We start from the raw sequence: 97,515 nt of genomic DNA, 5'->3' as shown, positions 1-97,515 counted from the left end.
GGAGATGTGTATAAGAGACAGGTGTGCAGGCGGGTGGTGGGTGGGGCGCCGGTCAGGCGGTCGGCCAGGTAGCCGGCTACGAAGGCGTCGCCGGCGCCGACCGGGTCGATCACGGTTACCGGGAGGGCGTCGGCGGTGAGGCGGGTGCCGTCGATCAGGGCGGTGCAGCCCCGGGCGCCGTCCTTGATGATCACCTCGGTGGGGCCGAGTGCGGCCAGGCCGGCGACCGGGTCGGTGGCGTCGGTGAGGATGGCGGCCTCGTCCGGGCCGGCGAACACCACGTCGGCCCGGGTGACCAGGTCGCGCAGGATCGGGGCGGCGTCGGAGCGGGACCAGAGTTTGCTGCGGTAGTTGACGTCGATCGAGACCGGCACCCCGGCGGCCCGGGCCGCCTCGACGGCGGCGAAGACGGTGGCGCGGGCGGTGGCGCTCAGGGCCGGGGTGATGCCGGTGATGTGCAGGATCCCGGCCGACTCCAGCTCGGACAGGGGCAGGTCGGCCGGGTTCAGGTGGGAACCGGCACTGCCGGCGCGGTGGTAGTCCGCGTGGATGAACTGGGCGGACCGCCGATAGCGGATCATCAGGCCGGTCGGTGACGTGTCGGGGACGGCCAGCACCCGTACGCCGGAGGAGCGCAAGCGGGCCGCGATCAGTGACCCGGCGGAGTCCGGGCCGAGGCGTCCGAGCCAGGTGGCGGACCCGCCGAGACGGGCGACACCGACCGCGACGTTGCTCTCCGCCCCGCCGACCGCGAGGGTGAAACCGGGGGCGTGGTCGAGCGGGCCGATGCCGTCCGCCACGAAGATCCCCATGGCCTCGCCGAGGGTGAACAGCCCGCCGCTCACCGGACGCCCCGGGCCGATGCCGGGCGAGGCGCGGTCACGAGCGGGCCTGGGCGACGGCGTCGACGGCGCGCTTCGCCCGGGCGGCGAGGGCGGTGAGGCTGCCACCGGTGGCCGCGTCGCCGACCAGAGGGCCGCCCAGCCCGACCGCGGACGCGCCGGCGGTCAGCCAGGCGGTGATGTCGTCCAGGTTGATGCCGCCGGTGGGCAGGATGCGGACGTGCGGTAGGGGTCCGCGGAGGTCTTTCAGGTACGCCGGTGTCAGCCCGCCGGCCGGGAAGAGCTTGACCATCGGCGCCCCGGCGAGGTGGGCGCGGTAGACCTCGGTCGGGGTGTACGCCCCCGGGTAGCACGGCACGCTCTGCCCGGCGAGGGTGTCGAGCACCGGCGAGACCAGGAACGACGCGCCCGCGTCGACGGCGGCCCGGGCGTCGTCCGGTGTGAGCACGGTGCCGGCCCCGATGATCGCGCCGGGTGGCAACTGGCGGCGCAGGGCGGCGATCGCGGCGAGGGCGCCCTGCGAGGTCAGGGTGACCTCCAGGGCGGTGATCCCGGCGGACACCAGCACGTCGGCGACGACGGAGAAGCCGCCCGCGGTCGGTGCCCGGAGGATGGCGACCAGGCCACTGTCGGCGATGGCCGCGGAGACGGGGTCGAGGGGGGTGCGAAGATCGGTCACGGGGTCGATCCTGCCCGATCCCCCGCCGCCGAGGCCAGCTGCCGGCGGCGGATTCCCATCACTAAAGGAAAGCGCATTCCCAGCGCTCAGGAGCGCTCCACCTCGGAACGTTTGAGGGGCGCACCGTTCTGCGGCTTCCGCCCGTTCAGGGAGTGCGGCCGCGCCGACGGCGGGGCGTCCTCGATGCCCAGCTCCTCGCGGATCGCCGCCTCGAGCTGCTGCATGATCAGGGGCACCTGGGCGAGCAGCTCGCGGAAGTGGGTCTCCGGGCGGACCCCGGACACCCCGGCCGGGTTCATCGGCGCGTGCAGCCGCTCGAGTTGCAGGTGGACGGCGAGGGCCGCGCTGCGTACCGGGCCGGAGGCGAGCAGCCGGACCGGCATCAGGGCCGGGCTGATCTCGTCGGTGTAGGCGAGGGCGGACGGCGGCTTCTCGTCCGCCTCGAAGCTTAACCGCAGGCGCACGACCGACCGTTCGAAGGCGGCCAGCAAATCGACGTAGGCGGCCTTGCGCTCCTCGTACCAGCGGCGGGTGCGCCGCCGCCGGCTCAGCAGAACGTTGTCACGGGCGGCGATGAACCGCACCGACGCGGCGCCGACCAGCGCGAACACGGCGGCCACGAGGGGCAGCCCCCACCACGGGATCTGAGACACCCGCTAACCGTATCGACCCGGTGCCGGGCGGTCTGTCACCCACTCCCAAGGCATCGACGACCAGGGTCACCCGATCCAGACCTCGATCCCGTCCAGGATCCGGGCCAGGCCGAACTCGAAGAGCACGTTCAGATCAAAGGCGAAGTCCGGCGTACGCAGGAACAGCTCCTCGAACTGCGGCATCCGGTGCTCCTCGACGAGCCGCCCGAACGCCGCACTCTGTGCGTCCATCCACTCGTCGTCGGTCAGCCCGGTGTCCCGCATCGCCACGGCTTCCGGCTCCAGCGCGCTGGCCACCCCGCGGACGAAGCTGAACAGCAGCACCTCGACGAGCATCCGGTCGGTCACGGTCAGCCGGGTCCCGCCGAGCGAGCCCATCAGCCACTCGCCGAGCCGCATGGCGTTCGGGGTCATCTGCGGCCGGGTCAGCGACATCGACACACCCAGCCAGGGATGCCGCTGGAAGATGTCCCACAGCGCCCGGCCGCAGCGTTCCAGATCGGCCCGCCACGCGCCGGAGTACCGGGGTGGCACGCGCAGCTCGCCGAGCGCCGCGTCGATCATCGCGAGTTCCAGGTCCTCCCGGCCGGGCACGTGCCGGTAGAGCGACATGGTGGCCACCCCGAGGTCGGCGGCGACCCGGCGCATGGACAGCTCGCCCATGCCGTGCTCGTCGGCGATCCGGATCGCGGCCGCCACGATCCGCTCCGGGCTCAGGTCGGTGTCACGCCGCGGGGCCGGCCCGGCGACCACGGTCCCGACGCCGGGTCGGGCCAGGGTCAGCCCCTCGTCCCGCAGCGCCGCGTGCGCCTTGGTGGCGGTCGCGATCGCCACACCCCACTCCCGGGTGATCGCCCGCGCCGACGGCACCCGGTCGCCGGGGCGCAGCTCGCCGGCCTCGATCCGGCGCCGCAACTCCGCCACGATCCGTGTGTAGGCCGCCTCCACCTAGTACACCCACCCCTCCGTACTAGTGCGGTTTGCCCTGGTGGAAGAACCGCGCTTAGCGTGCGTAGTACATCGATATACAGAGTACGCAGGGGGCGGGGACATGCGGGTACTGATTTCCGGGAGCAGCATCGCCGGGCCGGCGTGTGCGTTCTGGCTGCACCAGGCCGGCGCCGAGGTGACCGTGGTGGAGAAGGCCCGGGCGCCGCGGCCGGGCGGGCACGCCGTGGACGTGCGCGGCGTGGCCCGGCGGATCGTCGAGGCGATGGGTGTCCGGGAGGCGATCCGGGCCCGGCAGGTGGACGAGCGGGGCATCGCGCTCGTCGACCGGAACAACCGGCCGTTCGGCAAGCTGCCCGCCACCGCGTTCGGCGGCGAGGGCATGATCGCCGAGATCGAGATCGCCCGGGGTGACCTCGCCGAGGTGCTGCGCGAGGCGACCGAGGACGTCACCGACTACCGGTACGGCGACCGGATCACCGCGCTGGCCCAGGACCCGACCGGCGTCGACGTCACGTTCGCGAGCGGCACGACCGGCCGGTACGACGTGGTGCTCGGCGCCGACGGCGTGCACTCCGGGGTCCGCGCGCTGGCCTTCGGCCCGGAGACGGACTACGTGCGCCACCTCGGGGCCTACTCGGCGTACTTCACCGTGGCCGATCCGGGCGACCTGGACCACTGGGCGCTGATGTACAACGAGCCGGGCCGGGTCGCCCTGCTCCGGCCGGAGCGCGGCGGCACCGCCAAGGCCGGGCTCTCCTTCCGGGAGTCGTCGCCCGGTTTCGCCCGGCTCACCCGGGACGAGGAGCTGCGGCTGGTCGCCGAGCGGATGGCCGGCGCCGGCTGGAAGGTCCCGGGGTTGCTGGCACAGATGCCGGACGCGCCGGACTTCTTCTTCGACGCGATCAGCCAGGTCCGGGTGCCGCGCTGGTGGCGGGGCCGGGTCGCCCTGGTCGGCGACGCCGGGTACTGCGGGTCGCCGCTCGCCGGGCTGGGCACCAGCCTGAGCCTGACCGGGGCGTACGTGCTGGCCGGCGAGCTGGCCACCCGGCCCGATCCGGAGTCGGCGTTCGCGGCGTACCAGGACGTGATGGCCGACTACGTGGCGTCCGGGCTGGAGCTGCCGCCGGGCGGGATGTCCGGTTTCGCGCCGAACAGCCGGCTGATGATCCGGGCCCGTGGGCTGTCCTTCGGGATGATCAGCCGCTGGCCGATGCGGCAGCTCGCGGCGAAGCAGTTCGGCAAGGCCGACGCGATCACCCTGAAGGACTACGCGCTGGGCGCGACCCGGTTGCCGGACCAGGCCGTCACTCCAGGTACGCCAGCCCGTCGATGATCACTCCCGGACGTCCGGCCGTGCCCTCCGGCTCCACCCGGACGGTGTGCTGCCCGGCGTCGGCCCACGAGCGGGCCCAGATCACCCGGCGGTAGACCGGCGCGGTCGCGCGCGTGTCGGCGTACCCCTGGAAGTCGCCGTCGACGTAGACCTTGACCCGGCCCGAGTTCGTCGTCCGGCCCACCACCAGGCCCGCGGAGCTGCCGGTGAACGTCCAGCTCAACGACGACGCGTCGGTCGCGGCGGCGGCTGCCGCGCCGCCGAGATGGCCCGGGTCCGGGCGGTCCCGCCAGCTTCCGGTCCGCACGGCCTCGGTCTCCTGCAACACCCCGGGGGTACGACTGACCGCCGCGGCACGCTCGTTGCCCGCGTGGTCGGTCGCCGTGACCGTCCAGGTGCTCTCCTCGCCGACCCGGGCCGTACCCGTCAGGCTCTTGATGCTCCCGGCCAGCGCGGCCTCGCTCGCGCCGGCCACGGTGACCCCCCGCAACCCGGCGGGATCGGTGGCCGACCAGCTCAGCCGGACCGGCGCGGTGACACCGACCGTCCCGCCGGTGATCGTGGCCCGCGGCAGGCCGGTGAAGTCCGGCGGCGTCGCGTCCGCCACCACCTGGACCGTGGCGGTCGCGGTCCGGCCGGAGAGGTGCACGGCCTGGACCGCGACGGTGTGCTCGCCGGGTTCCAGGGTGAGGTTCGCGAGCCGGAAGCCGTTGGCCCGGGACAGCGCGAGCGTGCCGTCCACGTAGACGTCGAACCGGTTGATCATCCGGCTCGAGGTGATCAGGTCCCAGAGCGGGCGGAGCGCGCCCTGGGTCCAGTACGTGCCGGACCAGAGCCAGGCGCCGGAGAGCTTCTGGAAGGCCAGGCCGCTCGGCGCCGCGCCGGCCAGGCTCCGGATCGACGGGAGCTGGGCGTAGAGCGCCTTGCCGGGGCACTCGGTGAGGCCGGCGTCGCGGTGCCCGGAGATCCGGTTCAGCAGCACCCGGCGGCCGGCGGTGAATTTCGGGCTGCCGCCGGAGACCATCGTGGTCCGCCCGGCCGGTGCGTTGCCGTCACCGCCCAGCTTGTACGCCGCGAGCTGGGCCACCGACAGCCGGGCCGCCGCCGGGATGGCCACCGAGCGGAAGTCGCCGATCACCGCGACCGCGCTGGCGTTGCTGTTGAAGCCCAGGGTGTGCGCGCCGAGCACGTTGTGGGTGACGCCGCCGCCACGCCCCTCGAAGATCGTGCCGCACTTGTCGACCAGGAAGTTGTAGCCGACGTCGTTCCAGCCCTTGCTCTTCACCTGGTAGGCCTGGATGCCGCGGACGATGCTGGTCGAGGTCCTGCAGCTGTAGTTGTTGCCGGTCGCGGTGTGGTGCACGAAGAACACCTCGACGTCGCCGGTGTAGCTCGGCGACTCCTTGACGATCCGCTCGTTCGCGCCCCAGGCGGCCCGGGTCAGCATCTTCGGCACCGGGCGGGCCGGGATCTCGACGCCGGCCTTCCGGCGAGGTTTCTCGAACGCTGCGGGTGTCATCGCCGCCGGCGACGAGGAGGAGGGCGCGTCCGGGTTGATCAGGTCGACGCGCATCCCGGCCGGCAGCGCCCGCGCCCCGCTCCCGGTGATCACCCGGGCCTGCACCCCGATCGACGGGCCGACCCAGAGCGGGTCGCTCGCACCCCGGACGCCCGGGCCCTCGGCGCCACCGGACTCGTCCGGCGCGTCGGTCTCCAGCACCTGCCACGGCGTCCAGGTCCCGGTGCCGGCCGACCGGGTCCGCACCTCGATCGTCCCGGCCGCGACCGCCTTCGGGTCGTCCCAGGTCACGCCGACCAGGCTGAACCGCGCGGTGTCCCGCTCCGGCAGCTCGGCGATCTCCGCGCGGCCGCCCGAGGACTCCGCGACCAGGCGCATCCCGGCCGGGAAGGCGAACGTCTGCAGCAGCGGGACCGGGCGGGACGGGGTGAGACCGACGATGGCGAGCGCCACCGCCGGGGTGGCGGCGACCATGGCGGCGACGAGACGGTTCCGGCGCATGCGAGAAGCTCCCCAGCCACCGGCGGAAGGGGTCATTTCGGGATGCAACCGGCGACCAACTGACACCTTGCCGGGGACGCGAGTGGCCTGTGATGAGTTCCGTGAAAAAGCCTCGGACTTATCCGGCTTTCTGCTGATGCCGGGCCTGCTCCACCAGACCGGCGATCATCCAGTCGGCGATCGCGGGGAATTCCAGCGGCCCGCCACCGCCCTCGATCAGCGCCTTCCGCAGGAACGGGAAGTCTCCGCTGGTCACGGCCGCGCCGATGTCCACCGCGGCCAGCGCCGGATCACTCGTCAGCTCACCGGTCACGTAGGACGCCACGAACCCGGTGAACAGCCCGAGCAACGTCATCTTGGTGATACCGGGAAGACCGGCCGGCTCCAGCGCGCGCAGCCCGTGCTCCAGGAAGCCGAGCAGGTTGCGGCCGGTCAGCCGGCGGCCGCCGAGCACACCGGGCAGCCACGGGTGGGCCCGCATCAGGTCGCGCTGCATGACCAGCAGCGCCAGCACGTCGGCCCGCCAGTCGCCGGTGACCCGGGGCGGGACCGGCTCGCCGGCCACCCGGTCCACCATCAGGTCGATCAGGTGCTCCCGGTCCGGCACGTACGTGTAGAGCGACATCGCGCCCGCGCCGACCTCGGTGGCGACCCGGCGCATGGTCACCGCCTCCAGCCCGTCGGTGTCCGCGACGGTCACCGCCGCGGTCACCACCTGGTCACGCGTGTACGCCGGTGGACGCCCTCGCGGCATGACGTTCCTCCTGGTAGTCTTTTTGGTACAACGTACGGGAAAGGGGTTTGATCGATGCGCGACCTGCCCTGGCTCCTCCGCCTGATGCGACGGCGGACCCGCAAGGGTCCCGCCGCACGGTACGACGTCCGCTGGGTTCCGGCCGTGCCGGTGCCCGGCGCCGACGGCGATCCGATGCTCACCGACCACTACGCCCCGACCACCTCCGAGCCCTGCCCGACCGTCCTGCTCCGCGCGCCGTACATCCGCGGCGGCTTCCCCTGGAACTACCTCTACGGCGCCCTCGTCGCCGAGCAGGGTTTCCACGTGCTGCTGCAGAGCAGCCGCGGCACCGGCGGGTCCGGCGGGGAGTTCGCCGCCTGGAGCAACGAGGCCCGCGACGGTCAGGCCGCCGTGGAGTGGATCCGCAAGCAGGACTTCTTCAACGGCGACCTCTACACGCTCGGCCCGAGTTACCTGACCTACAGCCAGCTGGCCCTGGCCGCCGCGCCGCCGCCGGAGTGGCGCGGCGCGGTCGCCCAGGTCGGCGTGCTCGATCCGTACCGGTTCTTCTGGCCGGGCGGGCGGTTCGCCCTGGAGCGTTCGCTGGTCGGCGGCCTCGGCCTGTTCAGCCAGGCCCGGACGTTCCGGGCCAACCTCGGCGCGGTCGTGCGCCTGCAGATGCGGCTCAGCGGGATGCTGCGCCGCACCCCGCTGATCAGCACGTATCCCGCGCTGTTCGGCGGCCGTCGCCCGGAGTTCGAGAACTGGCTGACCAGCCCGTCGCCGGACGACCCGTACTGGGCGGGCGCCGGCGTCGGCGCGGCCGCGGCGGCGCTGCCGGTCCCGGTCAGCCTCTGCACCGGCTGGCACGACCTGGCCACCGACCAGGTGATCGAACTCTACCAGCGGCGCCGGGACGCGGGCCACGAGGTGGACCTGCTGATCGGTCCGTGGACGCACACCAACGCGCTGGAGCGCGGCTGGGCGGAGGTGTTCGACCAGGCGATGCGGCGGATGCGCGGCGAGTCACCGCCGCTGCCGGTCCGGGTGCACGTCGGTTGCGCCGACGAGTGGCGCGATCTGCCCGATTGGCCGCCGCCCGGCGTCCGCCCGCGGCGGTTCCACCTGGGTCCGGGTTCGCTCACCGCTCTTCCGGGTCAGGGTTCGACCACTTTCCGGTACGACCCGGAGCACCCGACCCCGTCCATCGGCGGCGCCCTGCAATCGCCCACACAGGGCACCCGGGACATGGCGAAACTCGAAGGGCGCGACGACGTGCTGCTGTTCACGTCCGCCCCGCTCGACGAGGCGGTCGAGGTGATGGGTCCGGTGCAGACCGAGTTCGACGCGTCGACCAGCGCGGCCAGCGGCGACCTGTTCGCCCGGCTCTGCGACGTCGACCCTTCCGGCCGGTCGGTCAACGTGTGCGACGGGCTGGCCGGGATCGCAGCCGACGGCCGGACCGTGGTGACGATGGGCTCGGCGGCACACCGGTTCCGGGCCGGGCACCGGATCCGGCTGCTCGTGGCCGGTGGGGCGTACCCGCGCTGGCTGCGCAACTACGGCACCGGCGAGCCGCCGGCCACCGCCACCCGGATGGTCCCCACCGAGACCACGGTGGAGCACAGTTCAGTATTGATGATCACTGTGGTTTAGCGGCTCGGAGCCGTGGGGTACAGGGTCGCCGCCCCATCCCCACGGCTTCGAGGAGTATCCATGACTATCCAGGGCGTCTTCTATCTGATCGCGATCATTCTGCTGGTGCTGGCCGCACTGCCGGTCGCCACCCGCGGTATCAGCCTGGCCCTGCTCGGCGCGGCGTTCGCGCTGCTGGGTTACGCCTGGCCGGTCCTCACCTGATAGCAGTCCCGGGCTTCCCGGGCATTGATCACCGGCCTCGTCAGGCTTTGATCACCGGCCTCGTCAGGCCTTGATCACCGGCCTCGTCGGGCCTTGATCACCGGCCGATGGTGCGCCGGTAGACCACCGCCTGCCAGGGGGCGAGCGTCAGCGCTTGCGACGACGCCCCCGGCAGGTTGGTCAGCACCAGTTCGGCGCCGGCCCACCCGGCCGCGTCGTCGATCTCGGCCGGCGCCGTCTCGCCGGAGAAGTTGCCGATCACCAGCAGCTCGGTGTCGCCGAGCCGGCGGGTGAACGCGTAGAGCCGCTCGTCGTGCGGCAGCAGCATGGTGAAGTCACCCTCGGCCACCGCCGGCTCGGCGTGCCGCAGCGCGATCAGCTGCCGGTAGTAGTGGAACACCGAGTCCGGGTCAGCCCGCTGCTCGGCCGCGTTGATCTGCGGGTAGTTCGGGTTGACCGCCAGCCACGGCGTGCCGGTGCTGAACCCGGCCTGCGGCGAGGAGTCCCACTGCATCGGGGTGCGCGCGTTGTCCCGACCCCGGGCCCGCAACACCTTCAGCACCTCGTCCGGGGTCCGGCCCTCCAGCTCCAGGGCCTGCTTGTACTGCCCGAGCGCCTCGATGTCGCGGAAGTCCTCGATGCCGCCGAACGGGTAGTTGGTCATGCCGAGCTCTTCGCCCTGGTAGACGTACGGCGTGCCGCGGTGCAGGTGCAGCACGGTGCCGAGCATCTTGGCCGAGGCGGCCCGGTGCTCCGCGGAGTCGTCGCCGTAACGGGAGACGACCCGGGGCTGGTCGTGGTTGTTCCAGTACAGGCTGTTCCAGCCGACCTCGGCGAGACCGGCCTGCCAGCGGCCCAGGATCGCTTTGAGGTTGGTCAGCTGCAGCCGCTGCAGCAGCCACGGGTCCGGGCCCCGGTCGGCCCAGACGTGGTCGAACTGGAAGACCATGTCGACCTCGTGCCGGTCCGGGTCGGTGTGCAGCTTCGCCTCGTCGACGGTGACGCCGGGCATCTCCCCCACGGTCAGCATCTCCTCACGGCCGGCGAACACCTCCCGGTACATCTCCTGGAGGAACTCGTGCAAACGTGGACCGCCGATGAATCCGGCCGAGCCGTCGGCGTACGCGGAACCGGCCGCGAGCCGGCCGTCCGGCAGCGGAAGGACCTTGGAGATCATGTTGATCACGTCCATCCGGAAGCCGTCCACGCCCCGGTCCAGCCACCAGCGCATCATCGCGTAGACCGCCTGGCGGACCTCGTCGTTCTCCCAGTTGAGGTCGGGCTGCTTGCGGGAGAACAGGTGCAGGTAGTACTCGCCGGTCTTCTGGTCGAACTCCCAGGCCGGTCCGCCGAAGACCGAGCCCCAGTTGGTCGGCTCGGCGCCCGGCGCGCCCGGCTCCATTCCGTCTCTGGCCGGTCGCCACCAGTACCAGTCGCGCTTCGGGCTGTCGATGGACGAGCGGCTCTCCTCGAACCACGCGTGCTCGTCGGAGCTGTGGTTCACCACCAGGTCCATGATCAGCTTCATGCCGCGGTCGTGCGCGCCGGCGAGCAGCTCGTCGAAGGTCGCCAGGTCGCCGAACATCGGCTCGATGCCCTGGTAGTCGCTGATGTCGTAACCGTTGTCGTCCTGTGGCGAGGGATAGATCGGCGACAGCCACAGCACATCCACACCGAGTTCGGCGAGATGGTCCAGGTGGTTGATGACGCCGCGCAGATCACCCATGCCGTCACCGTCCGAGTCCGCGAAGCTCCGCGGGTAGATCTGGTAGACGACCGCCTTCTTCCACCACGAATCAGTCATAACTCTTCTCTAACACGAGAACGGACCGCAGAACGGGCAGGCATACTGTGCGAGTGTTAATTGACCAAAGATCGCATTTGTCGTGAAGATCGCGTTGTTGGGGCCTATCGCCTGGCGGACGCCGCCACTGCACTACGGACCGTGGGAACTGATCACCAGTCTGCTCGCCGAGGGGCTGACCGCGCGCGGCATCGACGTCACGCTCTTCGCCACCCTGGACTCGGTCACCGAGGCGACCCTGGACGGTGTCGTGCCCACCGGTTACGAGGGCAACCCGGAGATCGACGGCCGGGTCTGGGAAGCCCTGCACGTGAGTCACGCCCTAGCACGATCGACCGAATTCGATCTGGTGCACAACCACCTGGACTGGCTGCCGCTGGCGTTCTCGGAGCACTGCGCGACACCGATGCTGACCACCGTGCACGGCTTCTCCGGCGTGAACATCCTGCCGGCCTACCGCCGGGCCCGGTCGCAGTACGTGTCCATCTCCGACAGCGACCGCTCGCCCGATCTCGACTATCTGGCCACCGTGTACCACGGCGTTGATCTGAACGGGCTGCCGTTTCACGCGGATGGTGGTGAAGATCTGATCCTGTTCGGGCGAATCCACCCGGACAAGGGCACCGACACCGCCATCGAGATCGCTCGACGGGCCGGCCGCCGATTGGTGCTCTGCGGCATCGTCCAGGATCATGACTACTTCACCGAGCGCGTGGAGCCGCATATCGACGGTGACCGGGTGGTCTACCTGGGCTCGGTGGGTCCCGACGAACGAGGGAAGATCCTCGGTTCCGGCCTGGCTCTGCTGCATCCGATCCGCTTCGCCGAACCCTTCGGCCTCTCCGTGGTGGAATCGATGGCGTGCGGCACCCCGGTGATCGCTTACCGAAAAGGATCAATGCCTGAGGTAATCGACGACAGCGTGACCGGCCTCCTGGTGGATACCGTGGACGAGGCTGTCACCGCGGTCGGTCGGGTCGGGGAGATCGATCGGGGAGCGTGTGCCGCGCGTGCCCGGCACCGCTTCTCCGCGGACCGGATGGTCGACGAGTACCTGGCGATTTACCGAAAAATCGTCAGCAAATAGCTGAATCTTGTTAACGTCGCAATGTGAATTGCGCGTTAAACGGGAGTTATTCCCGGAACGCCTTTACGCCGTTCACGCGCGGTGTGCACGTTCGATGCCCGCGCGCGGAGTCCGCGCTGCGGGGAGGCAGCCGGCCTAGGATAGAAAGGCCAGTCATGCCCGCGACATACGGGTTTTTGAGCACTTATCCGCCCACTCAATGCGGTTTGGCGACGTTCAATGCGGCGTTGTCGTCCCACCTCACGGCCGGCAGCGGCGGATCGGGGGTGGTGCGGCTTCTCGCCAGGGACAATGCCAGCGGGGGGATCGCGCTCGACCGGGGCGCACCGCGGGTCGTGCACACCTGGGACACCGATCTGCCCGGTGGCTGGCCGGGTGCGGCCGCCGCGCTCAACCGCTTCGACGTGGCGGTGCTGCAGCACGAGTACGGCATCTACCCCGGCGACACCGGCGACGAGGTGCTGCCCCTGCTGCGGGCGCTCCGGGTGCCGTCGATCGTCGTGCTGCACACCGTGCTGACCCAGCCCAACGCCCGGCAGCGGGCCGTCCTGGAGCAGATCGTCGCCCGGGCGGACGCCGTGGTGACCATGACCGACACCGCCCGGCGCCGGCTGACCACGTACTACGCGGTCGACCCGCACAAGGTCACGGTGATCCCGCACGGCGCCACCAGCCACAGCGGGGTGGCCCGCGAGACCCACGACCAGCCGTACCTGCTCACCTGGGGCCTGCTCGGGCCGGGCAAGGGCATCGAGTGGGCGCTGCGGGCGCTCGCGTTGCTCGACGACCTGGACCCGCTGCCGATCTACACGGTCGCCGGCAAGACCCACCCCAAGGTGCTCGAACAGCTCGGCGACGGATACCGGGACGGGCTGCGCAAGCTCGCCGCCGAGCTCGGCGTGACCGACCAGGTCCGCTGGGTGGACACCTACCTGGAACCCGCCGAGCTGTCCCGGCTGATCCGCTCGGCCGACGCGGTGGTGCTGCCGTACGACTCGACCGAGCAGGTCACCTCCGGCGTGCTGATCGAAGCGGTGGGCGGCGGGGTGCCGGTGGTGGCCACCGAGTTCCCGCACGCCGTGGAGCTGCTGGCGGACGGACCGGGGCTGCTGGTGCCGCACCACGACCCGGAGGCGATGGCGGTGGCCATCCGGCACGTGCTCGCCGAGCCGGCCATGTCCGGCCGGCTGACCGGGCTCGACAGCGGACCGACCCTGCGCTGGCCGGCGGTCGCCGCCCGCTACCAGGCGCTGGCCTCCCGGCTGGTCGCCGACCGCTCGCCGCTGGCCGCCGCGACCATCCCGGCATGAGCCTTTCCTTACGGCTGATCCCGCCGCCGGTCCAGCTCGCCGACGTGCCGCAGCCCCGCTTCGACCACGTGCTGCGGCTCTCCGACGACACCGGGATGCTGGAGCACGCCCGCAACGCGATCGCCCGCCGCGAGCACGGCTACTGCGTCGACGACGTGGCCCGCGGCCTGCTGGTCGTCGCCCGGGAGCCGAAACCGGCGCCGGACGTGCTCCGGGCCGCCGAGCGCTACCTGGCGTTCCTCACCCACGCGCAGGGCGCCGACGGGGCGTTCCACAACCGGATGAGCTACGACCGGCGCTGGCAGGACGAGCCGACCCTGGGCGACTGCTGGGGCCGGGCGCTGTGGGGGCTCGGCACGGCGGCGGCCCGCAGCACCTCCGGCTGGATCCGGCGGGAGGCGCTGATCGCGTTCCGCCTCGGCGCCGCCCGGCGCTCCACCTGGCCGCGGGCGATGGCCTTCGCCGGGCTGGGCGCGGCCGAGGTGCTGCGCGCCGACCCGCACGACCCGGTCGCCGCCGAGCTGCTCGGCGACGCGGCCACCGTGATCGGGCTGCCCGGCTCGGACCCGGCGTGGGTGTGGCCGGACCGCGAGCTGACCTACTCCAACCCGGCCCTGGCCGAGGTGCTGATCGCGGCCGGCGACCTGCTCGGCGACGAGGCGCTGCTCGGCGACGGCCTGCGGATGCTGTCCTGGCTCTGCGATCAGCAGGAGCAGCACGGGCACCTGTCCTGCGTACCGGTCGGCGGCTGGCGGCCCGGCGCGGTCCGGCACCGGTACGACCAGCAGCCGATCGAGGCGGCGGCGACCGCGGACGCCTGCGCCACCGCCGCCGCGGTCACCGGCGACGAGCGCTGGGACGCACCGCTGTTTCAGTCGATCGCGTGGTTCCTGGGCGATAACGACACCGGATCGGTGATGTACGACGGCGAGACTTGCGGTTGTTATGACGGATTGACGGCTGATGGTCCTAATCTGAACCAAGGAGCCGAATCCACCCTCGCGCTCGTCTCCACGCTGCAGCATGCCCGCACGCTGGCGATCCGGAGCGCGACCCGACCGTCAGGCGGCCAAGCGTGACCGCAACAGTCAATACGACCGACATCACCCGTCACAACATCACCATGGCGCCCGACGGCCGGCGCGTGGTCATCAAACTGTTCGTGCCCGGCGAGGACGCCCACGCCACGCACAACCGCGCGGCCTGCATGATCGAACGGATGCTCCAGCTCGACGAGAAGGACATCACCGAGCTGCTGGACGACGTGCTGAACCGCTTCTCCGGCCGGCACCACGACATCCTGTCGGTCTTCCAGCACCACTACGAGGTGGTCCAGCACCGGGTGCCGCCGGAGATCGAGCTGTCGCCGTCGGCCCGGACGCTGATCGGGGCGTACTTCAGCCACGAGTTCTCGGTCGAGGCCGCGGCGCTCTGCAACCCGTCGATGATCCCGCACCCGGACCAGAGCGACCTGGGCCCGGGCGAGCTGCGGGCGGCGCTGAGCCTCCGGCAGATCGGCGAGGGACACATCTCGTCGATAGGGTTCTGCAGCGTGATCATCGGGCCGGGCGCGGCGATCCGGCTGGAGGACCGGGACGGACCGCTCACGATCGGCCAGCGGGTCGGCGCCAAGCACATGAAGCACCAGCTCTTCGCGGCGCTCGGGGACGAGAACATCGACAACGAGGCGTCCGCGTACATCCTGAACTCGCTGCCGGACCGGTACGACGACCAGGAGTTCGAGGACACCCTCAGCCACATGCCGCACGAGCTGTCGGCGCGGCCCACCACCCCGATGACGATGGACCTGATCCGGCGGATCGTCGGCGACGACTACGCGGTCACGTTCCCGGCCACCATGCCGCTGCACCAGCGGGTGCTCTGGCCGGCCACCCCGAGCGAGAGCCGGGGCATGGAGGACGCCCGCTTCGTCCGGGTGATCGACCCGGACGGGCGGCCGGCGTACCAGGCGACCTACACCGCGTACGACGGCTTCAACATCTCCGGGCGGGTCATCTACACCCGTGACCTGCGGCACTTCGAGGTCACCACGCTGCACGGGCCGGCCGCCCGGAACAAGGGCATGGCGCTGTTCCCGCGATACATCAAGGGCAAGAAGATGGCGCTCTGCCGCTCCGACGGCGAGACGCTGGGCCTGGCCGTCCGCGACGAGCAGCACCGCTGGCAGCCGGCCGGCCCGCTGCTGGTCCCGCACCGCGGCTGGGACCTGATCCAGGTCGGCAACTGCGGCTCGCCGATCGAGACCGAGGCCGGGTGGCTGGTGCTCACCCACGGCGTCGGGCCGATGCGCCGGTACGCCATCGGCGCCATGCTGCTCGACCTGGACGACCCGTCGAAGGTGATCGCCGACCTCCCGCAGGGCCTGATCGACCCGGACGAGATCGAGCGCGAGGGGTACGTCCCGAACGTGCTCTACTCCTGCGGCGGCCTGGTGCACGAGGGCCGGTTCTGGCTGCCGTACGCGTCCAGCGACGTCCGCATCAGTTTCGCCAGCATGCCGCTGGACCGGCTGCTGCACCGGATGACCCCGATCGAGCGCTAGAGCCTCAGACCGTGCCGGCCACCACCCAGATGGTCAGCACGGCGAGGAAGTCACCGCGGGCGCCGGCCGCCTCGACGTGTGCCAGCCACTCGTCGCGCAGGCCCGGCGGGGTCCGCCAGGTGTCCTCCGGCACCCGCGGGTTGACCATCGGGAGCACCACGGCAGCCGAGTCCGGGTTGCCGAACAGGCACGTCACCGGGGTCGCGGTCAGGTCACTCAGACCGGCCGCGACCAGCCGGCGCCGCAGGGTGCGCCCCATGTCGCCCTGCTCCGGCGTGAAGTGCGGCCCGACGAACGACAGCACCGTGTCGCGCAGTCCGACCGGCATCCCGTCGAAGGCCAGCGAGTCCCAGTCGGTGTCGATCAGGCAGAGCCGGCCGCCCGGACGGGTCACCCGGCGCAGTTCGCCGATCGCCGCGTCCGCGTCGTCGACGTGCTGCAGCACCCGCTCGCACCACACCCCGTCGACCGTGTCGTCGGGCAGGTCCAGGTCGCAGACGTCGCCGGTCACGTACCGCACGTTGCTGTCGTCGTGCCGCGCGACAGCGGCCGCCGTGATCGCCGCCGAGTAGTCCAGCGCGATCACCTCACCCCGCGGCCCCACCTCGGCGGCCAGCCGGCGGGCCACCTCGCCGCTCCCGGAGCCCGCGTCCAGCAGCCGCGCCCCGAGCGCCGGCCGCAGCGCGTCGAAACCGGCCCGGCGCACCCGCCGGATCTCCGGATGGCGGCCCATCTCGGTGAGCGCGGTGAGCACCATCTCCGACATCCGCGCCGGCAGTCCGTCGATGTCGGAAAACGGCGTGCGGTCCTTCTGCGCGGGTTCCATGCCGCGATTGTTCTCTTGGCGCACACCTATTCGGCGGTGCCGGTCATCCATCCGACAGGGGGCTCCACCTGCTTTTCTTTTGATCCGTTCCAGTACCGTGGGGCCCTTGTGAGACAGGAGCACCCGATGACCACCCCCCTGCCGCGGCCACAGCCGCCCGCCCCCACGGCGCCGGCCTGGATCACGTGGCCGCTGAGGGCCATGGCCCTGGTGGTGGTGCTGCCGGTCCAGTTGGTGTGGGCCGCCCTCGGCGCGGCGTACCAGTACGTTCTGGTCCCGATCGGCCGCGCGCTGGGCTGGCTGCTGCGCACCCTGCTGGTCGCGCCGCTGCTCTGGCTGCTCCGCCAGCTGCTGCAGTGGGTGATCCTGCCGGTGCTGCACGCGCTGCGCTGGGCCGGCGGCGCCGTGCTGGTCGCGGTCGGCTGGGTGCTGCGGATGCTGGTGCGCTGGGTGTTCCGTCCGATCGGGACGGCGCTCGCGGCAGTGGTGTTCTTCATCGGACGGTGGGTGCTGCTGCCGATCGGGCGGGCGCTGGCCTGGGTCGCGCAGATGATCTACCGCTGGGTGCTGACCCCGATCGGACTGGTGATCGCCGGGCTGGTCTACGCGTCGTACCGCTGGGTCCTGCGCCCGATCGGCCTGGCCATCGCCTGGACCGCCCGCGCCATCGGGGCGGCCCTGGCCTGGACCGGCGTCACCCTCTACCGCTGGGTCCTGCGCCCGATCGGCCTGGCGATCGCCTGGACCGCCCGCGCCATCGGGGCGGCCGTGGCCTGGGCCGCGGTCGCCGTCTACCGCTGGCTGCTGCGCCCGATCGGCCTGGCGATCGCCTGGACCGCCCGCGCCATCGGGGCGGCCCTGGTCTGGGCCGCGGTCACGCTCTACCGCTGGATCCTGCGGCCGATCGGCCTGGCCGTCGCGTGGGCCGCCCGGTTCCTCTACCGCTACCTGTTCCGCCCGATCGGCCTCGCGATCGCCGTCACGTGGCGGTACACGTTCGGCGCGGCGTTCCGCGGTCTCGCCGCCGCCGGCCGCTGGCTGCGCGACGAGGTGCTCCGCCCGGCCGGCGCTGTGATGCGCGACGCGCTGGGACTGCGCCGCTGATACCACATTTCGTGACGCCATGTCATGCGGCCGTTATCACAAGTAACCACCGGGTGCACCCGCAACAGGCTGGCAATGGATGTGAAAAACTTCCGGCATGATCGAGCAGGTGCGGTTCGGGCTGGTGGGCTACGGCAGCGGTGGGCGGATCTTCCATGCCCCGCTGGTCTCGTCGGCGAAGAACATCGAGTTCGTCGGCGTGGTGACCACCTCCGAGGAGCGCCGTAAGCAGGTCGCCGAGCAGCTCCCGGGCGTGGCGAGCTACGACTCGCTCGCCGCGCTGGCCGCGGACGGGGTGCAGGCGGTGACCATCTCCACCCCCGCCTCGACGCACGCCGAGCTGGCCCTCGAAGCGGTCCGGCTGGGTCTGGCCGTGGTCGTCGACAAGCCCTTCGCCCTGAATGCGGCGAGCGCCCGTGAGCTGGTCAAGGCGGCCGAGGCGGCCGGTGTCCCGCTGACGGTCTACCAGAACCGCCGCTGGGACTCGGACTTCCTGACGATCCGCCGGCTGATCGAGAAGGGCTCGCTCGGCACCATCCGCCGCTTCGAGTCCCGGATGGAGCGCTGGGCGCCGGACCGTCTGCCGAAGGCGGCCGGCGGCGGCACCCTGCTCGACTTCGGCTCCCACCTGGTCGACCAGGCACTGCAGCTGCACGGCCCGGCCCAGCGGGTCTACGCCGAGATGCGCGGCGAGACCGAGCTGGACGACGACTTCTTCCTGGCCATGCACCACCTCAGCGGCGTCGAGTCGCACCTGTGGGGCAGCTGGCGGCAGGCCGGCCCGGGCCCGCGCTTCCGGGTCACCGGCACCGCCGGCACGTTCATCTCCCGCGACCTCGACGGCCAGGAGGACCTGCTCAAGGCCGGCAAGACCCCGGCCAAGCTGGACGAGCGCTGGGGCCTCGAGCACGAGCACCGCTGGGGCCACCTGTTCCGCGGCTCGACCGGCGCCCCGGTGGAGAGCGCCCGCGGCCGCTGGGACTCGTTCTACCCGGCGTTCGCCGACGCAGTCCTGGGCAAGGGCCCGCTGCCGGTCGACCCGTGGGACTCGGTCCGCGCCATGGAGGTCCTCGACGCCGCCCGCGTCAGCGCCACGACGGGCCGCTCCGTCACCCTCTGACCCGCTTCTCCCCAGGCCGGCGTCCCACTCAGGGCCGCCGGTCTTTTCAACCCCATATGGTACGAAATGGGAGTCCCGTCCGCAGGCTACAAGCCGAGTCCCGTGCCAGTCTCGCGCGACACCGCCCCCACTCCCGACCGCACCGCGCCCCCAGGCCCCGGCTGGGCCTCAGGGGTGCCTCCGCATCGCTGAGGCACCCCTGAGAGCCAGCCAACCTCCTGGACCACCGGTCGGCCCCAGACCACCGGCTGGTCCTGAGGGGTGTCTCGGGGTGCCGGAGGCACCCCGGAGAGCCAGCTGGGAGCGTCAGCGGGGCTGGAGGGTGTCGTCGACTACCCGGGCGGTGGCCAGGAGGTCGGCGAAGGTGGCCGGGGTCAGGTCCAGGCCGCTCGGGAGCCAGGTGATACCGGGCTGGTCGGGTTCGGTCATCGCGATCAGGATCTCGTCGGGGGTCAGGCCGGCGGCGCGGAGCGCGCGGAGTTCGCGCGGGTTGACGCCGGCGGGCAGCGGGCCGTTGCCGAGGTCGGTGCCGTAGCGGACCTTGCCGCCGTGCTCGACGAAGCGCCGCAGGTTGCCGATCGCGACCTCCCGCGCCGGATCGATCTCCGGAGCCGGGTCCGCGGAGCCGGGCGAGGGCGCGGAGCCGGGCGGGGGCGGGTCGGTCCAGCCGTGGATGTCCAGGGTGCTGATCCAGGTCATCCGGGAGGCGCAGGCGCGGAGCAGCGGGTCCGGCAGGGACTCCGTCCACGGGGTGTGTGCCAGCAGGTCGGCGCCCGCCTCGAAGGCCGCGGCGACCGTACCGGGCCCCTCGGCGTGCACCACCACCTGAAGTCCGGACGCGTGGGCCGCCTCGACCAGGGCGCGCAGCGTCGGCTGCGGGAGTGTGGGGCCGCCGGCATGCGCGGTCACCTTGATCAGGGTGGCGCCGGCCGACCAGGCCTCGGCCACCGCGGCGCCCGCGTCGGCGGCTGAGCTGATCTCCCGCCAGCTGCCGGCCGGCGCCCAGGCGCGGTCGCTCGGGTAGCCGCCCGGTGCGATCAGGAACGGTCCGGCGTAGCGGATCCGGGGCAGGGCCGAACCGAGCCTCCCGGCGCGCGCCGCGAGGTCCCGCAGGGTGTCCGGGACGCCGCCGAGGTCCCACACCGCGGCGATCCCGCCGGCCCGGACGGTGCCGAGGTCGGCCAGGGCCGCGTGCACGTGCGCGTCGACCAGGCCGGGCAGCAGCGTGCCGGGCAGGCGGCGGACCCCGTCGCTCGGCGCCATCTCGGCGGGTACCGGCTTGGCCCGGCCGTCCGTGCCGACCCGGAGGGCCACTCCCCGGCGGAGCCGGCCGCCCCACCAGATCGAGTCGGCGAGCAGCCAGTCGACCCGGTCGCGCGCCTCGGTCACCGTCGGACGCGGTTCCCCGGGCCGGGCGGTTCCGGTCGTGGCGGCTCTGGCCGTACGGGAAAAGCAGTTGTCTGTGCCGCAACCCGCACCGCCGCAGGAACGCGGCGGCAGACCGCCCACCTCGGCGTCCGGCGCGGCCGAAGAGGCACAGGACTCCGCGGTCACCGCTGCTTCTCGGCCAGGTCGCGGAGGATCGAGAGGCCGTGGTGGACCTCGGTGAAGCTGGTGCTCAGCGGCGCCGGGCCGATCCGCAGACCGTCCGGGCGGCGGTAGTCCGGGATCACCCCGCTGTCCCACAGCGGCTCCAGCAGCTCCTCGAAGCCGGCCCGGCGCAGCGTCACGTGCCCGCCGCGGCGCTCCGGCTCGCGCGGGCTGACCACCTCGACGCCCAGCGGCGTCAGCCAGGCGTCCGCGATGTCCAGGACCAGGCCGGTGAGCAGCAGCGACTTGGTCCGCACCGCCTCGATACCGGCTTCGGCGAGCATGTCCAGGTTGGCGTGCATCGGCACCATCGCCAGGATCGGCGGGGTGCCGCTGAGCAGCGCCCGGGCGCCGGACGCCGGCTGATAACCGGGACCCATCTCGAACACCGCCCGATGCCCCATCCAGCCCTGGATCGGCTGGCGCAGCTCGTCCTGCAGGCCCTGGCGCAGGTAGCCGAACGCGGGCGCACCCGGGCCGCCGTTGAGGTATTTGTACGAGCAGCCGACCGCCAGGTCCACTCCCCACTCGTCGAGCCGGATCGGCACCGAGCCGGCCGAGTGGCACAGGTCCCACAGGGTCAGCGCGCCGGCCGCGTGCGCGATCCGGTTGATCTCCGCGACGTCGGCGAGCCAGCCGGAGCGGTACGCGACGTGGGAGAACAGCACCAGCGCGGTGTCCGGGCCGACCGCGTCGGCGACCTGCGCGGGGTGCACGCCGGTGACCGGGTCGGTCTCGATCCAGTGCAGGGTGAGGCCGCGCTCGGCGGCGATGCCCTCCAGGATGTACCGGTCGGTGGGGAAGTTGTCGGTGTCGAGCACCACGGTGCGCCGGTCCGGGCGGGCGTCGACAGCGGCCCGGGTCAGCTTGTAGAGCAGCACCGTGGTCGAGTCGGCGACCACGGTCTGCCCGGCCGCGGCACCCAGGGCGACCGCGCCGAGCCGGTCGCCGAGGGTGAGCGGCCAGTCCATCCAGCCGTCGGTCCAGCCGCGGATCAGCCGGCCGCCCCACTGGCCGCGGACGAAGTCGTCGAGCAGCCGGGCGGTCGCCTCGAGCGGGCGGCCGAGCGAGTTGCCGTCCAGGTAGGAGACCGCCGAGGTGGGCACGAACCGGTCCCGGAACGCCGCGAGCGGGTCGGCCGCGTCCAGGGCGGTGGCGCGGGCCAGTAGATCGTCGGTCAACGCGGGACTCCGATCTCGGTGCGGACGGCGTAGAGCTCCGGGAAGAATGTCAGATCGAGAGCGGCTTTCAGGAACGAGACCCCACTGGACCCGCCGGTGCCGCGCTTGAAGCCGATCGTCCGTTCCACCGTCTTGAGGTGCCGGAACCGCCAGAGCTGGAAGTTCTCCTCCAGGTCGACGAGCTCCTCGCAGGCCTCGTACGCCTCCCAGTTCTGCTCGGCCTGCTCGTAGATGGCGGTGAGGACCGGCACCAGGTCGGCGCGGTACTCCCACGGCTCGGTGACGTCGCGCTGCAGGATCTCCACCGGGACCGGGTGTCCCTGGCGGGCCAGCAGGTGCAGGAACTCGTCGTAGACGCTGGGCGTGCCGAGCAGCTCCTCGAGCAGCTCACGGGCGGCCGGCTGGTCGTCGAAGATCTGCAGCATGTGCCGGTCCTTGTTGCCGAGCAGGAACTCGACCGCGCGGTACTGGTACGACTGGAAGCCCGACGACGTGCCCAGGAAGCTGCGGAACTGGGCGTACTCGGTCGGGGTCAGGGTGGCCAGCACCGACCACTGATCGGTCAGGGTCCGCTGGATGTGCTTGACCCGGGCCAGGCCCTTGAGCGCCGGCTTGAGCTCGTCCTTGGTCAGGTGGGACAGCACCCGGCGCAGCTCGTGGATGATCAGTTTCAGCCACAGCTCGGACGTCTGATGCTGGATGACGAACAGCAGCTCGTCATGGTGCTCCGGAACGCTCACCGGATGCTGAGCACCCAGGACCTCGTCCAGATGCAGGTATTCGCCGTACGAGAGATTCACTTTGAAGTCCCGGACGATGTCGTCTTCCAGCGGCCTCGATGCCGACATGGTGATCACCCACTCCTTGTGCGCCTCTTGAAGGAGATCACACCGGGCCCTGGTACACCCATCGGCCGTCGTGCCGGACGAATGTGCTGCGCTCGGTCATCACGCCGGGCGTGCCGCCGTCGCGGTAGTGCGCGCGGAACTCGACGAAGCCCTCGGCGTCGAAGAGGCCACCACCGGTGCTCTCCAGCACCTCCAGGCGTACCCAGCGCAGGGCGGGGTCACTCTCCAGCTCGGGCGGGCGGTGCTCCGGGTGCCAGGAGTGCAGAACATAATCGGACAGATCCAGGGCGAACGCGCTGAAGCGCGAGCGCATCAAGGCTTCCGGGTCCGGTGCCGGCTTGCCGTCGTGGATCGGTCCGCAACATTCCGCGTACGACGGTGAGCCGCACGGGCACGCCCGGGCGCGGGGGGTTCGCTTGCTACCAGCCATGCCGGACAGTCTTCCTCAGCCCGCCTGCTGCTCCACCACGATCCCGCTGATCACCTTCTGGCAGCGGTCCAGCTCCTCGATCAGGCCCTGCATCTCCTCGATCGCCGAGACCGCGCTCTGCGTGTCGGTGCGGATCCCGCCGACCTGGCTGCCGATCTCGCTGGTCGCCGTCGCGGTCTCGTTGGCCAGGTCCTTGACCTCGCTGGCGACCACGGCGAAGCCACGTCCCGCCTCGCCGGCCCGGGCCGCCTCGATGGTGGCGTTGAGCGCCAGCAGGTTGGTCTGCTTGGCGATCGTGGCGATCAGCTGGACCACCTTGCCGATCTCGGTGCTGCTCGCCTCGAGCCGCTGGATCACCTGCACCGCGGTCTCCGCGGCGTGCACGGCGGCCTGGGTGGCGGTGGCCATGTCGTTGCTGACGTTGGCCAGCCGGAACACCGAGTCACGCTGCCGGTCCTGCGCCGACTGGTCCCCCGCGCCGCCGGAGGACCAGCTGTCGTTCTGATCCCCGTCGGTCATGTGGTGGGGTCCCTTTCTTACCGGTAGCCCCCAACATCCCACCCCTCCACCCGGGGCGGGCGGTTTTCGACAACCTCGCCGCCGGTCAGGTGCTCGCGGTGCTCGCCGCGCTCGCCGCCAGGCAGGCGCTCGCCGCGCTCGCGGCGCTCGCCGTTATGCAAGCGTGAGGTAAGCCCTGTCAGCACGAAGCGCGACGGTTAACCGGGTAAGTCCCGGGCGACCCGCGGCACACGCTCACCGCCCGTGAAACATCTTGGAAACTTAAAAGCTGCGCCTGCAACGATCGGAAAGCACTGTCATCAATTCCGAAATCGGCCGCAAAAGACGGTTCAGTTTTTGCAACATCCTGACGTAGTATTCCGGCGTGACCAAACGTCTTGCCGAGGTGGCGAAGAAGGCCGGGGTCAGCGAGGCGACCGTCAGCCGGGTGCTCAACGGCCGCAACGGCGTCTCCGAGGCCACCCGCGCCTCAGTCCTCACCGCCCTCGATGTCCTGGGCTACGAACGCCCCACCAAACTCCGTGGCGAGCGCGGCCGGCTGGTCGGCCTGGTGCTCCCCGAACTGCAGAACCCGATCTTCCCGGCGCTCGCCGAGGTGGTGACCGCCTCGCTCGCCCAGCGCGGCTTCACCCCGGCGCTGTGCGCCCGGACCATCGGCGGCGTCCCCGAGTCGGACTACGTCGAGATGCTGCTCGACCACCAGGTCTCCGGCGTCATCTTCGCCGGCGGGTCGTATGCGCTGGCCGACGCCTCGCACGAGCACTACCGCCGGCTCACCGACCGCGGGCTGCCGGTGGTGCTGGTCAACGCGGGTGTCGACGAGCTGGGCTTCCCCCGGGTGTCCACCGACGACGCGGTGGCGGTCGAGCAGGCGTACGGACACCTGCGCTCCCTCGGCCACGAGCGGATCGGCATGGTGCTCGGTCCGGAGGGCCACATCCCGTCGCGCCGCAAGCTGGCCGCGATGATCCAGGCGGCCGGCTGGCCGGACACCGGAGTGTCGTCGGATCACCAGTGGGTCGAGCGCTCCAGCTTCTCGATGGAGGGCGCCCGGGTCGCCGCGGCCAAGCTGATCGAGCGCGGCGCCACCGGCATCATCTGCGCCAGCGACGTGCTGGCGCTCGGCGCGATCCGGGCCGCCCGGCGGCTGGGCCGGCAGGTGCCAGCCGACGTGTCGGTGGTCGGCTTCGACGACTCGGCGTTCATGACCTGCACCGATCCGCCGCTGACCACGGTCCGCCAGCCGATCGAGACGATGGGCCAGGCGGCGGTGGACCTGCTGGTCAGCCAGATCGAGGAGACCAACGTGCCGAGCGACGAGCTGCTCTTCGAGCCGGAGCTCGTGGTCCGCGGATCGACAGCTCCCGCCCCTCGATAGACGCCGCAGAACCGACGGCCGTCGACCGCATCTTGCGGTGGACGGCCGTTTTTTCATGCCCACCGACCGGGCGAAGGCCGGGAAATCACCTCAAACGACACCGCTGTCAACATCTGCCATCGCAATGTCGCGTCTTTTCAGCGCACGATCGAAACCTTGCGGAAATGAGTACGCCTCGCTACGGTGACTCCACTCACAGAGCTGACCACGGCGAGTGCCGGAGCGTCGACTCTGCGAACACGTGCATCGATGAAATCGCAGCTGTAGCTAAGCCAGATACCCGTTCCCGAAGGGATGGACAGATGTCCGCACCGCAGTACCGGAAGGCCGTGGCGTACGCGCTCGCGGCCGGCCTGGGACTCAGTCTCGCGGCGTGCTCCACGAAGAGCGACGACGCGGCGACCGACGCCAACGGCAAGGTCACCATCACGGTCGACTGCCAGCCGGTCGGTACCGAGAAGGACCTCCTGGCGAACTGGAACGCCGATGTCGCCGCGTTCCAGAAGGACAACCCCGACATCACCATCAAGAGCGTCAGCGTCGGCCAGCAGTGCAACAACCCGCCGGACTTCACCGCCCGGCTGGCCGGCGGCACGATGACCGACGTCTTCTACGGCTACATGACCGACCTGTCCCAGGTGCTCGACTCCGGCCAGGCGATGGACATCACCGAGTACGCGAACAAGGACACCGTCCCGACCTTCGACAGCATCGACCCGGCGCTGACCAAGGTCTTCACCGACGGCGGCAAGCTCTACGCCCTGCCGGTGAAGAACTACTCGATGGGCCTGGTCTACAACAAGACGCTGTTCCAGAAGGCCGGACTCGACCCGGCCAGCCCGCCGAAGACCTGGGCCGAGGTGCGCACCGCGGCCAAGAAGATCGCCGACGCCGACAAGGGCACCGCCGGCTACGCGGAGTACAGCGCGGGCAACACCGGCGGCTGGCACTTCACCGCCGAGCTGTACTCGCAGGGCGGTCAGATCCTCAGCGAGGACGGCAAGAAGGCCGACTTCAACAACGCGCTCGGCAAGCAGGTCCTGCAGAACCTCAAGGACATGCGGTACGGCGACAACAGCATGGGCACCCGCCAACTGCTGCAGTGGGGCGACCTGCTGACCAACGCGGCGGCCGGCAAGGTCGGCATGTTCGTCGGCGCGCCGGACGCCACCCAGGCGATCGTCAGCCAGTTCAAGGGCAAGTACGAGGACTGGGCGGTGGCCCCGCTCCCCGGCCAGGACGGTCTCGCGAAGTCGACCCTCGGTGGCGGCGAGGGCTACTTCTTCAAGAAGGGCCTCACCCCGGAGCAGGTCAAGGCCGGCCTCAAGTGGGTCGCCTACGAGAAGCTGACCGTCGGCAAGGGCCAGTTCGACTACCCGCGGGCCAAGCCGCAGAACTACCCGGTCGGTGTGCCGCAGCCGCTGCTGTTCGCACCGGGCACCGAGGCGCAGAAGGCCGAGGTCGAGCTGCGCAAGGCGAACGCCAACGTCGACCCGGCGATCTACGCGCTGTTCGAGAACCAGCAGCTCCCGATCAAGGGTGAGCCGACCAACGCGCAGGCGATCTACGCGGTGCTCGACTCGGCGATGTCCGGGGTGCTGACCAACCCGAACGCGAACATCGACGAGCTGCTCAAGACCGCGGAGACCAAGGTCAACCAGCTGCTGGCCGCCGGTAGCTGATTCGGCGAGTGGTGAGGGCCGGTGCGCCGGCCCTCACCCTTCTCTTCAAGTGCAGGAGTTTTCCGTTGGCGATCATCACCGCCCCGGGCACCACCGAGAAGCCGGGCCGTAGTGAGCCGGCGATCCGGAACAACGCCCGGCGCAACCGCAAGATCCGCGACAACGTCACCGGGCACGCCTTCCTGATCGGGGCGGTCCTCTGCTTCGCCCTCTTCTCCTGGTATCCGATGATCCGCGGCATCGTGATGAGCTTCCAGCGCACCAAGCGCGGGGTGACCACCTGGGTGGGCTGGGACAACTACACCCGGATCGTCGCCGACCCGAGCTTCTGGCCGGCCTGGAAGAACACCTTCTACTTCACCGTCCTGGCGCTGATCCTGGGGTACGCGGTCCCGTTCTTCGTGGCGATCCTGCTCAACGAGCTGCGGCACGCCAAGGGCTACCTGCGGATCCTGGTCTACCTGCCGGTGATGCTGCCGCCGGCCTCGGCGCTGTTCCTGTTCAAGTTCTATGCGTACGACCCCAGCGACGCCGGCCTGTTCAACGCGATCCTCAAGTCGCTGCACCTGCCCACCTCGCAGTGGATGCAGTCGGCCGACGCCACCATGCCGGCCATGGTGATCGCCTCGACCTGGATGAACATGGGCGGCGCCGTGCTGATCTACCTGGCCTCGCTGCAGAACATCCCGGGCGAGCTGTACGAGGCGGCCGAACTCGACGGCGCCGGACTCTGGCGGCGGATCTGGAACGTCACCATCCCGCAGACCCGGCTGATCCTGGCCCTGCTGGCGATGATGCAGATCGTCGCGACCATGCAGCTCTTCATCGAGCCGCTGATCCTGGCCAACGGCGCCGGCACCGAGGACTCCGCGACCACCGTGGCGTACCTGATCTACCAGCACGGCTTCTTCCAGAACGACCTCAACGGCGCCGCGGCGCTCGGGGTGATCATGCTCGTGGTGCTGGCCGCCTTCTCCGCCGTCTACGTGCGGCTGACCACCAAACAGGACTAGGACGGACGATGGCACAGGAATCCGGAACCCGCACGCTCGTCTCGCAGGCGCAGCTCCGGCGAGGACGCGGCAGGATCGTCTACTGGACGCTGCTCGCCACGATCGTCCTGGGGTTCACCCTGGTCTTCCTCGGACCGCTCTACTGGATGGTCACCGGCGCCCTGAAGTCCGGCACCGAGATCGCGCAGACCCCGCCGACGTTGTGGCCGCAGCACCCGGAGACGGACAACTACGTCAACGCGTGGCACGACCTGAACCTCGCGAAGCTGCTGTTCAACACGTTCTACTACGCGATCGGCGCGGTGCTGTTCCAGCTGATCCTGGACACTGCGGCGGCGTACGCGCTGTCGAAGCTGCGCCCGGCGCTGGGCAACGTGATCCTCGGCGCGATGCTGGCGACCCTGATGATCCCGGCGATGGTGCTGATCGTCCCGCAGTACGTGACCGTGATCGACCTGCCGATCGTGCACGTCAACCTGCTCGACTCGCCGTTCGCGATCTGGCTGCCCCTGGTCGCCAACGCCTTCAACATCTTCCTGCTCAAGCGGTTCTTCGACTCGATCCCGGAGGACCTGATGGCGGCCGCCTCGGTGGACGGCGCCGGCCCGCTGCGCACCCTCTGGTCGATCATCCTGCCGATGTCGCGCCCGATCCTCGGCGTGGTCTCGATCTTCGCGGTGACCTACGTCTGGAAGGACTTCCTCTGGCCGAAGCTGGTCATGCCGTCGGCGGAGACCCGGACGGTCAGCGTCGGCATCGAGGCGTTCTCCCGGGGCACCTCGATGAACGAGATCGTCGCCGCCTCGGTGATCGCCGCGATCCCGACCGTGATCATCTTCCTGATCTTCCAGCGGAACATCATGTCCGGCCTGACCGCGGGCAGCGTCAAGGGCTGAGCGTCACACCTCTCTCTTCAAGGCCAACGTACGAAAGCGAGTTCTTCGTGTCCGGAATTGACGATGCTTGGTGGCGCGACGCGGTCATCTACCAGGTGTACCCCCGCAGTTTCGCCGACGCCGACGGTGACGGGGTCGGCGACATCGACGGCATCCGGGCGCACCTGAGCCACCTGCGTGACCTCGGGGTGGACGCGATCTGGATGAGCCCCTGGTACCCGTCGCCGATGGCGGACGCCGGTTACGACGTGGCGGACTTCCGCGACATCGACCCGGTCTTCGGTGACCTGGCCGGCGCCGAGGCCCTGATCGCCGAGGCGCACGCGGCCGGCATCCGCATGATCGTCGACATCGTCCCGAACCACATCTCCTCCGAGCACCCGTGGTTCAAGGCCGCGCTCGCCTCGCCGGACGCGCCCGAGCGCGACTACTTCTGGTTCCGGCCGGGACGCGACGGCGGCGCGACGATGCCCACCGACTGGACCGGCGAGTTCGGCGGCACCACCTGGACGAAGGCACCGGACGGCTCCTGGTACCTGCACCTGTTCACCCCGGAGCAACCCGACCTGAACTGGGAGCATCCGGACGTCCAGGCCGAGTTCGAGGCGATCCTGCGGTTCTGGTTCGACCGCGGGGTGGACGGGATCCGGATCGACTCCGCCGCGCTGCTCTTCAAGGACAAAGACCTTCCCGAGGTACGCGAGGGAGCCCCGCACCCGTTCCACGACCTGGACGCGGTGCACGACGTCTACCGGGCCTGGCGCCGGGTCGCCGACGAGTACCCGGGCCGGGCACTGATCGGCGAGGTGTGGATGCCGGAGGTGGACCGCTTCACCAACTACCTGCGCCCCGACGAGCTGCACGCGGCGTTCAACTTCGACTTCCTCGGCTGTGCCTGGGACCCGTACCTGATGCGCGACTGCGTCGACCGGACCCTGGACGCGCACGCCAAGGTCGGCGCCCCGCCCACCTGGGTGCTGTCCAACCACGACGTGACCCGGCACGTCACCCGGTACGGCCGGACCGACACCACGTTCAGCTTCGACAACAACCTCGACGGCACCCCGGTCGACCTGGAGCTGGGCACCCGCCGGGCCCGGGCGGCCGCCCTGCTGTCGCTGTCACTGCCCGGCGGCGCCTACGTCTACCAGGGCGAGGAGCTGGGCCTCTGGGAGAACGAGACCATCCCGGTGGAGCAGATCCAGGACCCGATGTACGCCCGGCGCGGGCACACCCGGGACGGCTGCCGGGTGCCGCTGCCCTGGTCCGGCGACGAACCGCCGTACGCGTTCAGCACCACCACGCCCTGGCTGCCCCAGCCGGCCGAGTGGAAGGACCGCACGGTCCAGGCGCAGACCGGCGACCCGAGCTCGATGCTCGAGCTGTACCGCGCCGCGATCCGCCTGCGCCACTCGCAGGGCGCCGGGTTCGCCTGGCTGGACCGGGGCGCGACGGTGCTCGCCTACACCCGCGGCGCGGACTTCGCCTGCGTGCTCAACCTCTCCGGCGCACCCGTTCCCCTGCCGGAGCACCAGACCATCCTGCTCGCCAGCGGCCCGCTCGACGGTGACCTCCTCCCCCAGGACACCGCGATCTGGCTGCGCCTCTAGGCAACCGGTGGCGTCCCCGGTTCCACCGCCGGGGGCGCACAGGAGCAGGAAAGGAAACACCGGGGGCTGGCCACACCAAGGAAGGTACCCATGGCCAACCGCACCGCCCCACTAGCCACGCTCGCCGTCGTCCTCGCGGCAGCCGTCACCACCGTGATCTGGCAACCGCCCGCGGCGCACGCCGCCGGGCTGTCCCCCTTCGACGTCGCCGGGCGCGGCGCGACAGTGCCGTTCACCGAGATCGAAGCCGAGAAGGCCGCCACCAACGGCACCTCGACCGGCACCGACCGCACGTACGGCACGCTCTCCTCCGAGGCCTCCGGCCGGGAGGCGGTCACCCTCGACGCCGCGGGTGAGTACGTCGAGTTCACCCTCACCAAGCCGGCCAACGCGGTCACCTTCCGGTACAGCATCCCGGACGGCAAGAACGCGTCGCTGGACCTGCGCACCGGCTCCACCCTGATCAAGACAGTGCCGGTGACCTCGAAGTACAGCTGGTTCTACGGGTACTACCCGTTCACCAACAATCCCGGTGACGGGCGGCCGCACCACTTCTACGACGAGACCCGGGCGACGTTCGGGACCACCTACCCGGCCGGCACCAAGATCCGGATCCAGGTGAGCTCGACCGCGCAGTCGCCGAGCTTCACGGTCGACCTCGCCGACTTCGAGAACGTGCCGGCCGCGGTCGCCAAGCCGTCCGGCGCGATCGACGTGGTCGCCGGCTACGGCGCGGACCCGACCGGCGCCACCGACTCGACCGCGAAGTTCCAGGCCGCGGTGAACGCCGGCGCCTCGTCCGGGCGGGTGGTCTACGTACCGGCCGGCAACTTCACGCTCTACAGCCACGTCATCGTCGACCGGGTCACCCTGGCCGGGGCCGGTCCCTGGTACACGGTCCTCGGCGGCCGGCATCCCACCCAGCGCAGCCAGGCGGCGGGCATCTACGGCAAGTACGTCGGCCAGGGCGGCCCGAGCCAGAACGTCGTGGTCAAGGACCTCGCGATCGTCGGCGACATCCAGGAGCGGGTCGACGAGGACCAGGTGAACGCGTTCGGCGGGGCGATGTCGAACTCGACGATCGACAACGTCTGGATGCAGCACACCAAGGTCGGCGCGTGGATGGACGGTCCGATGGACAAGTTCACCATCAGGAACAGCCGGATCCTGGACCAGACCGCGGACGGCGTCAACTTCCACATCGGGGTCACCAACTCCACGGTGACCAACACGTTCGTCCGCAACACCGGTGACGACGGCCTGGCCATGTGGGCGGAGAACACGCCGAACGTGGCGAACTCCTTCACCCACAACACCGTTGTCGTACCGATCCTGGCGAACAACATCGTCAGCTACGGCGGCCGGGACATCACCATCAGCGACAACGTGATGGCCGAGACCGTCACCAACGGTGGTGGCCTGCACGTCGCGAACCGGTACCCGGGTGTCACCGGGCCGACCGCGGTGGCCGGCACCTGGACGCTGGCCCGCAACACCCTGATCCGCACCGGCAACGCCGACTACAACTGGAACTTCGGGATCGGCGCGCTGTGGTTCTGGCCGGACCAGGGCGCGATCACCGGGGCGACCATCAACGTCACCGACACCGACATCCTGGACAGCTCGTACGCCGCTATCCAGTGGATCGGCAACGCCACCAGCGGGCTGAACCTGACGAACGTGAACATCGTCGGCGCGGGCACGTTCGCGCTGCAGGCGCAGGCGCCGGCGTCCGCCACGTTCACCAACGTCAAGGCGAGCGGGATCGCGCAGAACCCGCCGACCTACAACTGCGTGGGCTCGGCGCTGGCGATCACCGACGGGGGCGGCAACTCGGGCTGGCAGTCGGCCAACCCGTACTGCGGCCCCTGGCCCGCCCCGCAGTGGGGAAACACGACGACCACCCCGCCGACGTCCTCGCCGACCTCTTCACCGACCCCGTCGCCGAGCACTTCCACCACTCCGCCCAGTGGCAACCTCGCGGCGGGCCGCCCGGCCACCGCGACCGGGCAGGCCGACGTCTACGGCCCGGGCAACGCCACCGACGGCAACCCGAACACCTACTGGGAGAGCACCAACAACGCGTTCCCCCAGTCGATCACCGTCGACCTGGGCCAGAACCGGCCGGTGGCGCGGGTCGTCCTCAAGCTGCCGCCGGCGACCGCCTGGGCCACCCGGACCCAGACGCTGTCCGTCCTCGGCAGCACCGACGGGTCCACGTTCAGCACGGTGAAGAGCAGCGCCGGATACGTGTTCAACCCGGCGAGCGGCAACACGGTCACCGTTCCGGTCACCACGACGCAGCGCTACCTGCGCCTGACCGTCACCGGCAACACCGGCTGGCCCGCGGGTCAGCTCTCCGAGTTCGAGGTCTACGCCTCCTGAGAACCCCGGCGGGCGGCTCCCACCGATGTCGCCCGCCGGTCTTCACCGAACACCTCACCTCTCACGGAAGAAAGGTGCGCTCCCACATGTCCCGATTCAGACTCATGGTCGCTGCCACGGCAGCCGCCAGCGTCGTCGCCGCACTGATACACGCCCCGGCAGCCCTCGCCGCGGGCCCCAACCTGGCCGCCGGCAAGACCTTCAGCGCCAGCAGCTACACCGACGTCTACCCGGCCGGCAACGCCGGTGACGGCAACGCCAACTCGTACTGGGAGAGCAACAACAACGCGTTCCCGCAGTGGCTGCAGGTCGACCTCGGCACCGCCACGCAGGTCAACCAGGCGATCCTCAAGCTGCCGCCGGCCACCGCGTGGAGCACCCGCACCGAGACCCTCGCCATCCAGGGCAGCACGAACGGCACCTCGTTCAGCGACCTCAAGGCGAGCGCCGGGTACACGTTCAACCCGTCCTCCGGCAACACCGTCACCGTCGACTTCACCGCGGCCAGCGCGCGGTTCGTCCGTCTCACCTTCACCGGAAACACGTCCTGGCCGGCCGGTCAGCTGTCCGAGCTGGAGCTGTACGGCCCGGTCAGCGGCGACAGCCAGGCACCGAGCGCGCCCGGCGGCCTGGCCTACACCCAGCCGGCCAGCGGGCAGATCCGGCTGAGCTGGAACGCGTCCACCGACAACGTCGGCGTGACCGGTTATGACATCTACGCGAACGGCCAGCTGCGCACCAGCGTGGCCGGCAACGTGCTGACGTACACCGACAGCCAGCCGGACTCGGCGACCGTGGCGTACTACGTGCGGGCCAAGGACGCGGCCGGCAACGTGTCGGCGAACAGCTCGACGGTGACGCGCACCGGCGCGAGCGGCGACTCGCAGGCGCCGACCACACCGGGAACGCTGTCCTACACCACGCCGGCCGCCGGGCAGATCCGGCTCAGCTGGGGCGCGTCGACCGACAACGTCGGCGTGACCGGCTACAACGTGTACGCCAACGGGACGCTCACCACCACCGTCACCGGGACCACGTACACCGACAGCCAGCCGGACACCGCGACCGTGGCGTACTACGTCAAGGCCAAGGACGCGGCCGGCAACGAGTCGGCGGCCAGCAACACGGTCACCCGTACCGGGGCGCCGCAGACCGGTGCCAACCTCGCGGTCGGCAAGCCGATCGAGGCCTCGTCGTCGATCTTCACGTTCGTCGCGACCAACGCGAACGACAACGACACCGCCACCTACTGGGAGGGCTCGGCCTACCCGGCGAACCTGACCGTGAAGCTGGGCGCGAACGCGACGGTCTCCTCGGTGGTCGTCAAGCTCAACCCGGCGACCGACTGGGGCACCCGGCAGCAGACGTTCGCGGTGCTCGGGCGGGAGCAGTCGGCCACCGCGTACACCACGATCGTGGGCTCCGCGACGTACACCTTCAATCCCTCGTCGCAGAACACGGTGACCATCCCGGTCTCCGCGACCACGGCGGACGTCCGTCTTTCCTTCACCGCCAACACCGGCGCACCCAGCGGTCAGGTGGCGGAGTTCCAGGTGATCGGCGCTCCGGCGGCGAACCCGGACCTGACCGTGACCGGCCTGTCCTTCGCGCCGGCCGCGCCGGTCGAGACCGACGCGGTGACGCTGTCGGCGACGGTCCGCAACGCGGGCACGGCCGCCTCACCGGCCAGTTCGGTCAACTTCTACCTGGGTACGACGAAGGTCGGCACCGCGACCGTCGGCGCCCTCGCGGCCGGCGCCGCCTCGACCGTCTCGGCCTCGATCGGGGCCCGGGACGCGGGCAGCTACACGCTCTCCGCGAAGGTCGACGAGGCGAACACGGTCATCGAGACCAACGACGCCAACAACTCCTACACCAGCCCGGCGAACCTGGTCGTCGCGCCGGTCAGCAGCTCCGACCTGGTCGCCTCGGCGGTCTCCTGGTCACCGGGCAACCCCGCGGCCGGCAACACGGTGACGTTCGCGGCCACCCTGAAGAACCAGGGCACCGCGGCCACCGCCGGCGGCGCGCACGCCGTGACGGTGACCGTGCTGAACGGCTCGGCCACGGTCAAGACGTTCACCGGCTCGTACACCGGTTCCCTGGCCGCCGGCGCCTCCTCGCCGTCGATCACGCTGGGCACCTGGACCGCGGTCAACGGCAAGTACACGGTGCGGACCGTGGTCGCGACCGACGCCAACGAGCTGCCGGTCAAGCAGGACAACAACACCAGTGAGAAGCCGTTCTTCGTCGGCCGCGGCGCCAACATGCCGTACGACATGTACGAGGCCGAGGACGGCACCACCGGCGGCGGGGCGGCGGTCCTCGGCCCCAACCGCACGGTCGGTGACCTGGCCGGCGAGGCGTCCGGCCGCAAGGCGGTCACGCTGAACCAGACCGGCTCGTACGTCCAGTGGACCACCCGCAACCCGACCAACACGGTCGTCGCCCGGTTCTCCATCCCGGACGGCACCACCAGCTCGATCAACGTGTACGTCAACGGCACCCTGAACAAGTCCCTGCCGCTGACCTCGAAGTACGCCTGGCTGTACGGCAACGAGACGGCGCCGCAGAACTCCGGCACCGGCCCGCGGCACATCTACGACGAGGCGAACATCCTGCTCACCGGCTCGTTCCCGGCCGGCAGCACGATCAAGCTGCAGAAGGACTCCGGCAACAGCGGCTCGATCGCGATCGACTTCATCAACCTGGAGCAGGTCGCCCCGCTGGCCAACCCCGATGCTGCTCGTTATGTCGTGCCGGCCGGTTTCGATCAGCAGTCGGTGCAGAACGCGCTGGACGCCGCCCGGCAGGACGCCAGCAAGCTGGGGGTCTACCTCCCGGCCGGTGACTACCAGACGGCGAACAAGTTCCAGGTCTACGGCCGCTCCCTGCGCGTCGTCGGGGCCGGTCCCTGGTACACCCGGTTCCACACCCCGGACACGCAGACCGAGACGGACGCCGGCTTCCGGGCCGACGCCACCGCCAACGGCTCCACGTTCGCGAACTTCGCGTTCTTCGGCAACTACACGATCCGGATCGACGGTCCGGGCAAGGTGTTCGACTTCGCCAACGTCGCCAACGTGACGATCGACAACATCTGGGCCGAGCACGTGGTCTGCCTGTACTGGGGCGCGAACACCGACAACATGGTGATCAAGAATTCGCGGATCCGGGACACGTTCGCCGACGGCGTCAACATGACCAACGGCAGCACCGGCAACCTGGTCGACAACAACGACGCCCGGTCCACCGGTGACGACGCGTTCGCGCTCTTCTCGGCGATCGACGCCGGCGGATCCGACGAGATCAACAACACGTTCTCGAACCTGTCCACCACGCTCACCTGGCGGGCCGCCGGCGTCGCCGTCTACGGCGGGTACGCCAACACCTTCAAGAACATCTACATCGCCGACACGCTCGTCTACTCCGGCATCACGATCAGCTCGCTGGACTTCGGGTACCCGATGAACGGCTTCGGCGCCAACCCGCCGACCGTTTTCGACAACATCTCGATCGTCCGGGCCGGCGGCCACTTCTGGGGCGCGCAGGTCTTCCCGGCGATCTGGATGTTCAGCGCCTCGAAGGTCTTCCAGGGCATCCGGGTCAGCAACGTCGACATCGTCGACCCGACCTACTCCGGCATCATGTTCCAGACCCAGTACATCGGCGGAAACCCGGTCAACCCGATCACCGACTCGGTCTTCACCAACGTCACCATCACCGGCGCGCAGAAGAGCGGCGACGCCTTCGACGCCAAGAGCGGCTACGGCATCTGGGCCAACCCGCTCCCGGAGACCGGCCAGGGCCCGGCGGTCGGCTCGGCCACCTTCACCAACCTGCAGATGAGCAACAACTTCAAGGACATCGAGAACCCGACCAGCACGTTCACCATCACCCGCAACTGACCCACTCCCGCAGGAAAGCCGCGCGCCCGGACCGTCTCCGGGCGCGCGGCCCCTTCATTTTTTTCGGTACGACCTGTGCACAGCCCCACCGCACACCGCGACGCATCCCCCACTCCCGACCGCGAGGCCGCATCCGGGCCGAATCCGGTGGAGACAGATCCGCCCACCCCCCGCCCCTCCCCCACCAGCCCCCGGCCCCCGCCCCACCCCACCCGGCCCCGCGCCGCTTGCCAGCCAGGACCCCGGCTGGCGCTCAGGGCTGCCTCAACCCCGCCGAGACACCCCTGACCACCAGCCCGGGGCAGCGAGCTGGCCACCAGAGGTGCCTCCGGCCCTCCCAGACACCCCTCACGACCAGCCGACCCCCGCGACACACGCCGCCGCCGTTCGCGAAGGCGAACACCCGACAGCCGCCAGCACCAGCTGTGGACCGGGCCGGCTGGCGCTGACGATCGACGGCTGGCGCTCACGGCCCTTGAAGCGCCCCGATAACGGCCGCCAGGACCAGCTGAACGCGCCCGACTGGTGCTGACGGCCCTCAAACAGCCCGATAACGGCCGCCAGAACCAGCTGAACGCGCACGGCTGGCGCTCACGGCCCTCAAAACGGCCCGATAACGGCCGCTAGGACCAGCTCGGCGTGGCCGGCTGGTCACAACGGTGCCGACGCCACCGGGAGCGCTCGCTGGGCTGCCTGGGGCGCGGGGCGTCCTGGCTGAGGACGTACCGGAAAGGGCGTGCTGCCGGCGATGACCTGGGGGGGGGAGCAGCGGCCGGGACCGGACGCGAGCATCCGGGCCCGAGGCGGGCAGGGAGTGGCGTGGCGGACCGTGACCGGTGGCGGCCCCGCCTGGCTGGCCACCCCGGCCATCCGGCAACCGCGAGCATGCAGCGGGTCCGGCTCCGGCTGGTGCCGGCGGCTGCCTCGAGGCCGTCGAGGCAGCCGTGACCGCCAGCCGGGACCGGGACCGGGCGTGGAAGCGGGGCCGGAGCCTGGTGGCTTCGGCCCCGCGGGGTGGGGTGGGTCAGGCGGCGGGTGTGTGGAGTGGGCGGTGGGTGCCGAGGACCGGGTCGACCTGGTGCATCAGGGCTTCGGCGATGTCGAAGTACATGCCGGTGATGCGCAGCCGGCCGGCGGCCTCGGCGGCCTGCACCACCGGGTAGGTGCGCAGGTTGGCGAGTTGCTGCAGCACGTTGTCGGTGCAGCAGCGCTGCTCGTCGTCGACGTCGGTGAAGTGGACGCCGGAGAGGCCGAGCCAGTCGCCGAGGGCCGAGCCGGGCGGGGCCGCCCCGGACATCAGGGCGCGGACCGCCCCGCAGCCGGAGTGGCCGCAGACCGTGATGGTGGTGACGCCGAGCACGTCGACGGCGTACTCGATGGCGGCGCCGACCGAGGTGTCACCGGCGGCCGGGCGCGAACGGTGATCCGGCGCCGGTCGGTGCGGCGGGACCAGGTTGCCGACGTTGCGGACGCAGAACAGGTCACCCGGCCCGCTCGCGGTGATCAGGTTGGGCACCACGCGGGAGTCCGCGCACGTGATGAAGAGCTGTTCCGGGCTCTGCCCCTCGCGGGCCAGGGTGGCCAGGTGCGGCCGGACCATCGGGGCGACGCTGCGTTCGAACTCGGCGATGCCGGCCGCCATCGCGTCCCGGCGCTGGTGGTTGAGGCCCTGCCAGCGCGACCACGAGCCGATCAGCCGCGGCGTGCTCTTGTTGCTGCCGAGCCGGCCCGAGGTGGCCTGGTGGAACCAGGAGTCGTGCACCTCGCGGATCCGGACCGTGCCGCCGCCTTTCTCGTACGTCTCCGCCCAGTTCTTGATCGTCTCGAAGGCGCCGTGGTCGAGGTAGTCCAGGTGCAGCTCGACCTCGACCTCCTGGCCGGGCGGGATCGCGCCGAACTCCCGGGTGAGGCGGGCCGACTCGATGAACGCGCAGGTGCCGGCGATGTTCACCGACCACTGCCCGGGCGCCTGTTCGACGGTCTGGATCTCACAGCGGGTGAGCCGCCAGAGGATCATCGCGGCGGCCGTGACCATGCCGAGCGCGACCCCGGTGAGCAGGTCGACGGCGACCACCCCGATCGCGGTGACCAGGTAGGTGGGCAGTTCCCGGTGCCGGGCGTAGGTGCGGATCTGGCCCAGGTCGATCAGCCGGAGACCGACCACGATCAGTACGGCGGCCAGCACCGCCATCGGGATCCGTTCCAGCAGCCCGGCGCAGAGCAGCACGAACGCCGCCACCCACACGCCGTGCATGATCGCCGAGGCGCGGGTCCGCGCGCCGGCGGCCACGTTCGTCGAGCTGCGGACGATCACGCCGGTCACCGGCAGGCCGCCGAGCAGGCCGGAGACGGTGTTCGCGGCGCCCTGGCCGATCAGCTCCTTGTTGAGCCGGGCGCGCGGGCCGTCGTGCATCCGGTCCACCGCGACCGCGGAGAGCAGCGATTCGACGCTGGCGACGAGCGCGATGGTGAGCACCGCGACGGTGATCTGGCGCAGCGGCGCGTCCGGCCAGACCGGGGTGATCAGCTCGGCGAGCGGCTCCTCGGGAAGTTTGACCCGGGTCACGTCGGCGCCGGTGACGTGCGCCAGCACTGTCACTCCGACGACCGCGACCAGGGCGGCGGGCAGCAGCGAGACCTTGACGAAACGGGGCCAGAGGATCAGGACCGCGATGGTGAGCAGGCCGAGCGCCGCGGACAGGCTGTGGTGCTCGACGATCTGGGCGGGCAGGTCGCGCAGGTTCGCCCAGGCCGAGCTCTGCGGCGCGCCGCCGAGCAGCACGTGCACCTGGCTGAGCGCGATGACCAGCCCGATGCCGGCCAGCATGCCGTGCACGACGGCGGGTGAGAGGGCGAGGGCGGCGCGGCCCAGGCGGGACACGCCGAGCAGGATCTGGACGATCCCGGCGAGGGCCACGACCGCGGCGGTGCCGGCGAAGCCGAAATCGGCCACCGCTCCCGCCACGATCACGGTCAGGCCCGCGGCCGGGCCGCTGACCTGGAGTGGGGCGCCACCTAGGGCGCCCGCGACGATGCCGCCGACAACAGCGGCGACCAATCCCGCGAGAAGCGGGGCCCCGGACGCCGCGGCGATGCCGAGCGACAGCGGGATGGCGATCAGGAACACGACGATGGACGCCGGCAAGTCCCGGCGCAGGAACTGCGTCAAGTCGGACATTGCGTAAAAATACCTAGAAATGGTTACGGCATCTTTACGACGCTCGTACGCCCAGGCAAAACACAGCTATGTGCCCGCGAATTCCCAGCTACCGGGAGAAAAGCCGCACAACAGGTCCGCCAAACTAAACAAAAGACCTTTTTGTGTACGGAACGGCAGGCGACTACGCCTTCCAGACGTCCTGGTTCGCCTCGTACATCTCGCGGAGGATGGCCGGCACGTCGTAGGTCAGCTTCCAGTCCGGGAAGTGCTCCTCGAACCGGCCGGTGCCGCTGATCCACCACTGGTGGTCGCCCATCCGGTTCTCGTCGACGTATTCGGTGCGCGCCTCGCGGCCGGTGATCTCCTCGGCGATCTTGAAGGCCTCGATGTGGCTGCAGTTCGAGAACCGGCCGCCGCCCATGTTGTAGATCTCGGCGACCCGCGGGGCGCGGAAGAACGCCTCGAACGCGGAGACCAGGTCGTGCGAGTGGATCGCGTCGCGGACCATCTTGCCCTTGTAGCCGTAGATCTTGTAGAGCCGGCCCTCCATCACGCAGCGCATCACGTACGCCAGAAAGCCGTGCAGCTCCGCCGCCGAGTGACCCGGCCCGGTGAGCGTGCCACCGCGGAACACCGAGGTCGGCATGTCGAAGTACCGGCCGTACTCCTGGACCATGACGTCGGCGGCCACCTTGCTCGCGCCGAAGACCGAGTGCATGCTGCTGTCGATCGACATGGTCTCGTCGATGCCGCCGTACCACTTGTGGTCCTCGGGCAGCTCCCAGCGGGTCTCCTGCTCGACCAGCGGCAGCGAGTTCGGCGTGTCGCCGTACACCTTGTTGGTCGAGGTGAAGATGAACGGCGCCTCGATCGCGTGCCGGCGGGTCGCCTCCAGCATGTTGATCGTGCCGACCGCGTTCACGTCGAAGTCGGTGAACGGCTCGCGGGCCGCCCAGTCGTGGCTCGGCTGCGCGGCGGCGTGGATCACCAGGCCGATGTTCTTGCCGAGCTTCGCGAAGAGCTGGTCCAGGCCCTCGCGGTCCCGGATGTCCAGCGAGTGGTGCGTGTAGCGGTCGCCGATCTCCTTGGTGAGCCGCTCCAGGTTCCACTTGGTGGAGCCGTCGGCGCCGAAGAAGTAGCCGCGCATGTCGTTGTCGACACCGACCACGTCCATGCCGAGGCCGGCGAAGTGGCGAACCGACTCCGAACCGATCAGACCGGCCGAGCCGGTGATGACGACGACGCTGCCCATCAGGACCTCCGCGGGGATGTGGTGCCGACGCCCGAGGTTACCGGTAGCGACGAAGGCCCGGCCGCGCCGGTCGGTGTGTCGCGATCATCATGCTTGGCGCGAGCGCGAAACGGGCACGTCACAGATCTGCCACATCCGATGGGAAAGCTCCGGCGATACGAACGCTATGCCGGACTTGATAGCAGAGGCGGTCGCAATGACGGAGTCCCTTCCGGCTTTGGATCCCCCCATGCCCGCCACGAATGCGCTCACCCTCGGTGCCGAGGAGGAGCTGCACGTCGTCGATCTGGCCACCCGGGAACTGGTGCCCAGGGCCCCGGAGGTGCTCGACCAGCTCGACCCGAAGCACTTCTCGGCCGAGCTGCACCGCTCGGTCGTGGAGACGAACACCCCGGTCAGCACGACCCTGGACGGTCTGCGCGAGGGCATCGTGGAACGCCGGCGGGCCGCCCTGGCGGTCGCCGAGTCGCTCGGGCTGGGCCTGGTCGCGGCCGGCACGGTGCCGCTCGTCGACCTGGACACCCTGCCGGTCACCCCGACCACCCGGTACCGCCGGATGCTCAGCGAGTACCAGATGCTCGTACGTGAGCAGCTGATCTGCGGCGCCCAGGTGCACGTCGGGGTGCCGGACCGGGACGAGGCGGTGTCGGTGGCCCAGCGGGTCGTCCCGGCGCTGCCGGTGCTGCTGGCGCTCTCGGCCAGCTCGCCGTTCTGGATGGGCGAGGACTCCGGTTATGCCAGTGCCCGTTCGCTCGTCTGGACGCGCTGGCCGACGGCCGGCGACAGCGGCGAGCTGCACTCCGCCGAGGAGTTCGACATGCTGGTCAACGACCTGATCGCGTCCGGCGCGATCAGCGACCCGAAGATGGTCTACTTCGACGTCCGGCCGTCCGCGCACGTGCCCACGGTCGAGCTGCGGGTCACCGACGCCTGCCCGGACGTGGACACCGTGGTGCTGCTGGCCGGCCTGTTCCGGGCGCTGGTCCGGCGGGCCCAGGAGGACTACCGGGCCGGCAAGCCGCTGCCTCCCTCGCGGCCCCCGTTGCACCGGGCCGCGATGTGGCGGGCGGCGCGCTCCGGCCTGGAGGGCGACCTGCTCGACCTGCCCCGCTCCCCGGTCGCGGTTCCGGCCGCCACCGCGGTCGAGCACCTGGTCGGCGAGCTGCGCCCGCACCTGGAGGCGCTCGGTGACTGGGAGCAGGTCTTCGACCTGTCCGCGCGGGCGCTGAGCCGGGGCAGTTCGGCCGCCCGGCAGCGCCGCGCGTTGCAGCGCCGCGGCCGGATCGCCGACGTGGTGGATCTGCTGGTCTCGGAGACGCGGGGCGGGGCCGCGGCTCCGGTTCCGGGTGGGACCGGGGCACCGGCGAGGCTCGTTCCGTACGCGGTGGTCGGCGACGAGGCGTTCCCCGAGGACGCGGTCACCGACGAGTACGCGGACATGGTGCCGGTGCTCACCGCGCTCGGCGCCACCGGCCTGCGGCACCGGGAGGACGCCCGGGACGAGGAGCAGCGCGCCAACGGCGTCACGTTCAGCGTGGCCGGCGAGGCGGCCACCCGGCTCTTCCCTTTCGACCTGGTCCCCAGGGTCGTGCCGGCGACCGGCTGGACGGCGTTGCAGTCCGGGCTGACCCAGCGGGTCCGCGCCCTGAACGCGTTCCTCGCCGACGTCTACGACGGGCGGCAGATCGTCGCCGACGGGATCATCCCGGAGTGGGTCATCGACGGCTCGCCCGAGCTGCGGGCCAGCGGCGCGCTGGTCGCCGGGCAGGGCACCCGTGCCCAGGTGGCCGGCGTGGACCTGGTCCGCGACGAGGACGGCAAGTGGTGCGTGCTGGAGGACAACCTGCGGGTGCCGTCCGGCATCGCGTACGCCATGCAGAACCGCCGGCTGACCGAGAGCATCCTGCCCGAGCTGCCCCGGCCGCGGAACCTGATCCCGGTCGAGGACACCCCGCGGCTGCTCAAACAGGCGCTGCTGGCCTCGGCCAAGCCGTCCGCCGGCGACAACCCCTCGCTCGTGGTGCTGAGCCAGGGCCCGGACGACTCGGCCTGGTTCGAGCACCGGATGCTGGCCGAGGCGATGGGTGTGCCGGTGGTGCGCAGCACCGAGCTGTTCGTCGAGGACGGCCGGGTGCGGCGGCTGCGCGACGGCAAGCGCTACCCGGTGGACGTGATCTACCTGCGGATGGGCGAGGACAGCCTGGTGCACTCGCCGGGCGCGGACGGGATGCCGCTGGGCCCGAGCCTGGTCTCGGCACTGCACGCGGAGACGGTCACGCTGGCCAACGCGCTGGGCAACGGGATCGGCGACGACAAGGCCGTCTACGCGTACGTGCCCAAAATGATCGAGTACTACCTGAGTGAGAAGCCGCTGCTGGCGGACGTGCCGACGTACCTGTGCGGGGTGCCGGACCAGCGGGCCGAGGTGCTGTCCCGGCTCGACGAGCTGGTCAGCAAGCCGGTCGACGGGTACGGCGGTGACCGGATCGTGATCGGGCCGCACGCGACCGCCGACGAGCTGGACGCGCTGCGGCGGCAGATCCGTACCGCCCCGCACCGGTGGGTGGCGCAGGACCTGGTCCGGCTCTCCACCCACCCGGTCTTCGACGGTCACCAGCTGGCGCCCCGGCACGTGGACCTGCGCGCGTTCGTCTTCACCGGCGGCGACGGGAGCAAGCCCGTGGTGGCGCCGGCCGCGCTGACCCGGGTGGCCCCGGCCGGCTCCATGATCGTCAACTCGTCGCGCGGCGGCGGCTCGAAGGACACCTGGCTACTCGCAGAGGGAGGCAAGTGATGTGTGGCATCGCCGGTGAGATCAGATATGGCGAACGGCAGGCGGACGCCGAGGCGGTCCGGCGGATGCTGCCCTGCATGCAGTCGCGCGGGCCGGACGGCGACGGGGTCTGGGAGCACGGACGGATCGTTCTCGGTCACCGGCGCCTGAAGATCATCGACCTGAGCGAGAACGGCGCGCAGCCGATGACCGACGACGAGCTGCGGCTCACCGTGGTCTTCAACGGCTGCATCTACAACTACCAGGAGCTGCGCACCGAGCTGCAGGGGTACGGCTACCGCTTCTTCTCCACCTCGGACACCGAGGTGATCCTCAAGGCGTACCACCGGTGGGGCGCCGACTGCGTCACGCACTTCCTCGGGATGTTCGCGTTCGCGGTGGCCGAGCACGACAGCGGGACGGTCACGCTGGCCCGGGACCGGCTCGGGATCAAGCCGATGTACCTGGCCGAGACGCCGGGGCGGTTGCGCTTCGCGTCGACGCTGCCGGCGCTGCTGGCCGCCGGCGGGGTGGACACCACCGTGGACAAGGTGGCGTTGCAGCACTACATGACGTTCCACTCGGTCGTCCCGGCGCCGCGGACCATGCTCGCCGGGGTCCGGAAGCTGCCGCCGGCCACGGTACGGGTGGTCACCGCGGATGGGACCGTGTCCGAGCGGGTCTATTGGGAGGCCGGCTTCGATCGTACGAAATCGATGTCCTCCGACGAGTGGGCCGCAGCCGTGCGGGACAAGCTCAACCTCGCGGTGAAGCGGCGGATGGTCGCCGACGTGCCGGTCGGGGTGCTGCTCTCCGGCGGGCTCGACTCGAGTCTCATCGTGGCGCTGCTGGCCGAGCAGGGGCAGCACGGGCTCACCACGTTCAGCATCGGGTTCGAGTCGGGCGGTGGCGAGGCCGGCGACGAGTTCGCCTATTCGGACCTGATCGCCAAGCAGTTCGGCACCGAGCACCACCAGATCAAAATCGGGCACGACCGGTTCCTGCCGGCGGTGGACCGGACCGTGGCGGCGATGAGCGAGCCGATGGTCAGCCACGACTGCATCGCCTTCCACCTGCTCAGCGAGGACGTGGCAAAGCAGGTCAAGGTCGTACAATCGGGGCAGGGCGCGGATGAGATCTTCGCCGGTTACAGCTGGTACCCACCCCTCGCCGGCATCCCCCGGGAGCAGGCCGCCGAGGCGTACGCGAAGGAGTTCTTCGACAGGCCGTTCGCGGCCCTGACGAAGCAGCTCAGCCCGGCCTGGATGCTCGAGGAGGACACCGCGGCGGCCTTCGTCGCGGCGAGTTTCGCCCGGCCCGGCGCGACCACCGCGGTGGACGCGGCACTACGGCTCGACTCGCAGGTGATGCTGGTCGACGACCCGGTCAAACGGGTCGACAACATGACTATGGCGTGGGGGCTGGAAGCACGCGTACCCTTCCTCGATCACGAGTTGGTGGAACTCGCCGCGGCCTGCCCGCCCGAGCTGAAACTGGCCTCGGACGGCAAGGGTGTGCTCAAGGACGCGGCGCGCGGGCTCGTGCCGGACGAGGTGATCGACCGCACCAAGGGCTACTTCCCGGTTCCGGGGATCCGGCACCTGGAGGGGACGATGCTGGCGAAGGTGCGTGACGCTCTCCACGCGCCGGAGGCTCGCGCCCGCGGGCTGTTCCGGCCGGAGTACGTCGACGCGCTGCTCGCCGACCCGAACACTCCGCGCACCACGCTCGGGGCGAACCAGTTGTGGCAGCTCGCGCTGCTGGAGATGTGGTTACAGCACAACAAGATCTAGGGGGACTCGCGTTGGAAGGTCAGCTCCACCGCATCGACGTGACCGTTCTGCCGACCGGCTTCTTCCGCCCAGCCGGGCTCGCCTCGGAGATCGCCGGTAACTGGTCACCGGCGTTGTCCCCGGACGGGCGGCACGCGGCGTACGTCTCCGACCGCAGCGGCACCCCCGCCGTCTGGGTGCAACCGGTCGGCAGCGAACTGACCTTCCAGATAGCGTTCCCGGAACCGGTGACCGAGGTGGCGTGGTCGTCCGGCGGTGGCTGGCTGGCCTGCCAGATCGCACCGGGCGGCGCGCCCCGGCACGAGGTGTGGCTGGTCCGGCCGGACGGGTCGGACCCGCACCAGGTGGCCGGGTTCGGCGAGGACACCGCGGAGAACATGCGGTGGCTGCCCGGACGGCCGGTGCTCGCCCTGACCGAGAACCTGACCAGCACGGTCCTGGTCGACGTGGTGGCCGGGACCCGCGACGTGATCGCGAAGGGCGACCTGGTGTCGCTCTGCGACGTCGACCCGGCCGGGCGGTTCGCGCTGCTGCGGTACGGCCCGCGGGGCTCCCGCCGGATCGTGCTGCGGGATCTCGCCACCACCTTCGACGAGGTGATCACGCCGGGTGAGGTGGCGGTGTTCAGCCCCGGCGGCGGATGCGTCTACGCGCGCAGCGAGGACGGCGAGTTCCCGGCGCTGGTCCGGATCGCCGGCGGCACCACCGAGGTGCTCGCGTCCGGCCCGGCCGAGGTCGAGTCGTTCGCGGTGACCGCGGACGGGCGCACCGCCGCACTGCTGTGGAACGTCCGCGGCGGCGAATCCCTGCTGGAACTGCTCGACCTGGACCACGACGGCCACGGGCAGAAGCAGTCGGTGCCGCTGCCCGGCGCGGTCGTCACCGGGTTGTGCTGGAGCTTCGACGGCTCGACCCTGGCGTTCACCGCCGAGGGACCGGGCCAGCCGCACGGGGTCTGGGCCTGCGACCGGGACGGCGCGAACCTGCGGACGATCTCGGCCGAGCCGGCCGCCGTCGACGCGGTGCACCCGACGCTGGCGACGTTCCCGGCGCACGACGGGCGCACGCTGACCGGGTGGCTGTTCACCCCGGCCGGCACCGGGCCGCACCCGACGGTGATCTGGCTGCACGGCGGGCCGGAGGCGCAGGAGCGTCCGGGGCACGGGCCGCTGTTCCAGTCGCTGGTCCGGCGCGGGATCGCGGTGCTGGCACCCAACGTACGGGGGTCGTCCGGGTTCGGGCGCGACTTCGTGAACGCCGACAACATCGGGCTGCGGTACGGCGCGATCGAGGACGTCCGGTCCTGCGTGACGTACCTGCGGGAGGCCGGGATCGCCAACCGGGTCGGCGTGATGGGCCGCTCGTACGGCGGGTACCTGACGCTGGCGGCGCTGTGTGCGTACCCGGAGCTGTTCGACGTCGGCATCGACGTCTGCGGGATGTCGAACTTCGCGACGTTCTACGAGCACACCGAGCCGTGGATCGCGTCCGCCGCGATCAGCAAGTACGGCGACCCGGGCGCGGACGCCGACCTGCTGCGCGACCTGTCGCCGATCCACCGGATCGACCGGCTGCGGGCGCCGCTGATGGTGGTGCACGGCGAGAACGACAGCAACGTGCCGGTGATCGAGGCGGAGCAGGTGGTGGCGGCGCTGGCCGCTCGCGGGATGCCGCACCGCTATCTGCTGTTCCCGGGCGAGGGGCACGAGCTGCTGCACCGCTCGTCCCGAGCCGCCTACCTCCGCGAGACCATCGACTGGCTCACCACCCACCTGCAGCCCTGACCCCGCGTTGTGTGTGAAGTTCGGGCGCGCTCCGCACCCGAACTTCACACACAACAGGTCACACCCCGCGGCTGGTCACTGGTCGGCGGGGAGGCGCTGCTCCAGGCGCTCGATGCGGGCGAGCAGCGGCTGCAGCGCGCTCGCCAGCAACGCCGCCGGGTCAGGGGCCGCGGCGGACGTGGCGCGCAGTTGCGCATAGCCCGACGCGGCCGCGGTGTTCGCCCGCAGGTGGACATATCCGGCCAGGGCCGAGGCCACCGCCCGGCGGGTCAGCCGCGGCTCGGCGCCGGCCGCGCGCAGCACCTGGCCGGCTGTCCCGTCCGGCTCCGCGACCAGGCCGAGCAGCAGGTGCTCGCAGCCCACGTAGTTGTGTCCCATCCCGACCGCCTCGGTCACCGCCAGCTCCAGCGCGCCGGCCGCCGGCGTGCTGAAGTGCACGCCCGGACCGGGGCCGGCCACCTCGGCGAGCTCCTGCCGGTCCAGGTCGCGCTGCAGCGCCGGCGGTTCGATCTCGATGGCCCGGAGCACGCTCAGGGACAGGTTGGCGCCCTCCTGGATCATCGCGCCGAGCAGGTGGCCGGTGCCGACCGCGGCCGCGCCGCCGGCTCGTTCGACGGCCAACCCCAGCACGGTACGAGCGCGGCCGGTCAGCAGCGGGAAGCGCTCCTCGAGGTCGGCGCTGGACAGCTCGGTCAGGGACGTCTCCCGGATCGCGGTGACCCGGCGCACCGCCTGCTCGAGGGCTCGCTGGCAGATCGCGGAGACCGGGAGGCCGGTCTCCTTGACCGCCTCGGCCAGCTCGTCCGGCAGATACACGTTGATCTTCGGCATCGCGCACACCTCCACAGCAATTGGGGTTACAACGATATACCCCCACAGGGGTTATGCGCAGCACCGGCAGTGAGCAGACGCACGTTGCAACCCGGCGACCTGCGGAGAAGGCTGGAAAAGAATCCACGAGTGGAAGGCCCCACATGTCCCTGCGACCCGGAGCCCGGGCCTGGGCGGTGTGGGCCGCCGGCCTCGCCGCGTACACCGTCGCCGTCCTGCACCGCACCTCACTGGGCGTCGCCGGGCTGGACGCGCAGCAGCGATTCGACGTCAGCGCCGGCACCCTGGCGAGCTTCGCGGTGCTGCAGCTGCTCGTCTACGCCGGCCTGCAGATCCCGGTCGGGCTGCTGCTCGACCGATTCGGATCACTGCGGTTGGTGGTCTGCGGCGGGCTGGTGATGGCCGCCGGGCAGACCCTGATGGCGTTCTCCGACGGGATCACCGGTGCCGTGTTCGCCCGGGTGCTGGTCGGTGCCGGCGACGCGATGACCTTCATCAGCGTGCTGCGGCTGGTCCCGCGCTGGTTCCCGCCCCGGCGCGTGCCGGTGCTGACCCAGATGACCGGGTTGGTGGGGCAACTGGGCCAGATCGTCTCCGCCGTACCCCTGGCCGCTCTTCTTGCCGGGCCTGGCTGGACCACCGCCTTCCTCGGCGCCGCCGGCACCGGATTCTTCGTCTCGCTGGTGGCCTTCGCCGCGCTGCGGGACACCCCGGAGCGGCGCTTCAGCAGTGGCACCGCGGTCAACCTGCGGCAGCTCGGCACCGACCTGGGCGACGCCTGGCGGCACCCGGGCACCCGGCTCGGGCTGTGGACGCACTTCACCACCCAGTTCACCGGCACGGTGTTCGCCCTGATGTGGGGCATCCCGTTCCTGATCGCCGGCGAGGGGCTGACCCGCGGCGAGGCCGGATCGCTGCTGACCATCTTCGTGATCACCGGGATGGCCGCCGGGCCGGTGCTCGGCACCCTGGTGCAGCGCTACCCGCTGCGCCGGTCGCTGCTGGTGCTCGGCATCGTCGCGATCAACCTGGGCGCGTGGGCGCTGGTCCTGCTCTGGCCGGGACGGGCCCCGCTGCCGGTGCTGGTCCTGCTCGTGGTCGCGCTCGGCTCGGGCGGGCCGGGCTCGATGATCGGTTTCGACTACGCCCGCAGCTTCAACCCGCCGCACCGGCTCGGCACCGCGACCGGCGTCGTGAACGTCGGCGGTTTCGTCGCCTCGCTGGTGACCATCGAGCTGATCGGCCTGATCCTGGACGCCCGGACGGGTGGCAGTGCCGACTATCACATCGCCGATTTCCGGATCGCGATGTCGGTGCAGTTCGTGGTCGCCGCAGTCGGCCTGGCGGGCATTCTGCGCAATCGGCGGCTGGCCCGACGCCTGCTCGAGGAGGAGGAAGGCATCGTCATCCGGCCCTTGCGGGTGGTGCTGGCCGAGCGGCGGAGTTTAGCCGCCAGCCGTGCGGTAAAGGCTGAGGGCTGGCACGACTGAAAGGGGGCACATGACTGAGCACGCGCACCACCGGGTCTGGTCCGGTATCGACATCCCGAAGACCATCGCCGGCACTCTGGCCGCGGTCTCCGCGGCAGTGGTCGGTTCGTTCCTCGGCGTGGCCGGCACACTGATCGGCGCGGCCGTGGCCAGTCTGATCAGCTCGGTGGGCACCGAGATCTACCACCGGTATCTGGAACGGGGCACGAAGAAACTGCAGACCGCGTTCGTGACCGCGCCGGCCGCCGTCGGGACACCCGAGGTGGCCGCGGCGCCGCAGCCGCCGTCCGACGAGCCGGCACCGGCCCGGCAGATCCGCTGGAAGCGGATCTCGCTGGTGGCCGCGTCGCTCTTCGTGCTCGCGATGGGCACGCTCACCGCGGCCGAGCTGCTGGCCGGACGGTCCGCGGCGGACGCCACCGGCGGCAAGTCCGGCGGCGCGCCGACCGTGTTCAACTGGACCGGCAACGACTCGTCGAGCGACTCGGACACCGACAAGCCGGTTCCGGCGTCGTCCACGACACCGGCCGGAGCCGACCCGAGCGCGGAGCCGGCCACCGAGCCGAGCTCGCAGCCGGACCAGGGCACCGCCACCACCGCGCCGGCCGACCCCGGTACGGCCACCACCGAACCGGCCGCGGAGCCGACCACGGAGGCGCCGGCCGAGCCGGAGCCGACCACCGGGGCCGACACCGATCAGGGCACCGCGGAACTGCCGGAGCAATAGGAAGGGGATCGAGGAATGGACGCGAAGGGTCTTCTCGAGGACGCGTACGGCCGCCTGCCCGACCTGGTCGGCACGGCGATCCGCGGCCTCACCCCGGAGCAGCTCCGCTGGGCGCCGCAGCCCGGCGCCAACTCGATCGGCTGGCTGGTCTGGCACCTCACCCGGGTGCAGGACAGCCACCTCGCCGAGGTGCTCGGCGCCGAGCAGGTCTACGTCGACGGCGGGTGGGCGGCCCGGTTCGGCCGCAAGCCCGACCCGTCCGACACCGGGTATGCCCACACGGCCGCCGACGTGGCCGCCGTCGTCCCGGAGAGCTCTGAGGCGCTGACCGATTATTACCAGGCCGTGCACGAGCGCACGATGGTCTACCTGGGTGGTCTCACCGACGCCGACCTGGACCGGGTCGTCGACCGGAGATGGGATCCGCCGGTCACCCTCGGCACCCGGCTGATCAGCGTGTACGACGACGACGCCCAGCACGCCGGCCAGGCCGCGTACGTCCGGGGTCTGCTCCCCTGACCGCATGACACCTGTCAGCGGCTGATCGACGTCGATGGGGCTAGCGTCGGGGCATGGTGGAATACCGAGCCAGCCAGACCGCGGTCCTGGTCGCTCAGGGACGGGCCGCCGCACACGAGCGGCTCGCCCCGGGACGGTTCACCGATCCGACCGCGCGGGCGCTGCTGCGTGACGACGAGCTGACCACCGTCGATCTGGTCCGCCGGGATCAACCACCCGCGGACTGGACCGGCCGGGTCACGTACGAGATGGTGCGGCGCTGCGCCGAGATGATGGTGCCGCGGACCGTGGCGATCGACGCGGCGATGCGGGAACGGCGTACCCCTCAGGTTGTCATTCTCGGAGCGGGCCTGGACGGACGCGCCTGGCGGATGCCGGAGCTGGCCGCCGCGGACGTCTACGAGGTCGATCAGCCCGCCTCCCAGCAGGACAAACGGGAGCGCTCGGGCATCCTCGACGGCAAGCCGCCGGTGTTCGTGCCGGTGGACTTCGGGCAGGACCGGCTCGGTGACGCGCTCGCCGCGGCCGGTCACCACGCCGCCGCGACCACGACCTGGGTGTGGGAGGGCGTGGTGCCGTACCTGACACCGGAGCAGGTGGACACCACGGTGCGGGCGGTCGCCGCGCTCTCCCCGCCCGGCAGCCGCCTGATCATCAGCTATCAGGCCCGGTCGGCGCGGGCGCGGGTCGGCCGGCTGGTGGCGCACTCGATGGCGAGGGTCACCGGGCACGTCAGTCCGTGGGCCGCCGAGCCGTGGCGGTCGGCGTGGACCCCGGCGGGGCTGGCCGGGCTGCTGGAGCGGCACGGTTTCACCGTGCTCCGCGACGACAACCTGCTCGACCTGGCCGCCGGTCTGCTGGCGGCGACCCCGCGCACCGTCTCGTTCCGCTCCGGCCGGATCGCGGTCGCCGACATCTGACCGACCCCGGGCTGGTTGTCAGGGGTGTCTCTGGGCTGCGGAGGCACCCCTGACAACCAGCCGGAAAGCCGTCAGACCGCGCTTTCCAGGACCGCTTTCATCTCCAGGATGCCGCGTTCCACGCGGGCCCGGACCGCGGGCGCGAGGGCGTGCGGGAGGACGTCGGTGGTCCAGACGACTTTGGTACGACCATCTGCCGCCTCCACCACCTGAAACGCGGCCTGGTGATACGTCAGCGGCATGGCCTGGCCCTCGACCACCGAGTAGGCCATCCGCCGCAGCTCGTGGTCGATCGCGATGATCAGCTCGCGGATCCGCGCGCCGTTCGGCATGGTCAGGATCCGGAAATCGCCGTCGAGCTCGGCGGCTGCCACCCGGCCGGGCAGCAGCCGCTCGTGCACCGCGCCCACGTCGGCGATCGCCGCCCAGGCACGCGCGGCGGGCACGTCGACGAACGCTTCGACAGCAACCGTGGCCACGTCTACGCCGAGGCCGGCTCGCTCAGCGGCAACCGGACCAGGAACCTGGTGTCCCCCGGCGCTGACTGCAGCGACAGGTCACCACCGTGCCCGTTCACCACGATCCGGTACGAGATGTCCAGCCCCAGCCCGGTCCCCTCGCCCACCGGCTTGGTGGTGAAGAACGGCTCGAACACCCGCTTCTTGATCTCGTCCGGCACCCCCGGCCCGGAGTCGCCGACCGAGACCACGACCCGCTCGTCCTCCTGGTACGTCCGGATGGTCAGCGTGCCCGCCCCGGACATCGCCTGCACCGCGTTGTCGATCAGGTTCGTCCACACCTGGTTCAGCTCGGCCGGGTGGACCGGGATCTGCGGCAGCGTCCGGTCGTAGTCCTTGACCACCCGGATCCCGTCGCCGATCTTGTGCGCGAGCATCACCAGGGTGCTGTCCAGCCCGGTGTGCACGTCGATCCACTGGTGCGCCGAGCGGTCCACGTGCGAGTACTGCTTCGCCGCGTTGACCAGCGACGACACCCGGCCGGTGGCGTCCTCGATGTCGCTCATCAGCTGCTCGGTCTCCAGCGCGTACCCGATCCAGTGGATCGCCTGGTCGAGCAGCTCCGGCGAGGCCAGCCGGTCCTGGATCTCGGTGAGGCAGTCGACGTCGATGCCACCCTGCGCGAAGACCGGCGCGACGTCCCAGCCACCGGTGACCCCGTGCTCGTCCATCCAGTCGCCGAGCTCGTCCTCCCGGTCGGCGGTCTGCATCGCGGTCAGCGACGGCGCCTTGGCGGCCCGCTCGATGACCTCCTCCTGCAGCTCGAGCAGCTGCATCAGCCGGTCCGGGGCGACCTTGCCGGCGGCCAGCTTGCCGAGCTTCATCCGCATCCCGGCGACCCGCTGGCGCAGCGCGCCGGTGGCCCGGGAGGCGGCCGCGGCCGGGTTGTTCAGCTCGTGCATCAGCCCGGCGGAGAGCGCGCCGAGGGCCTGCAGCCGCTGCCGTTCCCCGATCACCGCCTGCGAGCTGCGCATCCCCAGGGTCAGGCCCTCAAGCAGGTGGATCGCCATCGGGAACCACTCGCGCATCAGCCATCCGAAGTCGGCGGCGGAGAGCGTGAAGAACTCGCTGTCGGAGAGCGCCCGCATCGACGCCATGTAGCGCTGCGGCACGCCGTCGTCGCGCAGGTAGGCGGTGGTCGCGCCCATGTAGACGCCGCGCTGCTCGGTGCGGACCGTCTGGACGTCGTCCTGACCGACCCGGCGGGTCAGCGCGACGGTGCCGGTGAGCAGCACGAAGAACTGCTCGGCCGGGTCGCCCTCGCGCAGCACCAGGCCGCCGCCGGCCACCCGCTGGGTGCAGCCGTGCTCGGCGATCCAAGTCAGCTGCTCGTCGGTGAGTTTCTCGAAGAGGAACAGCGACCGCAGGTCCTCGGCGGTGAGCCGGCCGGGCTCACAGGGTTCCAGCGTGATCGCTTCGGGTTCGGTCATGGTTACTGCGCCTCCAGGTAACGATGCACCAGCGCGACGGCCATCGCGCCCTCACCGACCGCCGAGGCCACCCGTTTGATCGAGTTGGCCCGGACGTCGCCGGCGGCGAAGATGCCGGGAACACTGCTCTCCAGATAGAACGGATCGCGGTCGCGATCCCATCCCCGCGGACGGTCCCCGTTCGCAAGAAGATCCGATCCGGTACGGATGAAGCCCTTTCCGTCCCGTGCCACCGCGTCACCCAGCCAGTCGGTGCGCGGTTCGGCCCCGATGAAGACGAACAGGTAGCCGCACTCGACGGTGGCCTTCGTGCCGTCCTTGCTGTCGCAGATGGTGATCGCCTGCAGGTGCCCCTCGCCGAGCGCCCCGATCACCTCGCAGCGGGTACGCACCTCGATGTTCTCCACCCGGGCCAGCTGCTGGATCAGGTAGTACGACATCGACGACTCCAGCGAGTCGCCGCGGACCAGCAGGGTGACCCGGCGGGCGTACTTCGCGAAGAAGAGCGCGGCCTGCCCGGCCGAGTTCGCGCCGCCGACGATGTACACGTCGGTGCCGGAACACGCCGGCCCCTCGGTGGCGGCCGAGCCGTAGAACACCCCGGAACCGGTCAGGTCGGCGACCCCGTCGGCCAGCAACGGGCGGTAGGAGACCCCGGTGGCCAGCAGGATCGCGTGTGCGGAGACCTCGCCGCCGTCGGCGAACGTCAGCGTACGAGCGGAGCCGTCGGCCCGGAGCCCGACCACCTCGCGGGTGTTGAGCGTCTCGGCGGCGAACTTGTCGGCCTGCCGCCGGGCCCGGTCGGTCAGCTGGGCCCCGGAGATCCCGTCCGGGAAGCCCAGGTAGTTCTCGATCCGCGAGCTCTGCCCGGCCTGCCCGCCGACCGCCTGCCGCTCGATCAGCAGCGTCTTGAGGCCCTCGGAGCCGCCGTAGACGGCCGCGCCCAGCCCGGCCGGGCCACCGCCCACGATGATCAGGTCGTAGAAGTCACGGCCCGGGTTGGTGGAGAGCCCGGCCGCCTCGGCGACCTCCTGCACGGTCGGCTGGGACAGCGCCCGCCCGTCCGCGGTCACCACCAGCGGGACCGACTCCGGACCGGCACCGGCCGCCTCCAGCAGCCGGCGGCCCTCCGGCTCGTCCGCGCCGAAATACCGGTACGGCACCAGGTTGCGGGCCAGGAAGTCGCGGATCTGGAACGACGGCTCGCTCCACCGGTGCCCGACCACCCGGATGTCCGGTTGCTCCTGGTCACCGGTCGCCTGCCACGCGTCCAGCAGCGCGTCCAGCACCGGGTAGAGCTTCTCCTCCGGCGGGTCCCACGGCTTGAGCAGGTAGTGGTCGACGTCGACCACGTTGATCGCCTGGATCGCGGCGTCGGTGTCGGCATACGCCGTCAGCAGCGCCCGCCGCGCGTGCGGGAACAGGTCCATCGCCTGCTCCAGGAAGTCGATGCCGTTCATCTGCGGCATCCGGTAGTCGGCGAGCATGACGGCGACCCGTCCGCCACGCAGTTTCAATTCCTTCAGTACGTCGAGCGCGTCGCCGGCCGAACTCGCCCGGATGATCCGGTACTTGTCGCCGTAACGGCGGCGCAGGTCACGCGCGATGGCGCGGGAGACCGAGGGGTCGTCGTCGACGGTGAGGATCGCGGGTTGGCCCATGGGTCGTTACCTCTACTCCACATCGATTTCTTCGGGGTGCCGTTCCAGATAACCGGCGACGAACGGGCAGGTGGCGGTGACCGGCGTGGACCGCGAACGGGCGTCGGCGAGTGCCGCGGCGGCCAGCCGGCCGGCCAGCCCGCGCCCGGAGAAGGCCTGGTCGACCTCGGTGTGCAGCAGCTCGACCCGGTCGCCGTGGCGGCGGTAGTGCAGCACGCCGGCGACCTCGCCGCCGAGCAGGATCTCGTACCGGTCCCGCTCGAAGCTGTCCACCACGATCGCGTCCTCGGCGTTCCAGTCGCCGGCCTGGGCGCTGCCCTCGACCCGCAGCTTGCGCCGGGCCCGCTCGTAGAACGAGGTGGTGCCGAACCGGATCACCTGGGCGGCGGCCGGGAGCGGCTCGATCTCGATGGCCGCGCCCGGTTCGGCGTACCCCTCGATGATCCCGTCCACCTCGATCGCCAGCCGGCCGCTGGTCGACAGCACGTCCAGGCAGAGGTGTTCGGAGGTGTCCAGCACCAGGGACCGGTTGAACGACGAGTGCGCGGCGGCCGCGCTGACGATCAGGCCCTCCACGTTCGGCGAGACGATCGGGCCACCGGCCGAGAAGCTGTACGCCGTCGAGCCGGTCGGCGTGGAGACCAGCACGGCGTCGGCCGCGTAGTTGACGAACCGGCGCCCCTCGACCCGGATCCCGACCGCGGCCAGCCCGTGGCCCGGCACCCGGACCAGGGCGATGTCGTTGAACGCGGTCACCGACCGGCCGTCCGGCAGGGTGGTGCGCACCGCCGTGCGGGTCTCGACCGTGTACCGGTGGTCGTCGATCGCGGAGAGCGCGTCCTTCAGCTCCGGCAGGTCGACCTCGGCGAGGAAGCCGAGCCGGCCGACGTTCACCCCGAGCACCGGGGTCTTGCGGCCCTCGACCAGGCGCATCGTGCGCAGCATGGTGCCGTCGCCGCCGAGGCTCACCAGCAGGCCGGCGCGGTCGACCATCTCCTCCACGGAGACCGCCTCGGCGCTGCAGTCGATGCGGTCGATCTCGTCGGGCAGGCCCAGCACGGTCACGCCGCGGGACGCCGCCCAGCTCACGATGGTGTCGACCGCCGAGCCGCAGTCGCGGCGCGGATGCAGCACCAGACCGACCACTTTGATCATGCCCATCAGTGTGCCCCTCTCCCGGTTCCCCGTCAGCCTCGCACGCCAGGCCGGAGATCGGCGACCATCCGGACCGTGGCGGAAACCACGGGGCGGCATCCGTCGTACGCATGATGTTCAATGCCGTTCATGACGGAATGGCGGGCGGTGGTCACCGATCTGGACGGCACGGTGGTCGGACGGAACGATCGCATCACGCCGGCCACCCTGAACGCGGCCGCTCAGCTGCGGTACCGCGGGATCCCGCTGCTGGCCGCCACCGCCCGGACCCGCAACGGCGTGGTGCGGCTCGGCGCGTTCGCCGGGCACCTCGCGGTCGCGGTCTGCCACGGCGGGGCGCTGGGCTGGGCCCCGGAGAGCGGGCAGACCCTGTGGCAGCGCACCCTGCCCGCGGAAACCCTGCGTGACCTGGTCACCTTCGTCCGGGACCGGCGCGGTGCCGGGCTGTCCGCGTTCGGTGTCACGTCCTGGGACCTCACCCCGGAGTACCTGGCACTGCGGGGCACCCCGCCGGCCGAGCCGTGGCGGCCGGTCGCGCTCGCCGGGATCGCCGACCAGCCCGCGTACGGCGCGGCGATCCGGCACGCCTCGCTCAGCTCGGACGAGCTGATCGCCGAGCTGGCCCAGGCCGGTTTCGCCGCGCGGGCCACCCTGACCTACGCGGCGCCGCACCTGGTCGAGATCGGTCCGCTCGGCGTGGACAAGGCGGCCGGGGTGGCACGCGCCCTGGACTGGCTGGGTGTCTCGCCGGAGCACACCGTGGCTTTCGGCGACATGCCGAACGACCTGAGCACGTTCGCGCTGGTGGGGCACTCGGTCGCGGTGGGCGCGGCGCATCCGGCGGTGCTGGCCGCCGCGACCGCCCACACGGCCGGCGTCACCGACGACGGCTTCGCCCACCACCTGGCCACCCTTGGCCTGATCCACCCCTAGCGCGCGCGAGGAACCCGGCTGGTGCTCAGGGGTGCCTCCGGGCGCCGGAGGCACCCCTCAGCACCAGCCGGGACCGGGACCGGCGCTCGGGCGCCGGGCTGGGCGGGTGCAGGGCGGGTGGTCAGTGGCGGGTGGCGAGGGCCAGGAAGCGGTCTTCGCCGTCCTCGTAATCGGTCAGCAGCCAGCCCGCGTCGGCCAGCAGCGGGGCCAGCCGGACCTCGCTGAGCGCCTCGTCCGGCCGCAGCGTGCGCCCGTGCCGGGTGGCCAGCGCCGCCCGGCCGATCGGGTGGAAGAGCGCCAGCCGGCCGCCGTGCCGGGTGACCCGGGCCAGCTCGGTCAGCCCGGCCGCCGGGTCCGGCAGGTGGTTGATCAGGCCGGCCGCGAAGACCACGTCGACGCTGTGGCCGGCCATCGGCAACCGGCGGGCGTCCGCGACGACCAGGGTGGCCGCCGAGTCCCGGCCGGCCCGGCTCGCCTCGGTCAGCATGTCCGGGGTGAAGTCCAGCCCGACCACCCGACCGGCCGGCCCGACCGCGCCGGCCAGCGCCGGCAGTGCCCGGCCGGTGCCGCACCCGACGTCGATGGCGACGTCGCCGGGGCGGACCCCGGCCTGCTGGACCGCTTTCGCGTACGCCGGCAGGTCGTCACCGAACTTGACGTCCCAACTCGCCGCGCGGGCCGCGAAGAACGCCCGGCTCTCCGAGAGATACCACCGGTCCGGGTCGGCCAGCGACGGGTGCACGTGCCGGATCACCGGCCAGTCCGGGTCACGATGGTCGATCACCACCTGGGCGCGCCGCTCACCGTCCCCGGCGGTGAACCTGTTGCGCGGGCCGCCCCGCAGGTAGACCAGGACCTGGTCGGTGGCCGGTTCGAGCACGTTGAGCGCCGAGTCGAACCCGCCCGCCCCCGGCCCGGTCAGCCCGAGCACCGCGTCGATGTTCCAGGCCCGCGAGCTGGCCGGGAACGCCGCGGCGAGCCGGGACGCGAACGCCGCGGCCGCACCCGGGTCACCGCCGTCGACGATCACCGTCAGCGGGGCGCGAGGCGCCAGGACCTCGGCCAACAGGGCGGTGACTTCGGTTATCCGTTCCGGCACGCCCACCAGAATGCAGCCGCGATGTGACCCGCGCAACACTTCACTCACGCAATTACGCCGGGGTGAGCTGGGCGGATCCCCCGGCTAGCGTTCCGGGTATGCAGTCACTGGAGCTGGCCGATTTCCGGACCAGGGTCGCCCGTAACCACCTGGACGCGACCGACCTGGCCGATTTCCGAGCCCGGCGGGACGCCCTGTTCGCCACCCACCCGCAGTCCCCGATCCCGGCCGGGGAGCGCCGGGAGTTCACCGGGCTCCGCTATTTCCCGGCGAATCCGGAACTGATCGTCGACGTCCCGATGCGGACGGCCGAGGGCGAGCTCTCCATCGACACCGGCGGCCCGGACGGTGTCGTCCGCTACACCCGGTCGGCGATCCTCGAGACACCGTTCGGCGAGCTGACCCTCTGGTGGATCGCCGCCTACGGCGGAGGCCTGTTCCTCCCGGTCCGCGACGAGACATGCGGCAAGCAGACGTACGGCGGCGGCCGCTACCTGACCGACACCGTCAAGGGCACCCACGGTCGCGGTGTCGAGTGGCTCGGCGGCGACCGGGTCCGCCTCGACTTCAACTACCTCTACAACCCGTCCTGCGCCTACGACCCCGAGTGGGCGTGCCCGCTCGCCCCGCCGGAGAACCGGCTCACCCACCGGATCGAGGCGGGCGAACTCACCTACCACTGAACCGTTGACCTGGCCGAACCGGGACCTTTGGCCTTATCGGGCGCCGGTCGGCACGGTCACTATCGAGGTATGAGCGAGGTCAAGCAGGCACTGGTGCAGGCGGCGGATGCGGCTCGGTTCGCCCCTTCGATCCACAACACCCAGCCGTGGCGGTGGGTGGTCCGGGCCGACCGCCTGGAGCTGTTCGCGGTCGCCGAACGGCAGCTGCAGGCGCAGGACCCGGACGCCCGGATGCTGTTGCTGAGCTGCGGCGCGGCGCTGCACCACGCGCAGGTGGCGCTGGACGCGGAGGGCTGGGCGTACTCCGTCGACCGCCCCGCCGCCCTGGCACCGGACGCGCCGCTCGCGGTGATCACCCCGGGTGAGCGCCGGCCGGCCGAGCCGGAGGCCACCCGGCACCTGCAGATGCTGCGGGTGCGGCGGACCGACCGGCGCACGGTCGGTGAGGAGGCGGTGGGCGAGACGGTGCTGGACGAGCTGGTCAAGGCGACCGAGCAGTCCGGCGCGCGGCTGCACGTGCTGGGCCGTGACCAGGTGCTGGAGCTGGCGGTCGCGGTGGAGCACGCCCAGTCGGCCGAGACCGCCGACGACCGGGCGCAGGCCGAGCTGGCCGAGTGGGTGGGCGGTGAGCGACCGGAGGGCACCGGCATCCCGTCCGCGTCGCTGCCGGTCGAGGTGCCGCTGACCACTGTCGCGGAACGCGACTTCCAGACCGCCGGGACGGTCACGGCCGGCGGTGGGCACGACCGGGCCGCGACGTACGCCGTGCTGTACGGCCCCGGTGACGCCGAGCAGGACTGGCTGCGGGCCGGTGAGTCGCTGAGCCGGTTGTGGCTGTCGGCGACCGAGCACGCGGTGAGCCTGCTGCCGTTCAGCGGGCCGGTCGAGGTGCCGTTCGCCCGGGAGGCGCTGCGCCGGATCCTGGGCGGGACCGGAATGCCGTACCTGGCGATCCGTCTCGGCCTGCAGGACCCGGCGCACACCGCGCCCCCGCACACCCCGCGCCTGGCCGCCGATCAGGTCATCGACGTCATGGAAGAGGGGTAGCAGCAACCCGATGCGCATTTCGCCCGTCGATGACGAGAGTGCCGAAAATGGCTAGCGAAGCGTCGGTCATTTTCGGTGCTCTCGTCATCGACTCCTCGGGGCGAAATGCCGCCGAGCGGAGCGAGGCCATGGGTCAGTGCGGGTCGCCCTCCGGGCCGAAGGCGGTCAGGAAGCGGTCGCGGAACGTGTCCATCCGCCAGACCGGCGCGTCCGCGGCCGGCTTCACGCTGCTGGTCCAGCCCCAGGAGGCGATCCGGTCGAAGACCTTGGGGTCCTTGGCGACGATCGTGATCGGCACGTCGTGGCTGGCGGTCTGGCCGACCACCACCGAGGCCGGCTGGTGGTCACCGAGGAAGACCATCACCAGGTTGTCGTCGCCGTACTTGGCGGCCCAGCCGATCAGGCTGTCGACCGAGTAGGCGATCGAGCGGGCGTACTCGGTGCGGATCCGGGCGTCGTCCTTCCACACCTCCTTGGGCGTGGCGGCGCTCTTCACCATCGGGCCGTAGACGCTGCCGTCGCCGAGCTGGTCCCAGTCGAGCATGCTCGGCACCGGGGCCCACGGGGTGTGGCTGGAGGTCAGGGTGATCTCGGCGAGCAGCGGGCCGCGGTTCGGCTTGGCGTACTCCTGCTTCTGGAACTGCGACATCACGAACTGGTCGGGCATCGGGGACCAGCTCAGCTGCGGGCCGTGGTAGTTGAAGGCCTGCTTGTCGTAGACCTGGTCGTACCCGTAGAAGGAACCTTCCGGCCAGGCGAAGATGACGCCGGGCTCCATCCCGACCGTACGATGTCCGGTGTTCTTGAAAGCCCTGGTGAGGGTGAGTCGGTCGGTGGCGACGAGACTGCGGTAACGGGATTCGTTGTTGACCCACATGCCGGACAGGAACGTCGAGTGCGCGAGCCAGCTGCCGCCACCGGCCGTGGACGAGGTGAGGAAGCCGCTGCGGGCGGCGAACCCGGCCGCGGCCAGCTTCTTGTCACCGTCGGCGAGTGAGGTGAGCACCGCGCCGTTGAACGCCGGGTTCTCCACCGCGTCCCGGCCGTAGCTCTCCACGAACGAGACGACCACGTCCTTGCCGCGCAGCGCGGTGAGCAGCTGGTCGCCCGGCCGGTCCCGGTACGCGTCGTCCTGCGCCTCGGCCAGGAACTTGCGCTTGTCGGCCAGGTCCTTGGGCAGTGCCAGCGCGGTGTCGCGGGCCAGGTCGGCGGCCGCGGTCGAGGCCACCGGGATCCCGCCGATGAGCTGGTACCCGGTCAGGAACAGCGCGACCCAGGCCACCCCGGCCACGCCCAGACCCGGCCAGGCGAGCCGGCGGTTCCCGGCGGCGACCACGGTCAGGCGCAGCATCGCCCAGGTCATCCCGGCGATCAGCAGCACCGCGCCGAGGAGCGCGCCGATCGCCACCGCGGTCGCGGACGGACGGCCGGCCGAGTCGATCAGGAAGTTGAAGCCGTCGTCGAAGAGCGTCCAGTCCAGGACCGGGTCGAAGCGGCGGGCCAGGATCGCGTAGAAACCGATGTCCACCAGCTTGATCACGGTGAGCGCGCCGAGCACCAGGCCGAGCGTGGCCGCGGTCCACCGGCGCCATCGGATCGGCAGCAGGAGCAGCACGGCGCCGGCCAGCAGCGCCTCGATCGGGATCCGCAGCAGCGCGGTCTGCCAGTGGTTACCCGGCGGGAGGCGGGTGATCTGGTCCGGCAGGATCAGTGCGAGGAACACCAGGATGGCGGCGAAACCCGTGGTCACGTGACGGACGACCCGGCGGTACGACTTCGGTTGGCTCACGTTCACTTGATACGCCTGTCCGCCATCCCGGGTTCGACGGGCCTCCGGTGACAAAGGTCCGGTACCGGCCCATGACAAAAGTCAGTGGATGAGTGAGCACTCGCTCATTAGTCTTGCCGTCGTGGAATCCCGACGCAGACGACAACCGGCCTTGGCGCCGGACGACCGGCGGGCGGCGCTGATCGCGGCGACCATCCCGCTGCTGCACGAGCACGGCACCGAGGTGAGCACCCGGCAGATCGCGCACGCCGCCGGCGTCGCCGAGGGCACCATCTTCGGCGTCTTCGACAACAAGACCCAGCTGGTGGTCTGCTCGATGGTCCAGGCACTCGACCCGCAACCGACGCTCGACGCGATCGCCGCCATCGATCCGGCGGCCGATCTGCGGGCCAGGCTCACTCAGGCGGCCGAGATCGTGCACGCCCGGTTCGCCGAGAACGCGCACCTGATGCACGCCGCCCGGAAGCTGATCTTCATGAGCGACGCGCACCCGGAGGCCGCCAAGCAGATGGCCTCGACCCGCGGTGACCTGCTGGCCGCGGTCACCGTGCTGATCGAGCCGGACGCGGCCCGGCTGCGCATCCCGGCGGCCAAGGCGGCCCGGCTGCTGATGCTCCACTGCGGTGCCAGCACCTTCGGCCCGTTCGGCGGCGACGAGGCGTTCAGCGGCGACGAGCTCGCGTCGCTGCTGCTCGACGGCATCCTTCAATCTCATACGGGGGAGCAAGTGACGTGTTGATCAAACTGCTTCGTGTGCATCTGCGGCCGTACCGGAAGACGATCGGCCTGATCGTGCTCTTCCAGTTCCTGCAGACGCTCGCGACGCTCTACCTGCCCACCCTCAACGCCGACATCATCGACAACGGCGTGATCAAGGGCGACACCGGCTACGTGCTGAAGCTCGGCGGCGGCATGCTCGGCATGACCGTGCTGCAGATCGCGGCGCAGGTCGTGGCGGTCTATTTCGGCGCGCGCACCGCCATGGCGGTGGGCCGGGACCTGCGCGAGGCGATCTTCGCCAGGGTGCAGACGTTCTCGGCGCGCGAGGTCGGCCAGTTCGGCGCCCCGTCGCTGATCACCCGGACCACCAACGACGTGCAGCAGATCCAGATGCTGGTGCTGCTGACGTTCACGCTGATGGTCTCCGCGCCGATCATGTGCCTCGGCGGCATCGTGCTGGCGCTGCGCCAGGACGTCCCGCTCTCCGGGCTGCTCCTGGTGATCATCCCGATCCTGATCGGCATCGTCGCCCTGATCATCAGCCGGATGCGGCCGCTGTTCCGCAGCCTGCAGGTCAAGCTGGACCGGGTCAACCAGGTGATGCGCGAGCAGATCACCGGCATCCGGGTGATCCGGGCGTTCGTCCGTGACGAGCGCGAGCAGGCCCGCTACGAGGTGGCCAACGACGACCTGACCCAGGTCTCGCTGAAGGCCGGCAAGATCATGGCGCTGATGTTCCCGACCGTGATGCTGATCGTGAACCTGTCCAGCGTCGCGGTGCTCTGGTTCGGCGGGCACCGGATCGACAGCGGGCCGATGGAGGTCGGCGCGCTCACCGCGTTCCTCAGCTACCTGATGCAGATCCTGATGTCGATCATGATGGCCACCTTCATGTTCATCATGATCCCGCGGGCCGAGGTCTGCGCCGAGCGCATCCAGGAGGTGGTCGGCACCGAGAGCAGCGTGACGCCGCCTTCGGCGCCGATCACCGAGGTGACCCGGCACGGCGAATTGGAACTGCAGTCGGTCAGCTTCCGCTATCCGGGGGCCGAGGCCGCTGTTCTTTCCGACGTACGACTGATCGCCCGGCCCCGGGAGATCACCGCGATCATCGGGTCCACCGGCAGCGGCAAGACCACGCTGCTCAACCTGGTCCCCCGGCTCTTCGACGTGACCGAGGGCAGCGTGCTGGTGGACGGCGTGAACGTCCGCGAGCTCGACCCCGGCCTGCTGGCCCGGCTGGTCGGGATCGTGCCGCAACGGCCGTACCTGTTCACCGGCACGGTCGGCTCCAACCTGCGGTACGGCAACCCGGACGCCACCGACGAGGAACTCTGGGAGGCCCTCGAGGTCGCACAGGCCAAGGGCTTCGTCGAGAAGATGGACGGGCGGCTGGAGGCCCCGATCGCGCAGGGCGGCACGAACGTGTCCGGCGGGCAGCGGCAGCGGCTGGCGATCGCCCGCGCGCTGGTGCACCGGCCGGAGATCTACCTGTTCGACGACTCGTTCTCGGCGCTCGACTACGCCACCGACGCCGCGCTGCGGGCCGCGCTGATCCCGCACATCGCGGACGCCACCGTGGTGATCGTGGCGCAGCGGGTCAGCACGATCCGGGACGCCGACCGGATCGTGGTGCTCGACGACGGCAAGGTGGTCGGGACCGGGACGCACGAGGAACTCATGGACGGTAATCCGACGTACCGGGAAATCGTTCTTTCGCAGTTGACGGAGCAGGAGGCCACGGCGTGAGCGACTGCACCGCAGCGAAGCAAGGGCCAGGAGCGCACGCCCAGGGAGGCACAGCATGACCGCGCCCAACCGGCCCGGGCCGCCGATGGGTGGGCCGCCGGCCGCCCGGATGATGATGGGGGCCGGCGGGCCCCCGGAGAAACTGCAGGACTTCAAGGGCTCCACCAAGCGCCTGCTCGGCATGCTCGCCCCGCAGCGGGCACTGGTCGGCCTGGTGCTGTTCTTCGGCGTGGTCTCGGTCTCGCTCGCGGTGCTCGGGCCGCGGCTGCTCGGGCACGCCACCGACGTGATCTTCGACGGTGTGGTCGGCAAGATGCTGCCGGCCGGTGTCACCCAGCAGCAGGCCGTCGAGGGGCTGCGCCAGCAGGGCGACACCAAGGTCGCCGACATGCTCGCGGCCATGGACGGCGTCGTACCCGGCCGGGGCATCGACTTCGACGCCCTGAAGCGGGTGCTGCTCTGGGTGGCCGTGGTCTACCTGTTCGCGTGGGTGTTCGGCGTGCTGCAGGGCCGGATCACCGCGCGGGTGGTGCAGACCGCCGTGTTCGACCTGCGCAACCAGGTCGAGGCGAAACTGTCCCGGCTGCCGCTGTCGTACTTCGACAAGCAGGCGCGTGGTGAGGTGCTGAGCCGGGCCACCAACGACACCGACAACATCGCGCAGACGCTGCAGCAGACGTTCGCCCAGCTGGTGACGGCGCTGCTGACGGTCGTCGGCGTACTCGGAATGATGTTCTGGATCTCGCCGTTGCTGGCGCTGATCGCGCTCGTCACGATCCCGGTGTCGTTCTGGCTGACCAAGTTCGTCGGCAAGCGGGCCCAGGGCCAGTTCGTCGCCCAGTGGAAGACGACCGGCCAGCTCAACGGGCACATCGAGGAGATGTTCACCGGCCACTCGCTGGTCAAGGTCTTCGGACGGCAGCACGAGGCCGAGGAGACGTTCCGCGGTCACAACGACAAGCTGTACGCGTCCAGCTTCCGCGCCCAGTTCATCTCCGGGCTGATCCAGCCGGTCATGATGTTCATCAGCAACGTGAACTACGTGCTGGTGGCGGTCGTCGGCGGTCTGCGGGTGGCGTCCGGCTCGTTGTCGCTGGGTGACGTGCAGGCGTTCATCCAATACTCCCGGCAGTTCAGCCAGCCGCTCACCCAGGTGGCCAGCATGGCCAACCTGGTGCAGTCCGGGGTGGCCTCGGCCGAGCGGGTGTTCGCCCTGCTCGACGCCGCGGAGCAGAGCCCGGATCCTGTTTTTAAAGAAATGCCGCCCGTCGAGGGGCGGATCACGTTCGAGAACGTGTCGTTCCGATACCTCCCCGACCAGCCGCTGATCGAGAACCTGTCGCTCTCGGTCGAGCCGGGCCAGACGGTCGCCATCGTCGGACCGACCGGCGCCGGCAAGACCACCCTGGTCAACCTGCTGATGCGGTTCTACGACGTGACCGGCGGGCGGATCACCCTGGACGGGGTGGACATCGCGACGATGCCCCGTGAGCAGTTGCGCGAGCAGATCGGGATGGTGCTGCAGGACACCTGGCTGTTCGGCGGGACGATCGCGGAGAACCTGGCGTACGGCGCGGATTCGCACGACCAGGCGGCGATCATCGAGGCAGCGGAGGCGGCGCACGTCGACGGCTTCGTCCGGATGCTCCCGGACGGCTACGAGACGACGATCGACGAGGAGGGCTCGAACGTCAGCGCCGGCCAGAAGCAGCTGATCACGATCGCGCGCGCGTTCCTGGCCGAGCCGAGCATCCTGATCCTGGACGAGGCCACCAGCTCGGTCGACACCCGTACCGAGGTGCTGATCCAGCGGGCCATGGCGACGCTGCGGACCGGCCGGACGAGCTTCGTGATCGCCCACCGCCTGTCCACCATCCGCGACGCCGACCTGATCCTGGTGATGGAGAACGGCACCATCGTGGAACAGGGCACCCACGACGAGCTGATCGCGGCGGACCGCGCTTACGCCAGGTTGTACTCGGCCCAGTTCGCCCAGGCGGTCGCCGAGATCGACTGACCCTTCCGAAGAGCCGGCCCGCGATGATCGCGGGCCGGCTCTGTCATTCGTAGTGGTAGCGGCAGAAGACGATGGTGATCTCATTCGGCGTCACGGCATACACCAGGCGGTGCTCGTCATCGATACGCCGGGACCGGAGACCAGCGAGATTGTCACGCAGAAGTTCGGGTTTGCCGATGCCCGGACCGTCGGGATTCCGCTTGATGTCGGCGATCAGCGCGTTGATGCGCTTGAGCGTCCTGCGGTCCTGAGTCTGCCAATACAGATAGTCGTTCCAGGCCTGATCGGTCCAGCTCAGCTTCATTCCTCAGGACCGAGCTCACGTTCGGTGGCGAGGCCGGCGCGCCACTGCTCGACGCTCTCCATGAGCCGCCTGGCATTCGCAGGTGTCCGGAGCAGGTAGTTGGTCTCCACGATCGAGTCCCAGTCAGCCTTGCTGACCAGCACCGCGTTGCCCCGTTTGGAGACGATCTCGATCGGGGTGTGGTCGTCGTTGACACGCTCGATGAGCGGGAAGAGAGTCTTGCGTGCCTCACTGGCACTGATCGCTTCGGTCATGACGCCTCCCAAGTCGTACCGAATACGGTACCACTTTCCCGGTATGAGACACAGACGAAGCAGCGGGGACGGCCTGTCGGCCGCCCCCGCTGGTTTCGGATCAGGTGGTGCTTACTTGATGGTTACGGCCTTGCTGGCGGAGTAGCCCGAGTTGATACCCATGCTGCTGTTGCCGGAGACCATCGCACGCACCGTCACCTTGGTCTTCGACTTGAACGACCAGGAGCCCTTGTAGCCGGTGCTGGTGGTCTTGCCGGAGGCCAGGGTGACCCACTTGCCACCGGTCCACCGCTGGATGGTGACCGTCTGGCCGGTGGCCTTCGGGTTCCCGACGACCGAGACGGTGAGCTTGCCCTTCGTCGAGGTCGCGGTCAGGGCCGGGTTCTGCGTCAGCCGGACCTGCTTGGCCGTGGAGTTGGTCTCCTGCGACTGGGTGACGAACGTCCAGCCCTGGGTGATCTTCCGAGCGCCGAACTTGAAGTTGCCGGAAGCGTCGGCCTTCGTGCTGACCAGCCACTTCGTCTTCAGCGGGTCGGTGACCGGCAGCGGCGCGCCCCACAGCTCGACAGTCGCGCCGGGAGCGGCCTTGCCGGATGCGACAACCGAACCGATGCCCTTGGCCGGGCTGGTCAGGTCCAGCGTCGGCCGGATAACCGCGCTGTCGTCGGACGTGACCGTGACGGTCGCATCGCCGTTGACGATCTGCGCGCCCTGCGGGTTGGCGTTGGTGATCCGGACCGAGAAGGTCTCGTTGTCTTCCTTGTCCCAGTCGTCGATGACCGGGACCTTGATCCAGGCCTTCATCGTGCCCGGCGGAACCGTCAGGGTGCCCTTGGTGAGCTTGTAGTCCTTGCCCTGCTTGGCCGTGCCGTCCGCGGTGTCGTACTGCAGCGTCACGTTCTGCACGGTGGACGTGGCGTCACCGGTGAAGGTCAGGTTGACCGGGACGTCAGCGGTGCCGTCCTTCTCGCTGACCGTCACGTCACCGATGGAGGCCGCCGGCGGAAGGTCCAGCGGGTCATCGGCGATCTTGTAGGTGCCGACCGAGTTCGCGAAGCCGGTCAGCGCACCGGTCTTCTCGTTCGCGGTGACGTTGAAGCCTTCGGCCGGCTCGTCGATCTGGTCGTCGAGCGCCTGGATCCACCAGGTGTAGCCGCCGCCGACCATGGGAATGTCGGTGAGCGCTCCGGTGTAACCACGCGGAACCTGGACCGTCGCGGTCGCGAGGGTGTCGGGAGCCGTGAAGTCCGTGTCCACCGTGGCCGGGTTGGTTGCGGCACCACCCACGGTGAGACCGACGTTGTACGGGTACTCCGACACACCAACGATCTTGCCGGTGACCCCGATGGACTGGCCCTCGCTCACGTTACCGGTGGTGAAGACCAGCGTCGGCTGGGCGTCGTCGTTCCCGATGGTGACCACCGCGAGGTGCTTGACGAACGGCGTGTCCGTGGCAGTGACGTCCGAGCTGGCCGTCGTGATGCCGACGGTCAACTTCTGGTCCTTCTCGTACACCGTGTCGCCGTTGATCGGGATGCTCAGCGTCCCGGTCTTGTCCCCGGCCTTGATCGTCACGGACGAGACGGTCGGCTGGTCGTAGTCGTTGTCGCCCGCCAAGGTGCCCGAGTCCACCGCGGTGTCCACACTGGGCGCCGGGTTGAACGAGGTGGTGAAGACGGTGTCGGTCGGAGCGGCACCGGTCAGGGTGATCGGTACCTGGGCCAGCGTGGTGCCGCTGTTGCCTTCGGTGACCGAGACGTCGCCGACGTTGAAGGTCGGCTTGGCGTCGCCTTCCCCGAACTCGGTGATGGTGGTGCTGAAGTCCCCGGCGTTGCCGATGGTGCTCGTGGAACTGGAGATCGCGAGATCGAAGGCCTCGTCGCCCTCCAGGACCGTGTCACCGTAGAGCGTGACCGGGATCTCTTCCTTCCAGGTCCCCGGGACGACGCCCGCGGGGATCGTAACCGTGCCCGAGGTGGCCTTGTAGTCGGAGCCCGCCTTGGCGGTGCCGTCCTTGGTCGCCCAGTCGATCTTGATCGGCACCGGGTAGGTGCCGGCGTCGATCGTCAGCTTGAGTTTCTGCACCTTCTCGCCCGAGTCGCCTTCCGGCAGCGAGGCACCGCTGACGGTCGTGAGCGCGACGTCCGGACCCGGGTCGTTGTCGTTGATGAGGCCCACGGCGGTGGTCTTGGTGCCGAGGGTGACACCGGTCCCGCCGGTGATGACCTCCTTGATGTTCTCCGTGCCCTCGAAGGTGCCGTCGTCATCCGTCGGGACCGCGATCGTCCGCGTGGTCGCGTAGGCCGGGATCGTCGCCGATCCCGGGACGCCGCTGGTGTAAGGGGTGGTGATGTCCGCGGTGGCGGCCGCCGTCGAGTCGTCCCGGGTCGTTCCGGCGGTGGCGTAGTAGCCGATCGCCAGGCTGGCCGAGTCCGAAGGCCGGTCCAGGGTCACCGGGAAGTTGAGGGCACCACCCTCGGTCACGGCCGCCATGGCGTCACCGATGGTCGCCACCGGTGCGGCGTCGTCGTCCGTGATGGCGATGGTGGCCGTGTTGGCGCCGACGCCCGACTTCAGCACCACCGGGGTGTCCGTCGCGTTGACGGTGAAGGACTGGTTCGTCGCCGTCTCGTCGATGTTGTCATCGTAGAGCTGGACGGTGGTGGTACCGGTGTACGTGTACTCGGGGATGGTGAACAGCGCCGTCGACGGGAGCGCGTCGTAGTCCCGCAGAACTCCACCGCCAGAGACGGCGTTGTTCAAGACGGTCATGCTCCCACCATCGGCGGTAGCCACCGGAATGGTGAGCGGGTGCGGCAGAACCTTGTTCAGCGTCGCGGTGACGGTGACCTTCTTTTGCACGGTCGCGCCTGCGGCGTCCTTGGACGCGGTCTCCGCCACGGTCGAGGTCGACGGTGAAACCGTGTAGGTCGGGTAGTCGGCGTCGGCGACCGCCCAGATCGTTCCGGTCCCGGACTTGGTGTTACCCAGCGTGTCCGTCGCTACCAGGTTGAACGTCTCATCGGCTACGCCGGCGTCAGCCTGGGTGTCCGCACTGATCGTGATCGTGTTGGAGCCGCTCGACGACGTCCCGGGGAAGGTGATGGTCCCGGTCCGGCTCAGCGTGGTGGAGTAGTCCTCGGTGTCAGTGGTGGTGCTGGCGGCGACGGGGGGAATGGCGCCAGGGTTGGCGGCGGTGAAGGAGGCGACACCGGTCGCCGTGCCACCCGAAGCCGCGAAGGTGAAGTCAGCCGGCGCCGCACCCGTGTAGGTGATCGTGAAGGTGACCTTGCTACCTTCCCAGCTTCCGGCGTTGCTGATCGTCAGGTTGTCAACGGAGGACGGGTTGGCCGCCAGCGCCGGCGAACCCACCATGACCGCGGGCACCATTCCCACCGCGGCGGCGACGACGGTCGCCAGGACTGTCCGGATCCGAGGTCGTCCCCAGAACGTGACCGGCACTCGCTCGTGCGACGCCGCTTGGATGGGTCGATGAAGCATTCTCTTCCTGTCTCCTTCGGCGGCTGGGCAACCTCCAGCGGGGAGGCCCCTGGCTTTGCGTCCTCGTCACCCGACGAGGCTGCCTGTTCGGGTACCGCACCTTGGGGCGGTTGGGGGCATCGGCGAACCGGCCCTCAGCAGCGCAAACACGGGACATGAGAGCCACGTGAGGCGGAGCCATACGTAATCTAACCGGCATATCAGCCCCTTTTCGGCGGAACGCCTTTTTCCGGCAGAGAGACCTTCACGTGCTCGGGGGTCACGGAGGTCGGGCCGGGCGCGAGAGTACCCACGACAACGGCTGCCAGCGGGGAACCCGGGTTACTTGACCTTGACGGTTTCGGTGTCCGAAGCGCCGGAGAGCACGCCGATCGACGGCGTGGAAGCGATCACCGCCCGGTACACGTACGTACCGCCGGACTTCAGCGATCGCAGCGTCGTGGTGTACTTCCCGGCCCGGTTGAGTTCGCCGGTGTCGACCTCGCGCCACTCGCCGGACACCCGGCGCTGGATGATCACCCGCTGGCCGGGTTCGTCCGGGTCGCCCCGGACGGCCATCGTCACGGTGCCCTTCGAGGACGAGACCACCACGAGGGTCGGGTCCTGTTTCACCGAGACCGTACGGACCGGCGAGGTCAGCTTGTTGGCCCTGGTCATCACCCGGTACCCGAGGGCGAAGGTGAGGGTGAACCGGTAGACCCCGTCGTCGTCAGCCGTCGTCGTCATCGCTTCCCGGAACGAGCCACCGGACGTGCCGACCGCGCGGAGCAACTCGACCTGGGCGTTCGCCCCGGCGACCCCGGACAGGGTTACCCGCCCGGGGCCGACGATGCTGGCCGGTGCAGTCAGCGTGGGCGCGGACGGCTTGTCGTCATCGGTGATGGTGACCTTGCCGTCCGGCTTGGCCAGGGTGACGCCGGCCGGGGACGGCGCGCCCAGTCGTACGGTGAATGTCTGGGTCGCCTCGTCCCGCTTGTCGGCCAGGACCGGAATGCGGATGGTGTCCGTCGAAGACGGTGAGGTCAGCGTCAGCTGACCGCTTGACGTGGTGTAATCCTTGCCCGCGTCGGCCGTGCCGGCGACGGTCGCCCAGGGCACGGTGATGGTCCGCTCGGTCGCCTTGGTGCCTCCGCTGAAGGTCAGGGAGACGGCCAGCTCGGCCGACCCGTCGCTCTCCCCCACCGTCGCGTCGCCGATCGTGACAGCCGGTGGGGTGTCGGCCGGGTCGTCGGCGACCTGGAAGGTCAGCACGTTCCCGCCGAAGGAGACCCTGAGAGTCTCGGTGTCCTCGTCAGTGGCGTCCCGGTTGAAGTGGATCGAGCCGAGTTTGACCTTGCTGCCGCTGAGCGTGCCGCCCGGGATCGTGACCTCGTCGTCGGTCAGGTCGTAGTCGGTGTTCTCGGCGGACGTGGCGACCACCGGGCTGTCGAAGGTCAGGTCGCGCTGCGCCACCCCCGTGATCGTTCCGGCCAGCTCGAACGTGTCACCCTCCATGAGCGCCGCCGAGGTCTGGTTCAGCGTGATCGCCGGTTTGGTCTCGTCGTCCGTGATCGTCAGCTGGCCCTGCTGGGCGGGGCCGGCGGCGTCCAACTCGCCGGCGGCGAGTTCCACGGACAGCCGGGCCGACTCGTCGCCCTCCCAGACAGTGTCCTGGCGGATCGGCACGTCGAGCGTGGCGCTCGTGCTGCCCGCCGGGATCCGCAGCGCCCGTGGCGGGTCGGTGTAGTCGGTCTCGCCATCGTCGTTCCCGCCGGGCGTGGCGGTGCCCGGCTGCATGCCGACGGTGAAGTCGACGGCCTCCTGCGCCGGCGCACTGAGCGTGACCTTGAAGCTCGCGGTGCCGCCCTCGGCGGCAAGCACGTCGCCGGTCACCGCGAACGACGGCACCGGCAGGTTCCGATCGTTCTCCAGAATGGTGACGGTGCCGGTGCCCGCTCCGACGGTGGCGCCGGCCGGACTGGCCGACAGCACCTGGACCTGGAAGTACTCGCTCGTCTCGACGCGGATGTCGTCGACGATCGGGATGTGGATTACGGCATCGCGCCCGCCGGTCGGCAGGGTCAACGAGCCCTCGGCGGTGGCGAAATAGTCGGCGGTGTCCGCGGTGCCGGGCAGGATGCGGTAAGCGACTGTCACCGGCTGCTCGCTGGCGGTCGCGCCGTTGCCGCCGGTGAAGGCGAGCCGGACCGGTACGTCGGCGACGCCGGCGTTCTCCTGCACGCTCACGTCCCCGACCGAGACGGTGGGCGGCAGGTCGGCGGGGTCGTCCGTGATGGTGTACGTCGTGACGACCGGGTCGACCCCCTCCACGGTCGTATTGGTCGCGGTCATCGTCAGGGTTTCGACCGGCTCGTCGATGGCGTCGTCGAGTAGGTAGATCGTGTGGATCGACACCGGGCCCGCAGTGCCCCCGGCGATGAACCCGAACGTCTCGACGTCGTCCACCGAGTAGTCGTCGGCCTCGGCCGGGTTCGCCCCGCCGCTGGTCGCGCCGGTGAACGTCAGGTCGTAGAGCATGTCGTTCTGCGCCGGCCCGCTCGGCGTGGCGATCACGTCGATCTCGTCGCCCTCCGCACCCGGCGCCGCGTTGAGCGTGATCGTCGGTACCGACTCATCGTCGGCAATGATGATCTTGCTGGTCTGCTCGGCCCCGGTCGCGTCGGTCTCGTCGTCGAGCAGCCTCATCGTCACCGCTATGTCCTCGGTGTACTCGTACACCTCGTTGTCGGTGATCGGTATGTCGATCGTGCCGGTTCGCTGTCCGGCGGGGATGGTCAGGATCCCGTCGTCCGGCGAGGAGAAGTCGTCGCTGTCGGCGATCCCGTCCCCGATCGACATGTCCAACTCGACGTCGCCCGGCGCCGCGGCGCTCAGCGTGACGGTGATCCGGGCATAGGCGTCGTCCCCCTCGGTCACGCGCACCTCCGGGGTCACGCTGAAGGTCGGCAGGTCGGCGGAGTCGACGATCGTGGCGGCGGTCTGGCTCGGGTTGCTCCCCGAGGCGTTGACCAGGTTGCTCAGATCGACGAGTACTGTTTCGCCGCCCTCCTCGACGTCGTCCGCGACGGTTTCGAACGTGATCGGCTCCGACAGTTGGTCCGGCGCGAAGACGAGCTTGCCGGAGGTGTCACCCGTGTAGTCGACATCTTCGGTAGCCGTGCCTTCAGCCGTTTCCGGGTTGAGCGTGTAGTCGACCTCGACCGTCTTCTCGGTCTTGGTGGCGGTGTTCCACGGCATGCCGGCGAAGCTGAGCCGGACCGGGAGCGAGGCGCTCTGGCCTTCGACAATCCGGGCGGGGTCGGGCGCCATGACGTTCGGTCCCAGCTCGGTGCTCGCGTCCTCGACGGTCGACGTCGCCGAGAACGTGCCCAGTGCGCCGTCGACACCCAGCTTGACGACGACGTCCACGGTCTCCGGGAACTCGTCGGTCTGGTCGACCAGCAGATCGACGGCGCCCAGGTCGATATGGTCGTCCCCGGGCTCGATCGAACCGGAGAGCACCAGGTCACCGGTGGTGAAGTCGCCGGCCTCCGCCGGGTCGCCGGACATGCCCGGCTTCACCTCCGCGGTCCACGGGATCGAGTCCTGCCCCGCGTTGCTCACGTCGGCGCCGAGTTCGACGTGGGCGCCCTCCTCCTGGTCGAACGTCCTGACGTCCAGTCGCGTCGGGGCGGTGTCGTCGTCCTCGATCGAAAGGGTGGCGGTCGAGCCCGCCTCCTCGCCGGCCAGGACCACGGTGAGAGTCGCTGTCTCGGTGGTTTCGTAGACCTCGTCGTCGAGGATCGGCACCTTGATCTCGCCGGTCTCGGACATGGCCGGAATCGTCAGTTCGACCGGCGGCGCGGTGTAGTCCCCCGCGGCGGTGCTCTGGTCGGCGATCGAGACGTCGAAGTGCACGTCCTCGGCGGCCGGCTCGGTCAGCGTGACGGTGAACGTGGCCGGATCCGCCTGGCCCTCGGTGGCCGCCACCTCGGACGTGACGGTGAAGTCCGGCCGGACCTGGTTGGTGATGGTGATGGGGACGGGGTTCCCGACGAGGTCGCCGGCATTCTGCGGATCGCTCAGCGCGAGGCTGAGGGTCTCGTCGGTCTCCACGTCGGCGTCGGCCTCGGTGGTCACGTGGATGCTCCCGGCGGTCGAGCCCGGCTCGAAGGCAAGGGTGCCGCTGGTCTCGCCGCTGTAGTCCGAGCCGTGGACGGCATCGACGGAGGACAGCGTCCAACTCGCCGACACCGGCTTTTCGGTCCTGGTGGCGGTGTTGCCGGGCACGTCGTCGAAGTCGAGGGAGTACGGCACGTCGAAGGAGGCGCCCTCCTTGAGGGTGACCGGGTCGGACCCGACGATGAGCGGCGGCAGGTCGGAATCCTTGTCCTCGATCGTCTCCAGGTTGCCGAACGGGTACCCGTTCATGTTCAGGCTGCCCAGATCGACCACGACGTTGAAGGTCTCCGCGAATTCGTCGGCCTGGTCCTCGGCCAGGCTGACCGTGCCCAGATCGACGTGCCCGTCTCCTGGCTGGATCGTTCCGGAGGCGACCACGCTGGCGGAGAAATCGGCAAACGCCGCCGGGCTGCCGGCTTCGACCCAGGCCGGGAACACCGACGCGGTCCAGGGGATCGGTTCCTGCGTCTCACCGATCACCAGTGCGTCGAGCACCATCGTCGTGCCCTCGGCCTGGGTGAGCGCCGGGACCGCCACCCCCGGCGCGTGGTCGTCGTTCGTGATGGTCAGCGTGGCGCTTGCCTCGCCGGACACCGGGGATTGCCCGTCCGCCGGCGCCACCGAGACGACGGCGGTCTCGTCCTTCTCGAAGACCTCGTCCCCGATGACCGTCACCGCGAACTCTTCGCTCTTCTTGCCGCCGGGAATCGTCACCGTGTCCGGCACGGCGTAGTCCGCGCCGCCCACCGTGCCGGCCGGCTGCACCGCGGTGTCGTCGTCGCCGGTCACCTTCAGGATGATCGGGGTGCTGCTGGGGTTGCTCAGCTCCACGGTGAACGGCACGTCGTGCGGGCCCGCCTCGGCGCTGCCCTCGTCCAGCGCGTCGCCGAAGGTGAGCGAGGCAACCGTCGGCGCGTCGTCGTCGTCCGGGATCGTGATCTCGTGCGAGCCGACGCCCGTCCCCACCTCGTTCCCGGGACTCGCCACCACGAACGAGTAGGTTTCCCCGCCCGGTTCGTAGATGTCGTCGCCCAGGATCTGCACTGCCACCTGTTTGAGCGTCTCGGCGGCGTCAAAAGTCAGATCTTCATCGAACGCCATGAAGTCGTCGCCCAGGGTCGCAGTCCCATCGGCCTCGGTCTCCAGGTGCACGGTGACCGGCGCATCCGGCGGAGGGCTCAGCATGACGTTGATGTACTCACCGCTCGGGCCCGACGTGCCCTCCACTGCCAGAGTGTCCTCGACGCTGATCGTGATGGTGTATTCGCCGTCCGCGCGGGCGGGTGGGGCGAACACGAAGATGCCCGGAAGCGTGCCCAGTGCCGCGGCGGCCGCAACCGAGAGTGCACTCCGAAACCTCGACGGCGACCACAACCGCGGGGGGACCCGATAACGCATGCGCTTCTCCTCTGATCGCCACCATCGGGCGAGAGGCCGAAAGATCGGACCGTGATCAGCGCATTGAGCTGCTAAAACGCGTCACACCGGATGAGTATGGCCGCCACCGGCGGCCATATCCGGCTGTTCCCGGTTTCCGCGCCCATCGATCACCGCGGTTGCCGTGTATCAGTCCCGCGCGTCCCGCTAGAGCAGGTCGTGCCGCATCGCGGTGGTCACTGCGGCCGTGCGGTCCGCCACGTCGAGCTTGTTGAAGACACGCAGCAAATGCGTTTTCACGGTCGCCTCCGCGATGAACAACCGCTTGCCGATGTCGGCGTTCGTCAGTCCCGCCGCCACCAGCCGCAGCACCTCGGTCTCCCGGGCCGACAGCGCCGGCGGCGCCGGGCTCCGCACCTGGCGGACCAGCGTCGACGCCACGCTCGGCGCGAGCACCGTCTCGCCCCGGTCGGCCGCGCGCACCGCCTCGGCCAGCTCGGCCGGTGTCGCGTCCTTGAGCAGGTAGCCGCAGGCGCCGGCCTCGATCGCGCGCAGGATGTCGCGGTCCGACTCGTAGGTGGTCAGCACCATCACCCGGATGCCCGGGTCGGCGGCCAGGATCCGGCCGGTCGCTTCGACGCCGTCGCCGCCGGGCATCCGCAGGTCCATCAGGACGATGTCGGGACGCTCACGGAGCGCGAGGTCGGCGCCCTCGGCACCGGAGGAGGCTTCGCCGATCACGGTCAGGTCCGGTTCGGCGTCGAGCATGCCGCGCAACCCCATGCGTACGACGGGGTGGTCGTCGACGAGCAGAATCCGGATCACGCGGGGACCTCCAGTTCGACGGTGGTGCCGGTGTCCGGATCGCTGCGCACGGTCAAGGTGCCGCCCACCTGCTCGGCCCGTGCCCGCATGCCGCGCAGCCCGAACCCGCCCGCCGCCCCGGCATCGAACCCGCACCCGTCATCCCGCACCACCACGCGCACCGACGACGAAGACACCGGCGCCGGGAAAGCCGACGACGGAGAAGCCGGCGCCGGGAAAGCCGACGGCGAAGAAGCCGGCGCCAGAGAAGCCGACGCCGACGGGGCCGGGACCGGCGAATAGGCGAGCAGCACACCCACCTCGTTCGCCCGGGCGTGCCGACGCACGTTGGTCAGTGCCTCCTGAGCCGCCCGCAGCAGCACCACCTCCACGGCGGTCGGCAGATCGCGGGGCTCCCCCGTCGTACGAAATAGGGCTTGAACTCCGGTTTCCTCGGTGAACCGCGCGGCCTGGCGGCGTACCGAATCCAGCAGACCGGAATCCAGCGCGGACGGTGCGAGGGCGGCGACCAGGGACCGGCTCTCCGCCAGATTCTCCTTCGCGGTGCGGACCGCGAGCGCCAGGCGTTCGTCGCGCAGCCCCGGATCGGCGGCCTGGACCAGCGTGATGATGCTGGTGAAGCCCTGCGCCAGGGTGTCGTGGATCTCGCCGGCCAGGCGGGTCCGCTCGGCGGTGACGCCGGCCTCGTGGGAGAGCCGGGCCACCTCGGCACGGCTCGCCTCGAGCTCGGCGATCAGGTTGGCGCGGTCGGTGCTCTGCCGGATCACCTGGATGATCCAGAATCCGAGCAGGATGCCGGCGGTTGCCGAGATCGCCGCGATGACCAGGTCCATCAGCACGCTGCCGGACCCGGTCACCAGATCGGCGACGACCGGCACCGCGTTCGCCGCCACCACCGCGACGATCGCGACCCGCAGCGAGGCCAGCTGGAAGGCCATCGGGATGATCACGAAGAGCAGCCAGGTGGCGACCGGCATCGCGATCGCCACCACCGCGAACAGCACGATGTGACAGGCCAGGACGACGAACGAGAGCACGTCGTCCCGACCGGTTCGGATCAGCCGCGCGCCGATCGTGACGTGCAGCAGGACCATCGCGGCGACCGTGCCGAGGCTGAGCCACTTCCGCTCGGCGGAGGTGTCGGTCATCAAGATCGCGGCCGCTACGGCGATCTCGATCGCGATGAAGTAGAGGTCCCACAGCCGGGCCAGGGACGGCGGGGCAGCCGATGGTGCGGTCATCGGTCCTTTTCGCTCCACCGGAAGGTCGCCAGGCACAGCACCAATCCGATCACACACCACGCGCCGAGCACCATGGCGATCCGCCCGAGTTCCCAGGCACCGGCCGCTTCCAGGGATTTCATGCTGTCCGGCAGGAAGACGTACCGGAAGCCCTGCGCCATCCACTTGACCGGGAAGAGCGAGGCGACGGTGATCAGCCAGGTCGGCAGCTGGGTGATCGGGTGGATGAAGACGCCCGAGATGAACTGCAGGATCACCACCGGGACGTTCAGGATCGCGCCGGCGCTGCGGGCGTGCTTGACGATGCCGCTGACCGCGACGCCGAGCAGGGTGCAGACGATCACCGACAGGCCGAACAGCCAGGCGAAGGTGAGCCAGTGACTCGCGTCCGGCAGCGGCATGTCGAAGACCACGACCCCGACCAGGATCAGCAGCGCCGCCTCCGCGACGGCCATGGTCAAAACCAGAATCAACTTCCCGATCAGGTACGACGTGAGCGGCAACGGCGTGCCCCGCAGCCGTTTCAGCGTCCCGTCCTCACGGTCCATCGCCAGGCCCGCGCCCATCGTGACGAAGCCGGTGGTGAGGATGCCGTAGGCGAGCATGCTCGACGCGTACACCTGGCTGGCGCTCACCCCGGCCTGGTCGTACGAGTCGCCGAAGATCGTCCCGAACAGCAGCAGGAGCAGCGCCGGGAACAGGAACGTGAAGACCACCGAGGTGCGGTCGCGGAGGAACTGCAGGACCTCCACGTGGCCCCGGGCCAGGCTCATGCTCGTCATTTCCGCGCTCCGATCAGGGTGAGGTAGGTGTCCTCGAGGGTGGGCCGGGTGACCGTCAGGGTGCGCAGGTCGGCGCCGTCGGCGACCAGCTTGCGGAGCAGCTCGGTGGGGTCGGCGAGCTGCTCGGTCCGGGTCCGGCCGCCCTCCTGCCAGCTCACCTTGGCGCCGGCCGCGGCCCGTCCGCCCAGCGTCGCCGGGGTGCCCTCGGCGACGATCTGCCCGCCGGCCAGCACCGCGAGCCGGTCCGCGAGCGCCTCGGCCTCGTCCAGGTAGTGGGTGGTGAGCAGGATCGTGGTGCCGTCACCGGCCAGGGTGCGGATCAGGTCCCAGAACTGGCGGCGCGCCTCCGGGTCGAACCCGGTGGTCGGCTCGTCCAGGAAGAGCAGCTCGGGGCGGCCGACGATGCCGAGCGCCACGTCGACGCGACGGCGCTGGCCGCCGGAGAGCGTACGGATCTTGCTGGTCTTCTTGGCGGTCAGGCCGACCAGCTCGATCACCTCGTCGGCCGTGCGCGGCTCCGGGTAGAAACCGGCGACGTGCCGCACCATCTCGGTCACCGTGAGGTCGGCGGCGTCGTCGGCGTCCTGCAGCACGATGCCGATCCGGGAGCGCCAGGACCGGCCCGCCGTGCCCGGGTCCTCGCCGAGCACCCGCACGTCACCGCCGTTGCGGCGCCGGTGACCCTCCAGGATCTCGACGGTGGTGGTCTTGCCGGCGCCGTTCGGGCCGAGCAGCGCGAAGATCTCGCCGCGGGCGACGACCAGGTCGATCCCGGCGACGGCCTCTCTGCCTTGATAGGTCTTCCGCAGACCCGTTACCTCGATCGCTTCCATACCGACGATCGTCCCGTCCCGGGCGGTTCCGGCGGGACGACCGCGCGGGGGTCAGCGGTTGTCCACCGATCGATGGACAGTCGCGGCTTGGGAACTCACTCCCAGCGGAATTTGCGGGCGGCTGCGGTCAGCCAGACGACCGCCCACGCGGCCAGCGCCAGCCAGATCGACAGCGGGATGCTGCCGCCGCCGCTGAGCGTGTCCCGCAGCGCCTCGGCGTGCGCGGCCAGCGGCAGCAGGAACCAGCCGGCCGTGCCCAGGTCCGGTGCGGCGAACATGATCCCGCCGACCGAGAGCATCAGCACGTAGATCAGCGTGGCCGCGCCGGTGGTGGTCTCCGGCTTCAGCACGCTGGCCAGCAGCAACGCCAGGCCGCTGTATCCGGCCGCGGCCAGCACGGTCACCCCGGCCGCGGGCAGCAGGTGGCTCAGCTCCGGCCGCCAGCCGACCACCACACCGACCAGGCCCAGGAACAGCACCTGGAACACGATCTGGACCAGCACCGCGGCGGTCTTGGCGAGCAGCAGGCCCGGGCGGGTCAGCGGGGAGGCGCCGAGGCGCTTCAGGACGCCGTAGCTGCGCTCGTACCCCGTGGTGATCGCCTGGCCGGTGAAGGCGGTCGACATCACGGTCAGTGCCAGCACGCCGGGAACCACAAAACCCAGGCGGTCGTCGGTTGGCAGGTTCGTCGCATGCGTCAGGCCCGCTCCGAGCAAAACCAGCAGGGGTACGCCCATGGCCAGCACGACTGCCTCGCCCCGCCGCGCGGTGAGCACCAGTTCCATCCGGATCTGACGGGCGATGACGGTGCGCATCGGTGCCCGGCCGGGTGCCGGTGCGAACGTTCCGGTGCTCACTTCGCGGCTCCAACCGTGGTGGTGGTCTGCCCGGTGCTCACTTCGCGGCTCCAACCGTGGTGGTGGTCTGCCGGGTCAGCGACAGGTAGACGTCCTCGAGGGTGCGGCGGCGGCTGCTCAACGCCGTGACGTGCGCGTCCACCCCGGCGAACCAGCCCAGCACGTCGGCCAGCGCGCGGGTGTCCAGGGCGCCGGTGATCGCGTACTCCCCGGGTGAGCTCTCGGCGACCTCGTGGCGGGCTTTCAACCCGGTCAGGTCGAGACCCGGGTCGGCGCGCACCTCGAGCAGGTCGATGCCGGCCGCCGCGGTCAGCTCGGCCGGCGTGCCGGTCGCCGCCACCTGGCCAGACCGCATGATCACCACGTCGTCGGCGAGGCGCTCGGCCTCGTCGAGCAGGTGCGTGGTGAGCAGCACGGAGACGCCGTCGGCGCGCAGCTCCTCGATCAGCTGCCAGGTGGTGTGCCGGGCCTCGGTGTCCATCCCGGCCGTCGGCTCGTCGAGGAAGACCAGCTCGGGGCGGCCGACCAGGGCGACCGCGAGACTCAACCGCTGCTGCTCGCCCCCGGAGAGCCGGCGGAACCGGGTCTTCTCCACTTTGCGGAGTCCGAGCCGGTCGATCAGCATCCCGGTGTCCAGCGGGTTCGCGGCGAACGAGGCGAACAGGCGCAGGATCTCCCCGGCTGCGGCCCACGGGTAGACGCCGCCGGACTGCAGCATGATGCCCAGGCGCGGCATCAGCGCGTCGTGCTCGGCGACCGGGTCCATCCCGAGGATCCGCACGGTGCCGGCGTCCGGTTTGCGGAACCCCTCGCAGACCTGGAGCAGGCTGGTCTTGCCCGCACCGTTGTGACCCAGCAGCGCGAGCACCCGCCCGCGCGGGGCGCTGAGGGACACCCCGTCGACGGCTGTCGTGTCGCCGTAGCGCACCACGACGTCTCGTACCTCAACCGCGGCCACGTCGCCACCCACCATGAGCTCCGCCCATCCGATCCGCCTCCGGCCACCATACGGCGAGCCGAGCCGGCGCCCGATCTCGGCAAGCCCCCCGATGGTCTCCCTCACTCACTCTCGCCACCGGCCGCGCCCGCCGCGTCCTACCCAGGACCCCCTCACTCATCCTCCCCGCGGGTGGTGGGTGGGCCGGGCGGGTTTCGGTAGGGTTCGCGGCATGAGTGAGCAGAGCCGCGTCGTGGAGATCTACACCGACGGGGCCTGCGCGCCGAATCCCGGCCCAGGCGGCTGGGGCGCCGTGCTCCGCTGGGGCAAGGCCGAAAAGGATCTGTGCGGCGGCGAGGCCGGCTCGACCACCAACAACCGGATGGAGCTGATGGCCCCGATCCGCGCCCTGGAGACCCTGAACCGCGCCCCGCTGGTCGTCGACATCTACACGGACAGCGTCTACGTCCGGGACGGCATCACCAAGTGGGTGTCACGCTGGCGCGCCAACGGCTGGCAGACCTCCGCCCGCCAGCCGGTCAAGAACGTGGACCTCTGGCAGCTCCTCGACGCCGCGGTCCGCCGGCACGAGGTTCGCTGGCACTGGGTGAAGGGCCACGCCGGCCACCCGGAGAACGAACGCGCCGACCGCTTGGCCACCCGCGGCCTCCAGGAAGCAGTAGCAGCCACCTCCCCCACATAGCCGACTTCCCCGCCGCGCTCCCGGCGCTGCTCTCCCGGCGCCGCGCCGCGATCTTGACGATTTGTGCGCATATTCGGCCGCAACTCACCACGATCGGGGAGTTCAGTGGTCGAGCGCGGCCAACGTACGCAAAAAAGCCTCACGGTCGTCCGCCGGCAGGTCCCGCAGCATCACGTCCTCCGCGGCCCGGATCTCGGCCTGCACCGCCCCATGCCGAGCGTGACCGATATCGGTCAGCCCGAGCAGGCGCACCCGGCGGTCGGCCGGGTCGGGCTCACGCTCGATGAGCCCGCGCTGCTGCAGGTCGTCGAGCACCGGAATGAGCCGGGTCTTGTCCGCGCCGATGCTCGCCGCCAGCGCCGCCTGGGTCCGCATCGGCCCGCTGGCCAGCGCGTTCAGCACGATGTAGGCCCACATCGACACCCCGTGCCGGGCCAGGATCGGCTGCTCCATCGCCAGCAGCCGCCGCCCCACCCGGGAAACCATCGCGCCGAGATCGTCCCTCTCCACTCGCGCAGCCTTTCACGCCCCCGACCCCTCCCCGCGCGACAGTCTCCGCGTTCCCGGCGCCGATCGGGGTTGACGAATAGTAGGCTTGGGTAGATCGTAGGCAGATGCCTACGATTGCCGAGGACCTCCGTCAGATCCACGCCGCCGCCGTCCGCGCCACCGTCGACCTGGTCGCGCACGCCACCCCGGACGACCTCACCCGCCCGACACCCTGCGCCCGCTGGGACCTCGCCGCCCTGCTCGGGCACATGACCGCGCAGCACCACGGTTTCGCCGCCGCCGCTCACGGCCGCGGCGCCGACCTCACCGTCTGGACTCCGACGCGCCCCGACGCCGATTTTCTCCATCGGTACGCCGAGGCCACCACCGCGGTACTCGACGCCTTCGCACCGGCCGACGTCCTCGACCGCCCCTTCGACCTGCCCGAGTTGAGCACCGACCGCACCTTCCCCGGCCACCTGGCGCTCCGTTTCCACCTGGTCGACTACGTGGTACACGGCTGGGACGTGGCGACGACCCTGTCCCTTCCCTACGCACCGGGCCCGGACACCCTGGCCGCCACCCTCCCGATCGCCCGCGCCGTCCCCGACGGACCCACCCGCCTGACCCCGGACGCCGCGTTCGCCCCTGCCCACCCCGTCCTTCCCGGCACCGACCCGCTCACCGAGATCCTCCTGCTCCTGGGCCGCCACCCGTCCCGACCCGGCGCGTCTGCCTGACCCCGGCACCCATCTCCCCACGCCACGGCCAGCCCAACCAAGCGTGTGAAGTTACGGCGCCCAGCGCACCCAAAACCCCCACACAACAGGGCGCAACAACCGAGCGTGTGAAGTTGCGGCGCGCTCCGCACCCAAAAACCCCACACCACAACCGCAACAACCCAACGTGTGAAATTACGGCGCGCTCCGCACCCAAAAACCCCACACAACAACCGCAACAACCCAACGTGTGAAGTTGCGGCGCGGAGCCGACCGTTACTTCACACGCCGGAACCCGCCGGAACGCCGGCGGGCGGGGCGGGCGGCCATGGGGAGTCAGGCGAGGCGGGGCAGGTAGGCGGACCAGACCTTCTTGGGGACGGTCATGCGCCACGCTTCGAGGACGAGCTCGGGCATCTCGTCCTCGTCGAGGTGGGACAGGTGGGCCTGGACCCAGTTGAAGCGCAGGTCGGACTCGCGGGGCAGGTGGAACGTCTGCGGGTTGGCGGCGATCAGGGCGTCACGCTCCTCCTTGGGGAAGCCGAAACCCATGATCGTCTCGTCGCGGGAGAAGGCGACATAAACGATTTTGCCGACGCGGAACTTCACTCTGTCCCGGATCAGGTGTTCCTCGCTGCGTGGCAGATCCCGGGCGATCCGCCGGACGTCATCGACGGTGACCATGCCGGAAATCTAGACCCGGGGTCTGACAGAAACCCCGATCAGAGACCCCGCGGACGAGGCACCGGCGGCCGCCCGCCCGGTTCCGGCGACGATGGCGACGTCGGCCGGGCGGAGGACGGGGCGGTGTTCGCCGGCGCGGGGGCGGCGTCGTCCGGGCCGATGACCTTGGCGCGGGCCACCCGGTCGGCGGCGAGCTTGTAGGTGGCTGCCCGCACCAGTTCGTCCGGCACGGTGTGGCGTCCCGAGCTCTCCACCTCGACCACCGGCTCCGACGGGTCGACGGGTCCGCTCGCCGTCCCGGGGTAGAGCGCGGGAACCGGCTCGGCATACCGCCAGCCCGCCGCCTGCCTGCCCGGCTTCACCTCCGGCTCCCGCTGCGCGGGAAGCGGCCCGGACCGCGCGGAAGGCTGACCGGCGTCTCGAAGCCCCGAATGAAGACCAGAACGCGGAGCCGACGGCAACCCGGAGACCGGCGCGGAGTCCGGACCGGAACGCGGGGCAGAGAACGGAGCGGAATGCGGGCCGACGAGCGGCGCGGGATGCGGGCCGGAGACCGGCGCGGAGTCCGGGCTGGAGCGCGGAGCGGGATGCGGGGCAGCGAGCGGCGCGGAAGCCGGACCCGGGAGCGGCGCGGAAGGCGGGGTGGGGAATGGCGGCTCGGTGACCAGGTCCTCCTGGCCTGCCCAGCGCGGATCCGGCAACTCCGAATAGTGCACCCCGCCGTCCGCGGGCGGCTCCGGGATGCCCGGCACGACATGCGTCGGCGCCGGGAAGCCGACCTGCGGAAGTGCCGACGCCCTCGGCCCCGGCCGGGCAGCTGCTCTGCGACGGCCCGGCACCGGCGCCAACTCTGCTGCTGCCGCCGCGGCCGAACCCCCCGTTCGCGAGAGCGCTTCCCCCGTCGAGGCAGCCGCCGCCCAGGACACCGCCGGAGACACCCCGGAGGCCGCAGACGGCGGCACAGAATCCGCGGGAGACACCGCGACCCCGGACGGAGCGGAGGCCGGGAAGGTCACCGCGGGAGGGGCCGCGGACGGGACGGAGGCTGCGGGAGGCGGGGAGTCACTCGTACGGGAGACACCCGTCCGTGAGCCTCCCGCCTCGCCACCCACCACCGCGGACGCCCGCACCGCCCCCCGCCGCCGCGGCCCGGCGACCCGGGCCGCCAGGCTGAACACGCTGCGCGCCGCGTGGTCGTAGCCGCTCTGGTACGCCTCCTCGCGCTCCTCACCCCCCTCGCGGCGCTCGTGGAGCCGCCCGGCCACGTACCCCACGCACGCCACGAAGACCGTGAGCAGGATGAGCAGAATGACGGAGTTGCCGGGCGCGTTCATGCCGCGAATTGTGCCGAGCTTGATCGACCGTTAGCTATGGCCCGTTTGACGTACCCCGATGGAATTAACTCGAAAGATCACTGGCGAGCCAGCCGGCGATCTGGGTGCGCCGGGCCACTCCCAATTTCGTACGGATGTGTTCGACGTGCGCGGCCACCGTCCGCGGTGAGATCACCAGTTGCCCGGCGATCTCCCGGTCGGTCCGGCCCGCCGCGACCAGGCGGGCCACCTCGAGCTCCCGCGCGGTGAGCACCCTGGGCTGCGCGCCGGCGCTCCCGGTGCCGGCCAGCCACACCGCCGGCGGCCCGGCGCTCCCGGAGGCGCTTCCGGAGGCGGTCCCAGAGGCACTCCCCGAAGCGCCCCCGAGCGCCGCACCCCACGCCGCGCGCGCCGCCGTGACCAGTGCCGCCGCCTCACCCGGCCGCCGGGACCGGTGTGCGCACCGCGCCTGGTCGAGCAGCACCGCGGTGCCCTCCCAGAACCGGCGCCGACCGGCCCAGAACCCGGCCGCAGCGTCCAGGGCCAGACGCGCCTTCCCGGTCTGCCCCTCCGCCAGGCTGATCAGCCCCCGGGCGTGGTCGAGCGCGCCCAGGGTGCCCGGGATCCCCCGCTCGACGAGCAGTTCGGTGACCCGGGCGAGCCACTCGCGGGCCTGCGTCGGACCCGACCCGGCGAGGTACGCCCGGGTGCCGGTCACCACGTACGGGAAAAGGTAGGAAGCGTCCCGGACAGCGGCCGAGGCCGCGTAGCCCGCCTCGCACCGGGTGATCGCCGCGTGGTGGTCGCCGTCGAGAACCGCGAGCTCGGCGAGGCCCCACCAGGCCGGCGAGACCCGCTGCAGCTCACGCATCGACCCGCCGAGCTCGGCCGCCTCGGTCAGCGCGGCCCGGGCGGCCGGCGGGTCGGCGCCGAGCGCGGTGTAGCCGAGCACGTGCAGCGCGGTGATCCGGGTGGTGATGCCGCCGCGCCCGTCGGCCAGCGCGGCCTGGGCCTGTGCCCGCGCGCCCGCCACGTCACCGGTCGCCCAGCGGACGTGGGCCAGGTGCGCGGCCATGTAGTGCCGGTCGTTGACCAGCTCGGCCCGTTCCGCGTAGGCGATGCCCTCGGCCAGCCACCGCTGCGCCCGCGGATATTCGACGAGCACCGAGGTGGACGAGCCGAGCATCCGGTACGCCCGCGCCGCCGACCGTTCCCGATCAGCCGCCACGGCCCTGGTGATCACGCTTTCCAGGAGCGCGCACCCCTCGTCCAGCCGGCCCAGGAAGAGCAGCACCGAGCCGACCGTGGCGTCCAGGTCGTGATCGGCGGCCGAGCTGAGCGCGCGAGCCCGTTCCCCGTGCTCGAGGGCCTCGGTGAGCCGCCGGTCCAGCATGTACGCCGCCGCCAGCGCCGCGTGCAGCCGGGCCAGCACCCCGCTGTCACCGGCCGCGAGCGGCAGCCCGGCCCGCAGCACCGCGGTACGCCGGTCCAGCCCGTCGCCGAGCAGGTGCCGGACCGCCACCCACTCCGGGAGCAGCGCGGCCGCGGCGAGCCGGTCACCATCGGCGAGCCGGAGCCGGGACGCCTCCGCGTACGCCCGGTCGGCCGCGGCGTTGTCGTCGATCGCGGCCAGCTCGCCGGCCAGCGCGGTCAGCACGGTGGCCCGGTCGCCGGCCGGGTCCATGGTGCGCAGTGCCCGCCGGTACAGCCCGGCAGCCTCCTGGTGCGCGGAGAGCGCGGCGGCCTCCTCGGCGGCGGCCATCGCGGACGGGAACGCCTCGCCCGGACGCTGCGCCCGCTCGAACTGGTCGCTCACGAACGCGGCCGCGAAGCCCGCCGCCCGTGCCGCCTCGGCCGCCCGCCCGTGCAGGTCACGTCGCCGCAGCGGTGGCAGGTCGGCGTAGAGCGCGTCGCGGATCAGCGCGTGCCGGAAGTCGTACCCGGTGCCGTCGCCGCGCGGCTGCACGAAGAACCGGTCGCCCAGCTCCCGCAGCGCCGCGTCGATCGTCTCCGGCGGGTCACCGGTGATCGCCACGATCAGGTCCAGGTCGAACGACCGGCCCAGCACCGACGCGGCACCGGCCAGCCCCCGCGCGTCCGGGCTGAGCTGCTCGGCGCGGAACAGCACGGCGTCGGCGAGGGTGTCCGGCACACCGGCGGCGGCCGCCAGGAACTCCTCGACGTGCAACGGGATCCCGTCACTGCGGTCGAAGAGATCCGCATGGGTACGACCGGAGATCGCCTCGGCCAGCGCCGCGGTGTCGGCCCGGCTCAGCCTGGGCAGCCGGGACTCCTCGGCGAGCCGCTGGGTGAGCAGCCGGGCCCGCCAGGAGCGCAGCGGCACCCGCGGGTACAGCTCGTCGCTGCGGTACGTGCCGGCCAGCAGCAACGGCAGCTTCCGGGCGCGCGGCGCGAGCCGGGCCAGCAGGTCGAGGGTCAGGTCGTCGGCCCAGTGCAGGTCCTCGAGGGTGATCAGGGTCGGCCGGGCGGCGACCTGCTCGAGCATCTCGACCAGGTCGGCGACCAGCAGCCGGCGGTACCGGTCCGGGTCGCCGTCGGCGCTCTCCCGCAGCCGCCCGGTCATCCGCTCGCCGATCGCCGCGGTCGCCGGGTCCCGGCGCAGCTCGGCGCCGAGATCACCGGCCAGCGCGCCGGCCACCTCGGTGTCGCCCGGCGCCGCCGCCGCGCCGATCACCGCGAACCCGGCGACGGCCGCCCGCCGGCTGATCTCGCGGAGCAGCCGGGTCTTGCCGATGCCCGCCTCGCCGGCCAGCAGGAGCAGTCCACCCTCGCCGCCGGCGGCCGCGGCCAGCCGCCGGTCGGCCAGGTCGAGCAGGTCGTGCCGTCCGATCAGGACTCCGCTGGTGAGCGCCACAGCGGAACTTTAGGAGCCGCCGCCGAGCTTCCTAGGTGTTATGACCGATGTCCGACGGCGCGGCCGGGAGCACGCTGAGCGAGTCGGTTACCACCGCACCACCGGGAGAGTTATTGATGGCGAAGTTCATGGACGTCCACGACGGGTTCTTCGGCGTCACCGCGGAGCAGTTGAACGCCGCGCACGACGCCGACCTCAAGATCGAGGGCGAGGAGGGCGTGCACTTCGAGCGCGCCTGGCTCGACCCCGAGGCCGGCAAGGTGTTCTGCCTGAGCACCGGACCCAGCAAGGAGGCGGTGATGCGGGTGCACGAACGTGCCGGCCACCCCACCAGCCAGGTCTTCGAGCTGACCGCCGAGGTCTGAGCGCCGGCGGGGTCTCGGGTTTGCTTGGGGGCCGGCCCGAGACCCCGCTGGCGTTCTCACCAGGAGAACGGGTTCCACCAGTGGCGGTCCTTCTTCTTCTGCGGCTGACGCGGTTTCGGCGCGGCCGCGGTGGTCGTCGCGCTGGGACTGACGGAGGCCGACGCGGACGCGGACGACGACGCGGACGCGCTGGCGCTGGGACTGACGGACGGAGCGCCGGACGGCGGCGCTCCCGACGGCGGGGTGCCACCGCCGCTCTCCTCGGTCCCGCTCGGATCCACCGCCGCCGTCAGGGTGGCGACGAACCCCGCCGTGACGCTGCCGGTGACCGTCGCCAGCTCCCGCGCCGCCGAGTCCTCGCCGAACACGTTGTCGGTGGCCAGGGTGATCTGGCCGAGGTTGGTGACGCTCTGGCTGTAGCCGTCCGTCGCGTACACCAGATCCGCGACGTCCTCCGGGATCGCGATCTGCGACGTCTTCACGATCGGTCCCGCGCCGCTCGTCGCGTTCGCCACCGACGAGTACACCTCGAAGTGGATGTGCGGCCACCGCCCCGAGTAGCAGGCCGGGAAGATGCTGGTGAAGGTCGCCGTCCCGGTGTCGTCGGTCTCCTGGATGCCGCGCAGGTAGTTCTCGTCGGTGATCCCGGTCGAGTAGAGCGAGTAGTTGCCGTCCCGGTCGCAGTGCCAGGCGTAGACCGCCGCGCCGGCCAGGGGCGTGCCGGCCAGGTCGACGAGGGTCAGCGCGAAGGTCAGCGGGATGCCCTCGGCCACGGTCGTCGAGGTGCCGAACGACGACCGGATGTCGCTGCGGACGATGCCGGACTCGGTGCGCACGTCGACGCCGTTGGAGCCGTCCGCCGGGTACGGCCCGGCCGTCTCCGACTCGACCTCCTCCAGCGCGGCGAGCGCGGGAGAGGCCGTGCCGAGCAGTGTGCCGGTGGCCATGACGGCCGCGCCGGCGCCGCCGATCAGGGTGAGCATCCGGCGCCGGTTCATCGTGCCGAGGTCGAACGCCAGGCCTTTGTCGTGGACCTCGCGGACGTACGCCGCGTTGTCCAGGTGTGGCTCAGTCAAGATTGCCGCCCTCCTGAGTGGATTGGTGTCCGGGAGAGAAGACCATCGACGGTTGTGCACGCACTGTCGGTGACCTATGCGCGGGGTAAGGCCACCGCGGACAGCTTTGTCAACAATCGTGCCGACGACGGGCACTGAGTAAAGAACTGTTGCGCAACAACTCTTTACCTAGCATGCTGGGTGCATGACCGAGATCAGGGACGAGGCCGTTCTCAAGGCGCTCGCCCACCCCCTGCGCCGCCGCCTGCTCGACACGCTGCGGGTCGACGGGCCCTCGATGCCGAGCGCGCTGGCCCGCGCCACCGGCCAGGCCGTCGCGAACGTCAGCCACCACCTGCGGGTCCTCGCCGACGCGGGGCTCATCCAGGAGGCGCCCGAGCTGGCCCGCAACCGCAAGGAGCACTGGTGGCGGATGAACGACCCCCGGCTGAGCTGGAACCCGGCGCACTTCCCGCAGGAGGCCGCGGACGCCGCCGAGGCGATCGGTTTCCAGCGGCAGATCGACCTGGTCAACACCTGGCTGGGCAGTCCCGCGTCCCGCGCCGAACCGTGGGTGACCAGCGCATTCGCCACCGACTCCTGGCTGCGGCTGTCGCCCGAGGAGCTGGCCGGGCTCGGTGAGGAGCTGCAGGAGCTGATCGGGCGGTACCGGGACCGCCCGGAACGCGACGACCGGGTGCCGGTCTTCGTGCTGGGCCGAGGTTTCCCCGCCCGACCGTGATCTCTCGAGGAGGCATGTGATGAGCACCGGCATCGCCACCGACCCGGATTTCCGCAAGCTCTGGGGCGGCCTGACCGTCAGCCAGCTGGGCACCTCGGTCGCCTCCGTGGTGACCCCGCTGATCGCCCTGCAGGTGCTGAACGCGAGCGCGTTCACGGTCAGCCTGCTCACCGCCGCGGCCTGGCTCCCCTGGCTGCTGATCGGCCTGCCGGCCGGCGCCTGGGTGGACCGGGTGGCCAAGCGCCCGGTGCTGCTGGCCTGCGACGCCGCGAGCATGCTGCTGGTCGCCAGCGTCCCGGTGACCGCCTGGCTGGGCCGGCTCACCGTCGCCCACCTGCTCGTGGTCGCGCTGCTGACCGGGGTCGCGTCGGTGTTCTTCGAGGTCGCGAACACCGGGTTCCTGCCGGCCATGTTCGAGTCCGGGCAGCTGGTGCGGGCGAACGCGCTGGTGCAGGGCAGCACCTCGGCCGTACAGATCGGTGGTCCGGCGCTGGCCGGCGCGCTCGCCGCGATCCTCGGCGCGGTCACCGGCCTGGTCGTCGACGCGACCAGCTTCGCCGTCTCGTTCCTCGGGCTGGCCCTGATCCGCCGCCCGGAACGCCCGGTCGCCCGCGCGCCCCGCAAGCACCTCGCGCACGAGATCCGCGATGGCGTCCGCTGGCTGCTGCACGACCGCTACCTGCGGAACCTCATGCTGCAGGGCGCCACCGCGAACCTCGCACTCACCGGATACGGCGCGCTCACCGTGGTCTTCCTGGTCCGCGACGTGGGCGTCGGCGCCGGCACCGTGGGGCTGCTGATGTCCGCTTCTGGTCTCGGCGGCGTCGCCGCCGCAGGAGCAACACCCTTTCTGGTACGACGGTACGGCGCGGCCCGCGCCATGCTCGCCTGCAAGCTCGCCGCCGGGGTGTCCGCGCTGCTGATCCCGTTCACCGGCCCCGGGCCCGGCCTGATCGCGTTCGTCGCCGGCACCGCCCTGGTCGCCGCGTTCGTGGTGGCCGGCAACGTGATCGCGGGCAGTTTCCGGCAGGCGTACGTGCCCGCCGCGCTGCTCGGCCGGGTGTTGACCGCGATGCAGTTCGTCAACCTGGGCACGATTCCGGTCGGCGCGGTTCTCGGCGGGGCGCTGGCCACCGCGTACGGATCACGGGTGGCCATCGCCGCGATGACCACGACCTACGCGCTCTCCGGTCTGATCCTGGTCGTCGGCCCGTTCCGGGGCCGGCGGGATCTCCCCGTGCTCGACGGCGGCGCTTCCTCCCGTTCGGTAATAGTCTGAGCATCATGCGAATGGTGGCCGTTCTCGCCGTGGCCGCGGTGCTGGGCGTCGCCGCCTGCGGCTCCGGGGGCGACGACGACGTGACCGCACCCAGCACCGTCGAGGTGTTCACCTGGTGGGCCGAGGGCGGCGAGAAAGCCGGACTCGACGCGCTGGTCGCCCGGTTCGGCGCGGACTGCCCCGGCCAGCGGTTCGAGAACGCCGCGGTGGCCGGCGGCGCCGGGGTGAACGCGAAGCAGGCGCTCGCCGACCGGATGGCCCGCAAGGACCCGCCGGACACGTTCCAGGCGCACGCCGGCGCCGAGCTGACCGAGTACATCGACGCCGGCCGGGTCCAGGATCTGACCGGCTACTACGACGCGTGGGGTCTGCGCGCCGTCCTGCCCCGCGGCCTGATCGACGACCTGACCGTCAACGGCAAGATCTATTCGGTCCCGGCCAACATCCACCGCGCCAACGTGATCTGGACGAACCCGGCCGTGCTGGCCCGCGCCGGGATCACCGGCCCGCCGAAGGACCTGCCCGCGTTCATGACCGATCTGGCCCGGCTGAAAGCCGCAGGCGTGGAGGCCCCGCTCGCCCTGGGCCGCGACTGGACCCAGCTGATGCTCCTCGAAGCCGTGCTGATCAGCGACCTGGGTGCGGAGAAGTTCGCCGGGCTGTTCACCGGCGCCACCCCGTGGACCGGTGCGCCGGTGACCACGGCGATCACCGACTTCGTCCGCCTGCTCGGGTATGCCAACCTGGACCGCGACAGCCTGGACTGGCCGCAGGCGGAGCGCCTGCTGATCGACGGCAAGGCCGGGTACCAGCTGATGGGTGACTGGGAGGCGGCCGACCTGACCGCCAAGGGCCTGCCCGGGTACGGCTGGTTCACGTTCCCCGGCAACGGCACCACGTTCCAGTGGCTCGCCGACTCGTTCACCCTGCCCACCGGCGCGCCGAACGCGACCGGTACGACCTGCTGGTTGAAGACGGTCGGCTCGGCCGCGGGGCAGCAGGCCTTCAACACCGCGAAGGGCTCGATACCGGCGCGCACCGACGTGTCACCGGCCGGGTTCGCGCCGTACCAGCGGGCCGCGATGGCCGACTGGAAGACCGCGGTGCCGGTGCCGTCGTGCGCACACGGCTCGGCCTGCTCCCAGCCCTGGCAGAGCGCGATCAACGCCGCGTTGACGGCGTATGCCACCGGCCACGACGCGAGCACTCTCCAGGCCGACCTGGCCACCGCCGCCGACCAGTTCGTCCGCCCCTGACCTTTCCGGTGCGACGCGAGCGCCGCGCTCCCCGAGGCAGCCCCGCGCGTCCCGACCACAGCTGGGCCTCACGGCCCTTGAAGCCGGCCCATAACGGCCGCCACGGCCAGCCGAGCTTCTTGGCTGGGCCTCACGGCCCTTGAAGCCGGCCCATAACGGCCGCCACGGCCAGCCGAGCTTCTTGGCTGGGCCTCACGGCCCTTGAGGCGGGCCGATAAGGGCCGCCAGGACCAGCCAGGGCCGGGAGCGGACCGGGGACCGGGACCGGCCGCGGCCCGGGCGGTGACCACACGGAATCGCCCGGCGGGCGCCGGGCGATCCGAGGCACCCGCTGCGTCGCGTGCGCCGCCCGGGACTCTGCCCAGGTCGTACAAAATGGGGTTTACAGCATGGCTTCCAGCGGGGTGTCGGCGCCTTCCATGAAGAGGCGACCGGCCTCGGCCGCCGGGACCGGGCGGGAGAAGTAGTAGCCCTGGGCGAACCCGCAGCCCATCTCCCGCAGCGCGGCCAGCTGGCCGAATTCCTCGATGCCCTCGGCGACCGTCGCCATGCCCAGGCTCTTGCCGAGGCGGACGATGGTGTCGGTGAGGGCGGTGTCACCGGTGAGAACGCCGCCGAGGCGCTCGACGAACGAGCGGTCGATCTTCAAGGTGTCGATCGGGAAGCGGCGCAGGTAGGCGAGCGAGGAGTAGCCGGTGCCGAAGTCGTCGATGGCCAGGGTGAGGCCGAGGGCCTTGAGCCGGACCAGCTGCTCCAGGTTGGCCTCGGTGTCGGTCATCAGCACCGACTCGGTCATCTCCAGGCAGAGGCAGTCGGCCGACATGCCGGTTTCGGCGAGCACCGCGACAACGGTCTCGGCGAAATCGGTCTGGTCGAACTGGCGGACCGAGACGTTGACGGACATCTTCAGCGGGCGGCCGCCGGCCTCGGTGCTCCACTCGACCGCCTGGCGGCAGGCCTCGTGCAGGACCCACTTGCCGAGCGGCACGATCAGGCCGGTGGCCTCGGCCAGCGGGATGAAGTCGAGCGGGTTGATCATGCCGCGGGTCGGGTGCGGCCAGCGGACCAGGGCCTCGAAGCCGATGACCTCGTTGGTGTCCAGGTCGATGGTCGGCTGGTAGTGCAGGCGCAGGGCGTTGCGCTCCAGCGCGTCCCGCAGGTCGTTCTCGAGTTCGAGGCGTTCGACCAGGCCGTCCCGCATGTCCGGGCGGTAGCTGGTGAAGACGCTGCCGCCGGCCGCCTTGGCCGCGTGCATGGCCAGGTCGGCGTTGCGCAGCAGCTGCTCGGCGCCTTCCGCCGGGCCGTCGGCGAGGTCGGCCTCGCCGAGCAGCGTCGCCACGGCCAGGCCGATGCTGGCCCGGATGTGGATGCTGCGGTGTCCGACTTCGATCGGCTGGTCCAGGTCCTCGAGGATGCGGCGGGCCACGTTCTCGGCCTCGTCGGTGGAGGCCGACTCGATCAGCACCGCGAACTCGTCGGCGCCGAACCGGGCGACCACGTCCTCGGCCCGCACGCAGGCCTTCATCCGGTCGGCGACCTGCACCAGCAGCTGGTCGCCGGCCAGGTGGCCGAGGCTGTCGTTGACCCGCTTGAAGCCGTCCAGGTCGAGGTGCAGCACGGTCAGGTCGGTGGTCCGGGCCAGCGCCGCGGCGGCCCGGTCGCGGAACAGCGCGCGGTTGCCGAGCTGGGTGAGCGAGTCGTGGTACGCCTCGTGCACCAGCTGTTCCTGCAGCTCCTTGCGGTCGCTGATGTCCCGGGTGTTGAGCACGTAGCCGGCCACGTGCGGGTCGTCCACCAGGTTCGTGATGATCACCTCGGACGGGCGCTTCCGGCCGTCCCGGTGGGTGTGCACGACCTCCAGGGTGACCGTCGAGTACGGCCGGGCCGCCACCTGCCGCATCGCCCGGGCCAGCCGCATCGCCACCTCGTCGTCGACCAGGTCGATGTACCGGCGACCGACGAACAGCTCGTGGCCGTACCCGAAGACCCGCTGCATCGACTCGCTCTGGAAGGTGATCGTCCCGTCCGCGTCGATCACCGTGACCACGTCCGAGCTGTGCCGGATCAGCGCGTGGAACTGCTGCTCCCGGGCGTAGAGCTCGGCGGTACGGTCCTCGACCCGGGCCTCCAGGGTGCCGGTCAGCTCCCGGTTCTCCAGCAGCGTCAGCACCTGCCGCCCGATCAGCAGCAGGATCAGCAGCGACCGGGTGTACGCCACGAACGGGCTGCTGTGCCCGGTCGTGATGTGGAACAGCACGCTGGCGAACAGGGCCGCGCCCACCGCCACGTACGGCAGCATCACCGCGCCGAACCGCATCCGGGGGCTGAACTCGCTCTTCAGCGGCTCGGCGTCCCGGGACCGGGCGGCGCCGACGATGACCAGCCCGAAGCCGAAGATCCAGCCGAGGTCGATCACCGAGCCGGACTGGTAGTCGTGGACCATCCGCAGGTAGGCGTAGCCGATGTCGGAGACCGCGAAGGCCGCCACGCCGAGCCCGACGAACATCAGGTCGGCCGAGCAGCGGTAGAGCGCCCGCCGCTGCGGCAGCATGTAACCGATCATGGTGGCGATCACGATGTCGCCGAGCGGGTAGAGCAGGGTCAGGTAGAAACCCAGCCCGTCGTCACCCGGCTGGATCCGCGGATCGACCACGAACACCCAGCTGACCAGCACCAGCGACGCCGCGACCAGCAGGCCGTCGAGGACGCTGCGGGCCCGGCTGGCCAGCGGCTGCGACGCGCTCGGCAGGATCAGCAGGCCGATCGGGATCAGCAGCAGCAGGCCGAGGTAGCCGGCGTCGGCCGGGGACGGGATGTCCAGGTCGCCGCCGTGCGGGAAGGTCTGTGCCAGCGTGTAGGCCTCTCCGCCGGCCCAGCTCAGCAGCCCGGCGGCGATGACCATCCAGCCCCAGCGGCCACGGCCGGTGAAGAGCCGGCTGCGCCACAGGCAGGCGCCGGCCGCCGCGGTCGGAAGGACGACGAGCGCCCAGGTGGATACGTCGTTAGCGATGTCAGGACCGCCTACCTCGGCGCCGAGCATTACGGCGAGGACTACGAGGACCGAAAAGACGGCGAGACACACCCGGAGCCACCGGCGGATGTCCACCGGTCCTTCCGCGTTGTTGAGAGTCATCTCGACGCCTCCGCCCTCAAATTGTGATCAACCGGGGCTATCGGGTCGTAACGCTGCGGCATGAGGAAGAGGCCGGGAGCAAAGCGGTTACACCAGGCCGTCCTGGTACGCGACGATCACCAACTGGACCCGGTCGCGGACGCCGAGCTTGGCGATCGCCCGGGTGATGTGGGTCTTCGCGGTCAATGGACTGATCACCAGACGGGCGGCGATCTCGTCGTTGGAGAGCCCGGTGGCGACCAGGGCGACCACCTCGCGTTCCCGTTCGGTCAGCGCGGCCAGCCGATCGCCGCGCTCGGCCGGCCGGACCGGCCGCTGGGCGAACTCACCGACCACCCGCCGGGTGACGCTCGGGGAGAGCAACGCGTCACCGGCCGCGACCACCCGGACGGCGGCGCGCAGGCCGTCCGGGTCGATCTCCTTGGTCAGGAAGCCGCTGGCACCGGCCGCGAGGGCGGCGAAGACGTACTCGTCGGTCTCGAACGTGGTCAGAATGATGATCTTGGAGGTGGCGAACTCGAGGATCTTCCTGGTCGCCGCGATGCCGTCCATCCCGGGCATCCGGATGTCCATCAGGATCACGTCCGGGCGCAGGCTCCGGGCGGTGCGGACCGCCTCGTCGCCGGTCGACGCCTCGCCGACGACCTCGATGTCCCGGCCGCGGCGCAGCAGACTGCGGAAACCGGCCCGGACCAGGTGCTGGTCGTCGGCGAGGAGCACGGTGATCGGCATGGGTCTCCCTATCCCCGCAGGGGGAGGCTGGCTCGGACCGCGAAGCCCTTGTCCCCCGGACCCGCGGTGAGCGCGCCGCCCAGCGCGGCCACCCGCTCCCGCATGCCGGAGATCCCGTGCCCGTCGACGATCGGCGCCGCGCTGCCCGGGCCGTCGTCCTGCACGTCGACCAGGACCCGGTCCGGGGCGTATCGGATGGTGACCGTGGCCCGGGTCGCGCCGGCGTGCCGGACCGTGTTGGTCAGCGACTCCTGCACCACCCGGTAGACCGCGGCGGCGACCGGCGCGGGCACCTCGACCGGGTCGCCGAACTCGTTCAGCGACACCGCCAGCCCGGACGCGCGGATCTGCGCGACCAGCCCCTCCAGGCTGTCCAGGCCGGGCAGAGCGCCGCTGCGCAGCACACCGACCAGGGTCTTCAGGTCGGTCATCGCCCGGCCGCGGACCTCCTGGGCGAGCCGCAGCGAGGCCCGCGCCTCGGCCGGGTCGTCGTCGAAGGCGTCGAGTGCCACGTTGAGGTGCACGCCGACCACCCCGAGCGTGTGCGAGACGACGTCGTGCAGGTCCCGGGCGATCTCCACCCGCTCCTCGACGTGCCGGTGCAGGCTCTCCTGGGACACCCGCTGGGCCAGCTCGTCCCGCCAGCGCCCGGTGTTGCGGTAGGCCACCGCCGCGGCCAGCGCGGCGATCAGCCACAGCCCCTCGCCGCCCAGCCGGGAG

At 70.9% G+C, this 97,515-nt stretch carries 75 protein-coding genes and 1 riboswitch (1 of these 76 cut by a window edge); of the genes, 35 read left to right on the top strand and 40 right to left on the bottom strand.

Annotated features, from left to right (window positions below; genetic code table 11):
* From ADL15_RS01815 to ADL15_RS01800, 4 genes are all read right to left on the bottom strand, one after another.
* On the bottom strand, positions 1-845 hold an 845-nt coding region (locus ADL15_RS01815; RefSeq protein WP_232343850.1), incomplete at its 3' end, for a sugar kinase.
* A 34-nt stretch (positions 846-879) separates the two neighbouring features.
* The gene (locus ADL15_RS01810; RefSeq protein WP_083970815.1) at positions 880-1,521 is read right to left on the bottom strand and encodes a bifunctional 4-hydroxy-2-oxoglutarate aldolase/2-dehydro-3-deoxy-phosphogluconate aldolase; all 642 of its coding nucleotides are present in this window, start codon (positions 1,519-1,521) and stop codon (positions 880-882) included.
* An 86-nt stretch (positions 1,522-1,607) separates the two neighbouring features.
* Positions 1,608-2,174, bottom strand: a complete 567-nt coding sequence (locus ADL15_RS01805) for a hypothetical protein (RefSeq protein ID WP_067684460.1) — start codon at positions 2,172-2,174, stop codon at positions 1,608-1,610.
* Between the two features lie 66 nt (positions 2,175-2,240).
* Positions 2,241-3,098 (bottom strand): TetR/AcrR family transcriptional regulator C-terminal domain-containing protein, encoded by an 858-nt coding sequence (locus ADL15_RS01800; protein WP_232343849.1) that lies wholly within the window; start codon positions 3,096-3,098, stop codon positions 2,241-2,243.
* Between the two features lie 127 nt (positions 3,099-3,225).
* Here ADL15_RS01800 and ADL15_RS01795 point away from each other — a divergent pair, with 127 nt between their 5' ends.
* Positions 3,226-4,458, top strand: a complete 1,233-nt coding sequence (locus ADL15_RS01795) for an FAD-dependent monooxygenase (protein WP_067684456.1) — start codon at positions 3,226-3,228, stop codon at positions 4,456-4,458.
* On the opposite strand, the gene ADL15_RS01790 is transcribed toward ADL15_RS01795, so the two are convergent.
* Together ADL15_RS01790 and ADL15_RS01785 are read right to left on the bottom strand one after the other, a co-directional pair.
* A complete protein-coding gene (locus ADL15_RS01790) occupies positions 4,430-6,478 on the bottom strand; it encodes a peptidoglycan recognition protein family protein (protein ID WP_067684454.1) in 2,049 nt (682 codons plus the stop codon). The two genes, ADL15_RS01795 and ADL15_RS01790, sit on opposite strands and share 29 nt — an antisense overlap.
* Before the next feature lie 118 nt (positions 6,479-6,596).
* Positions 6,597-7,232 carry a TetR/AcrR family transcriptional regulator gene (locus tag ADL15_RS01785; protein WP_067684452.1) on the bottom strand — a complete coding sequence of 212 codons (636 nt, stop codon included), beginning with the start codon at positions 7,230-7,232 and terminating at the stop codon, positions 6,597-6,599.
* Between the two features lie 54 nt (positions 7,233-7,286).
* Here ADL15_RS01785 and ADL15_RS01780 point away from each other — a divergent pair, with 54 nt between their 5' ends.
* On the top strand, positions 7,287-8,870 hold the full coding sequence (locus ADL15_RS01780; RefSeq protein ID WP_198170460.1) for a CocE/NonD family hydrolase: 1,584 nt from the start codon (positions 7,287-7,289) through the stop codon (positions 8,868-8,870).
* A 60-nt stretch (positions 8,871-8,930) separates the two neighbouring features.
* Positions 8,931-9,074 carry a hypothetical protein gene (locus ADL15_RS53900; protein ID WP_198170458.1) on the top strand — a complete coding sequence of 48 codons (144 nt, stop codon included), beginning with the start codon at positions 8,931-8,933 and terminating at the stop codon, positions 9,072-9,074.
* Between the two features lie 97 nt (positions 9,075-9,171).
* On the opposite strand, the gene ADL15_RS01775 is transcribed toward ADL15_RS53900, so the two are convergent.
* Entirely contained in the window at positions 9,172-10,878 is a 1,707-nt protein-coding gene (locus ADL15_RS01775; protein WP_067684450.1) for an alpha-glucosidase, read from the bottom strand.
* Positions 10,879-10,960: 82 nt separating this feature from the next.
* Here ADL15_RS01775 and ADL15_RS01770 point away from each other — a divergent pair, with 82 nt between their 5' ends.
* The 4 genes from ADL15_RS01770 (at position 10,961) to ADL15_RS01755 (ending at position 15,838) form a co-directional block, all read left to right on the top strand.
* Positions 10,961-11,965, top strand: coding sequence for a glycosyltransferase family 4 protein (locus tag ADL15_RS01770; protein WP_067684448.1), 1,005 nt, complete (start codon positions 10,961-10,963; stop codon positions 11,963-11,965).
* Positions 11,966-12,120: 155 nt separating this feature from the next.
* Positions 12,121-13,275, top strand: a complete 1,155-nt coding sequence (locus ADL15_RS01765; protein ID WP_067684446.1) for a glycosyltransferase — start codon at positions 12,121-12,123, stop codon at positions 13,273-13,275.
* Positions 13,272-14,354 carry a glycosyltransferase gene (locus tag ADL15_RS01760; protein ID WP_198170456.1) on the top strand — a complete coding sequence of 361 codons (1,083 nt, stop codon included), beginning with the start codon at positions 13,272-13,274 and terminating at the stop codon, positions 14,352-14,354. The genes ADL15_RS01765 and ADL15_RS01760 overlap by 4 nt, the downstream gene beginning before the upstream one ends.
* Positions 14,351-15,838, top strand: a complete 1,488-nt coding sequence (locus ADL15_RS01755; RefSeq protein ID WP_067684444.1) for a glycoside hydrolase family 130 protein — start codon at positions 14,351-14,353, stop codon at positions 15,836-15,838. The genes ADL15_RS01760 and ADL15_RS01755 overlap by 4 nt, the downstream gene beginning before the upstream one ends.
* Before the next feature lie 4 nt (positions 15,839-15,842).
* Here the strand turns inward: ADL15_RS01755 and ADL15_RS01750 are convergent, their stop codons facing one another.
* A complete protein-coding gene (locus ADL15_RS01750; protein WP_067684442.1) occupies positions 15,843-16,664 on the bottom strand; it encodes a methyltransferase domain-containing protein in 822 nt (273 codons plus the stop codon).
* 126 nt (positions 16,665-16,790) lie between these two features.
* Between ADL15_RS01750 and ADL15_RS01745 the strand changes: the two genes are divergently transcribed.
* Positions 16,791-17,768 carry a hypothetical protein gene (locus ADL15_RS01745; RefSeq protein ID WP_157441096.1) on the top strand — a complete coding sequence of 326 codons (978 nt, stop codon included), beginning with the start codon at positions 16,791-16,793 and terminating at the stop codon, positions 17,766-17,768.
* 97 nt (positions 17,769-17,865) lie between these two features.
* The gene (locus ADL15_RS01740; protein ID WP_067684438.1) at positions 17,866-18,888 is read left to right on the top strand and encodes a Gfo/Idh/MocA family protein; all 1,023 of its coding nucleotides are present in this window, start codon (positions 17,866-17,868) and stop codon (positions 18,886-18,888) included.
* Positions 18,889-19,194: 306 nt separating this feature from the next.
* Here the strand turns inward: ADL15_RS01740 and ADL15_RS01735 are convergent, their stop codons facing one another.
* From ADL15_RS01735 to ADL15_RS56310, 5 genes are all read right to left on the bottom strand, one after another.
* Positions 19,195-20,277, bottom strand: coding sequence for an amidohydrolase family protein (locus ADL15_RS01735; RefSeq protein ID WP_067684436.1), 1,083 nt, complete (start codon positions 20,275-20,277; stop codon positions 19,195-19,197).
* A gap of 161 nt (positions 20,278-20,438) precedes the next feature.
* Positions 20,439-21,659: a kynureninase gene (locus tag ADL15_RS01730; RefSeq protein ID WP_067684434.1), complete on the bottom strand. Its 1,221-nt coding sequence runs from the start codon at positions 21,657-21,659 to the stop codon at positions 20,439-20,441.
* Complete coding sequence (locus tag ADL15_RS01725; RefSeq protein WP_067684492.1) at positions 21,656-22,507, bottom strand: tryptophan 2,3-dioxygenase; 852 nt, start codon at positions 22,505-22,507, stop codon at positions 21,656-21,658. The genes ADL15_RS01730 and ADL15_RS01725 overlap by 4 nt, the downstream gene beginning before the upstream one ends.
* 37 nt (positions 22,508-22,544) lie before the next feature.
* On the bottom strand, positions 22,545-22,859 hold the full coding sequence (locus ADL15_RS01720; RefSeq protein WP_394326902.1) for a YchJ family protein: 315 nt from the start codon (positions 22,857-22,859) through the stop codon (positions 22,545-22,547).
* A gap of 93 nt (positions 22,860-22,952) precedes the next feature.
* A complete protein-coding gene (locus ADL15_RS56310) occupies positions 22,953-23,456 on the bottom strand; it encodes a methyl-accepting chemotaxis protein (protein WP_067684430.1) in 504 nt (167 codons plus the stop codon).
* Between the two features lie 364 nt (positions 23,457-23,820).
* Between ADL15_RS56310 and ADL15_RS01710 the strand changes: the two genes are divergently transcribed.
* From ADL15_RS01710 to ADL15_RS01680, 7 genes are all read left to right on the top strand, one after another.
* Positions 23,821-24,834, top strand: coding sequence for a LacI family DNA-binding transcriptional regulator (locus tag ADL15_RS01710; protein ID WP_067684428.1), 1,014 nt, complete (start codon positions 23,821-23,823; stop codon positions 24,832-24,834).
* 302 nt (positions 24,835-25,136) lie between these two features.
* On the top strand, positions 25,137-26,516 hold the full coding sequence (locus ADL15_RS01705) for an ABC transporter substrate-binding protein (RefSeq protein WP_067684426.1): 1,380 nt from the start codon (positions 25,137-25,139) through the stop codon (positions 26,514-26,516).
* Positions 26,517-26,581: 65 nt separating this feature from the next.
* Complete coding sequence (locus ADL15_RS01700; RefSeq protein ID WP_067684424.1) at positions 26,582-27,529, top strand: carbohydrate ABC transporter permease; 948 nt, start codon at positions 26,582-26,584, stop codon at positions 27,527-27,529.
* A gap of 8 nt (positions 27,530-27,537) precedes the next feature.
* Positions 27,538-28,425, top strand: a complete 888-nt coding sequence (locus ADL15_RS01695; protein WP_067684422.1) for a carbohydrate ABC transporter permease — start codon at positions 27,538-27,540, stop codon at positions 28,423-28,425.
* A gap of 47 nt (positions 28,426-28,472) precedes the next feature.
* The gene (locus ADL15_RS01690) at positions 28,473-30,035 is read left to right on the top strand and encodes a glycoside hydrolase family 13 protein (protein ID WP_083970814.1); all 1,563 of its coding nucleotides are present in this window, start codon (positions 28,473-28,475) and stop codon (positions 30,033-30,035) included.
* A gap of 90 nt (positions 30,036-30,125) precedes the next feature.
* Positions 30,126-32,420 carry a discoidin domain-containing protein gene (locus ADL15_RS01685; protein ID WP_067684420.1) on the top strand — a complete coding sequence of 765 codons (2,295 nt, stop codon included), beginning with the start codon at positions 30,126-30,128 and terminating at the stop codon, positions 32,418-32,420.
* 86 nt (positions 32,421-32,506) lie between these two features.
* The gene (locus tag ADL15_RS01680; protein ID WP_067684418.1) at positions 32,507-36,328 is read left to right on the top strand and encodes a discoidin domain-containing protein; all 3,822 of its coding nucleotides are present in this window, start codon (positions 32,507-32,509) and stop codon (positions 36,326-36,328) included.
* 1,024 nt (positions 36,329-37,352) lie between these two features.
* Here the strand turns inward: ADL15_RS01680 and ADL15_RS01675 are convergent.
* Both ADL15_RS01675 and ADL15_RS01670 read right to left on the bottom strand, forming a co-directional pair.
* Positions 37,353-39,506 carry a bifunctional SulP family inorganic anion transporter/carbonic anhydrase gene (locus tag ADL15_RS01675; protein ID WP_067684416.1) on the bottom strand — a complete coding sequence of 718 codons (2,154 nt, stop codon included), beginning with the start codon at positions 39,504-39,506 and terminating at the stop codon, positions 37,353-37,355.
* Positions 39,507-39,669: 163 nt separating this feature from the next.
* Positions 39,670-40,740: an NAD-dependent epimerase/dehydratase family protein gene (locus ADL15_RS01670; RefSeq protein WP_067684414.1), complete on the bottom strand. Its 1,071-nt coding sequence runs from the start codon at positions 40,738-40,740 to the stop codon at positions 39,670-39,672.
* 229 nt (positions 40,741-40,969) lie between these two features.
* Between ADL15_RS01670 and ADL15_RS01665 the strand changes: the two genes are divergently transcribed.
* Genes ADL15_RS01665 through ADL15_RS01655 form a run of 3 tightly spaced genes read left to right on the top strand, consistent with a single transcriptional unit; the run spans position 40,970 to position 47,090 of the window.
* On the top strand, positions 40,970-43,534 hold the full coding sequence (locus ADL15_RS01665; protein ID WP_067684411.1) for a carboxylate--amine ligase/circularly permuted type 2 ATP-grasp protein: 2,565 nt from the start codon (positions 40,970-40,972) through the stop codon (positions 43,532-43,534).
* Positions 43,534-45,306, top strand: a complete 1,773-nt coding sequence (locus tag ADL15_RS01660) for an N-acetylglutaminylglutamine amidotransferase (RefSeq protein WP_067684409.1) — start codon at positions 43,534-43,536, stop codon at positions 45,304-45,306. Before ADL15_RS01665 ends, ADL15_RS01660 begins: the two co-directional genes overlap by 1 nt.
* A gap of 38 nt (positions 45,307-45,344) precedes the next feature.
* Positions 45,345-47,090 (top strand): S9 family peptidase, encoded by a 1,746-nt coding sequence (locus tag ADL15_RS01655; protein WP_067684489.1) that lies wholly within the window; start codon positions 45,345-45,347, stop codon positions 47,088-47,090.
* Positions 47,091-47,165: 75 nt separating this feature from the next.
* Here the strand turns inward: ADL15_RS01655 and ADL15_RS01650 are convergent, their stop codons facing one another.
* Positions 47,166-47,921, bottom strand: coding sequence for a Clp protease N-terminal domain-containing protein (locus ADL15_RS01650; RefSeq protein WP_067684407.1), 756 nt, complete (start codon positions 47,919-47,921; stop codon positions 47,166-47,168).
* Between the two features lie 143 nt (positions 47,922-48,064).
* On the opposite strand from ADL15_RS01650, the gene ADL15_RS01645 reads away from it, so the two are divergent.
* The 4 genes from ADL15_RS01645 to ADL15_RS01630 are packed head-to-tail and all read left to right on the top strand — an operon-like array spanning position 48,065 to position 51,577.
* Positions 48,065-49,411 (top strand): MFS transporter, encoded by a 1,347-nt coding sequence (locus ADL15_RS01645; protein WP_067684405.1) that lies wholly within the window; start codon positions 48,065-48,067, stop codon positions 49,409-49,411.
* Positions 49,412-49,421: 10 nt separating this feature from the next.
* The gene (locus ADL15_RS01640) at positions 49,422-50,138 is read left to right on the top strand and encodes a hypothetical protein (protein ID WP_067684403.1); all 717 of its coding nucleotides are present in this window, start codon (positions 49,422-49,424) and stop codon (positions 50,136-50,138) included.
* 15 nt (positions 50,139-50,153) lie between these two features.
* Complete coding sequence (locus tag ADL15_RS01635) at positions 50,154-50,657, top strand: mycothiol transferase (RefSeq protein ID WP_067684401.1); 504 nt, start codon at positions 50,154-50,156, stop codon at positions 50,655-50,657.
* Positions 50,658-50,710: 53 nt separating this feature from the next.
* Positions 50,711-51,577 carry a class I SAM-dependent methyltransferase gene (locus ADL15_RS01630; protein WP_067684399.1) on the top strand — a complete coding sequence of 289 codons (867 nt, stop codon included), beginning with the start codon at positions 50,711-50,713 and terminating at the stop codon, positions 51,575-51,577.
* A gap of 71 nt (positions 51,578-51,648) precedes the next feature.
* On the opposite strand, the gene ADL15_RS01625 is transcribed toward ADL15_RS01630, so the two are convergent.
* Genes ADL15_RS01625 through ADL15_RS01610 form a run of 4 tightly spaced genes read right to left on the bottom strand, consistent with a single transcriptional unit; the run spans position 51,649 to position 56,341 of the window.
* A complete protein-coding gene (locus tag ADL15_RS01625; protein WP_067684397.1) occupies positions 51,649-52,056 on the bottom strand; it encodes an SRPBCC family protein in 408 nt (135 codons plus the stop codon).
* Between the two features lie 2 nt (positions 52,057-52,058).
* Positions 52,059-53,525: an ATP-binding protein gene (locus ADL15_RS01620; RefSeq protein ID WP_067684395.1), complete on the bottom strand. Its 1,467-nt coding sequence runs from the start codon at positions 53,523-53,525 to the stop codon at positions 52,059-52,061.
* A 2-nt stretch (positions 53,526-53,527) separates the two neighbouring features.
* Positions 53,528-55,186: an FAD-dependent oxidoreductase gene (locus ADL15_RS01615; RefSeq protein ID WP_067684393.1), complete on the bottom strand. Its 1,659-nt coding sequence runs from the start codon at positions 55,184-55,186 to the stop codon at positions 53,528-53,530.
* A 12-nt stretch (positions 55,187-55,198) separates the two neighbouring features.
* On the bottom strand, positions 55,199-56,341 hold the full coding sequence (locus ADL15_RS01610; protein ID WP_232343848.1) for an NAD(+)/NADH kinase: 1,143 nt from the start codon (positions 56,339-56,341) through the stop codon (positions 55,199-55,201).
* A gap of 129 nt (positions 56,342-56,470) precedes the next feature.
* On the opposite strand from ADL15_RS01610, the gene ADL15_RS01605 reads away from it, so the two are divergent.
* Positions 56,471-57,274, top strand: coding sequence for an HAD family hydrolase (locus tag ADL15_RS01605; protein ID WP_198170451.1), 804 nt, complete (start codon positions 56,471-56,473; stop codon positions 57,272-57,274).
* 121 nt (positions 57,275-57,395) lie between these two features.
* Here the strand turns inward: ADL15_RS01605 and ADL15_RS53895 are convergent, their stop codons facing one another.
* The gene (locus ADL15_RS53895; RefSeq protein WP_198170450.1) at positions 57,396-58,373 is read right to left on the bottom strand and encodes a class I SAM-dependent methyltransferase; all 978 of its coding nucleotides are present in this window, start codon (positions 58,371-58,373) and stop codon (positions 57,396-57,398) included.
* Positions 58,374-58,471: 98 nt separating this feature from the next.
* On the opposite strand from ADL15_RS53895, the gene ADL15_RS01595 reads away from it, so the two are divergent.
* Both ADL15_RS01595 and ADL15_RS01590 read left to right on the top strand, forming a co-directional pair.
* Positions 58,472-59,056 (top strand): DUF1684 domain-containing protein, encoded by a 585-nt coding sequence (locus ADL15_RS01595; protein ID WP_067684387.1) that lies wholly within the window; start codon positions 58,472-58,474, stop codon positions 59,054-59,056.
* Positions 59,057-59,125: 69 nt separating this feature from the next.
* Positions 59,126-60,103: an Acg family FMN-binding oxidoreductase gene (locus ADL15_RS01590; RefSeq protein ID WP_067684385.1), complete on the top strand. Its 978-nt coding sequence runs from the start codon at positions 59,126-59,128 to the stop codon at positions 60,101-60,103.
* Positions 60,104-60,236: 133 nt separating this feature from the next.
* On the opposite strand, the gene ADL15_RS01585 is transcribed toward ADL15_RS01590, so the two are convergent.
* Entirely contained in the window at positions 60,237-61,892 is a 1,656-nt protein-coding gene (locus ADL15_RS01585; RefSeq protein ID WP_067684485.1) for a sulfatase-like hydrolase/transferase, read from the bottom strand.
* Between the two features lie 121 nt (positions 61,893-62,013).
* Between ADL15_RS01585 and ADL15_RS01580 the strand changes: the two genes are divergently transcribed.
* From ADL15_RS01580 to ADL15_RS01570, 3 genes are read left to right on the top strand one after another with little or no spacing between them, the layout of a single operon-like run.
* Positions 62,014-62,631: a TetR/AcrR family transcriptional regulator gene (locus ADL15_RS01580; protein ID WP_067684383.1), complete on the top strand. Its 618-nt coding sequence runs from the start codon at positions 62,014-62,016 to the stop codon at positions 62,629-62,631.
* Positions 62,625-64,361 (top strand): ABC transporter ATP-binding protein, encoded by a 1,737-nt coding sequence (locus ADL15_RS01575; protein WP_067684381.1) that lies wholly within the window; start codon positions 62,625-62,627, stop codon positions 64,359-64,361. The genes ADL15_RS01580 and ADL15_RS01575 overlap by 7 nt, the downstream gene beginning before the upstream one ends.
* A gap of 55 nt (positions 64,362-64,416) precedes the next feature.
* Entirely contained in the window at positions 64,417-66,378 is a 1,962-nt protein-coding gene (locus ADL15_RS01570) for an ABC transporter ATP-binding protein (protein WP_067684379.1), read from the top strand.
* 43 nt (positions 66,379-66,421) lie between these two features.
* Here the strand turns inward: ADL15_RS01570 and ADL15_RS01565 are convergent, their stop codons facing one another.
* From ADL15_RS01565 to ADL15_RS01520, 10 genes are all read right to left on the bottom strand, one after another.
* Entirely contained in the window at positions 66,422-66,682 is a 261-nt protein-coding gene (locus ADL15_RS01565; protein ID WP_067684377.1) for a Txe/YoeB family addiction module toxin, read from the bottom strand.
* A complete protein-coding gene (locus ADL15_RS01560) occupies positions 66,679-66,936 on the bottom strand; it encodes a type II toxin-antitoxin system Phd/YefM family antitoxin (RefSeq protein ID WP_067684375.1) in 258 nt (85 codons plus the stop codon). Before ADL15_RS01560 ends, ADL15_RS01565 begins: the two co-directional genes overlap by 4 nt.
* A 111-nt stretch (positions 66,937-67,047) precedes the next feature.
* The gene (locus ADL15_RS01555) at positions 67,048-70,437 is read right to left on the bottom strand and encodes a Calx-beta domain-containing protein (RefSeq protein WP_157441094.1); all 3,390 of its coding nucleotides are present in this window, start codon (positions 70,435-70,437) and stop codon (positions 67,048-67,050) included.
* A 15-nt stretch (positions 70,438-70,452) separates the two neighbouring features.
* Positions 70,453-70,531, bottom strand: a riboswitch (cyclic di-GMP riboswitch).
* 227 nt (positions 70,532-70,758) lie between these two features.
* On the bottom strand, positions 70,759-75,996 hold the full coding sequence (locus ADL15_RS01550) for a Calx-beta domain-containing protein (RefSeq protein ID WP_083970812.1): 5,238 nt from the start codon (positions 75,994-75,996) through the stop codon (positions 70,759-70,761).
* 186 nt (positions 75,997-76,182) lie between these two features.
* On the bottom strand, positions 76,183-76,800 hold the full coding sequence (locus ADL15_RS01545) for a response regulator (RefSeq protein WP_067684369.1): 618 nt from the start codon (positions 76,798-76,800) through the stop codon (positions 76,183-76,185).
* Positions 76,797-78,041, bottom strand: coding sequence for a sensor histidine kinase (locus ADL15_RS01540; RefSeq protein WP_067684367.1), 1,245 nt, complete (start codon positions 78,039-78,041; stop codon positions 76,797-76,799). The genes ADL15_RS01545 and ADL15_RS01540 overlap by 4 nt, the downstream gene beginning before the upstream one ends.
* Positions 78,038-78,823: an ABC transporter permease gene (locus tag ADL15_RS01535; RefSeq protein WP_067684365.1), complete on the bottom strand. Its 786-nt coding sequence runs from the start codon at positions 78,821-78,823 to the stop codon at positions 78,038-78,040. Before ADL15_RS01535 ends, ADL15_RS01540 begins: the two co-directional genes overlap by 4 nt.
* A complete protein-coding gene (locus tag ADL15_RS01530; protein ID WP_157441093.1) occupies positions 78,820-79,656 on the bottom strand; it encodes an ABC transporter ATP-binding protein in 837 nt (278 codons plus the stop codon). The genes ADL15_RS01535 and ADL15_RS01530 overlap by 4 nt, the downstream gene beginning before the upstream one ends.
* Positions 79,657-79,751: 95 nt before the next feature.
* Positions 79,752-80,513 carry an ABC transporter permease gene (locus ADL15_RS01525; protein WP_232343847.1) on the bottom strand — a complete coding sequence of 254 codons (762 nt, stop codon included), beginning with the start codon at positions 80,511-80,513 and terminating at the stop codon, positions 79,752-79,754.
* A 37-nt stretch (positions 80,514-80,550) separates the two neighbouring features.
* Positions 80,551-81,471, bottom strand: a complete 921-nt coding sequence (locus tag ADL15_RS01520) for an ABC transporter ATP-binding protein (RefSeq protein ID WP_232343846.1) — start codon at positions 81,469-81,471, stop codon at positions 80,551-80,553.
* Between the two features lie 211 nt (positions 81,472-81,682).
* Here ADL15_RS01520 and rnhA point away from each other — a divergent pair, with 211 nt between their 5' ends.
* Positions 81,683-82,153, top strand: a complete 471-nt coding sequence (gene rnhA, locus ADL15_RS01515) for a ribonuclease HI (RefSeq protein ID WP_067684361.1) — start codon at positions 81,683-81,685, stop codon at positions 82,151-82,153.
* Positions 82,154-82,255: 102 nt separating this feature from the next.
* On the opposite strand, the gene ADL15_RS01510 is transcribed toward rnhA, so the two are convergent.
* Positions 82,256-82,663 (bottom strand): MarR family winged helix-turn-helix transcriptional regulator, encoded by a 408-nt coding sequence (locus tag ADL15_RS01510; RefSeq protein WP_232343845.1) that lies wholly within the window; start codon positions 82,661-82,663, stop codon positions 82,256-82,258.
* A gap of 104 nt (positions 82,664-82,767) precedes the next feature.
* Between ADL15_RS01510 and ADL15_RS01505 the strand changes: the two genes are divergently transcribed.
* Positions 82,768-83,382, top strand: coding sequence for a TIGR03086 family metal-binding protein (locus tag ADL15_RS01505; protein WP_067684357.1), 615 nt, complete (start codon positions 82,768-82,770; stop codon positions 83,380-83,382).
* A gap of 315 nt (positions 83,383-83,697) precedes the next feature.
* On the opposite strand, the gene ADL15_RS01500 is transcribed toward ADL15_RS01505, so the two are convergent.
* From ADL15_RS01500 to ADL15_RS56305, 3 genes are all read right to left on the bottom strand, one after another.
* Positions 83,698-84,045 (bottom strand): MmcQ/YjbR family DNA-binding protein, encoded by a 348-nt coding sequence (locus ADL15_RS01500; RefSeq protein WP_067684354.1) that lies wholly within the window; start codon positions 84,043-84,045, stop codon positions 83,698-83,700.
* Positions 84,046-84,083: 38 nt separating this feature from the next.
* A complete protein-coding gene (locus tag ADL15_RS01495) occupies positions 84,084-84,407 on the bottom strand; it encodes a hypothetical protein (protein ID WP_067684352.1) in 324 nt (107 codons plus the stop codon).
* Between the two features lie 1,036 nt (positions 84,408-85,443).
* Positions 85,444-88,233, bottom strand: coding sequence for an ATP-binding protein (locus tag ADL15_RS56305; RefSeq protein ID WP_067684350.1), 2,790 nt, complete (start codon positions 88,231-88,233; stop codon positions 85,444-85,446).
* Between the two features lie 116 nt (positions 88,234-88,349).
* On the opposite strand from ADL15_RS56305, the gene ADL15_RS01485 reads away from it, so the two are divergent.
* On the top strand, positions 88,350-88,598 hold the full coding sequence (locus ADL15_RS01485; RefSeq protein ID WP_067684348.1) for an SCO4226 family nickel-binding protein: 249 nt from the start codon (positions 88,350-88,352) through the stop codon (positions 88,596-88,598).
* Between the two features lie 56 nt (positions 88,599-88,654).
* Here the strand turns inward: ADL15_RS01485 and ADL15_RS01480 are convergent, their stop codons facing one another.
* On the bottom strand, positions 88,655-89,674 hold the full coding sequence (locus ADL15_RS01480) for an intradiol ring-cleavage dioxygenase (RefSeq protein ID WP_067684346.1): 1,020 nt from the start codon (positions 89,672-89,674) through the stop codon (positions 88,655-88,657).
* A 184-nt stretch (positions 89,675-89,858) separates the two neighbouring features.
* Between ADL15_RS01480 and ADL15_RS01475 the strand changes: the two genes are divergently transcribed.
* Genes ADL15_RS01475 through ADL15_RS01465 form a run of 3 tightly spaced genes read left to right on the top strand, consistent with a single transcriptional unit; the run spans position 89,859 to position 92,930 of the window.
* A complete protein-coding gene (locus tag ADL15_RS01475; RefSeq protein ID WP_067684344.1) occupies positions 89,859-90,395 on the top strand; it encodes an ArsR/SmtB family transcription factor in 537 nt (178 codons plus the stop codon).
* A 19-nt stretch (positions 90,396-90,414) separates the two neighbouring features.
* A complete protein-coding gene (locus ADL15_RS01470) occupies positions 90,415-91,674 on the top strand; it encodes an MFS transporter (RefSeq protein WP_067684342.1) in 1,260 nt (419 codons plus the stop codon).
* A 5-nt stretch (positions 91,675-91,679) separates the two neighbouring features.
* Positions 91,680-92,930, top strand: coding sequence for an ABC transporter substrate-binding protein (locus ADL15_RS01465; RefSeq protein ID WP_067684340.1), 1,251 nt, complete (start codon positions 91,680-91,682; stop codon positions 92,928-92,930).
* 382 nt (positions 92,931-93,312) lie between these two features.
* On the opposite strand, the gene ADL15_RS50920 is transcribed toward ADL15_RS01465, so the two are convergent.
* From ADL15_RS50920 to ADL15_RS01450, 3 genes are all read right to left on the bottom strand, one after another.
* Positions 93,313-96,063, bottom strand: a complete 2,751-nt coding sequence (locus tag ADL15_RS50920) for a putative bifunctional diguanylate cyclase/phosphodiesterase (RefSeq protein WP_083970811.1) — start codon at positions 96,061-96,063, stop codon at positions 93,313-93,315.
* An 87-nt stretch (positions 96,064-96,150) separates the two neighbouring features.
* Positions 96,151-96,795 (bottom strand): response regulator, encoded by a 645-nt coding sequence (locus ADL15_RS01455; protein WP_067684338.1) that lies wholly within the window; start codon positions 96,793-96,795, stop codon positions 96,151-96,153.
* An 8-nt stretch (positions 96,796-96,803) separates the two neighbouring features.
* Positions 96,804-97,515 carry the 3' portion of a sensor histidine kinase gene (locus tag ADL15_RS01450; RefSeq protein ID WP_232343844.1) on the bottom strand. Its footprint extends 359 nt past the window's final position, so the window shows 712 of its 1,071 coding nt (coding positions 360-1,071); the start codon falls outside the window, past its right edge — the gene reads right to left on this strand; it ends in the stop codon at positions 96,804-96,806.

The organism is Actinoplanes awajinensis subsp. mycoplanecinus (assembly GCF_001509495.1).
In the GTDB taxonomy this organism is placed as follows: domain Bacteria; phylum Actinomycetota; class Actinomycetes; order Mycobacteriales; family Micromonosporaceae; genus Actinoplanes; species Actinoplanes palleronii.
This window is presented reverse-complemented; position numbering and strand designations above follow the sequence as displayed.

Excerpts from the sequence above, each read along its gene's own strand:
- rnhA (WP_067684361.1), top strand. The coding sequence starts at position 81,683 with ATGAGTGAGCAGAGCCGCGTCGTGGAGATCTACACCGACGGGGCCTGC.
- ADL15_RS01505 (WP_067684357.1), top strand. The coding sequence starts at position 82,768 with ATGCCTACGATTGCCGAGGACCTCCGTCAGATCCACGCCGCCGCCGTC.
- ADL15_RS01605 (WP_198170451.1), top strand. The coding sequence starts at position 56,471 with ATGACGGAATGGCGGGCGGTGGTCACCGATCTGGACGGCACGGTGGTC.
- ADL15_RS01675 (WP_067684416.1), bottom strand. The coding sequence starts at position 39,506 with ATGTCCGACTTGACGCAGTTCCTGCGCCGGGACTTGCCGGCGTCCATC.
- ADL15_RS01540 (WP_067684367.1), bottom strand. The coding sequence starts at position 78,041 with ATGACCGCACCATCGGCTGCCCCGCCGTCCCTGGCCCGGCTGTGGGAC.
- ADL15_RS01765 (WP_067684446.1), top strand. The coding sequence starts at position 12,121 with ATGCCCGCGACATACGGGTTTTTGAGCACTTATCCGCCCACTCAATGC.
- ADL15_RS01555 (WP_157441094.1), bottom strand. The coding sequence starts at position 70,437 with ATGCTTCATCGACCCATCCAAGCGGCGTCGCACGAGCGAGTGCCGGTC.
- ADL15_RS01485 (WP_067684348.1), top strand. The coding sequence starts at position 88,350 with ATGGCGAAGTTCATGGACGTCCACGACGGGTTCTTCGGCGTCACCGCG.
- ADL15_RS50920 (WP_083970811.1), bottom strand. The coding sequence starts at position 96,063 with ATGACTCTCAACAACGCGGAAGGACCGGTGGACATCCGCCGGTGGCTC.
- ADL15_RS01635 (WP_067684401.1), top strand. The coding sequence starts at position 50,154 with ATGGACGCGAAGGGTCTTCTCGAGGACGCGTACGGCCGCCTGCCCGAC.
- ADL15_RS01475 (WP_067684344.1), top strand. The coding sequence starts at position 89,859 with ATGACCGAGATCAGGGACGAGGCCGTTCTCAAGGCGCTCGCCCACCCC.
- ADL15_RS01595 (WP_067684387.1), top strand. The coding sequence starts at position 58,472 with ATGCAGTCACTGGAGCTGGCCGATTTCCGGACCAGGGTCGCCCGTAAC.
- ADL15_RS01650 (WP_067684407.1), bottom strand. The coding sequence starts at position 47,921 with ATGCCGAAGATCAACGTGTATCTGCCGGACGAGCTGGCCGAGGCGGTC.
- ADL15_RS01565 (WP_067684377.1), bottom strand. The coding sequence starts at position 66,682 with ATGAAGCTGAGCTGGACCGATCAGGCCTGGAACGACTATCTGTATTGG.
- ADL15_RS01750 (WP_067684442.1), bottom strand. The coding sequence starts at position 16,664 with ATGGAACCCGCGCAGAAGGACCGCACGCCGTTTTCCGACATCGACGGA.
- ADL15_RS01665 (WP_067684411.1), top strand. The coding sequence starts at position 40,970 with ATGCCCGCCACGAATGCGCTCACCCTCGGTGCCGAGGAGGAGCTGCAC.
- ADL15_RS53900 (WP_198170458.1), top strand. The coding sequence starts at position 8,931 with ATGACTATCCAGGGCGTCTTCTATCTGATCGCGATCATTCTGCTGGTG.
- ADL15_RS01615 (WP_067684393.1), bottom strand. The coding sequence starts at position 55,186 with ATGGGCCAACCCGCGATCCTCACCGTCGACGACGACCCCTCGGTCTCC.
- ADL15_RS01590 (WP_067684385.1), top strand. The coding sequence starts at position 59,126 with ATGAGCGAGGTCAAGCAGGCACTGGTGCAGGCGGCGGATGCGGCTCGG.
- ADL15_RS01535 (WP_067684365.1), bottom strand. The coding sequence starts at position 78,823 with ATGACGAGCATGAGCCTGGCCCGGGGCCACGTGGAGGTCCTGCAGTTC.
- ADL15_RS01695 (WP_067684422.1), top strand. The coding sequence starts at position 27,538 with ATGGCACAGGAATCCGGAACCCGCACGCTCGTCTCGCAGGCGCAGCTC.
- ADL15_RS01670 (WP_067684414.1), bottom strand. The coding sequence starts at position 40,740 with ATGGGCAGCGTCGTCGTCATCACCGGCTCGGCCGGTCTGATCGGTTCG.
- ADL15_RS01465 (WP_067684340.1), top strand. The coding sequence starts at position 91,680 with ATGCGAATGGTGGCCGTTCTCGCCGTGGCCGCGGTGCTGGGCGTCGCC.
- ADL15_RS01760 (WP_198170456.1), top strand. The coding sequence starts at position 13,272 with ATGAGCCTTTCCTTACGGCTGATCCCGCCGCCGGTCCAGCTCGCCGAC.
- ADL15_RS01685 (WP_067684420.1), top strand. The coding sequence starts at position 30,126 with ATGGCCAACCGCACCGCCCCACTAGCCACGCTCGCCGTCGTCCTCGCG.
- ADL15_RS01785 (WP_067684452.1), bottom strand. The coding sequence starts at position 7,232 with ATGCCGCGAGGGCGTCCACCGGCGTACACGCGTGACCAGGTGGTGACC.
- ADL15_RS01500 (WP_067684354.1), bottom strand. The coding sequence starts at position 84,045 with ATGGTCACCGTCGATGACGTCCGGCGGATCGCCCGGGATCTGCCACGC.
- ADL15_RS01740 (WP_067684438.1), top strand. The coding sequence starts at position 17,866 with ATGATCGAGCAGGTGCGGTTCGGGCTGGTGGGCTACGGCAGCGGTGGG.
- ADL15_RS01795 (WP_067684456.1), top strand. The coding sequence starts at position 3,226 with ATGCGGGTACTGATTTCCGGGAGCAGCATCGCCGGGCCGGCGTGTGCG.
- ADL15_RS01620 (WP_067684395.1), bottom strand. The coding sequence starts at position 53,525 with ATGACCGAACCCGAAGCGATCACGCTGGAACCCTGTGAGCCCGGCCGG.
- ADL15_RS01660 (WP_067684409.1), top strand. The coding sequence starts at position 43,534 with ATGTGTGGCATCGCCGGTGAGATCAGATATGGCGAACGGCAGGCGGAC.
- ADL15_RS01560 (WP_067684375.1), bottom strand. The coding sequence starts at position 66,936 with ATGACCGAAGCGATCAGTGCCAGTGAGGCACGCAAGACTCTCTTCCCG.
- ADL15_RS01630 (WP_067684399.1), top strand. The coding sequence starts at position 50,711 with ATGGTGGAATACCGAGCCAGCCAGACCGCGGTCCTGGTCGCTCAGGGA.
- ADL15_RS56310 (WP_067684430.1), bottom strand. The coding sequence starts at position 23,456 with ATGACCGACGGGGATCAGAACGACAGCTGGTCCTCCGGCGGCGCGGGG.
- ADL15_RS01570 (WP_067684379.1), top strand. The coding sequence starts at position 64,417 with ATGACCGCGCCCAACCGGCCCGGGCCGCCGATGGGTGGGCCGCCGGCC.
- ADL15_RS01680 (WP_067684418.1), top strand. The coding sequence starts at position 32,507 with ATGTCCCGATTCAGACTCATGGTCGCTGCCACGGCAGCCGCCAGCGTC.
- ADL15_RS01775 (WP_067684450.1), bottom strand. The coding sequence starts at position 10,878 with ATGACTGATTCGTGGTGGAAGAAGGCGGTCGTCTACCAGATCTACCCG.
- ADL15_RS01640 (WP_067684403.1), top strand. The coding sequence starts at position 49,422 with ATGACTGAGCACGCGCACCACCGGGTCTGGTCCGGTATCGACATCCCG.
- ADL15_RS01780 (WP_198170460.1), top strand. The coding sequence starts at position 7,287 with ATGCGCGACCTGCCCTGGCTCCTCCGCCTGATGCGACGGCGGACCCGC.
- ADL15_RS01725 (WP_067684492.1), bottom strand. The coding sequence starts at position 22,507 with ATGTCGGCATCGAGGCCGCTGGAAGACGACATCGTCCGGGACTTCAAA.
- ADL15_RS01610 (WP_232343848.1), bottom strand. The coding sequence starts at position 56,341 with ATGATCAAAGTGGTCGGTCTGGTGCTGCATCCGCGCCGCGACTGCGGC.
- ADL15_RS01645 (WP_067684405.1), top strand. The coding sequence starts at position 48,065 with ATGTCCCTGCGACCCGGAGCCCGGGCCTGGGCGGTGTGGGCCGCCGGC.
- ADL15_RS01790 (WP_067684454.1), bottom strand. The coding sequence starts at position 6,478 with ATGCGCCGGAACCGTCTCGTCGCCGCCATGGTCGCCGCCACCCCGGCG.
- ADL15_RS01470 (WP_067684342.1), top strand. The coding sequence starts at position 90,415 with ATGAGCACCGGCATCGCCACCGACCCGGATTTCCGCAAGCTCTGGGGC.
- ADL15_RS01550 (WP_083970812.1), bottom strand. The coding sequence starts at position 75,996 with ATGCGTTATCGGGTCCCCCCGCGGTTGTGGTCGCCGTCGAGGTTTCGG.
- ADL15_RS01530 (WP_157441093.1), bottom strand. The coding sequence starts at position 79,656 with ATGGAAGCGATCGAGGTAACGGGTCTGCGGAAGACCTATCAAGGCAGA.
- ADL15_RS01745 (WP_157441096.1), top strand. The coding sequence starts at position 16,791 with ATGACCACCCCCCTGCCGCGGCCACAGCCGCCCGCCCCCACGGCGCCG.
- ADL15_RS01705 (WP_067684426.1), top strand. The coding sequence starts at position 25,137 with ATGTCCGCACCGCAGTACCGGAAGGCCGTGGCGTACGCGCTCGCGGCC.
- ADL15_RS01455 (WP_067684338.1), bottom strand. The coding sequence starts at position 96,795 with ATGCCGATCACCGTGCTCCTCGCCGACGACCAGCACCTGGTCCGGGCC.